The sequence below is a fragment of the Enterobacter cloacae complex sp. P29RS genome, from assembly GCF_014893445.1.
In the GTDB taxonomy this organism is placed as follows: Bacteria; Pseudomonadota; Gammaproteobacteria; order Enterobacterales; family Enterobacteriaceae; genus Enterobacter; species Enterobacter intestinihominis.
Window position 1 is genome coordinate 1 of the sequence record NZ_JADBPZ010000015.1, and the last position, 114,610, is coordinate 114,610.

Sequence of the window (114,610 nt, forward strand, 5' to 3'; positions counted from 1 at the left end):
GCGTATTCATAAATACGACGGAAGCTGACGTCCGGGGTCAGGTCTTTATAATCCTTGCAGGCCAGCTCGCAGGTTTTGCACCCGGTGCAGCGGCTGGAATCAATAAAAAATCCATACTGGGTTGTCATCGGTTACTCCTTACGCCTTTTCAACCTGAACGAGGTTTGTGTGGGATGGGTTGCCCTTCGCCAGCGGCGATGGACGCTGCGTAGTGAGAACGTTGATGCAGCCCGCCTGATCGATACGGTTCGCATCCGGGTTATACCAGGCCCCTTCCCCCAGCGCGACAACGCCAGGCATCATGCGCGGAGTCACTTTAGCTTCGATATGCACTTCGCCACGTCCGTTGAAGATACGTACGCGATCGCCATTACTGATGCCGCGCGCTTTCGCATCCATCGGGTTGATCCACATCTCCTGTCGGCAGGCCGCTTTCAGAACGTCAACGTTGCCGTAGGTGGAGTGAACACGCGCTTTGTAGTGGAAACCGGTTAACTGAAGTGGGAATTTCTCCGTCAGCGGATCGTTGTAGTTTTCGAAGCCAGGCGTATAGATCGGCAGCGGATCGATAACGTCCCCTTCCGGCAATTCCCACGTTGCGGCAATTTTTGCCAGCTCTTCGGAGTAGATCTCGATTTTGCCCGACGGCGTGGTCAGCGGATTGGCCTGCGGATCGTCGCGGAAGGCTTTATACGCCACGTGATGCCCTTCCGGATCGCGCTGCTTGTACATGCCCTGCTTGCGGAAGGTATCGAAGTCCGGCAGGTCTGGAATGGCTTTGCGTGAGAGCTCGTGCAGATGGCGCATCCACTCTTCCTGAGTACGCCCCTCTGTGAACTGCTGCTCAACGCCAAGACGTTTCGCCAGCTCGGACGTCATCTCATAGATAGTTTTGCACTCGAAGCGCGGTTTGATGGCCTGGTCTGTGAAGATCACATAGGACATGTTGCCGCAGGAGGCGTCCAGCGCGAAATCCATCTGCTCAGAGGCGGTGCAGTCTGGGAGCAGAATATCGGCATACTTCGCCGATGAGGTCATGTGGCAGTCGATCACCACAATCATTTCGCACTTCTTGTCGTCCTGCAAAATTTCGTGGGTGCGGTTGATCTCTGAGTGCTGGTTGATCAGGCAGTTACCGGCATAGTTCCAGATCATTTTGATCGGCACATCCAGCTTATCTTTGCCCCGAACACCGTCGCGTAGCGCGGTCATTTCCGGGCCGCGCTCGATCGCGTCCGTCCACATAAACATGGAGATGCTGGTCTGAACCGGGTTATCCAGCGTTGGCATACGTTCAAACGGTACTTCATACGAGCCTTCACGCGCCCCGCTATTACCGCCGTGAATGCCGACGTTGCCAGTCAGAATCGAGAGCATAGAAATAGCGCGGGTGGCAATTTCGCCGTTCGCGTGACGCTGCGGTCCCCAGCCCTGGCTGATATAAGCCGGTTTTGCTGAACCAATTTCACGGGCCAGCTGAACAATACGTTCGACTGGAATGCCGGTGATGGTGGATGCCCACTCAGGGGTTTTCGCTACCCCGTCGCTGCCCTGACCAAGAATATACGCTTTGTAATGCCCGTTAGCCGGTGCGCTGGCTGGCAGCGTCTTCTCGTCATAGCCGACGCAGTATTTATCAAGGAACGGCTGATCGACGAGGTTTTCAGTGATCATCACATACGCCAGCGCATTGACCAGCGCCGCATCGGTACCAGGGCGGATAGGGATCCACTCGTCTTCTCGCCCCGCGCCGGTATCGGTGTAGCGCGGATCGACGATGATCATACGTGCGTTGGATTTGGCGCGCGCCTGCTCAAGATAATAGGTTACCCCACCGCCGCTCATACGCGTTTCGCCCGGGTTGTTGCCGAACAACACCACCAGCTTGCTGTTTTCTATATCCGACGGGCTGTTACCGTCTGCCCAGCCGCCATAGGTGTAGTTCAGGCCCGCAGCAATCTGTGCGGAAGAGTAGTCGCCATAATGGTTGAGATAGCCGCCGCAGCAGTTCATCAGGCGCGCTACCAGCGTTTTACCCGGCGGCCAGGAGCGGGTCATGGTGCCGCCCAGCGTCCCGGTGCCATAGTTCAGGTAGATGGATTCGTTGCCGTACTCTTTGATCAGGCGCTGCATGTTGGTCGCGATAATATCGTAGGCTTCGTCCCAGCTAATGCGCTCGAACTTCCCTTCCCCACGCTTGCCGACACGCTTCATCGGATATTTCAGACGATCCGGGTTATAAACGCGACGGCGCATTGAGCGGCCACGCAGACAGGCACGAACCTGGTGTAACCCTTCGTAGTTATCATCGCCGGTATTGTCGGTTTCAACGTATTTGATTTCACCGTCCACAACATGCATACGCAGGGGACAACGGCTACCACAGTTAACGGTACAGGCACTCCACACCACTTTTTCCGGGGCTGAAGCGGGAGACAGAGCCTCCGCCGCCGACGCCAGACGGGTAAAAGGAAGCGTAAAGGCGCTGCTGGCAACCGCCAGACCACCTATTGCCGTGGTTTTCATCAACCCACGGCGAGTGACCTCGGCAGCCATTAACGCTTCAGGCGCTTTGATTTTCATAAAGACTCACTTTGGTTGCTCACAAAGAAAAGAGAGGCGGCGCATACCGCTATATAGTTTTATATATAACGAATTCCTTCGTTACAGGTGTTTTATGCTAACTTTCGTTCGGAGGAGTATTACTACTTTAGAGGGAGGGAATATTGCGTCGTATCAAATCAAAGATATAAAAAAAGCGCCCTGAGGCGCTTTTTTGTTTTGCAGCAAAATATTAGCCGATGAACTGCTGGCCTTTCATGTAAGGACGCAGCACCTCAGGGATCTCAATACGACCATCTGCCTGCTGGTAGTTCTCCAGCACGGCAACCAGCGTACGGCCAACCGCCAGACCAGAACCGTTCAGGGTATGAACCAGACGGGTCTTCTTGTCGGACTTGCTGCGGCAACGCGCCTGCATACGACGCGCCTGGAAATCCCAGACGTTAGAGCAAGAGGAGATTTCACGGTAGGTGTTTTGCGCAGGCACCCAGACTTCGAGGTCGAAGGTTTTGCAGGCGCCGAAGCCCATGTCACCGGTGCACAGCGCCATACGGCGGTATGGCAGCCCCAGCAGCTCCAGCACTTTCTCTGCGTGACCTGTCATCTCTTCCAGCGCGTCCATAGACTCTTCCGGACGAACGATCTGCACCATCTCAACTTTATCGAACTGGTGCATACGGATCAGACCGCGCGTATCACGACCGTAAGAACCGGCTTCAGAACGGAAACATGGAGAGTGCGCAGTCAGTTTGATTGGCAGATCGTCTTCGTCGATGATCTCATCACGCACGAGGTTGGTCAGCGGCACTTCCGCGGTTGGGATCAGCGCGTAGTTGCTGCTGTCAGCTTCTTCGTCCAGCGGACGGGTATGGAACAGATCGCCGGCAAATTTCGGCAGCTGGCCTGTACCGTACAGCGTATCGTGGTTAACCAGATACGGAACGTAGGTTTCGCTGTAGCCATGCTGCTCGGTGTGCAGATCCAGCATAAATTGCGCCAGCGCGCGATGCAGGTGAGCAATCTGACCTTTCATTACCACGAAGCGAGAACCGGTCAGCTTAACCGCAGCCGCAAAGTCCAGGCCCGCGTGCATTTCGCCCAGCGTCACGTGATCGCGCACCTCGAAGTCAAACTCGCGAGGCGTACCCCAGCGTTTCACTTCAACGTTGTCGTTTTCGTCTTTGCCGACAGGGACGCTGTCGTCAGGAATGTTCGGGATCGCCAGAGCGATATCACGAATTTCAGCCTGAAGAACGTCCAGTTCAGCTTTCGCCTGATCCAGCTCTTCACCCAGTTTGTTCACTTCCAGGCGTAATGGCTCAATATCTTCCCCGCGCGCTTTCGCCTGGCCAATGGATTTCGATCGAGAATTACGCTCTGCCTGCAGATTTTCTGTTTGTACCTGCAAAACTTTACGACGCTCTTCAAGAGCGCGCAGCTTATCTACATCCAGCTTAAAGCCCCGGCGTGCCAGTTTTTCAGCGACTGCGTCTGGCTCATTACGCAGCAGATTGGGATCGAGCATGCTTATCCTGTGCTTATCGAATTAAAAGAGGAAAAAGTGACCACAGCCTGCGGCCACAGAGATATATTGCCAACATTACCGCAACGATTGAACTAACGGTAGCGTTTTATAGGGCTATTTTGATCCTGTCCGGCAAGCCAGGCGAGCTTTTCGCCAATCTTACCCTCAAGACCTCTGTTTGTGGGGTGATAATAGCGGGTTTGTGCCATCTCCTGCGGGAAATACTCCTCGCCGGCGGCGTAGGCGTTGGGTTCGTCATGGGCGTAGCGATACTCCTGCCCGTAACCCATCTCTTTCATCAATTTGGTTGGCGCATTGCGCAGATGAACCGGCACATCGTAGTCCGGACGTTCACGTGCATCCGACATCGCCGCTTTGAAGGCGGTATACACCGCGTTACTTTTCGGTGCGCAAGCCAGATAGACAATTGCCTGCGCAATGGCACGCTCGCCCTCCGCAGGCCCGACGCGGGTAAAGCAGTCCCAGGCGGAAATAGCGACCTGCATGGCGCGTGGATCGGCATTACCGACATCTTCTGACGCAATCGCCAGGCAGCGACGCGCGACATATAACGGATCGCCACCGGCGGTGATGATACGCGCATACCAGTAGAGCGCCGCATCCGGAGCGCTGCCGCGCACGGACTTGTGTAATGCAGAGATGAGGTCGTAAAAACGATCGCCTTTATTATCGAAGCGCGCGCTGCGCTCACCGGCAATTTCGGTGAGCAGTTCAGGCTTTAATACGCGCTTGCCCGCATCGTCCACTTCGGCCATATCGGCCATCATTTCGAGCGTGTTCAACGCACGACGGGCATCACCGTTAACCAGTTCGGCGATAGCAAGACGCGTCTCGTCCGGCAGAACGATATCCTGTCCGCCGTAACCACGCGCGTTGTCCTCCATCGCCTGCGTCAGAACTTTTTCGATATCTTCCGTGGTCAGCGATTTAAGCAGATACACGCGCGCCCGGGAGAGCAGCGCAGAGTTCAGTTCAAACGACGGGTTTTCCGTGGTGGCGCCGATAAAGAAAATCGTACCGTCTTCAATGTGCGGCAGAAAGGCGTCCTGCTGGCTCTTGTTGAAGCGGTGAACTTCGTCGACAAACAGAATGGTGCGACGTCCGGCATTGCGGTTTTGTCGCGCCCGCTCGATCGCCTCGCGGATCTCTTTCACCCCCGACGTGACCGCCGAGATGCGCTCAACGTCCGCGTTGGCATAGCGGGCAATCACTTCAGCGAGCGTGGTTTTTCCGGTGCCGGGTGGCCCCCAGAGGATCATGGAGTGCAGATGCCCCGCCTCAATAGCGCGCGGCAAGGGTTTCCCCGCAGCCAGCAGATGTTGCTGACCGATGTACTGCGCTAAATTTTCTGGCCGCATACGGGCGGCCAGAGGTTGAAACGCATTATCTGAAAAATCGAGCGACAGGTTGCTCACTCATGCCTCTTACTTATTGCGTTGGTCGTCCACCGTTACGCCCTGCGGCGGGGTAAAGGTGAATTTCGATGCATCAATGGCGCCGTTTTGCTGAGACTTCAACTGATAGCTGCTGCGCTGATCGTCCTGCTCAACCGCGCCGAACTGATTGATGGTACCGTTGCTGCTCACGTTAATGGTGAACTGCTTCAGATTACCGTTGCTGCCTTTTGGCGTCAGGACGAACTCATCACCGTTTTGTTTGATGTTGTACTGCTGCCAGTCGCTGGACTGGTTACGGGCAATGAGCATAAACGGCGTATTGCTGGTCGCGTCTTTGAGCCAGGTGGCGGTCGCCTGCTCAACAAACGGATTGTAGAACCACAGGGTTTTACCGTCAGACACCAGAACGCTTTCATCCGGCTGGGTCATGTGCCAGTTGAACAGATTTGGGCGTTTTACCCACAAATCTCCCTGGCCTTCCTGCACCGCGTTGCCGCTGCCGTCAGTCACTTTTTGCGTGAAGCTGGCGTGGAAACTGCTCACTTTATCCAGTCGGCTTTTAAGGTCGCTGGCTGCATCAGCCCAGACGCTGCTGGCAACAAAACTGGAGAGTAATGCACAGGCGATGGCGATTTTTTTCATTGTTATTCCTTAAAATACGTCTTCCCGATATGGGGGTTCCGTTTCTATTCTGTACCTGCCCGAAGGCAGGCGACAGAAGAATATGCTTAATTTTTGCTGATTTACCCTTCTTTGCAATCGCTGAAGATTACTCAAAAGGCGGTGGCGCCAGCACCTCACGGTTACCGTTGTGCCCCTGTTCGCTCACGATGCCCTGGGCTTCCATCTGCTCAATGATACGCGCCGCGCGGTTGTAACCGATACGGAACTGGCGCTGCACGCCGGAGATGGACGCTTTGCGTTTTTCGGTGACGAAATTAACCGCCTGGTCGAATAACGGATCCAGCTCTTCGCCGCCGTCAAAACCACCGCCGCCACCTTCGTTTTCGCTGTCAGAGGTGATGCCGTCAACATATTGCGGTCGCCCGCGCGCTTTCCAGTCCTGCACAACCGCGTGCACTTCCTGGTCGCGAACAAACGCACCGTGAACACGCACCGGCGAGGTGGAGTTCGGCCCGGAATAGAGCATATCACCCATCCCCAGCAGCGACTCTGCTCCGCCCTGGTCAAGGATAGTACGGGAGTCTATTTTACTCGACACGGTAAACGCGATACGGGTCGGGATGTTTGCCTTAATAAGACCGGTGATTACATCCACGGACGGACGCTGCGTTGCCAGTACCAGGTGGATGCCCGCCGCACGCGCTTTCTGTGCCAGACGCGCAATCAGCTCTTCCACTTTCTTGCCAACGGTCATCATCAGGTCGGCAAATTCATCCACCAGCACCACGATGTAAGGCAGTTTTTCCAGCACCGGATGCTGGGCATCCATGCTGTCACCCGGCTTCCAGTATGGGTCCGGAATCGGACGGCCCATACGCGCCGCCTCGGCGATTTTCTCGTTATAACCGGCCAGGTTACGCACGCCCAGCGCCGACATCAGCTTGTAGCGACGCTCCATTTCATTGACGCTCCAGCGTAATGCGTTGGCGGCGTCCTTCATGTCGGTAACCACTTCCGTTAACAGATGCGGAATGCCTTCGTAGACGGACAGTTCGAGCATTTTTGGGTCGATCATGATGAAACGCACGTCTTCAGGCTGCGCTTTGTAGAGCATACTGAGGATCATGGCGTTCACACCGACCGATTTACCCGAGCCTGTTGTACCCGCAACCAGCAGGTGCGGCATCTTCGCGAGATCGGCAACCACCGGATCGCCGGCGATATCTTTACCCAACACCACGGTCAGCGGGGACGGGTTGTCGCGGAATTTGGTGTTATCCAGAACTTCACGCAGATAAACGGTCTGGCGTTTCTTGTTTGGCAGCTCAAGGCCAACGTAAGGCTTGCCTGGGATCACTTCCACCACGCGTACCGCCACGGTGGACAGAGAACGCGCCAGGTCGCGGGAGAGGTTAGAAATACGCGCCGCTTTTACGCCCGGTGCCAGGTTCAGTTCGAAACGGGTGATCACCGGGCCCGGTGAGTAGTTCACCACGTCCGCTTTAATGCGGAAGTCAGCCAGACGCGCTTCCACCAGACGGGCCATCTGCTCAAGGGCAAAGGTATCCACCGGCTCGACTTCCGCTGGCGGTGGCGTTAACAGATCCAGCGACGGCAGCGGCGTACTTGGTCGTTGCAGCGGTCGGCTGTCTCCGTTACGCATCAGCAGCGGGTGAATCAGGCTCTCCTGCGGCTGTGGTGCTGGCTGCTGGAACTGTGGCTGAGGCGGTGGAGAAGGTGTCTGCGGCTGCGCATACGCCTGCGGCGCCGGCTGTTGCGGCTGCACGTAAGCCTGTGGTGCAGGCGGCTGACGCACCGGCTCCGCTTCCGGCATTACGCTCGGCGTGAACAGCGGTTCGCTTGGGCCATCATCCACCAGATCTTTCATTGGTGAGAATTCGAAATCCGACAGCGAGAACGGGTTTGCCCCCGAAGGTTGCTCACCGGAATAACGCTGCTGCTGCGTTGCTGCAAACTGGCGCGCCAGCTCCGCTTCGGCCGCATCATCGTCGTCCTGCTGTGAAGGCACGTGATGCTGTGAAGGCACGTCATGCTGATACTCTTCGCCGTAACGCTGATTCTGCTGGGCAGCAAACTGACGCGCCAGCTCATCCTGATGCAGTTCGTCGGCATCATCTTCGTAGTCGGACTCACGGGCTTTTTCTTCCGCCATACGCTGGGAAGGCAGTTTAATGCCATAAGAGGCCAGCTCCCGGCGAGTCGGTACGCGCACGCGGTTAGGGCGCGGCAGCTGTGGACCAATGCCCTCTTTCACCTGAGGACGCGGGGCGCTGTCGGCTGCCGGGCTGAATAGCGGAGCGGACGCGGCAGCGGCTGCCGTTGCCTGCTTCACGGCTTCAGCACCCGACGCGACGGCTGACGTAGGTTCTACAGGTGGAACGCTTACAGTAGGCGCTTTTGCAATGGGCTCCTGTACCGGCTCGGGCACGGGCTGATACCAGGCGGCAAGCTGCTCGCGCTCACGGGCGCGGCGCTCTTCCACTTCTTCAAAATAGTATAATGGCGGACGGGATGGCTTCGCTTCCTCCACCACTTCGGGTTCAGACACCGGTGCAACGTATGGCTGTTCATGTACAGCGGGTTCGGGCGTATAAGCCTGATACGGTTGTTGCGGCACGCTGGCAGGCTCAGGCGGCTGATACGGTTGCTGCCACTGTTCCTGCTGCACAGGAATATAACTTTCAGGCTCAGGTGCAATGGTCGGTTCAGGCGTATGGACGCCTGGCGCAGTCTGCCAGTCTACCTGCGGTTGCTGGATCGCGGACTCCGGTGCCGGAACAGGCGAGGACGGCATCACGGCTTCAACAGGCGCAACATGGGCCTGAGCAGCCGTCGTTGCGGCAGCAGCAGCGGCTACCGGTTCAGTCACGGAGTGGCCATTCAGCAGCGGATCGTATTCGTCATACTCTCCCGGCGTGGCTCGATGGCCAGAGAACAGTACGTCATCAGGGTCGACGGCCGCACCGCGATACTCAATCTGCTCGTCTTCATCCATACGTTTGCCGGAGAACAGCGCGGCATCCGTTTTACGGCCTAACGGGTTAGCAAATTTTTCAGCGACGCGCTGGCGGCGCGCCAGAGCACCGCGCAGAATACGCGCGCGGCGAGATTCACGCCGCTGTACAGGCGCCTCGTCTTCCTCTTCGTACTCATCTTCATACTCGTCTTCATCGACCCACGTATCGTCACGACGGGTACGGTTGCTGGCGAACGTCAGCAGCGTCAGAATAAAGCTGCCGATCTTCTCAGCAATGCTCACCCAGGACCAGCCGGTAAACAGCGTCAGGCCCGCCGCCCAGATACAGAGCAGCGCCAGCGTGCCGCCGCTGCTATGAAGCATTGGTTGCAGCGCGGAGCTCAACAGGCTGCCGATCACCCCGCCGGAGGCGAAGTACCAGATATCATCAGCGTTGATCGCCGCCAGCCCACAGGAGGTGAGGATCAGCGCCAGGGCGCCAATCAGGCGCAGCGAAACGGCAAAATAATCGATGTAGTCGTCGTTCTGTCGATGACGCCAGGCAAACCAGCATCCGCCAATAATGATGACGGGAAGGGTATAAGCCATCACTCCGAAAATGAAAAAGAGCGTGTCCGCAAGCCAGGCACCGGGAACGCCACCTAAGTTATGAATAGGCTCATGCCATGCGGTTTGCGACCAGCTGGGATCTGAGGGGTTGAAACTGAGTAAGGCGGCCATCAGCCAGACGGCAAAAAGGGCAATAACAATCAGTAACGCCTCGAGGAGACGACGTCCGCTGCTTAGCTTAGATAATGTGACTTCTTTGTCTTCAGTGTATTCCTGGCTCAAGAAAGGCTCTCCAGGTATCAGGCATGTCCTGCCTGTGTGCTAAAACGGACAACAGCGCCGGGTATCCCCGGCACTGTTGCTGTATGGATTAACAGGAGTGTAATCAAACTACACTGATTTTGCACCTGTTCCGTGTTAGCGCGTCTTAATAACCAGACGATTGCTCTGTTTGACCTCTTCCATCACCACATAAGTACGGGTGTCGTTCACGCCTGGCAGACGCAGCAGGGTTTCACCCAGCAGCTTACGGTAGGCGGACATATCAGGCACACGGGTTTTTAACAGGTAGTCAAAATCACCGGAAACCAGATGACACTCTTGAATTTCTTCAAGTTTTTGTACAGCGGCGTTAAATTGCTCAAACACATCCGGCGCACCACGATTCAGAGTAATCTCAACAAATACCAGAAGTGAGGCATCCAGATAATGCGGGTTTAGCAGAGCCGTATAGCCCTGGATAAAACCCTGTCTTTCCAGTCGACGCACACGCTCAAGGCACGGCGTCGGGGAAAGTCCCACACGTTTTGAAAGCTCGACGTTGGAAATACGCCCATCCTTTTGCAATTCATTAAGAATGTTACGATCGATACGGTCGAGATCTTTGCCAGGGCGCTTCTTGCTATCTACCATTATTATTGTCTCTCTGTATTCCTTCCCTACTCCTGCCTGGACCCTGTGCACATCACTGTTCAGAGCCTGCACCCGTTATTCATCACATCGCCTGGTTATGTATTAGACGCGATGTGGATTCGGGGTCTGCGGTAAGAAGACCGTTGCCCGAAAGCAGTCACAGACATCACGTATGGCGTCTGTCCACACCATGCGTAGATTTCACTGACCCGGTAAAAATGGCATTTACGTGCATGTCTATTCGGCATGCAGTTCATGCGTCTTTTTTTCTTCCTTGAATGTTTTCGCAAAAGCGCAGGGGATTGTCAAAGCAAAACATCGATTTTTAGTACAAGATGCCGGATATTCATTACGGGGGGGTATTAATCATCATTTTATTGCCTTATAAACGCGCGATTTTCAGTAGCAGACGTGATATGACCGTGTCTTATCCATAGGGCGTGACTATTGCATATATCGGAAGCAAAACTGTCGTGCTCTTTTTTTACGGCAACAAATTCCCTACAATCCAGCCCATTGCCTGCCAACAACAATGGGGATCTCATGGGCACGACCAAACACAGTAAGCTGCTAATCCTTGGTTCTGGACCTGCGGGATATACCGCAGCGGTCTATGCTGCACGCGCTAACCTGCAACCGGTACTGATTACCGGGATGGAAAAAGGCGGTCAGCTGACCACCACCACGGAAGTGGAAAACTGGCCGGGCGACCCGAACGACCTGACCGGGCCGCTGCTGATGGAGCGCATGCACGAGCATGCTGCTAAATTCGAAACCGAAATCCTGTTCGACCACATTAATAAAGTGGATTTGCAGAACCGTCCGTTCCGTCTGACCGGCGACAGCGGTGAATACACCTGCGATGCGCTGATCATCGCTACCGGTGCCTCTGCCCGTTATCTCGGTCTGCCGTCTGAAGAAGCATTCAAAGGGCGCGGCGTATCAGCCTGCGCGACCTGCGACGGTTTCTTCTATCGCAACCAGAAAGTTGCGGTGATTGGCGGCGGCAACACCGCTGTGGAAGAAGCGTTGTATCTGGCGAACATCGCCTCAGAAGTACACCTGATCCACCGTCGCGACACCTTCCGCGCCGAGAAGATCCTGATCAAACGCCTGATGGATAAAGTGGCGAGCGGCAACATTGTGCTGCATACCAACCGTACGCTGGAAGAAGTGACCGGCGATCAGATGGGTGTGGCAGGTCTGCGAATTCGTGATACGCAGAACACCGACACCGTCGAAACGCTGGAGGTGGCAGGCCTGTTTGTGGCAATCGGTCACAGCCCGAACACGGCCATTTTCGAAGGCCAACTTGAGCTGGAGAACGGCTACATCAAAGTGCAGTCTGGCATTCACGGCAATGCGACGCAGACCAGCATCCCAGGCGTCTTCGCGGCTGGCGACGTGATGGACCATATTTATCGTCAGGCGATCACCTCTGCGGGCACCGGCTGTATGGCCGCGCTGGACGCAGAACGCTATCTGGACGGACTGGCAGAACAAGGTAAATAATCTTTACAAGTCAGTAACAAACGTAAATAAAGGCGGCCACTGGTCGCCTTTATTTTTGCTCACGTGTAACATGCAGATGTCTAATTTCTTATAACGTCACCTGCAAAGTACGCAATGGAAAAAACCCGTCAACAAGAGTTAACGCGCTGGCTGAAACAGCAAAGCGTTCTGTCCCGCCGCTGGCTTATGATTTCCCGCGTTCTGGGATTTATCAGCGGTCTGTTGATTGTTGCCCAGGCATGGCTGCTGGCCCGCATTCTCAATCATATGATCATGGAGAGCATCCCGCGCGAAGCGCTGCTGCTGCCGTTTATCGTTCTGGTGCTGGTTTTCGTCCTGCGTGCGTGGGTGGTCTGGCTGCGCGAACGGGTTGGGTTCCATGCCGGCCAGCACATCCGCTATGAGATCCGCCGCAAAGTGCTCGACCGGCTTTCGGAAGCCGGGCCTGCGTGGATCCAGGGCAAACCGGCCGGTAGCTGGGCGACGCTGATCCTTGAGCAAATCGACGATATGCACGATTACTATGCGCGTTATCTTCCACAGATGGCGCTGGCAGTGTTTGTGCCTCTGATGATTGTTATCGCCATCTTCCCTGTTAACTGGGTAGCGGCTCTGATCCTGATGGGGACCGCCCCGCTCATCCCGCTGTTTATGGCGATGGTCGGCATGGGTGCGGCAGATGCTAACCGTCGCAACTTCCTTGCGCTGGGTCGGTTGAGCGGTCATTTCCTGGACCGTCTGCGCGGAATGGAAACCCTGCGGATCTTTGGTCGTGGTGAAGCGGAAACCGAAAACATTCGCCTGGCGTCGCAGGATTTTCGTCAGCGCACCATGGAAGTGTTGCGCATGGCCTTCCTTTCTTCCGGCGTGCTCGAGTTCTTTACCTCCCTGTCGATTGCGCTGGTGGCGGTTTACTTTGGCTTCTCCTACCTCGGCGCGCTGGACTTTGGCCACTACGGTACGGCGGTCACGCTTTCCGCCGGGTTCCTGGCGCTGATCCTGGCCCCGGAATTTTTCCAGCCGCTTCGCGATCTCGGCACCTTTTACCATGCCAAAGCGCAGGCGGTGGGTGCTGCCGACAGCCTGAAAACCTTTATGGAAACGCCGCTGGCACATCCGGAGCGTGGTGAGGTGACGCTGAATACGAACGATCCGGTGACCATTGAAGCACAGGATTTTTCTGTTCTGTCGCCTGAAGGCAAAGTGCTGGCCGGCCCGCTAAACTTTACCCTGCCTGCCGGGCAACGTGTGGTGCTGGTGGGTACCAGCGGCTCAGGTAAAAGCTCATTGTTGAATGCGCTGTCAGGTTTTATGGCGTACACCGGATCGCTGCGTATCAACAAAACGGAGCTACGCGAGCTCGATCCTGATGCCTGGCGTAAACAGTTAAGCTGGGTGGGTCAAAACCCTCAGCTGCCTGCCCCGACGCTGCGCGAGAATGTGCTGCTGGCAAGGCCGGATGCACGTGACGATGAGCTGCAATCGGTCCTCGACCGCGCCTGGGTCAGCGAGTTTTTGCCGCTGCTTGCGCAGGGTGTCGATACCGTCATTGGCGATCAGTCTGCCGGGCTGTCAGTGGGCCAGGCACAGCGCGTCGCGGTTGCCCGTGCGCTGCTGAACCCCTGTTCGTTAATGCTGCTGGACGAACCCGCCGCCAGCCTGGATGCACACAGCGAGCAGCGCGTGATGGATGCGCTTAACGCAGCCTCACGCCAGCAAACTACCCTGATGGTGACCCACCAGCTGGAAGGTATTGCCGACTGGGATCAGATCTGGGTGATGGAAAACGGACACATTGTTGAGCAAGGCGATTACGCCGCGCTTGTTGCCGCGCAGGGGCCCTTTGCGACCCTGCTGGCGAACCGTCAGGAGGATATCTGATGCGCGCCCTGCTTCCCTATCTTGCTTTGTATAAACGCCACAAATGGATGCTGACGCTCGGGATCGTACTGGCGATTATCACTCTGCTCGCCAGCATCGGCCTGCTTACGCTTTCTGGCTGGTTCCTCTCCGCATCTGCGGCCGCAGGCTTTGCCGGGCTATACAGCTTTAACTACATGCTGCCTGCCGCCGGGGTGCGCGGCACGGCGATTACGCGAACTGCCGGGCGCTACTTCGAACGCCTGGTCAGCCACGACGCGACCTTCCGCGTGCTGCAACACCTGCGTATTTATACGTTCAGCAAATTGCTGCCCCTCTCCCCTGCCGGGCTGGCACGTTTTCGGCAGGGCGAATTACTCAACCGCGTAGTTGCGGATGTGGATACGCTGGATCACCTCTATCTGCGCGTCATCTCGCCCATGGTGGGCGCGTTTGTGGTGATTGTCGTGGTCACGCTGGGGTTGAGTTTCCTGGATGTTCCCATCGCACTGACGCTCGGCGGCATCATGCTGATGACGCTGATTATTCTGCCGCCCCTGTTTTATCGTGCAGGTAAAACCACCGGGGAAAACCTGACACGTTTGCGCGGGGAATACCGCCAGCAGCTCACCTCCTGGTTGCAGGGTCAGGCCGAGCTCACCATTTTTGGTGCCAGCAAGCGCTACCGCACCCGTATGGAAAATACGGAACTGAACTGGCATGAAGCCCAGCGTCGCCAGTCTGAACTGACCGCGTTTTCTCAGGCGCTGATGATGTTAATCGGTGGGTTTGCCGTTATCGCCATGCTCTGGATGGCCTCCGGTGGCGTGGGCGGTAACCCGCAGCCTGGCCCGCTGATTGCGCTGTTTGTTTTCTGTGCCCTGGCAGCCTTCGAAGCCTTAGCCCCGGTCACCGGCGCCTTTCAGCATCTCGGCCAGGTGATTGCCTCTGCGCTGCGCATTACGGATATTGCAGAGCAGGAGCCGGAAGTGAAGTTCAGCGCGGGTCAAACCATCGTGCCGGAGCAGGTCGCGCTGACGCTCAGCAACGTCACCTTCGCCTACGACAAGCAGGCGCAATACGCGCTGGAAGATATCAGCCTTTCTGTTGATGCCGGGCAGCGCATTGCGATCCTTGGCCGTACGGGATGTGGCAAATCGACGCTTCTGCAACTCCTCACGCGCGCCTGGGACCCGCAGCAGGGCGAGATTCGGTTTAACGACCTTCCGCTGTCTGATTATAGCGAAGCGGCCTTGCGTAAAACCGTCAGCGTCGTGCCCCAGCGTGTGCACCTGTTCAGCGCTACGCTGCGCGATAATCTTCTTCTGGCGGCACCGGACGCCTCTGACGATACGCTGCGGGCGATGCTGGAACAGGTTGGGCTGCACAAGCTGCTTGAGGACGACGGGTTGAACAGCTGGCTGGGTGAAGGGGGCCGACAGCTTTCCGGCGGCGAACTGCGTCGTCTGGCCATCGCGCGCGCCTTGCTGCACGATGCGCCGCTGATGTTGCTGGATGAACCGACAGAAGGTCTGGATGCGACAACCGAGAGTCAAATTCTTGATTTACTGACAAAGGTGATGAAAGGCAAAACCGTGCTGATGGTCACTCACCGCCTGCGCGGGCTGGTGAATTTCGATCGAATAATTGTGATGGACAACGGACACATAATTGAGCAAGGTAATCACGCAGAGCTGCTGGCAAAACAGGGTCGCTACTACCAGTTTAAACAGCGCCTGTAGACTATATTTGTAGCGTCCTCTCTCGCGTACTGGAGTTCTGTTGTCATGCGCCTGGTGCAGCTTTCTCGCCATAATATTGCGTTCCCTTCTCCGGAGGGGGCGCTGCGTGAACCTAACGGATTGCTGGCTTTGGGCGGCGATCTCAGCCCGGCGCGTCTCTTAATGGCTTACCAGCGCGGCATCTTCCCGTGGTTTTCTCCCGGCGACCCGATTTTATGGTGGTCTCCGGACCCGCGAGCCGTGCTGTGGCCCGGGCAGTTTCACCTGAGCCGCAGCATGAAACGTTTTCACGCAAATTCGCCCTATCGCGTCACGCTCAATCACGCCTTCGGGCAGGTAATCGAAGGCTGCGCTGAAGATCGTCATGAAGGCACCTGGATAACCCGCGATATCATTATCGCCTACCACCAGCTTCATGAGCTGGGCTACGCGCACTCCATCGAAGTATGGAAAGAGGATAACCTCGTTGGGGGGATGTACGGGGTGGCGCAGGGCACGCTGTTCTGCGGCGAGTCGATGTTCTCCCGCGCCACGAATGCGTCGAAAACCGCGCTGCTGGTTTTTAGCCAGGAATTTGCCCAACGCGGCGGACAACTGATGGATTGTCAGGTGCTGAATGAGCACACCGCCTCGCTCGGCGCGGTTGAAATTTCCCGCCGACGCTATATCGAACACCTTGAACAGTGCCGACTGGAGACTCTTCCGCGCGATTTTTGGGTTCCCAGAATGCTCTTTATGCCCAATGCCTAAATGTTTTCCGCATATTTTTTATGAGGGTGTTATAATTACGCCGCAGAGTAGCTTCTGCCTGTTGCCCCGCCGCCGTTTGGGACCCTCGCTTCAGATAACGTCCTGACGTTTATCCTGTCGTATCCCCTTTACGAATGCGCTTTCCGTTCGGTTGTACCGTGACGCTTGGGCAATACGCTGAAATTGTTTTGCTGCGTTTTAAACGCGCAATTCTTTACTTAATTGATGAATTTCGGCATTATCTTGCCGGTTCAAAACTTGGTAGTGATACCCCAGAGGATTAGATGGCCAAAGAAGACAATATTGAAATGCAGGGTACCGTACTTGATACGTTGCCTAATACCATGTTTCGCGTAGAACTGGAAAACGGTCACGTGGTAACTGCGCACATCTCCGGTAAAATGCGCAAAAACTATATCCGCATTTTGACGGGCGACAAAGTGACTGTTGAACTGACCCCGTACGACCTGAGCAAAGGCCGCATTGTCTTCCGTAGTCGCTAATTGTTTTCGCCTGTAATGGCAGATGAATATTTAAAAGGTCGGGACAATCCCGGCCTTTTTTATTTATGGCCTTAGTGTGGCTGTGTCGGCAGATGTATTGTCATGCACGGGTTCATGGGTACGATTAAATCTTCAGCTATCGCGTGGGTAATGTCATGCAACAGTCCCGTCAGGTGCGGCAACATATCGCGGTCAAAATGCGAAACCAGCAGCACGTGGTTTAACGCCCGGCAGTAGTCACATTTCGTTTCTGTATCTTCCAGCAACCACTCCGTTTGTCGCGGCTGTTCCGCTTCGTCCTCAAATTCCACCACCTGAAAATCACGCATGGATTCTGTGAGGCCGGATTTTACCTCTTCCAGATAAGCTCCGAGACAGCGGCAAACGGGCTGCGTTTGTGGGAGAGATTTGCAGTCGAGAAGGATTTCGGTGAGCAGCTTGCAGCGCTCGGCCAGGGTTGGGAGATCGGGGTTGAGGGAGAGTTCGGTGTAGAGCTGGGCGAAGCTATTAATATTAGTCATATGTAATCCTTTATGCACGCAAGATTGTCTGTGCACACACTTTCAGGACGCCAATCCCGGCACCCGATTTTGCAGGTGCGACGCCATTTTATTACTGTAGATTTATCCAGCAACTGACTTCGAAAGAAACTGGAAAGCGCCTCGCAAAATTCCTCTGCGGCCTGATGCCCTCACCCCAGCCCTCTCCCACTGGGAGAGGGAGCAAACAAAAAAAACGGCAACCGAAGTTGCCGTTTTGCTTTTACCTTTCAACTCAGTGAGCCGCTTCCGGCTTGTGCTTCGCCGCACTCTGGAAATCATACGTCAGCTCGTTCTTCGCCTGATCCAGCGCCACGGTCACCTGACCGCCGTCCACCAGCGACCCAAACAGCAGCTCGTTCGCCAGCGGTTTCTTCAGGTTGTCCTGAATCACACGCGCCATCGGACGGGCACCCATCGCACGGTCGTAGCCTTTCTCGGCCAGCCAGTTGCGGGCCTCCTGGCTCACTTCCAGCGACACGCCTTTCTGATCCAGCTGAACCTGCAGCTCGACGATGAACTTATCCACCACCTGATGGATCACCTCGGTAGACAGGTGATCGAACCAGATAATGTTGTCCAGACGGTTACGGAACTCCGGCGTGAAGATCTTCTTGATCTCCTCCATCGCATCGGTGCTGTTATCCTGATGGATCAGGCCGATGGATTTGCGCTCGGTTTCACGTACCCCGGCGTTGGTGGTCATCACCAGCACCACGTTGCGGAAATCGGCCTTGCGCCCGTTGTTATCGGTCAGCGTCCCGTTGTCCATCACCTGCAACAGGATGTTGAACACGTCCGGGTGCGCTTTCTCGATTTCATCGAGCAGCAGGACCGCGTGCGGATGCTTGATCACCGCGTCGGTGAGCAGGCCGCCCTGGTCAAAGCCCACGTAGCCCGGAGGCGCACCAATCAAACGGCTGACGGTGTGACGCTCCATATACTCGGACATATCAAAGCGCAACAGCTCAATGCCCAGCGCTTTGGAGAGCTGCACCGTTACCTCGGTTTTACCCACACCGGTCGGGCCGGCGAACAGGAAGGAACCGACAGGCTTGTGGTCATGCCCCAGGCCAGCACGGGCCATCTTGATCGCTTCGGTTAAGGCCTCAATAGCTTTATCCTGACCAAAGACCAGCATTTTCAGGCGATTGCCGAGGGTGCGCAGCGTATCACGGTCGCTCTGAGAGACGCTCTTCTCAGGGATACGTGCGATACGGGCCACCACGGACTCGATATCCGCTACGTTCACGGTTTTCTTACGCTTGCTCGCTGGCATCAGGCGCGCACGCGCACCCGCTTCATCAATCACGTCGATCGCTTTATCCGGCAGATGACGATCGTTGATGTATTTCACCGCCAGCTCCACCGCCGCACGCACCGCTTTCGCGGTGTAACGCACGTCATGGTGCGCTTCGTACTTGGTTTTCAGGCCGTTGATGATCTGCACCGTTTCGTCAACCGACGGCTCGGTTACGTCGATTTTCTGGAAACGACGCGCCAGCGCACGATCCTTCTCAAAGATGTTGCTGAACTCCTGGTACGTCGTAGAGCCCATCACGCGGATCTTGCCGCTGGAGAGCAGCGGTTTGATCAGGTTGGCGGCATCTACCTGACCACCGGAAGCCGCGCCTGCGCCGATGATGGTGTGGATCTCATCGATAAACAGGATGCTGTTGGTGTCCTGTTCCAGCTGTTTTAACAGCGCTTTGAAACGTTTTTCAAAATCACCGCGGTATTTGGTGCCCGCCAGCAGCGAGCCGATATCCAGCGAGTAGATGGTGCAGTCGGCAATCACTTCCGGCACGTCGCCCTGCACAATGCGCCAGGCCAGACCTTCGGCAATCGCGGTTTTACCCACGCCAGATTCCCCCACCAGCAGCGGGTTATTCTTGCGGCGACGGCACAGCACCTGTATGGCACGTTCCAGCTCTTTGTCGCGGCCAATCAGCGGGTCGATACCGCCAACGCGAGCAAGCTGGTTAAGGTTGGTGGTGAAGTTTTCCATACGATCCTCCCCGCCTGCTTGCTCTTCATTGCTGTTGATCTGTCCGCTGGGATCCGATGCCTGGTTAGGCTCGTCTTTTCGCGTTCCGTGAGAGATGAAGTTGACCACATCGAGCCGGCTGACTTCGTGTTTACGCAGCAGGTAGGCCGCCTGGGACTCCTGCTCACTGAAGATGGCGACCAGCACATTGGCGCCCGTCACTTCGCTACGTCCGGAAGACTGGACGTGGAAAACCGCGCGCTGTAGCACGCGCTGGAAGCTGAGCGTCGGCTGTGTGTCGCGCTCTTCTTCACTGGCTGGCAGCACCGGTGTGGTTTGTTCGATGAAGGCTTCGAGTTCCTGACGTAGCGCCACCAGATCCACGGAGCAGGCTTCCAGCGCTTCGCGGGCAGATGGGTTGCTAAGCAGTGCGAGCAGCAAATGCTCGACGGTCATAAACTCATGTCGGTGCTCACGCGCTCTGGCGAAAGCCATGTTTAAACTGAGTTCCAGTTCTTGATTGAGCATAGGCACCTCCCCCAATTTTATGCCTTATCAGGCCTTTTCCAGCGTACACAGCAACGGATGCTCGTTCTCCCTTGCATAGTCGTTCACCATCGCTACTTTGGTTTCCGCTACTTCGGCAGTAAAGATGCCGCAGATCGCTTTGCCACGATAATGAACGGTAAGCATCAGTTGCGTTGCACGTTCAACATCATAAGAAAAGAACTTTTGTAGCACGTCAATAACAAATTCCATCGGCGTGTAATCATCGTTCATTAACATAACTTTATACATAGATGGCGGTTTTAGCGCGTCGCGCACTTTATCTTCCGCCAGCTGGTCAAAATCCAGCCAATCGTTGGTCTTACCCATTATGCATAACCACTTTGAATCTACCTCAGATGTTAGATAACAATCATCTATTACTGTCATCCGCGATGTCTGTCACAAACTGTTGCAATAGCGTTAACTGCCTCAAATTTTGGTTGATTATTGTCCCAACTCCAGCGCCAAACGCTTGACGGCTTCTTCCGTTTCTCTAAATTGTACAAGCGTGAGTTGGCGAGGTTTTGAACAGCCCCCACTCCACCACCGGTTCATTCCATCTTAATTTATAAGATTTACGAAGGATGTCGAAGCATGGAAATGGGTACTGTTAAGTGGTTCAACAACGCCAAGGGGTTTGGCTTCATTTGCCCCGAAGGCGGCGGCGAGGATATCTTCGCTCACTATTCCACCATTCAGATGGATGGTTACAGGACGCTCAAAGCCGGGCAGTCCGTCCGGTTCGATGTACACCAGGGGCCAAAAGGCAATCATGCCAGTCTGATCGTCCCCGTTGAAGCAGAAGCGGTTGCATAGCTCTCTGATTCATTGTGTACACCCTGCAGGCAAAATGCCAGCCCGATCGGCTGGCATTTTTATTTTCGGGTTATTCGCGCGCCAGCGCATCCACCGGATCCAGCCGCGCCGCGTTTCGCGCCGGTAGCCAGCCGAACAGAATACCGGTGAAGGTGGAACATAAAAACGCCGTCAGGATCGCCATCGGCGAGAAGCCAATCTCCCAGCCCGGTAAGAAGAGCTGGAGCGCAAAGGCGATCATCATCGAGAGCGCAATCCCCATCGCACCGCCCACCAGACACACCAGCACCGCTTCAATCAAAAATTGCTGCAGCACGTCGCTGGCTCTGGCTCCGACCGCCATACGGATGCCGATCTCCCGCGTACGTTCGGTCACCGACACCAGCATAATGTTCATCACCCCTATCCCGCCGACGACCAGCGAAATCACCGCCACCAGCGTCAGGAACAGCTGAAGAGTACGTGTGGTCTTTTCCGCCGTTTTCAAGAGGCCATCCATATTCCAGGTGAAGAAATCCTTTTTCCCGTGGCGCAGGGTTAACAGCCGCTCCAGCTGCTGTTCCGCCAGCCCGCTGTCGTAGCCCTCCTTCACTCGAACGGTAATAGAGTTAAGCCAGGACTGCCCCATGATGCGCCCGGAAATGGTGGTGTACGGCAGCCAGACGCGCAGGATTTTACTGCTGCCGAACATCGACTGCTTCTCTTCCGCCACGCCGATCACCGTCGCTGGCATGTTGCCTACGAGGATCACTTCCCCCACCACATTGGTCTTATTCGGGAACAGCTGCCTGCGGGAGTTAGCGTCTAACACCACCACCTGCGCCCTGCCCGCCAGTTGTTCAGCGTTGAAGGTCGCCCCTTCGCTGAAGGTCATGCCGTAGACGTTGAAGTAATCTCCGCTGACGCCGTTAGCGCTGGCCGCCACGTCGATGTTGCCGTAGCGCAGACGCAGGTTTTGCGAGACGGCAGGCGTGGCGGAGTTCACCCACGGCTGCTTCTGAATAGCCGCCAGATCGTCGTACTTCAGCGCCTGCTGATACTGCGGCTCGTCGTCGCCAAAATCTTTGCCGGGGTAAACGTCGATGGTGTTAGTCCCGATGGCGCGAATATCTGCCAGCACCAGCTGTTTCGCCGCATCGCCCACCACCACAATCGACACCACTGAGGCAATACCAATAATGATGCCAAGCATGGTCAGCAGAGTGCGCATTTTGTTGGCCGCCATCGCCAGCCAGGCCATGGTCAGCGCCTCGCGGAAACCGCTGGAAAACTGGCCCCAGCCAGTTGCGGCCGGCAGCGCCTCTTTCGCCGCCGCCGCTCTGGACTGACGTGGCGGCGGGTTGCTGACCAGCTCGCCGTCGTGGATCTCGATAATGCGTTCCGCCTGCGCTGCCACCTGCGGATCGTGGGTAACGATAATCACCGTATGCCCCTGATCGCGAAGCTGATGCAGGATCGCCATCACCTCTTCACCGGAATGGCTGTCGAGCGCACCGGTTGGCTCATCGGCGAGGATCACCTGCCCACCGTTCATCAGCGCGCGGGCAATACTCACGCGTTGCTGCTGACCGCCGGAAAGCTGCGAAGGCTGATAATCAACACGCTCCGCCAGCCCAAGACGCGTTAATAGCGCCTTCGCGCGTTCGAGGCGTTTTTTGCGCTCGACGCCCGCATACACCGCCGGCACTTCCACATTCTGCGCCGCGCTCAGGTGTGAAAGCAGATGGTAACGCTGGAAGATAAAGCCAAAATGCTCGCGACGCAGCTTCGCCAGCGCGTCGCCGTCCAGGGTGGAAACATCCGTCCCGGCCACGCGATAGGTGCCGCTGGTAGGCTTATCCAGACAGCCGAGAATGTTCATCAGCGTTGATTTACCCGAGCCCGATGCCCCGACAATCGCCACCATTTCACCGGCTTCAACGCGCAGGGAGATGCCTTTCAGCACCTCCACCGGCCCGTCGCCGGACGGATAGCTGCGACGAATGTCATTCAGCTCAAGCAGCGCCGTCATTGCGCGGCTCCAGGCAGGCTTTCGCTGGTGACCACTTCCTCACCCTCTTCCAGCCCTTTTACCACCACCACGTCGGTGTCGTTACGTGCGCCAATCACCACTTCCCGCTCGCGGGTTTCACCGTTGCGCAGCACTTTCACCTTGTAGCGATTGTCCCCGGCGGATTCGCCCAGCGCGGAGAGCGGAACCGTCAGCACGTTTTTCACGCCGGTCAACTGGATATGCACCTGAGCGGTCATGTCCAGACGCAGCACGCCCTGCGGGTTTGGCACCTCAAAACGCGCATAGTAGAAGATGGCGTCGTTGACCTTCTCCGGCGTCGGCAGGATATCTTTCAGCACCCCTTCATAGCGGGTTTGCGGATCGCCCAGCACCGTAAACCAGGCTTTCTGCCCCGGCTTAAGGTGAATGACGTCCGCTTCAGATACCTGGGCTTTCACCAGCATGGTGCTCATATCCGCCAGGGTCAGGATGTTCGGCGCCTGCTGCGCGGCGATGACCGTCTGGCCTTGCAGGGTGGTTATCTGCGTCACTTCCCCGGCCATTGGCGCAACGATTTGCGTGTAATCGAGGTTGGTTTTCGCCGTATCCAGCGAGGCCTGATTCCGCTTGATTTGCGCATCGATGGTGCCAATCTGCGCCTGCTTCACCGCCAGCTCCGTGGCGGCTGTGTCCAGATCCTGTTTCGAGATGGCCTGCGTTTTCGCCAGCGCCTGCTGGCGCGACAGGGTGACCTGAGCGAGATTACGCTCCGCCTGAGCCTGAGCGCGCTGCGCGCGCAACTCCATCAGCGTCGCTTCCACTTCGCGGATCTGGTTTTGCGCCTGCTCAGGATCGATCACGCCCAGCAACTGGCCTTTTTTAACCTTATCGCCAATCTCAACCGACAGGGTTTTAAGCTGACCGCTGACCTGCGCGCCCACGTCAACCTTACGCAGGGCATCCAGCTTCCCCGTCGCCAGCACGTTTTGTTGCAGCTCGCCCGGACGAACAATCAGCGTTTGATACTGTGGTACCGGCGCGTTCAGTACCTTCCATAACCAGAATCCGCCTGCTAACACCACTACCGCCAGCAGCAGAAACAGCTTTCTGCGTTTTCCCTTCAGGTTCATAAATATTCCAAATAATTGTTCTGGCTATCATCACCGTTGATTTTATCTAAACCACTCCTCAACGAAACCCCCGATCCCCGTAATCGTCGGGAATTGTTTACCCGATGTTGATAAAGCGCCTGCTGAAATAGCGAAATTCCACCAGAAGCAGGATCTAACATGTCTTCCATCGTCGATACACCTTATTCAACGCTGTCCCAGCCTAAATCGGGCTGGCAACTGTTTAAAAGCCTGGCATCGGGTTCCCTCACGCCGGGGCTGGCGTGGCAAAATCCGGCCTATCGACGTAAGTTTATGCTGCGCTCGCTGGCAACGCCGTTCACCACTGCGCGCCTGCTCGGAAACCTTGCAAAACAGCCCCGTCTGATGCAGATCCTGCGCGTGCAGCCCGGCCTGCCGTGCCGCCTGCACCGACCGTGGCTGACCGTCAATATGGGCCGTCAGAATACGCTGGACGCATTGGACAATCACTATCAGATGATGAGCCGCCATCTTCCGGCGTCACTGCTGAACGGCTACCTTTCCAGCCAGGGCATCACGCTGGTGACGTTAACGGGCAAAGAGGAGAAGCAGTTTAGCGTTCGCCTGAGCGCGGATGCGTTTCTGGACAAAGAAGGGGAAGCGACCCTCACTTTTTGTGACCACCAGAACACGGTGCTGGCCGAGCTGACCTTTACGCTGTGCAAATACCAGGGCAAGTCAACGCTCTTCATCGGCGGAATGCAGGGGGCGAAAGCGCATGTCCCGCACGAGCACATTCAGCTGGCGACCAAAGCCTGTCACGGACTGTTCCCAAAACGTCTGCTGGTTGAAGCGGTCATGACGCTGGCAGGCGCCTTCCCCGTCGAGCAGATCCTCGCGGTGAGTAACGCCACCCACATCTACCGCAGCTGGCGCTATCGCAAGAAAAAAGAGGGAAAATTGCTGGCTGACTATGACAGCTTCTGGCGCTCCCTTGGCGGACAGCAGCAGGAGAACGGCAACTTTGCCCTGCCACTGACCATGCCACGCAAACCGATGGAAGAGATTGCGAGTAAAAAACGATCCGAGTACCGCCGCCGCTATATCCTGCTTGATAGCCTGCTCCAACAGGTATCGCAGGCGACTGCCCGTTAATCGGCTCTCCCGCGTGCCAGCCAGAGGACGCGGGAGAACATTTTACGCAGCAGCGTGGGCACCGACTCCACGCCCCGCCTGCCCGCTTCCGTCGCGACTTCAATGGCCAAATCCGGTTTTGACGACCGATGGATAGCTTTGGCAATCACCCGACGCATATTCATGGGCACATCCACCGGGATCATCGCCACGCGGTGAAAGACATCGTCAAATCCCTGGCGGTACATAAAGTGCTCCATGTCCATCGCGGGCAGCGTGGTCAGATGTTCCCGCTCCTCTTCACGATCGTTATTGAGCAGGCTACGCACGGTCGCCGCATATTTTTTACCCGCCTCATCGCCATCCACCAGCACGTGCCACTCTATCCCCATCCGGCGCGCAAATTTGATCAGCGGCTTTAAGCCAGACTGAGCAAATTCGATCACTTTGATCCCTTCGGCATCAAAGTGGTGCCCGCACTGGCGCGCCAGCTCGTTTATCACCCAGGTTTCAGTTTCCCCTTCCACCAGCAACCAGCAGCGGGCAAACAGGGAAGAGGCTCGGTTAAAACGGATATGAAACGCAATGCGCCGGCCATCTTCGGCATTTAACCCGCCGGGCCCGAGCCGGTAGGCGGTGACCCGCGAGGATTCACGCACCAGGCGGCAGACATACTCCACCGGCGTCAGGGAGAGCAGCTCGCCGGAATTCGTGGTGGTGACACGCTGCAACGGCAGCAGATTAAGAAGATGCCACGCCACGGAAAGCATAATCGGGTGCAGCCGCGTTTCCGGATCTTCCACCAGCAGCAGAGGGCGCGCGTACCGATCCAGGCGCACCGTCCCTTTCGCCTGTAAAAGCGTGGAGAATAATCCCAGCAGGATCACCCGATGCGTGCGCCCGCTGGGGCGGTCGATCATGCGGTTGATAATATCGAGATAGCGCCAGCTTCGTTGCTCGTCGTGCGAGCGGCGGCGCATCAGGCGGTGGCGCGCCTGCCCCGTTCCCTGCTCAGAGAAGTAGTGCTCCAGCAGTTGCACCATGGCAGACAGTCCCTGACGGATCTGGCCGTCGGTGAGGTTCTGCGGCCGCGAGACCAGTTCACGGGCGAGGAAATCCAGCTCGCGGGCGGTTACTTCCACCTCGGGCATATTCGGTACGGTGCCGTTACGGATCCGCCGCATAAAGCGCGCGTCTCGTAAGCGCAACACGGGGGAGAGGCGGATAAGATGGCGGGCAAGCTCGTCAATATTATCGAGCGGGATCGGATTCCCCTTCTCATCAAGAAATTCACGCAGGGTTAATACCCCGTCGTTTTGCGCCATTTCGCCCTCAAGGCGATAGAAAATACGCTGGAACCCATCTTCACAGGGCACCCAGCAGGGCGACATAGGGCGAAAACGACGCACGCGATGGCGACCGGGCTCGGATTCGCGGAAGGTCAGAATGATATGCAGGTGTTTCTCGCGCCCGTTGACATCCCCCGGCGGAAACCAGAAGTCATCATGGACGAAGTGGTACAAGTTCTCTTCGGGCGAAAGCAGTAGCGTCAGGGCATCCAGCAGGCTGGATTTACCCCAGGCGTTTTCGCCTATCAGGACGTTGTTCTGTTCCAGTTGCAGCGACAGGCGGTTAATCCCGCGAAACCCGACAATCTCCACACGTTCGAGTAGCATACATCCCCCGCATTTCGGCCACTTTTTCCTTCAAATTATCAGCAGTATAGCGGCAGGCTGTAGGTCACGACAGCAGAATATACGCCCCCTTAATTATTGGGCTATGCTCTAATTACCTCCGTTCTGAACAAGGATTGACATCACATTGCCTTAAATCAAATTTAGTGAATTTATTTGAGTGGCGAAGGGATGTTGATGGTTTCAAAATACTGGCTCTTTGAGTCGTCATCCCTTTATGGCGATATAACCCGCGCGCAGGAATGGGCGCGGACGTTTATTATTGAGGTGGTTATGTTCAGAAAATTAGCGGCAGAATGCTTTGGTACATTCTGGTTGGTGTTTGGTGGCTGCGGTAGCGCAGTACTCGCAGCCGCATTTCCGGAATTAGGTATTGGATTTGTCGGCGTCGCGCTGGCATTCGGTTTAACAGTATTAACCATGGCATTCGCCGTGGGGCATATTTCCGGCGGTCATTTCAACCCGGCCGTCACGTTAGGTTTATGGGCGGGCGGACGTTTCCCGGCGAAAGATATTATTGGCTATATTATTGCCCAGGTTATTGGCGGTATTATTGCCGCGGCGGTGTTGTACGTCATTGCCAGCGGAAAAGCCGGGTTTGACGCCGCGGCCAGCGGATTTGCGTCAAACGGCTTCGGCGAACACTCTCCAGGCGGCTACTCAATGCTGTCTGCTATCGTGATTGAAATTGTGCTCACCGCAGGTTTCCTGTTGGTGATCCACGGCGCAACGGACAAATACGCGCCTGCGGGCTTTGCCCCCATTGCTATTGGTCTGGCGCTGACGCTTATCCACCTGATCTCCATCCCGGTGACCAATACCTCCGTTAACCCGGCACGCAGCACCGCGGTGGCTATTTTCCAGGGCGGCTGGGCGCTTGAACAGCTGTGGCTGTTCTGGGTGATGCCAATTATTGGCGGTATTCTGGGCGGCGTGCTGTATCGCACCCTGCTGGAAAAACGCGATTAATTAAGTGCGGCCTGTAATGTCGGGTGGCGCTAAAGCTTACCCGACCTACGTGAGTGTGCACTTTGTAGGCCGGGTAAGGCGCAGCCGCCACCCGGCTTTCTTTTGCCGCTTTACTGTACAGCCTTTATTGGGTAGTGTCTCTGGCGCTTAAATGATACTCAAAAGGACCGGCTGTTCATGTTCTCAGGACTCCTCATCATTCTTCTGCCCCTGATTGTGGGCTACCTTATTCCGCTGCGTCATGAATCAGCCTTAAAGCTTATTAATCGTTTTCTCAGCTGGATTGTTTACGTCATTCTGTTCTTTATGGGGATCAGCCTGGCCTTCCTGGATAATCTGGCGACGAACTTGCTTTCCATCCTGCATTATTCTGCGGTTACGGTAGTGGTTATTCTGCTGTGCAATATTGCCGCGCTGTTCTGGCTGGAACGCACTATTCCCTGGAAAAATCACCACCATCAGGAAAAGCTTCCCTCCCGAATTGCGATGGCGCTGGAATCATTAAAGCTGTGCGGCGTGGTGGTGCTCGGTTTTTTACTGGGGCTAACCGGATGGGCTTTTTTACAGCACGCTACGGAAGCCAGCGAATATACGCTGATTTTCCTGCTCTTCCTGATCGGTATTCAGTTGCGAAATAATGGCATGACGCTGAAGCAGATTGTCCTGAACCGCCGGGGCATGATGGTTGCCGTTATCGTTGTAGCCAGCTCAATGGCGGGGGGAGTGATTAACGCCTTTATTCTCGATCTTCCGCTGAAAACCAGCCTGGCGATGGCATCCGGTTTTGGCTGGTATTCGCTGTCCGGTATTCTGCTGACCGAATCGTTTGGTCCGGTGATCGGCAGCGCCGCCTTCTTTAACGATCTGGCGCGCGAGCTGATAGCCATCATGCTGATCCCCGGCCTGGTACGCCGCAGCCGCTCTACCGCGCTGGGCCTGTGCGGGGCCACCTCAATGGACTTTACTCTGCCGGTGTTACAGCGCTCGGGAGGTCTGGAGATGGTTCCTGCCGCTATTGTACACGGCTTTATTCTGAGCCTGCTGGTCCCCATCCTGATGGCGTTCTTCTCAGCCTGATACTGCTTTGGCGGTAGTGAACCTGCCGCCAAAATTGCGCTAAATCAATAACCCTCCACTTAGTATAAGAAAGCACTTTTCTCCGTTGTGGCACAGGCATAACCTTAAACATGTATCTCAAATATAACTTTAACAGGTGTGATTATGTTTTGTGTGCAATGTGAACAAACCATCCGTACCCCGGCAGGCAACGGCTGCTCTTACGCGCAGGGTATGTGCGGCAAAACCGCAGAAACGTCCGATCTCCAGGACCTGCTGATTGCGGCGCTGCAAGGCTTATCCGCCTGGGCCTTCAAGGCCCGTGAATATGGCCTTGTCGATCACTATGTCGACAGCTTTGCGCCGCGCGCATTTTTCTCCACGCTGACTAACGTTAACTTCGATTCTCCACGCATTGTGGGCTATGCCCGCGAAGCGATTGCCCTGCGTGAAGCCCTGAAAGCGCAATGCCTGAATGCCGACGCCAGCGCCCGCGTGGACAACCCGATGGCGGAACTACAGCTGGTGAGCGACGACCTGGGCGAGCTACAGCGTCAGGCCGCCGAATTTACTCCCAATAAAGACAAAGCGGCGATTGGCGAGAACATCCTCGGCCTGCGCCTGCTGTGCCTGTACGGTCTGAAAGGTGCTGCGGCGTATATGGAGCACGCGCACGTACTCGGCCAGTACGACAACGACATTTATGCCCAGTACCACAAAATCATGGCATGGCTGGGCACCTGGCCTTCCGACATGAACGCCCTGCTGGAATGCTCGATGGAAATCGGCCAGATGAACTTCAAAGTGATGAGCATTCTGGATGCCGGTGAAACCAGCACCTACGGCCACCCAACGCCGACGCAGGTCAACGTCAAAGCGACCGAAGGTAAATGCATCCTGATCTCCGGCCACGACCTGAAAGATCTCTACAACCTGCTGAAGCAGACCGAAGGCACCGGCGTTAACGTCTATACCCACGGCGAAATGTTGCCCGCGCACGGCTACCCGGAACTGCGTAAATTTAAGCATCTGATCGGTAACTACGGCAGCGGCTGGCAGAACCAGCAGGTGGAGTTCGCCCGCTTCCCTGGCCCAATCGTCATGACCTCTAACTGCATCATCGACCCTACCGTGGGCGCGTATGACGACCGTATCTGGACCCGCAGCATCGTCGGCTGGCCGGGCGTGAGCCACCTTGAAGGCGATGATTTCGGTCCGGTTATCGCACAGGCGCAGCAGATGGCAGGCTTCCCGTACAGCGAAATTCCGCACCTCATCACCGTCGGTTTTGGCCGTGAAACCCTGCTGGGTGCGGCGGATTCCCTGATTGACCTCGTCAGCCGTGAAAAACTACGTCACATCTTCCTGATCGGCGGCTGTGACGGCGCGCGCGGGGAACGTAACTATTTCACCGATTTCGCCACCCGCGTTCCGGAAGACTGTCTGATCCTGACCCTGGCCTGCGGTAAGTACCGTTTCAACAAGCTGGACTTCGGCAACATCGAAGGTCTGCCACGCCTGGTGGATGCTGGTCAGTGTAACGATGCATATTCAGCCATCATTCTGGCGGTCACGCTGGCAGAGAAACTGGGCTGCGGCGTGAACGATCTGCCGCTGTCGCTGGTGCTCTCCTGGTTCGAGCAGAAAGCGATCGTTATTCTGTTGACCCTGCTCTCTCTCGGCGTGACCAACATCGTCACCGGGCCGACCGCGCCAGGCTTCCTGACGCCGGACCTGCTGGCCATCCTGAACGAGAAATTTGGTCTGCGTTCCGTGACCAACGTTGAAGATGATATGAAGCAACTGCTGAGCGCGTAAGGAGTAACTCATGACCATGCCAACCTCACAATGTCCGTGGCGGATGCAGGTTCATCACATCCAACAGGAGACGCCGGATGTGTGGACACTGTCGCTGCTGTGCCATGACTACTACCCGTACCGCGCAGGTCAGTATGCGCTGGTGAGCGTGCGTAATTCGGTGGATACCCTGCGCGCCTACACGATCTCCTCCACGCCGGGCGTGAGCGAATACATAACGCTCACCGTCCGTCGTATTGATGACGGCGCAGGCTCCCGGTGGCTGACCCGTGACGTGAAGCGCGGGGATTACATCTGGCTGTCTGACGCGCAGGGCGAGTTCACCTGTGACGACAAGAAGGAAGACAAATTCCTGCTTCTGGCGGCAGGCTGTGGCGTAACGCCGATTATGTCGATGCGCCGCTGGCTGGCGAAATACCGTCCTCAGGCCGACGTGCAGGTGATCTTTAGCGTGCGTTCCCCGGAAGATGTGATTTTTGCCGAGGAATGGCGAAATTATCCGGTGACCCTGGTGGCTGAGCACAACGCGACGCACGGTTTTGTCGCGGGGCGTCTGAGCCGCGAAATGTTGCAAAGCGTGCCGGACATTGCGGATCGTACCGTGATGACCTGCGGCCCGGCGCCGTACATGGAGATCGTGGAGAAAGAAGTGAAAGCGCTCGGCGTGACCCGCTTCTTTAAAGAGCAGTTCTTCACGCCTGTAGCGGCAGCGGCGACCAGCGGGATGAAGTTCACGAAGCTGCAACCGGCGCAGACCTTCTTTGGTCGCGTGGGCACCACGCTGCTTGAAGCGCTCGAAAGCAATAACGTGCCGGTAGCGGCAGCCTGTCGCGCGGGTGTGTGCGGCTGCTGTAAGACGAAGGTGGTTTCCGGTGAATACACCGTCACCAGCACCATGACGCTGACCGATGCGGAAATTGCAGAGGGTTACGTGTTGGCGTGTTCATGCCATCCGCAGGGGGACCTGGTGCTGGCATAATCTGGCGCAGTGCCTCCATTTGTTGCCGGGTGGCACTGCGTTTACCCGGCCTACTTTGTACATGTTGGCTCTTCGTAGGCCCGGTAAGCGTTAGCGCCACCGGGCTTTTTGCCGGGTGGCACTGCGTTTACCCGGCTTACGTTGTGCCTACTGCCTGTGCGTATGGAATACCAGGCAGCCAATACAGTGACTTTCTTCTAAGCTTGTAAGCGATATCACATAAAGGAGAAGGACCACCATGAAACAAACCGTGGCTGCATACATAGCGAAAACCCTGGAGCAGGCTGGCGTAAAGCGTATCTGGGGCGTCACCGGCGATTCGCTGAACGGACTCAGCGACAGCCTCAACAAGATGAAGACCATTGAATGGATGCCCACCCGCCATGAAGAGGTCGCCGCCTTTGCCGCGGGTGCCGAAGCGCAGCTCACGGGCGAACTCGCCGTCTGTGCAGGTTCCTGCGGACCGGGAAACCTGCACCTTATCAACGGTCTTTTCGACTGTCACCGCAACCATGTTCCGGTGCTGGCGATTGCCGCACATATACCGTCATCCGAAATCGGCAGCGGCTATTTTCAGGAGACGCATCCTCAGGAGCTGTTCCGTGAATGCAGCCACTACTGCGAGCTGGTCTCGTCGCCGGAGCAGATCCCACAGGTGCTGGCGATAGCCATGCGTAAGGCGATCCTGAATCGCGGGGTTTCGGTGGTTGTGCTGCCGGGGGACGTGGCGCTGAAGGCCGCACCTGAAACCGCCACCACCCACTGGTACTCTGCGCCACAGCCAACCATTACCCCTGCGGATGAAGAGCTTAAAAAGCTGGCGCAACTGCTGCGATACTCCAGCAATATCGCCCTGATGTGCGGCAGCGGCTGTGCCGGCGCGCATAAAGAGCTTGTGGAATTTGCCGCTAAGCTGAAGGCGCCAGTTGTGCACGCCCTGCGCGGGAAAGAGCACGTTGAATACGATAACCCGTACGATGTGGGCATGACCGGGCTGATCGGTTTTTCCAGCGGCTTCCATACCATGATGAACGCCGATACGCTGATCCTGCTCGGCACCCAGTTCCCGTACCGCGCGTTCTACCCGACGGATGCGAAAATTATCCAGATCGACATTAATCCCGGTAGCATCGGCGCGCACAGCAAGGTGGATATGGCGCTTATCGGCGATATTAAATCCACCCTCGCCGCCCTCCTGCCGCTGCTGGAAGAAAAAACGGACCGCAAATTCCTCGATAAAGCCCTGAGCGACTATCGCGATGCGCGTAAGGGGCTGGACGATCTGGCCAAACCGAGCGAAAAAGCGATCCACCCGCAGTATCTGGCGCAGCAGATCAGCCACTTCGCCGACGACGATGCCATCTTCACCTGCGACGTGGGTACGCCCACCGTCTGGGCCGCACGGTATCTGAAAATGAACGGCAAACGACGCCTGCTTGGGTCGTTCAACCATGGCTCAATGGCCAACGCCATGCCGCAGGCGCTGGGCGCAAAAGCGACGGCACCGGAACGGCAGGTGGTGGCGATGTGCGGCGACGGCGGGTTCAGTATGCTGATGGGGGATTTCCTGTCGGTGGCGCAGATGAAGCTTCCGCTGAAAATCGTGGTCTTTAACAACAGCGTGCTGGGCTTTGTGGCGATGGAGATGAAGGCCGGAGGCTACCTCACGGACGGCACCGAGCTGCACGACACCAACTTCGCCCGCATCGCCGAAGCCTGCGGTATCACCGGTATTCGGGTGGAGAAAGCCTCAGAGGTGGACGAAGCCCTGCAACGTGCCTTCTCCATCGACGGCCCGGTGCTGGTGGATGTGGTGGTCGCCAAAGAAGAGCTGGCAATCCCGCCTCAAATCAAGCTGGAACAGGCTAAAGGTTTTAGCCTCTACATGCTGCGCGCCATCATCAGCGGGCGCGGTGACGAAGTGATCGAACTGGCAAAAACCAACTGGCTCAGGTAAAACATTTCACAAGACCTCTTAAATGAAAGGGATGTGAAATGATTGATTTACGTAGTGATACCGTTACCCGTCCGGGCCGCGCCATGCTCGAAGAGATGATGGCCGCCCCGGTCGGGGACGACGTCTACGGCGATGACCCGACGGTCAACGAACTCCAGCGCTATGCGGCCGAGCTGAGCGGTAAAGAGGCTGCCCTGTTCCTGCCCACCGGCACGCAGGCTAACCTGGTGGCGCTGCTGAGCCACTGCGAGCGCGGCGAAGAGTATATCGTCGGCCAGGGGGCGCATAACTACCTGTACGAAGCCGGCGGCGCGGCGGTGCTTGGCAGCATTCAGCCGCAGCCGATCGATGCCGCGCCGGACGGTACGCTGCCGCTGGACAAAGTCGCGGCAAAAATCAAAGCCGACGATATTCACTTCGCCCGCACTAAACTGCTGAGCCTCGAAAACACCCATAACGGTAAAGTCCTGCCGCGCGAATACCTGAAAGCGGCATGGGATTTTACCCGCGAGCGCAAGCTCGGCCTGCACGTTGACGGCGCACGTATCTTCAACGCCGTGGTGGAGTACGGCTGCGAGCTGAAAGAGATCACCCAATATTGCGACTCGTTCACCATTTGCCTCTCTAAAGGGCTGGGTACGCCGGTGGGTTCCCTGCTGGTTGGCAGTGCAGACTACATCAGACGCGCCAACCGCTGGCGTAAAATGACCGGCGGCGGGATGCGTCAGGCGGGTATTCTGGCGGCTGCCGGACTGTACGCCCTGAAAAATAACGTGTCACGCCTGAAAGACGATCACGACAATGCGGCGTGGATGGCAGCGCAGCTGCGTGAAATCGGCGCTGATGTCATGCGTCATGACACCAACATGCTGTTTGTCCGCGTCGGCAATGAGCATGCTGCCGCGCTGGGAGAATTTATGAAAGCCCGAGGCGTGCTGATCAACGCCTCCCCGGTCGTGCGACTGGTGATGCATCTTGACGTTAACCGCGAGCAGTTGACCGAGGTGGTGAAACACTGGCAGGCGTTTTTACAGCGTTAAGGAGCATACCGTGCCGCAACGTATTCTGGTGCTCGGTGCCAGCGGGTATATCGGTCAGCATCTGACCACTGCGTTAAGCCAGCAGGGGCACCAGGTGCTGGCAGTGGCACGCAACACGGAACGCCTGCAAAAGCTACATTTGCCTGGCGTGACGTGTCACAACGTTGACCTTAACTGGCCGAAAGCGCTTCCTGCGCTGCTGGAAGGGGTCGATACGCTTTACTACCTTGTTCACAGCATGGGCGAAGGCGGCGATTTTATCGCCCACGAGCGTCAGGTGGCGATGAACGTACGTGATACGCTGCTGCAAACGCCGGTAAAGCAGGTGATCTTTCTAAGCTCGCTTCAGGCGCCTGAGAACGAGCAGTCAGACCATCTGCGCGCGCGGCAACTGACGGCAGAGACATTGCGAAGCGCCCGTATCCCCGTCACCGAACTGCGGGCAGGGATCATCGTCGGCGCGGGTTCCGCCGCGTTCGAAGTGATGCGCGATATGGTCTACAACCTGCCTGTGCTGACACCGCCGCGCTGGGTACGCTCGCGCACCACGCCCATTGCGCTGGAGAATTTACTCCACTATCTGGTGGCATTGCTGGATCATCCGGCGGCGGCGCATCGTGTGCTGGAGGCGGCTGGCCCGGAAGTGTTGAGCTATCAGGCGCAGTTCGAACATTTTATGCGGGTGAGTGGCCGCCGCCGCTGGCTGGTGCCCGTCCCCTTCCCGACCCGCTGGATTTCGGTGTGGTTTTTGAATGTGATCACCTCCGTGCCGCCGACGACTGCCAAAGCGCTTATACAGGGACTGAAACACGATCTGCTGGCGGACGATCGTGAACTGCGTGCCTTGATCCCTCAGGAATTGATCCCCTTCGACGATGCCGTACGCAATACGCTGAAAGAAGAAGAGAAGCTGGTGAACTCCAGCGACTGGGGCTACGATGCGCAGGCGTTCGCCCGCTGGCGGCCCGAGTACGGCTATTACCCAAAACAGGCGGGCTGTACGGTAAAAACCACTGCCAGCCTCACAGCGCTGTGGGACGTTGTGAACCAGATCGGCGGCAAAGAGCGCTATTTCTTCGGCAATATCCTCTGGCAAACGCGCGGCACGCTGGATCTGCTGGTGGGTCACCGGCTGGCAAAAGGCCGTCCTGCCGCCCCGTATCTGAACGTGGGCGATACGGTCGACAGCTGGAAGGTGATCATCGTTGAGCCGGAAAAACAGCTGGCGCTGCTGTTTGGCATGAAGGCACCGGGGCTGGGGCGGCTCTGCTTCACCCTTAAAGACAAAGGCGATCACCGCGAGCTGGACGTTCGGGCGTGGTGGCACCCGCACGGAATGCCCGGGCTGTTCTACTGGCTGCTGATGATCCCGGCACACCTGTTTATCTTCCGCGGAATGGCGAAAAGGATTGCGCAACTGGCAGAAGAAAAGCGGGAAAGTAATTAAATAAAACCCTTTTTCTTTCACCTTTCCCATTGCAACACATCGTAATTCACGAAAGAATGCGCACGAAATTCTTTTCAACACAGTGGATTGTTATGAAGGTACTGGTTACCGGGGCGACCAGCGGCTTAGGCCGAAATGCGGTCGAATTTCTGCGCAACAAAGGCATCAGCGTGAGGGCCACCGGTCGCAACGAGGCGATGGGCAAGCTCTTGCAAAAAATGGGCGCTGAGTTTGTCCATGCCGACCTGACGGAGCTGGTCTCCTCTCAGGCCAAGGTGATGCTCGCCGGTATCGATACGCTGTGGCACTGCTCCAGTTTTACCTCCCCGTGGGGTACCCAGGAAGCCTTCGATCTCGCCAACGTGCGCGCCACGCGCCGTCTGGGCGAATGGGCCGTCGCCTGGGGCGTGCGTAACTTTATTCATATCTCTTCCCCGTCGCTCTATTTTGATTATCACCATCATCGTGATATTCAGGAAGATTTCCGCCCTGCGCGCTTTGCCTGTGAATTTGCCCGCAGTAAAGCGGCTGGCGAAGAGGTGATCGACCTGCTGGCCCAGTCAAATCCGCACACCCGCTTTACCGTGCTGCGACCACAGAGCCTGTTTGGGCCGCACGACAAAGTCTTTATCCCTCGACTGGCCCAGATGATGCACCATTACGGCAGCGTGCTGTTACCGCGCGGCGGCGATGCGCTGGTAGACATGACCTATTACGAAAATGCCGTTCACGCCATGTGGCTGGCGAGCCAGCCGGAGTGCGATAAGCTGGTGTCGGGCCGCGCCTATAACATTACCAACGGCGAACCATGTACCCTGCGCAGCATTGTGCAAAGGCTGATTGATGAGTTAAAAATCGACTGCCGGATCCGTTCCGTTCCCTACCCGATGCTGGACATGATTGCCCGCAGCATGGAGCGCTTTGGCAGTAAATCGGCGAAAGAGCCTGCGCTGACGCATTACGGTGTGTCGAAGCTCAACTTCGATTTTACGCTGGATATTTCTCGGGCGGAGAACGAGCTGGGGTATAAACCGATTATCTCGCTCGATGAAGGGATCGTGCGTACGGCGGCGTGGTTACGGGATCACGGGAAGTTGCACCGGTAAGCGTTCCAGCCTCATGTAGGCCGGGTAAGCGCAGCGCCACCCGGCAAAAAACAGAGAGTGCGGACTGATGCCCTCACCCCGGCTCTCTCCCACAGGTAGAGGGTGCAAACATTAAAACGGCAACCCGAGGGTTGCCGTTTGCTTTTACAGAGCCGTCCAGGCTTCAGCCCATGCCAGGCCTGCACCCGGCTCATAGTACGTCGGCGCACTGTTACACCAGCCGCTGTACGGGAACGGTTTGCACTGGAACAATTTACCGTGGTTGTTCACGATATCACCGGCGTTGTACTTGCTGTTCGCGCTCCATGCCGGGTAAGACGTATCTTCTCCGGATGGCGTTGCCGCTTTCGCTTTCACGTTGAGCAGGTAAGACGTGGTGCTGCTCAGCTCGCCATCGCTGACGGTCAGGCTCACTTCATACTGCTGCGCCGTTGCAGACTCAGGTGCCTTAAAGGTCACCACCGCTTTATCTTCGCCGGTCACGGTCTGGCCATCCTGAGAACGCCAGGTGTAGGTCAGCTTGTTGCCGTCTGCGTCGGTAGAGCCTTCCGCGCTCAGAGAAACCTGCGCGCCCGCTTCTACGGCACCGATTGGGCCCGCAATCTGCGCAACCGGCGCGTGGTTCACCGCGACAGGTTCAACCGGAGTTTCATCCGGAACTGGCGCTGGCGTTGGGGCCGGCGTAACATCTTCAGAAGGTGTTGGCGTTGGCGTGACCGGGGTTTCGTCCGGCGTCACCGAGGAACCGTCGTCATTCACGATATTCACGTTATAGAACTTCTGCACGCACTTGCTGTAGTCGCCCTCTTTGAACGCGCTGAACGGTGTCTGATAACCCACCAGCTGGCAAGAGTAAGTCTTGCCGTCCGGGGTATCCGCGCTCCATCCCCAGTCCTGTTCCCAGTAAATCTTCAGGGCGCCTGCGCCACCTTCGTCGAACTGCTTCATGTTGGCGCAACCCAACACTTCGTTCGCCGGAACAGGTACTTTCAGGTAGTTCGCAAATTCTTTGTAATACTTGATACGGTTCTGAGACTGCGCAATTTCAGTCGGGCCGCCGCACTCAACGCCACCGTTGATGATCTGGGTTGTTACACCGAAGCCCGGGACCAGGCCGTTGGCTTTATCGTGATCGTTCGGCTGCCATGTACCGTCGATCACCTGCAACATGCTTGGTTTTGGCGGCTGTGGATAGGCGAAGAAGAAGATAGCACTGGCCAGGTTCAGCCAGGTGTCCGCCACCAACTCAGGTTTATCGAGCAGGGTACGCACGTCGCCGTACATCGCTTCAGAGAATGGACCGTAGTTGTAGTTGTAGGACAACTGTTTCGCACCGCGTCCGAAATAGCTCAGGAAATCGCCGTCTTTGTCTTTACCGCAAGGCCAGGTCTGTCCCTGCCAGACGTCCGGGTTACATTCGCCGTTATAGCCGCCCTTCTGCCCTTCGCTCCAGCCCATTTCACGCACGTGGACCAGCGCCTGACGCCATTCGGCTTCCGGACGCCAGCTTTCGTGGCCGCCGGTTTCCTGGGCAAAGTGGGCAAACATGGTCGCCAGCTCTTTGCGGCAGATAGCGTCGCTGTCACGACCGTCGTTGTAGGTCTTACACAGCGCCGGGAATTTACCCACGGCTTTCAGGAAGTTGCTGTAGGTATAAGCCTGTGCACGCAGCGGAAAGAGATATTCCCAGTCGCTGGCTTTCACAATCCCTTCAACGCGTTTGACGTTGTCCGGGTTCGCCGCGCGGCCTGGCTCAATCAGTTCGACCTGCGCGTTGTCCAGGGTCTGAATAGTCTCTTTAACGGAGGCCATCAGCGGGAAGTTAGTGAGCTCATGCTCTTTCTTCGCCAGATCGCTGGCTTTCATGGTGTACGGCTCGCCGGTGGTCGCCTGCAAAGAGGCGGCCTGCGCCATAAAAGGTGCAACGCAAGCACCAGCAACAAGTACACTCAGTAACGTCCTTTTGTTCATTTCAGTTTTCCTGTTCGTTTCAAATTAAATGTTAATATCCCGGCTTAGGTATTATTCCGTTAATACATAAACCACATTCAGCTGTTTTCACTTTTCGAAGAACACCTTCAGGAATTCTTCAAAAATAAAAAACGTTAATCGCGTGCTGCTAATTTTAATTGCTGATATTTAGCCCAGACCTTATGGGCATATTTCATCCGCTGCGGATAATTCTCTTTCTTCAACCCGGCGTTATAAGCGCCTACCGCTTCCCAGTTATAGCCATATACTCTTATCATTCCGGAGAGAATGGAGGCACCCACCATGATGGAGGTACACGGCTCGGTCATTAAGCGATACTCATCGATGCCTCTGCTTTCCAGCGCGGTAAAATGCGAGCTGTTGATTTGCATCAGCCCGACATCCCGCGTGCCATCGCGGTTTTTCCCAACCGCGTACGGATTCATACCGGATTCCACATTCGCTATCGCGTACAGTAAATAAGGGTCGACATGATAATAACGCGCCGCTTTATCCCAACAGTTTGCCAGAGCACCCTGGCTTATTATTAATAACAACAAAATGAGCTTTTTCATTTTTACCTGCTGACTTTATTGGTTATTTCTCCTTAGAAACATCCTGTAAAATGAATTTTTAATTACTCCCCCTCAGAAGGGGGGAGTAATTAATGGGTTAGATTATTTGCAATCTGTTGATGCGCCTTCTTTTACCCATACGTCGCTATTTGCTGGGTTATCACCACGGGTCCACCATTTCGCACGGTAAACGTTACCTTCATAGGTGGTGGTGTCGCCGCCGTTGTAGACCAGGTCAGAACGCCAGTTCATCTTCACGTTACTTACCAGCTCCCACGCGTCCATACCGAAGCCAGGCTGATTGCCCTGAGTCCAGTATTTCGCTTTCCACACGAGGTGGTCGAAGCTTACGGTATCGCCGTTGTTATAGATTTTGCTCGCGTCCCACGCAGCGTATTTGCTGGCGTTGGCATCGACAGGTGCGTCGCAGCTGCCGGTGGTATCATCAGCTGGCGGGGTTACGTCGTCAGCCGGTGGTGTGACGTCATCGGCAGGAGGCGTTACCTCGTCAGCTGGCTTAGGCTCCACCGTCACCTGCACGTCAGACTGCACGCTGGTTTTACCGTCCGTCACAATAACGCTCAGGGTGTAGGAAGAAGTATTGTGCACTTCTGGCGCAGTGATGCGAACGTTGGCCGAATCAGTGCCGGTCGCGTTCATATCAGCCGGTACGCTCCAGCTGTAGGTCAGCGCGTCACCATCAGGATCGGATGCCTGTGCGTGCAGAGAAATTGCTTCACCGGACTGAACGGTAACGGCTTCCATAGCATTGATTACCGGCGCCTGGTTGGCTTTAGGCGCTTTATTCACAACCTGGACGTCAACAGCATTGCTCAGCCCTTTAGCGTCGGTTACGGTCAAACGGAAGACCAGGTTCTGGTCGCTTGTCACAGCCGGAACGCTAAAGCTGGCTTTTGCTTTGGTGCTATTGGCGATGGTCACAGAAGGGCCTGAAACCTGCGTCCATTTATAGGTCAGCGCATCGTCGTCCTGGTCGCTAGAAGCAGAGCCATCCAGGGTCACGGTTGCAGGACCGGTGACATTTTGATCGGCAGCTGAAGCCACTGGCGCATGGTTAGTCTCAACAGGCAGATCCGGGATGGAACTTCCGCCCAGCAGGCTTTCGTTCATGGCGTTCAGGATATCGCCGTTATCAGACTCGATAGACCATGCGAACAGTCCGCCCAGGTTTTTGTTCAGTACGTATTTGCCTTTCGCCATAACGGAACGGGCGTTATCGTACGTCACCAGCTCACCGGTGGACTTGTTGAACACGTACGGCGCTTCAGCCGCTTCGTCATATTTGTATTCCCAGCCCGGTTTGCCCAGCATCTGGTTGACGATTTGACGATAGTCAACGATACCGTTTTCCCATGTCCCTTTAATTGGTCCGGTTGCGGTGCCGGTAAATGGATTATCGCCGGTATAACCATGAACGCCGGTCCAGCCGCGGCCATACATACCTGCGCCTACCACGATCTTGCCTGGCTTAACGCCCTGCTCCAGCATCGCTTTCACCGCGTTATCGGTGGTGTAGTTAGTGTCTGGTTTCCAGGAAGCACCGTACAGGGCGGTCTGGTGGCCCAGATCGGTATTGCTCCAGGCACCGTAGAAGTCGTAGCTCATCAGGAAGATATGGTCGAGGTACTGCTGCGTGGTGTTATAGTCCACGTCTTCGATCTTATCTTTACCGGCACCGATTGCAGTAGTCAGCTCGTAGGTACGACCGGTTTCCGCAGACAGTTCATTCAGCATCTGACGCAGGTCGTGCATCAGCGCGGTGTAGGTGGCTTTATCGGTCTGAGGATTGCCGAGTTTGGCGTTTTCACCGCCGCCGCCCGGGAATTCCCAGTCAATATCCACGCCGTCAAACACTTTCCAGGTGGTCAGGAAGTCTTTTACCGACGCCACGAAACGGTCACGCAGTACTTTGTTATCCATCTGATAAAACGGATCGGACAGGGTCCAGCCACCAATGGATGGCAGAATTTTCAGGTCAGGATGGGCTTTTTTCATCGCCATCAGCTGCCCATAGTTACCTTTGTAGGGATCGTCCCAGTTGCTTACGCCTTTCTGCGGTTTCTGCAACGCAGCCCATGGATCGTGAATGGCCACGGTGTAGTCCTGACGGCCAGCACAGGCGCGTTTCAGGGATTCCAGTGCACCTGAAGATTTGGCGCTGTCATTAATACCGTCACCGCCGCAAATTGGAATAAAGCCGTACAGCAGGTGGTTAATGTTCGCGACCGGGATCTTATCCGCAGAGAAGTTTCGATCGTAAACGCCCCACTCAGGGAAATAGGCACCGACGACTTTATCGGTATGCTGAGCGAAAGCTTTGTTATTTTCCAGCAGCGGCGTATTCAGCGGCAGCAAATGACTTCCGTCGGTATCCGCCACGATAATCAGTTTGCTTGCGCTTTTGGTACAGCCGCTGTCGTTACACAGTTCGACCTGTTCCTGATAGCGGCCCCCTTTTTTGACTTTGAAGGTCGCAGAACCCGCCGCGCTGCCCGCGCCGGTCCAGACGGTCTTGCCGTCCAGCAGCACTTTTGCAGACGTTGGGGCGTCACCGCTCCAGACGTTCCATTCCACTTTTACATCAACACCCTCTTTATGCACTTTGATGAGGTTGTTGTAATCCTGTGCCGCCTGATCCACTTCTACCAGCGCAAATTTATCATTGCCCGATGTAATAGAAGGCGTACCCGGCGCAGCTGCAAATGCGGAGCTGGTGGCCGCCGCAATAAAGAGCGCCAGATATTTTGGTTTCATAAATTTCATTTTTATTTCCTGATAAATTTATTTATAACGTAATAACCCATGCCTTCCGTGAGATCATGGATGCGTTTCGCGTAATGCGTATTTAACCAACGTGAGTGCCGTGAACAAAAAATTGTTGCTGCGCTGTATTCCTCCATAAAAAGATACAAGCCAAATCCCGTGTAGCTTATATCTCCTACGATACACCGAGCGTAAAGAGTCGTCCTTCTCTCCCAGCATCAAAAAGATTTATAAAAAACCTTGACCAGTATATTTAAAATGTGAAAGCAAACTGCTGACTAATAAACACCACGATTCCAGAAAAGGCGAGATAAGGACCAAAAGAAATAGTGAGGTTATTTTTATTTAAATTATTGACGGCGAAATAACCGACAATACCGCTTAACGCTGCCGCCAGTTCAATGGAGGGTAATGCCTGCCAGCCGCACCAGGCGCCCAGCGCCGCCAGTAGCTTAAAATCCCCGTAACCCAGCCCTTCTCGTCCGGCGATCAGACGAAAAGCCCAGTAGAGCAGCCAGAGCGACAGATAGCCCGCCACCGCGCCAAACAGCGCATCGCGTAGCGGCAATGTGTGGTCAATAGCATGGAGCACTAACCCCGCCCACAGCAGCGGCTGGGTCAGGCAGTCCGGCAACAACTGATGCTGCCAGTCGATCATGGCCAGCGGCAGTAAAAAAGCCGCCAGTAACCACAAAGAGAACAGCGCCTGAACGTCCGGCATGCACCAGGCCGTGATGCCAAAAAACAGCGCGGAGAACAGTTCCACCAAAAAGAGTCGCAGCGGGATCGCGCTGCCGCACTGGTGGCAGCGCCCCCGTAATAACAGCCAACTGAGCAGCGGGATATTTTCCCATGCAGCAAGCGTGTGCTGACACACCGGGCAGTGCGAGGCAGGAAAGAGCAGATTGCCGCTCCCCTCCTCATCCATCACCATTCCCGGTACGCGCTCGGCAACAACGCCGAGAAAACTGCCCATCATCCCGCCCAGGATAGCACTCATCATCGGGAAACCGAGCGGACAGGCCTCCCGCATCAGCGTAAAGGTATTCATGCGCTTTTTGACCAGGTAAGCTGCACCTGTGCTTTCACATCGCTGAGGTGGTCAACCGGCGTGAGGTTTATTTTTTGCAATGTCACGCCGGAGGTCTGATTAATTTCACGCAGCCAGCTTTTTAATTCATATACATTTACCCGATTCACCACGAACGATAAAGTTTGCCCCTCCTGGCGCACATCCGTCAGTGAAAGATTAATTTCATGAGCGCTGTTCTCGACCACCGTACGCGGATTATTCGTTTTAACTAACTGGACCTGAAGATGATTTTTATCAATTTCACTGCGCATCCAGTTAAGCGTCTCTTTTTGTCTTTTAAGCGTCGATTTACTATTTTGGATCATATTATCCAGGGGAATTACTCCTGTGTAATACACCGCAGCCGCCACAATGGCAACGGCACATATTTTTAAAATGATTTTTTCCCGGGCGCTGTAATTCTGATAGCGTGATTTCAGCTGCGCGATTCGCTCTTTCATTTATGTTTCCCTGCGATCATGGCGGTATACGGTTCGGTTGTTGAAACAGGTTGTAAGGTAAAATCAAAATTCTCACTGGTCTGGTTCACAAACGCCTGCAACGCGGGCTGGCTTTGCGCGCTTACGCTCAGCGTCAGGGTGTTTTGCTGCGCATCGTATTCCAGCAGATCGATCTCCATCGCAGGGACTGACTGCCGGGCTTTCTCCAGCTCCTCAAGCTGAAGAAAGAACCCCTTGCTCTGTTTTTTCAGGCTTTGCCCAAAGTGATATTTGATATTGGTCTGCTGGCGCATGCTGGGGAAATGGTGCTGATAAACCTGAACGATCTCCTGCTGAACCCGATTTTCCTGCTGCACCAGCATCCAGGCCATCGCAATGCGCGGCCCCAGCAGCAGACCAACGGACAGCAGGCCCGCCGCTATCATCGCTGCTTTCATGCTTTTTGCGGCCTGGCCATGACCGGCCTTAAGGCTGAATTCACCGTGAAGCAGATTCACACGACAGGTTTTCCACTGCGGCTGGATCAGCACCAGCGGATGCTGCCAGGCATGCTGTACGTCAACGTGAACGTCCGCAGGCGCGTCGCCGTAGCAACACACTTCCCCGTCTCCGGCTTTCTGCATCAACAGCGGCAGCAGGGTTCCCTCCATTTCACCCGCCACGTGGGGAGATAAACGCAGCCAGTAGCCTTTATCCTGTGCGACCAGCGTGCTGCCCCCTGCCGCCACGGGCAGCAGCCAGGCATCAGGCAGGGCCTGAATCACGTTTAATCCGGCCTCGTGACAGCGGGTCAATGCCGCACGCAGGCGGTCGGCGTCAATGGCAACGGCGTCGACGTCAGCGCCTTTTTTGTAGAGCACCGTCCAGTGGAGGTTGTCCACGTCGCCAATCAGCGTCTCTTCCGCCATCCACGAGAAGGCCATCGCCTGAGAAGCAACCTTTTTCGGCAGCGTGAAATGGCGGAAAATCATGTCGCTGGCGGGCAGCAGGAGACAAACGCGTGTAGCCAGCGGGTGTTCGGCCAGCATCTCCAGGCTGTCGAGCACCTCGACGCGCTCGCTGCCGGACTCACAGCACATTATTTTCCCGCCCTCGCGGCTGTCGGGGCGAACAAAAAGTACCTGTTTCATAACGTTCTACTTTTCTTATTCAATCATTCGGTAACGACGCTGCCACGTCACGATCTCACCGGCTTCGTTATTCATCTTAAGCTGGCTGACCACGCGAAGCGTTAATTCATCGGTATTGCCGCTGTAATTCACGCGGAAGTACCGGCTGTTTATAGAAAATTGATCTGCCACCTGCGGGAGATCGTCTTTTAACTGCGGGAAGGTCTGCTCCAGCGCTTTGCTGAACGCGTCCATATTTTCCCAGCCCGATTCCGGACGTGTATCCAGCAGACGAACCGCGTCATCCTGCGTGAATTTTCCCGGAAACATGGCCGCCAGCACAGCGGCCTGTTCCGGTTGCAGGGTGTTAACGTCCACCTTGCTGGCGGCGTCCGGCAGCGCGCATAACAGCTTGCTCACCTTCGGATATGCCGTAACCGGGAACGCTGGCAGCAGTTTGATCTCCGCGATGCTGCGCATCATCTGGTTTGCCGGTTGCCGGGCGGGCACGACGCCAGCCCACGCATCGCTTTCGGCACCCTCTTTCGCCGTGGTGCTGTCACCATCGAGATAATCCACCAGCTGGAAATAGACCGCCTCCGCCGTGCCCGGACTGAGCCCGCTTTCCGTCAGGAGTTGTTCAACAATCCGCTCTTTACGCGGTTTTTCCGCCACCGCGGGAGCGCTTTGCCCCTGGGGCGCGACGTCGGCGGTCAACAGGTTATTGACGTTAAAGCAGTCCTGAGCGTCTTCCACCTGGCTCACGACCGTGTAGTCTTCTCCCTGCGTCTCCAGCGGCTGATGCCAGTCGCCGTCCAGCGCCAGCGGCTTGCTCTCGCCGCTGGCATCGGTCTGTAACCTGTCCTTCACCACTTTTTCCTGGGCCTGCATCGCCCAGCGCAGCTGCTGCTGGCTTATCTGATAATGCGTTTTCTGCAAATTACGGCAGAACTGCTGGCTGATTTTGGCGGCCAGCGCCGACATCATCACCAGCAAAATCAGCACCACCAGCAGGGCGACGCCCTTTTGTTGACGGATTCGGTTCATGGTCTGGTCTCCGGCGAAGGCGCAGGGGCTGCGTCCGGAGTCGTCGCAGGCGCGTCGGCGGCTTTCTCTGGGGCCGCGGCAGCGGCCACCTCCGGCATATCCCCCGGCGTGGTGAACACCCAGCGCCAGGTATCCCCGTTTTCCATCGTCAACGTAACCTCCACGCCGTCCGGCAGATGGGCGGCGTCGTGCCAGGCTGTCTGCCAGCCCTGACGATAAAACCGCCACTGCAATGCTTTTACGCCGCTGACAATCGGCACTTCGTCAGGCTTAACGTCCACCGGGCCATCAATGACCGGCCAGACGTCGCGGTACAAACGCCCCTCTTCCAGCCGCCAGCGCACGCGCTCCAGCTGGACCGTTCCGCTCACGCCATTCAGGGTGGTCAGTTCAAGGGCATCGCCCTCCTGACGGAACCGCTCTGGCTCATTACGCGGCGCTCGCGCCTGTAGCTGGAAAAAGTCGCGCTCCATCAGACTCCAGCCGCGCTGAAGCTGGTTGAGCTTAGCGGCGCTGGCATCGGTGGCCGAGCTGGTACGCATCGCGCCGTCCAGAATTTGCCAGGCCAGGGTGCTGATTACCGCGAAAATAGTCAGCGCAATCATGATCTCCAGCAGGGTAAATCCGCGCTGGCGTCGCGTTTTCTTCACTTGCTCTCTCCCGGCGGAATGATGTGCAGGGAAATAACCGGCTGGCTCTCATCGCCTTCCGCATAGACGCGAATGGAGTTCGCCCAGCCGTTGTCGGCGGCTTTCACCCGCTGCTTACGCCAGTTCCAGCTGCGCCCGCCCATGATTTCCGTCCCCTGCTGCTCAGCATCCGGGAAGTCGGTTTTGGTGAGCTGCGCTTCCGCCAGCTGATTTTCCGCCACCCAACTGGCCTGCAAGGTATCGGCCAGGCCATGGGTAAAACGCACGTTCAGGGAGACCGAGTTCATTAGCGCCAGCGCGGAGGTGGAGAAAATCACCAGCGCGACCATCACCTCCAGCAGCGTCATCCCCTTTTGCTTTGTGTTGTCGTTAGCCATCGTTTTCTACCGATACCGGCGCCGCACCCTGCGACACCACGCGGAAATGGTGCTGTTTGTCGTAACTTTGCAGCGTCAGCGTAAAGCGGCTGATTTCACCGTCCGGTAAAAAGATCACCTGTGGCTCGGACGCCACCGTCGCGGCCAGGCGCTGCGGCGAGAGCGACACGTGCATCTCTTCCGGAAAATCACCTTTGGTGGTAATACGTCCGGCAGATAATGGCACCCAGTGACGCTCGCCATTTTTATCCGCGATCGTCACCAGCTGATATTTATCGGTGGCGATCACCAGCCCGACAATATTTCCGTCCATCACTGCACGGTCTGAACCATAATCAACGAGCGCTTTTAATTGCTGGCCAAATATATCCGCGCCGCTGCGCGAAGGAATGGTGGACACCACCATCATGGCGCAGCTGGCAAATATCACCAGCGCCAGAATAATTTCCAGCAACGTAAAGCCGCGTTGATTTTTCATTACTTCTCGTTCTTATCCAGAGACCAGTTGGTAATGTCATCGGCAGTATTCGCTTCGCCGTCCGGACCCGCAGAGAAAATGTCCACCGCACCGTGTTCACCTGGGCTGACCAGAATATAATCGCTGCCCCATGGATCCTGCGGCAGGCGGCGAATATAGCCATCCGCGCGATAGCCGTTCGGGATTGGTGCGATTTCCGGCTTCGTCACCAGCGCCTGCAAACCCTGCTCTGTGGTCGGGTAGCGGTGGTTGTCCAGCTTATACATATCCAGCGAGCCTTCGAGCGCGACAATATCGCTGGTCGCCTTTTGCGTATCCGCTTTTTCTTTATTACCCATTAAGTTTGGCACTACCATACTCGCCAGAACGCCAAGAATAACAATCACCACCATTAATTCGAGCAATGTGAAGCCCGCCTGGCGAGCCAGGTTTTTACGTTTTAGAGCCATGATTTAACCTACCATATTATTAAGTTGCAGAAGCGGTTGTAATATTGAAAGAACGATGAATAAAACAATCGTCGCCATGGATACCACCAGCGCCGGTTCAAATACCGACAGCGTTAATGTAATTCGATGCTGTAATGCCGATTCCTGATTTTCTGCCGCGCGATCCATTAAATTACCTAATTCCCCGCTCTCTTCACCGGAGGCAATCATATACAGCATGGTTGGCGGGAATAATTTCGCCTGTTCCAGCGCCGCATACAGCGACGCCCCCTGACGTACGGTATCGGCGGCCTGCTCAAGCACCTGACGGGCATAGAGATTTTCAATACCGTCCATCGCGATATACATTCCCTCCAGCAGCGGCACGCTGCTGGCCTGCAAAATGCTCAGGGTACGGATATAGCGGGCGCTGTTGATGGCGCACACCAGCTTTTTAATCGGCGAGCCGTTCACCAGCCAGCTGTGCCAGCGAAAACGGTTTTTCACGTTTCGCACCCAGGTTTTGAAGCCGACGAACGCCCCCGCCAGGCTGCCGACAATATAGATACCCCAGGCTTGCAGGAAATCACTTACCGCAATCAGCGTCCGGGTGGTGATCGGCAGTTGCTGTTTCATGTGGGTAAACTGCTCAATCACCTGCGGCACCACCGCCACCAGCAGAATGCCGATCACCGCGATAGCGACCACGGTGAGGGTAATCGGGTAGACCATCGCCTGCGTCAGCTTGCTTTTCATCTTCTGGCGCTGTTCGTTGTACTCCGCCAGCTTCTCCAGCACGTCGCCCAGATGGCCGGTCTTCTCACCGGCCATCACCAGCGTGCAGTAGAGTTTGTCGAAGGTGCGTGGAAACTGGCTAAAGGCGTCGAACAGCGTATGCCCCTCGACCACCTTCTCGCGGATCTCCATCACCATCGCCGCCAGCTTTTTATCTTCCGTCTGCTTAGAGATCGCCTTCAGCGCACTTTCCAGCGGCAGCGCGGCGTTCACCAGCGTCGAAAGCTGACGGGTAAACATCGACAGCACCGGGGTAGAGAGCTTTGCCCCGGTTTTCGCTTTCCCGCCTGTCGCCGTTTCGCGGGTTTCGGTGATGCTCACGGGCATCAGCTTTTGCTCGCGAAGCCACTGGCGAACCTGCTTTTGCCCCTCGGCCTGTAACGTCCCGCGCTGGGTTTTTCCCGCGGCACTCGTCGCCGTCCAGGCGTAGAAGGCCATTACGCATCCCCCCCACGCTCGGCGGTGACGCGCATGACTTCTTCCAGAGACGTCACGCCGCAGATCACCTTCAGCAGCCCGTTTTCACGCAGGCTGTAGGCCTGCTTAAAGAGCTGCGTTTCTATGGACATTTCGTCCTTATCTTCATGGATGGCGCGGCGCATGGTACTGTCCACCACCAGAAACTCATGAATACCGGCGCGGCCCTGATAGCCGCTCTGACGGCAGTGTTCACACCCCACCGCGCGATAAATCGCTTTTGGTGGCGCGTCCATAAAGCTGAACAACGCTTTTTCATTGGCATCCAGCGGACTGGTGGTCCGGCAGTGCGTACACAGCCGACGCACCAGACGCTGGGCAATGACACCGAGCAGCGATGAACCGATTAAAAACGACTCCAGCCCCATATCCCGCAGACGGGTTATCGCCCCTGCGGCACTGTTGGTGTGCAGCGTCGACATCACCAGGTGACCGGTCAGCGACGCCTGCACCGCGATCTGGGCGGTTTCACCGTCGCGAATTTCCCCGATCATCACCACGTCCGGGTCCTGACGCAGAATCGCGCGCAGCCCGCGGGCAAAGGTCATGTCCACGCGCGGGTTAACCTGCGTCTGCCCCACGCCTTCCAGCTCGTATTCGATCGGGTCTTCCACGGTCAGAATGTTGCGCTCGTGACCGTTCAGCGCCGAAAGAATGGCGTACAGCGTGGTACTTTTACCGGAACCCGTCGGGCCGGTAACGAGGATGATCCCATGCGGGCGGTCAATCAGCCCTTTCAGCTTCTCCAGCTCTTCATCAATCAGCCCAAGCTTGTTGATGTCGGGCTTGAGATTGCTTTTATCGAGCAGGCGCATGACCACGCGCTCGCCGTACTGGGACGGAATGGTCGACACACGCACATCGATGGACTTGCGGCCGATGCGCAGGGAGATACGTCCATCCTGGGGGAGACGTTTCTCGGCGATGTCGAGTTTCGACATCACCTTAATACGCGACACCAGCAGCGGCGCGAGCTTACGCGCCGGTTGCAACACCGGGCGCAGCACGCCGTCAACACGAAAGCGGATGCTCAGCGTGCGCTCGAAGGTTTCGATATGAATATCCGACGCGCCGTCCTTCACCGCCTCGCCGAGAATGGCGTTGATCAGGCGGATCACCGGTGAGTTTTCGTCGTTATCGAGCAGATCTTCGTTATCCGGGATCTCCTCGGTTAAGGCCATCAGATCGATATCCGCGTCCATGTCGTCCACCAGTTGCTGCGACACGCCGCTGCTCTGCTGCCAGATTTTGGCCAGCATCTCGTCAAACGCTTCCGGCGTCACAGTGACGGGGATGAAAGCACGGCCCAGCACCCGGCGCACCTCCAGCAGAGCATGCGCAGGAGTGTCGTCCCGGATATAGACATCATTGTTGTAAAACAGAACGCCGTTATCTTTTGCGTAGTTGCTGCTACTCAGTGTTTTACTCAGTTCGTCCACGTTACCCCTCCGCGCTATTCTTTAAACGGATTGCGCGTGGCGCTGGTTTTCACCGGTGCGGCGCCAGTGCTTGCAGAGGGAAACGCGGGCAGGACGGCGTTGTCAGTCGGCTCAACAATACCGAGCTTTTTCTCCTCCACTCGCTGCATCTGGCGCACCCGGATCTGGTCATATTTCTCTTTCGAGGCCGCGCTGTAGTTGTCGTCGTCACGCAGGACGGTGGTATGAATAAACACCATCAGGTTGCGTTTGGAAGTATCCTGCGAGGTGTAGCGGAACAGCTGACCGACCAGCGGGATATCGCCGAGCAGGGGCACTTTGGACACGGACTGTTTGGTCACATTTTCCATCAGACCGCCGAGCACCACCGTCTGACCACTGTGGACCATCACTTCGTTATTAATCGTGCGCGTGTTGAAGGTTGGGCCGAGGCTGGAGTCTTCCGTCGCGCTGTTGTCGACACTCGACACTTCCTGCTCAATCTTCAGATGGATCATGTCGCCATCGTTAATCTGCGGCACAATCTTCAGCTTGGTCCCTACGGTTTTACGCTCAACCGAGTTAAAGACGTTGTCGCCGCTGGTGGTTTGCGAACCGGAAAGCACCGGCACATCCTGACCGACGTTGAACGACGCTTCTTTGTTATCCAGCGTGACCACGCTTGGCGTGGAGAGGATGTCATTTTTGCCGTCAGTGGAAAGCGCGGTCACCAGCGCACCGAAGTCACCGTTAAAGAAGCCGGTCGCAAGGCCAGTGAAACTTGCCCCTTTCATGGTGCCATTTTTAATCTGGCTGATTGGCAGGCCGGTGGAGCCAAACTGCACCCCGCCGTGCTTGCTGGTCCACTGCACGCCAAGATCCAGGCCGTTACCGTCCTGCACTTCGGCAATGATCGCTTCCACCAGCACCTGCGGACGGCGAATATCCAGCTTGTCGATCACTTTCTCGAGGGAGTTCATCACGTTAGGCTGTGCGGTGATCACCAGGGAGTTGGTTGACTCGTCGGCGGTAATATTCAGATCGGTTGAGGCGCTCGCGGATTTCGCTTTGGCCGCACCCGGCTTGTCTTTCAGCTGCTCACCAATCCCGGTGAGAACCGGCACCACTTTGGTGGCGCTGGCATACTTGAGGTAGAAGACGCGGGTATTGCCCTCGTTATTCTGCTCACGATCCAGCTGATGAATAAGGGAACGGGTGCGCGCCCGCGCATCTTCCGCGCCGCTGATCACCAGGCTGTTGGTTTCGTCATCCGCGACGACTTTAGTCGCCAGCTGCGGCGCGTTCTGCCCTTTCTGTTCTTCATTGTTGAGGTTATTCAACATCTCCGAGAGTTCTTTGGCGGACGCAAAGCGCAGCGGGATGATTTCGCGACGCTGGATGCCGTCTTTATCGACGCGCTGCACCAGATCCACCAGCCGGTTCACCACCGAGGCTTTACCGGTTAACAGCAGGACGTTGGACGGCTCAAAGTGGACCACGTTCCCGATACCGGTGGCATCGTTGAGCTGACGCAGCAGCGGGGCCAGCTCACGAACAGGCACGTTTTCCATGCGCACCACGCGGGTGATGATCTCGTCACCTTTGCCCGGATTTTTGCTGTCTGCCAGCGGCGCACCGGCGGTACGCGCCACGCTTGAGCGCACCACTTTGACCATGCCGTTGTCCATCGGGATCACCGACAGGCCGTAGAGATCCAGCACGCTCAGAAAGAATTGATAGTACTCATCTTCCGTCAGCACGTTGTAGGTTCGGACCGAGACGGTTCCCTGGACGGACGGATCGACCAGAATGGTTTTATTGAGATTGCGGCCTACCGTATCGATAAACTCGCGAATATCAGTATTTTTAAAACTCGCGCTAAAGTTAGCTGCAAGCAGCGAACTGGAATATAACGACAATGCGGTCAGCGCCACGCACGCCCAGGGAATTTTTTTCATGTCTGCACACTTTTTAATTGTTTAGAACATTAATCCGAATATTTTCAAGGTGAGCGTGACGTCGTACGATGACCTCCGCTTCTTTCATTTTTGACCAGTTGGCAATAATGCTTTTCGCTTTTGCTTCATCGGTCATATCGACAGAGTTAACCTGAACCGCCACATCGCCTTTTTCCAGACCTGACTGGCTGTAAAAGGCGGAGGCATTCCTTGGGTTTATCCTGTAGCCTTCCAGTCGGCCCTTTTCAGTTATGGGTTTTAACACCAGATAATCATCAAGATGCACACTCTCTGCGCCAACATCTTTTGTCGATTTCGTTACCGGGCCGCTATCCACGCCACCCTTAAAATAGTCCGGTTTATTTAATGCCAGAATCTGCGTAGTACCTTCATAATTAACCACCACATTATCTTTGTTTATTTCCTGAATAAATGCGTCGTTAAATCCAGAGAGAGGTTCACCCTCACGGTAGCTTCTCTGACCGCCTGGCGTTTTAATGACAGCAAAGGAGAGCCAGGCGTCATCGCTGTTCACAATACCTTCGATTTCAGCTGCCAGCGGGGCTTTCACCGCACCCGGTAAGATTTCCTGACGCACGGCTGCCGTAAAAAGCGTAAAGGATTTCTCTTCGCGCGTTTTTTTCAGCGGCTGTTGATCGGCATTAGCCAACTTATTCATAACTTTTTTATAATCTTTAAAGGTGAGATACCCTTGCTGGCCGCAAAAGATCAGCAGCACAAACATAATACAAGGCGTTATCCACCGTGAAAGAAATGAGAACCTCATTTTTTATCCGGCCTATAGCAAAGCAAAAATAAGCAGCGTCATACTGCGCCAATATGGATGAAAATAGTAATAAGCTGGTGCAAATGCGACCACTGACTTCGCCGCTAACTTTCATAAAGAAAAATATTGACCGTATAAAATCCAAATGTTAGACGCTGCCAGCAGGATATTTTTACCCTGTTTGCAAATTGACCGTTCAGGGGCGTTACCTTACTTTCTGATGCTGTTGCTATTCCTAATCAGAGACGGTAAGTCGTTATGTATCAGAGCCACTTTAATTTTAAAAATCCGCCATTCAGATCGATCGCCCGTTTATCCGGGGATTTTCTGGTGCCTTATCATCAGGATGTGTTCAACCTGTTGAAAGAGAAAACCCAGCAGGCGGGAGTTATCGGGCTCTTTTGCGACGACGCCCCGCTTCTGGGTCACTTCAGCGATGCGCTAAAAACCCGCCACAGTAACGTCCTTGTTATCAATGCGTTTCCCAAACTGAGTGCCAGTAGCCTGCTGTACAAGCTCAATCCGGTAACGAAAGAGAGCAAGAATCGCCTGCAGGCGGTGGATGCCATCCTGCGCCAGTGGCACGAGGGAAAAGCGAAAACCAGAGTGCTGGTGATTTCACACGCCGAAGCCATGAAAGAGAGCTGCCGTGAAGTCCTGGGTACGCTGCTCACGCGAGCCCAGGAGCTGAACTTCCGGCTCTCCGTGGTGCTGACGGGCACTGCGGATCAGGAAATCCTGCTTAAGCAACCTGAACTGCGCGAATATACACACACTCGTCATGTCCTGCGCCCCCTGACCTGCCGCGAATTCCTGGGCTATGTGCAGGCGCAATGCGAAGAACACGGCTGTGAAAATTCGCCGTTAACGCCGGCCCGCGTGCGCAAAATGCACACGTTGACCAAAGGCAACATCAGCAAACTTAACGAACTGGCGCACCTGTCAATGCTCGCTGCCTGGACGGAACGCGCGTCGCAGGTCAGCCCGCGTCATTTACGCCTGGCGGCGGGAGAGATCCTGCCCGCGAAAAAACACGGTAAGCGTCTGGCAACCGTGGGGCTGTTCGCATCGGTGCTGTTTGCCGCCTGCGGCTGGTATTTAACCTCATCCATCAGCGGGCATCTTCCCATCCAGCTGCCGGTCCCCGTCAGCTGGAAACAGCCGACGCGAAAAACGGAGGCGCCCGTGGTGCCGGTTATCGACAATGAAATGGTTAATCAGCCGGATGCGATGCACCAGCTCTATCTGATGTGGGGATATGACGCCTCGGCCGAAGATGCGCTGTGCCAGAACGCCGCTAAAGTGAACCTGATGTGTAAACAGGGGAACGCGTCGCCGGAGACGCTGGCGCAGGAAGGGTATCCGTGGGTCAGTGAGCTGAAAACCAGCGGTCACCTTAACTATGCGGTGGTCGCCAGGGTCGGAGATACATCAATTGACCTGTTAATGAATAACCGGACCTGGCAGGTGAGCCGCAGCTGGTTTAACCGGCATGCGACCGGCAACTTCACCCAGTTGCACCGCCTGACACCGGAAGGAAAAGACGCGATCGGCGCGGCCAGCGACAGCAAAGACATGGCCTGGCTCGATCAGCAGTTAAGCATCGCGCTGAACCAGCCCGAAACGCATGCCCGGATCTGGACCGCAGAGATGATGAAACGCACCCGTGAGTTTCAGCAAAAAATGCATCTGCACGTGGATGGCATCCCCGGCGAAGAAACGCTGATGCAGCTGATGCGCGTAACCAACAGCACGCCGAGCGTACTGATTCAGGCCACCCGCACTACCCCGGACGCAAAAATGCAGGAGAAGAAAGCCTAATGTCGACCATCTGCCTTGCGGCCCAGCGCAGCTATACAACCGGGGAAGCGGTCTGGTTTTCGTACCGCCTCCCCAGCCTGAAAAACGTATTCGGCAAAACAGCATTATGGATGGTCGGCCTTTGCGCCATGCTGGTTGTCGGCCTGTATATGCATGTCTACTGGAACATGCGCCACCCGGCGCCTGAACCGGTCAACGCCAGCGTTGCCAAACCGGAAACCCAGCTTTCGGAGATGCACTACGTGTATGTGAGTAAACCGTTCCCGCATCCGCAGCCTAAAGCTGCGCCAGTGCCTGTTGATGTTCCACCGATGCAGGATCTGCCGATCATCAGTGATGATGCCGACTGGCAGCAGGCGCCCGACGGCGCGGTGCCGCAAGGCCCCTCGCGGGATACCCTACCCGGAACTGAGGCGCATGAGCACGATACCGCCCCCGCCAGCACGAGCAGTGAAGAGTCATCATTAACGGAATTATTTAAACAGGCATTAAAAGAGCAGGAGCAGGATTATTCTCAAGGAAAAATTCCCGCACCGCCGGTTGACGAAACGCAGGATAATTCACAAGCAAGTGTTAAAAACAGTGAAAACAGCCGTTCCCCTTTCAGTGATAAAGGAGACCGGCGGGAGTAGGCATTAATATTTTTCAGGCAGTGCGGTGAGGTTAAGCAGTCGACCTTTTTCCACCACAATATATTGACCTTTTTTCAGATCGGAGAGGATTTTAATAATGGTGCTACGTGCCAGGTTAGTGTATTCCTGAATGTAATCATAAACGTTAATATCACGCTGATGCTGTACAATCAGGTCGTTGATCTCATATAAAAATTCGCGAACAACAGAATATGCGCTGCGAGCGACCAGAATATCATCGCGCTTGCTCATCAGGCATATGTACCAGGAAAGCACTTTTGTCAGTTCAGGCCACAGGTTTTTCTCGGTCATCAGCTGGGCGAAGACCTCTTTCTTGATCGAGCGAACAACCGTATTCGACCGAACAAGGCCGTACATATGGGTGGCGTTGTAATACATCGACGACAGGCCGAAAATGCATTGCCCGGTAACGGTGAACAAGCACAGTTCGTCAGAGTCACGTCGAAATTCGACTTCGCCGCTGACAATAATATGAATTAAACCGGAATCAGCAGTGGAAATCTTCTGCCATTTTTTCAACGTTCTTTCTTCAACGCATGAGGTTGCAGAAATAATCTTTTCCATTTCATGTTGCGGACGTAATTTTTTTCCATAGATGCTTAACATTGTTATACCCGTTTTAAGATGTGATTTTAAAAAAACATGGCAACGGCATTCATACCGAACCATAAATATTTTCCTGATGAAAAACTCAAGAATAAAAAAAAGAGTAAAGTTTTTTATTCGCTAAATTGCTTAGCGTGCTATGTGTCCATCTTAAATCCGAATAATTTTAAGTCAATTAACTAAAAATGAAATGAGATTGTACTTAGGATTAATCTAATAGAAACTTGCGGAAATATACTCATTTGGGGGTAAGCCAAAGGTTTACCCCTGCCCGTATTTCTCTAAAAGTGCTTCGGCAATCGCCATGGTTTCAACATCCGCTACGCCATTCCATAACTGCGGACGGAAATGCATCTGGAACACCATGATGATGCGTTTTTGCTGTGCAGGCGTGCTGTTTTCTGGCACCTCGTAACCGTAGCGCGCCAGCAGATCGAGCAGTGCTGCGGTATCAACCTGCTGATAATGCGGTCGCCCGTTGATATAAAAATTTACCCGCGCCGGTTCGGGCCAGGCTCCGATGCCCTGCTGCGCCAGCTCGCGCCACGGAAACAGCGGGCCAGGGTCGTCTTTACGCTGCGGGGCGATATCCGAATGGGCCACAACGTTCTGCGGTTTAATGTCGTAGCGGGCGATGATGTCTCTGGCAAGCGGGATCAGCGCCGCAATTTGCCCCGGTTCGAAGGGGGTAAAGATTTTCACGCCATCGGTTTTCCGCCAGCCGCGGTTTTCCAGCTCAATGCCGACGGAGGTATCATTTATGCGGTTGGTCCCACGCCAAAAGCTAATACCTGCATGCCAGGCCAGCTCGCTCTCCGGCACCAGCTGCCAGATACGCGGTTTGCCCTGCGGAGCTGGGGGCTTTGCGGGGATGAGATAGTGAGAGCTGACGTTTTTATCGGTTAAGGTCGCAAGCGAGGTGTCGAAATCATCGGCGGTGTAATGGATCACCAGCACCTTTATGCGCGGGTAGGCCGCCTGCGCCTGATGGCGCGTATCAAGTTCGTACGCGCCTTTATCAACAACGCCCTCTTCCGAGGCGCATCCTGCCAGCAACAATGCCAGCAGGAGGGTTGAGAGCGAACGCTTCATCGACGGGTTTTCACCGCCGTGCCGCTTACGCTCACCATCAGCATGCTGGCATCTTTCCCGACCGTTTCGTAGTCGATATCAATGCCCACCACCGCATCCGCGCCCAGCGCTTTGGCCTGCTCGCCCAGCTCCTTAAACGCAATGTCACGCGCTTTACGCAGTTCTTTCTCGTAGGCACCGGAGCGCCCGCCGACGATATCCCGAATGCCGGCAAAGAAGTCCCGGAAGATGTTGGCGCCCAGAATCGCCTCACCGGTGACCACGCCGCAGTACTCGGTAATGGGTTGACCTTCCAGGGTTGGTGTTGTTGAAAATTGCATACTTCCTCTCCGTCTTTAGCGTTCAATGCGTTAGCAACTGCATTATCGGTTCGTTACGCTATGATTGAAAGGATAGTTAATAAATAAGGAAATCAACATGCGCTACTCTGCTTTAACGCTTTTAGTGCCCTGCGCGCTGGTGCTCAGCGCCTGCACTACGCCGGTCACGCCAGCCTTTAAGGATATCGGTTCCCGCAGCGGCCCCTGCATTGAGGGCGGCCCGGACGCCGTGGCGCAACAGTTCTATGATTATCGCATTCAGCATCGCGGTAATGACCTCACCGCCCTGCGCCCGTACCTGAGCGATAATCTGGCGAAACTGCTTAATGACGCCTCGCGCGATCCGCAGCAAAACGCGCTGCTTTCATCCGATCCGTTCTCCAGCCGCGCCACGCTGCCGGACAGCGCCGACGTCGCCAGCGCGTCCACCATTCCGAATACCGACGCACGGAATATTCCTCTGCGCGTGAAGCTAACCCAGGGGACACAAACCTGGCAGGATGAGGTACTGATGATCCGTGAAGGCCAGTGCTGGGCAATAGATGATGTGCGCTACATTGGCGGCAGCGTTCATGCTCCGGCGGGCACCCTTCGCCAGTCGATTGAGAACCGCTAACGCATACGTTAAATAAACGTTAACCCCGTAAAATGTCCGGCATTTCATGCGGAATGCCGACATTTATTCTCGCCCCCCTTTCCCGTCGCTATTTTGTGCTATGTTTAAGAGGAAACACGGGTTATATTTAACTTTTAACGCAGAAATATTGCATAACTATTCTGTCAACGGTACTATCTGCGGCCTCAATTGCTATAGATTGCCTGGATGAGTAAAGACTGCCCCGATGAGTATTAAACTAAACGGCATTAACTGCTTCTACGGCGCACACCAGGCGCTGTTCGACATTACGCTGAGCTGCCCGGAGGGCGAAACGCTGGTTTTGCTCGGCCCAAGCGGCGCGGGAAAAAGCTCCCTTCTGCGTGTTTTAAATCTGCTTGAAATGCCCCGTTCGGGAACGCTGGCCATCGCCGGTAACCATTTTGACTTCGCGAAAACCCCTTCTGATAAAGCGATTCGTGAACTGCGTCAAAACGTGGGCATGGTTTTCCAGCAATATAATCTCTGGCCGCATCTGACGGTGGTGCAAAACCTGATTGAAGCCCCGTGCCGCGTGCTTGGCTTAAGCAAAGACCAGGCGATGGCGCGAGCTGAAAAGCTGCTGGAACGTCTGCGTCTGAAACCGTACAGCGACCGTTATCCTCTGCATCTCTCTGGTGGTCAGCAACAGCGTGTGGCGATCGCCCGTGCGCTGATGATGGAGCCAGCGGTGCTGCTGTTCGACGAACCAACCGCAGCGCTGGACCCGGAAATTACTGCCCAGATCGTGAGTATCATTCGTGAACTGGCGGAAACCAACATTACCCAGGTCATCGTGACCCACGAGGTGGAAGTGGCGCGCAAAACCGCCAGCCGCGTGGTCTACATGGAAAACGGGTATATCGTTGAGCAAGGTGATGCAAGCTGCTTCACCAACCCGCAAACCGATGCCTTCAAAAACTACTTATCACACTGATGTGTTAGGGAAATTATAATGAAAAAAGTATTGATTGCCGCGCTGCTTGCTAGCGTCAGCCTTTCCGCTACCGCAGCCCAGACCATCCGTTTCGCCACTGAAGCGTCCTACCCTCCGTTTGAATCCATTGATGCGAACAACAAGATTGTTGGCTTCGACGTGGACCTGGCAAATGCCCTGTGTAAAGAGATCGACGCGACCTGTACCTTCAGCAACCAGGCGTTCGACAGCCTGATCCCCAGCCTGAAGTTCCGCCGTATCGACGCCGTGATGGCCGGTATGGACATCACTCCGGAGCGTGAAAAGCAGGTTCTGTTCACCACCCCTTACTACGACAACTCGGCGCTGTTCATTGGCCAGAAAGGTAAATACGCCTCCGTTGACCTGTTGAAAGGCAAGAAAGTCGGCGTGCAGAACGGCACCACGCACCAGAAATTCATCATGGATAAGCACCCGGAAATCACCACCGTGCCGTATGACAGCTACCAGAATGCGAAGCTGGACCTGCAAAACGGCCGTATCGATGCGGTGTTCGGGGACACGGCTGTCGTGACTGAATGGCTGAAAGCGAACGACAAGCTGGCCGCCGTGGGTGACAAGGTGACAGATAAAGACTACTTCGGTACAGGTCTGGGTATTGCCGTACGTCAGGGCAACACCGAGCTGCAGCAGAAATTCAACGCTGCGCTGGAAAAAGTGAAGAAAGACGGCACCTACGAAACCATCTACAAAAAATGGTTCCAGAAGTAATTCCTGATGAATGAAATTTTTCCTTTAGCAAGCGCCGCCGGGATGACCGTCGGCCTTGCCGTTTGTGCACTGATTATCGGCCTCGTACTGGCGATGTTCTTTGCGGTGTGGGAGTCCGTTAAGTGGCGCCCTGTCGCATGGCTCGGTTCAGCGCTGGTGACTGTGCTGCGTGGACTGCCGGAAATTCTGGTGGTCCTGTTTATCTATTTCGGCTCCTCACAGCTGCTGTTAACGCTGTCGGACGGCTTTACGATTAATCTCGGCTTTGCGCAGATCCCGGTGCAAATGCAGATTGAGAACTTCGACGTCAGCCCGTTCCTGTGCGGCGTAATTGCGCTCTCCCTGCTCTATTCGGCCTATGCGTCACAAACGCTGCGCGGCGCGCTGAAAGCGGTACCGCAGGGACAGTGGGAATCCGGTCAGGCGCTGGGCCTGTCGAAAGCGGCGATCTTCTTCCGCCTGGTGATGCCGCAGATGTGGCGTCATGCCCTGCCAGGGCTGGGCAACCAGTGGCTGGTACTGCTGAAAGATACCGCGCTGGTGAGCCTGATCAGCGTGAACGATTTAATGCTGCAAACCAAAAGTATCGCCACCCGTACGCAGGAGCCATTTACCTGGTACATCGTCGCGGCGGCTATCTACCTGGTGATCACGTTGCTGAGCCAGTACGTTCTGAAGCGTATTGATCTGCGCGCAACGCGTTTTGAACGGAGACCAGGCTGATGCTGGATTATTTACCCGAACTGATGAAAGGGCTGTACACCAGCCTGACGCTGACCGTTGCGTCTATCATCGTAGCGCTGATCCTGGCGCTGTTCTTCACCATCGTCCTGACGCTGAAAACGCCGGTGCTGGTGTGGATTGTCCGTGGCTACATTACGCTCTTTACCGGTACGCCGCTGCTGGTGCAGATCTTCCTGATTTACTACGGTCCAGGGCAGTTCCCGTCGTTACAGGAATATCCGGTTATCTGGCATTTGCTCTCTGAGCCATGGCTCTGCGCCCTGATAGCTCTCTCACTGAACAGCGCGGCCTATACCACGCAGCTGTTTTACGGCGCGATCCGCGCGATCCCGGAAGGCCAGTGGCAGTCCTGCGGTGCGCTGGGCATGAGCAAGAAGGACACGCTGGCGATCCTGCTGCCATACGCCTTTAAGCGTGCGCTCTCTTCCTATTCCAATGAAGTCGTTCTGGTGTTCAAAAGCACCTCTCTGGCCTACACCATCACCCTGATGGAAGTGATGGGCCACGGGCAGCTGCTGTACGGACGTACCTACGACGTGATGGTGTTCGGTGCGGCGGGTCTGGTCTATCTGGTGGTCAACGGTCTGCTGACGCTGATGATGCGTCTTATCGAGCGTAAGGCGCTGGCGTTTGAGCGCAGGAATTAATCACGCCAATGCATAAAACGGTATTCATTGAGCGGGTAACCTGATGGGTTATCCGCTTTTTTTTGCAACAAAGGTAATATTTAATCATTTTTATTGCATATAAATTCAGTAAATGGCATTGTATATCCAGGCCGCAGACACGGCGCATAAATAAGACAGACGGGAGCATTACAATGAAAAAGTTAGTTCTGGCCGCATTACTCGCAACCTTCGCCGCAGGCGCATCCGCCGCAGATAAAATCAATTTTGGCGTTTCTGCCACCTATCCGCCGTTTGAATCGCTGGATGCCAGCAACCAGATCGTCGGCTTTGACATTGACCTGGCGAAAGCGCTGTGCAAGCAGATGCAGGCCGACTGCACCTTTACTAACCACGCGTTTGACAGCCTGATCCCGTCCCTGAAATTTAAAAAATACGATGCGGTGATCTCCGGCATGGATATCACCCCAGAGCGCAGCAAGCAGGTCGCGTTCACCGACCCGTACTACGCGAACTCTGCGGTAGTGATTGCGAAGAAAGGGGCTTATAAGTCTTTCGACGAGCTGAAAGGCAAGCGCATCGGCATGGAAAACGGCACCACGCACCAGAAATATCTCCAGGACAAGCATCCTGAAGTGAAAACCGTGGCCTATGACAGCTACCAGAACGCAATTATCGACCTGAAAAATGGCCGTATCGATGGCGTATTTGGCGACACCGCGGTCGTGAATGAGTGGCTGAAAACCAACCCGCAGCTGGGTACAGCGACGGAGAAAGTGACCGATCCGCAGTACTTTGGTACCGGCCTCGGCATCGCGGTACGTCCGGATAACAAAGCCCTGCTGGAAAAACTGAACGGCGCGCTAAAAGCGATCAAAGCTGACGGCACATACCAGAAAATCAGCGAGCAGTGGTTCCCGCAGTAATCTCTTTTTGCCGGGTGGTCTGGCCTACGGGGGTGGTCTGTAGGCCGGGAAAGCGCAGCGCCACCCGGCAATTTCTCATAGCGGCACAAAGAACCTGAACCGCGCCCCACTCACGGACTCCATCAGCCTGATCCCGCCACCGTGCAGCTCCAGCATTCTCTTCACGATTAACAGCCCTAATCCCCCACGGTTCTCCCGCGACGCCTGAGGATTTAACGCTGAAGGCCGCTGGAACAAATCGTCGCGCAGCGAGGCATCTACGCCCGTACCATTGTCTGCCACTTCGACCTGAAGTCGTTCATTCTCCTGCCAGACCGCCAGACGAATTTCTCCGCCGCTCGGCGTATGACGGATGGCGTTATCCAGAAGATTAGTGACCACGCGCTCGATCATCGACACGTCGGCGTTCACCAGCGGCAATCGCCCCGGCACATCAATGCGCAGGTTCACCTCGCGCGTGCGGGCGGTAAGTTCAAACTTCTGCGCCACGTCGGAAATCAGTTCAGCCATGGCAAAACGCTCGCGCTGGGGCTTGATGCCGCCGTGCTCAAGACGCGCCAGCTCGAACAGCTGCTGCGACAGATGGCGTACCTTTTGCCCCTGACGCAGCGCGGTAGCGAGGTACTGCTGATGCTCCTGCGGCGACAGCGTGGCGGATTTCAGCGACAGCGTTTCCAGATAACCCAGCAGCGACGTCAACGGGGTGCGTAAGTCGTGCGAAATGTTGGCGATAAACTCCCGGCGCTGGCGGTCGCTGTCGGCCAGCCGATCCCACTGAGAGGTGATTTTGCGCGCGAGCTCGATAAAGGTATTGCGCAGGATCGCCACTTCATCCTGGCCGGCAGGCTCGAGCGGCTGGGCCGCCAGCTGCTTAATCGCGCTGATGCTGTCCTGCTCCAGCCCGGCCACGTCCAGCGTGAGCTGTTTAACCGGGCGCGTCACCCAGTACCAGAGCAGCAGCCCCGCCAGCAGACCAAACAGCGCCACCAGCAGCATCGACCACAGCGCCGTACTCCAGAGCGCTTTGTGCCAGGCCATCTCCGCCAGCGCGTTGGACTCCTCCCCCTGCAAAATAATGTACAGATACCCCTTCAGCTCACCGTCCTGCCGCAGCGGGGTGGCGCTGAAGACTTTCTTATTCTGGCTTCGGGGATCGTCGCCAAACACCGGCATCACCGTCCCGCTCAGGAAATTCTGTATCGGCGCGAGGTCAATTTTTTGCCGCTGAATGTGCCCCGGCGGGGCGGCATCGGCCAGGATATCGCCATCAGGCGAGACAACATACAGCTCGACGCTCGGATTAAAGGTCATCAGCCGGTCGAACAGCGGCTTTAAGGCGCTGCGATCCACCCTGCCCTGCGTATCCAGAATCGCTTCCCGCTGCGCAATCTGCTGCGCCAGCCCGCCGGAGAGACGCTGCACCATCGCATTGCCGTACTGCATGCTAACGTAGAGCTGTACCGCACAGGCGACGGTGGCGCAGAGCAGCAGTAACACCGTAAACAGCAGCGTCAGGCGCTGGCTCAGGCTAAAGCGACGCATCATGATTCTGCTCCGCAAATTTGTAGCCTTTGCCCCAGACGGTGCGAACGATCTCCGGCTCGGCGGCATCTTTCTCTATTTTGATGCGCAGGCGGTTAATATGAGTGTTGACGGTGTGTTCGTAGCCTTCGTGCTGATACCCCCACACCTGCTCCAGCAATGCCAGCCGTGAAAAGACCTCTCCGGGATGGCGGGCAAAAAAATAGAGCAGTTCAAATTCACGCGGGGTGAGATCGACGTGTTGACCGTTAAGACGCACGGTGCGCGCCAGCGGATCGATAGTCAGACCGTGCGCCTGAATAATGCCGTCCGTCTGCGCCTGGCCCATCGCCTGCTGTCGGCGGAACAGCGCCTTAATGCGGGCAATCAGCTCCTGCACCGAGAAAGGTTTTGCCAGATAATCATCCGCCCCGGTTTCCAGGCCGGTAATACGGTCAGTTTCACTGCTGCGGGCGCTAATGATGATAATGGGCAGGTAGCGGGTCATCTGGCGGATACGGCGGCAAATCTCCAGACCATCAACATTCGGCAGCATCAGATCGAGGATCACCGCGTCCCACGGCTGTTTTTCCAGAAGCGGTAACGCCTTTCCCCCGTCCGGCTCGTGGGTAATGGCGTAGCCTTCATCTTCCAGGTTAAGACGCAGGAGTGCAGCGATATCGTGGTCGTCTTCTACCAGCAGGATCTGCTTCATGGGTAAGCCTTCAATCATTTGTTATGACGTAAGCTTACCTGATTTCGAGCGGGGGAAGAGTTCACATTTTGTTTAAGATTTCACGAGCAACGTCAGCACTTCGTAATGCGCAGTGTGCGGGAACATATCAAAGAGCTGAACGCGCGCAATGCGGTAGCCCGGCAGGCTGGCGATATCCTTCGCCATGGTCTGCGCGTTACAGCTGGAGTAGACGATGTACTCCGGCGCCATCTGGCTCAGGTAGTCGCAGAGCGCCTGGCCGATGCCCCGGCGCGGCGGGTTCACCAGCACCAGCTCCGGCACGTTGCCCTGGCCGGTGGCGAACCGGGTCGAGTCCAGCGCCTGAAAGTGCAGATTCGTCAGCCCCAGCTCCGCGGCGGACTGTTTCGCGCAGGCGATGGCCTCCGCAGAAATTTCAATCCCGGTGAGCGGCATGTCTGGCGTGGCACAGTGCAGGCCAAAGCCGCCGACGCCGCAGAACAGATCCCACATGTGATGAACCTGTAACGCACGCACCCAGTCGCGCGCGGTCGCGTACAGCGCGCTGGCGACGGTGGGGTTAGTCTGGAAGAAGCTTTGCGGACGGATCCACAGCGGCACGCCGTTGAAATTCTCCGCTAGCGCATGCTGTTCGGTGAAGAAAATCTCTTTCTCTCCTTCCATGATCGCCATATGCACCGGCTGAATATTAGCGGTAATGACCTTGAGCTGCGGAAGCTGTTCCTGCAGCCACGGCAACACCGCGCGAAGCTGCTCCAGTTTGGTTTCCGAACGCAGCACAAAGCGCAGCATCATCCCGCCGTCGATTTGGCTTTCGGTCAGCAGAAGGTACTTAAGCTCGCCGCGCCTGCGGGCAACGTTATAGGGCGTTAACCCCGCGCGGGCGATAAAGGGTTTCAGGGCGGTAAACACCGGCTCAAACGAGGCGGGATACAGCGGACAGCCGGTGAGATCGACGGGCGTGCCGTCACGGTGCAGCATGCCCAGCAGCGGCTTTTCGACGCTGCCGCTGACCACCATTTTGGCTTTATTACGAAAGCCCTGCTCCGGCCCGCTGACGGGTGCGCACCACTCGCCCACCGCGTGTGCTGCCAGCAGCTGTTGCAGGTCGGCCATTTTGGCGGTGAGTTGTTGAGAGACCGGCTGTTCTATCCACTGACAGGAGCGGCAGCGTCCGGCGTCATAGAGTGCGCACTGCATATGAAAACCTTAAGAATCACGAGGGCTGCGATTATACACATTATTGCAGGCGGAAGAACCGCCGACTGGAGGCGGGAATATAGAGCAGGCAGAGCACCAGCATGTCCGGCAATTTTTGCATCACTAAGGAATGGAAAATCTCGCGGCGGGAGCCGCCGGGAATGCTGAATAGCTCCGGATAGCCATAGCCCAGCGAGGCGGCCCACAGATAGCTGGCGGCGGTGATCTGCGTAAGAAAATATACCCAGCGCGCCCAGTTGCGCCCCTTTACCAGCGAGAACGCACAGTAGATCTCAATAAACACCAGCATCAGGCTGCTGAGAAACACCAGCGTCAGATTCCACGTCTGCGCACTGCGGTGAATGAACTCCCCCATGCCTCGCGGGCCCAGCGTGTTCATAATCATCAGCACATCCAGGCAGCGGATCATAATAATGGCGAGCGCCGCCACCTGCACCAGCGCAGGGACGTTCGGACGGGCGTGCGAATGACGTGTTTTTTGCAAGAATCCCAATGTTTTTACTTCCCTGAAAAACAGTGCCGCGTCATACGCGGCACATCACTGGAAATAATAATTCCTTCAGCCGCGTCTTGCACGCTGGATATCGCGCACGCGCTGCTTTTCCGCGCGCGCCATCAAATACCAGGCGATAAATCCGACAATTCCGACCACGCCGAGGATGATGGAGGCCAGGGCATTAATCTCCGGATTCACCCCCATGCGCACGCTGGAGAAGACCAGCATCGGCAGCGTCGTCGCGCCTGGGCCCGAGACAAAACTGGCAATAACCAGATCGTCGAGCGAGAGCGTGAACGCCAGCAGCCAGCCGGAGATCACCGCCGGCATAATCATCGGCAGCGTAATGATGAAAAAGACCTTCAGCGGCGTGGCGCCGAGATCCATCGCCGCCTCTTCAATGGAGCGATCCAGCTCGCGCAGCCGCGAGGAGATGACCACCGCCACATACGCCGTACAGAAGGTGACGTGCGCCAGCCAGATGGTGAGCATCCCGCGATCCGCTGGCCAGCCGATGGCGTGCGCCAGCGCGACAAACAGCAGGAGCAGCGACAGACCGGTGATGACGTCCGGCATGACCAGCGGGGCGGTGATCATAAACGCAAAACCATTTGCTCCGCGAAAACGGCCGAAGCGCACCATCACCAGCGCGGCAATCGTGCCCAGCACGCAGGCCATCGTCGCCGCCAGCGCCGCAATGGTCAGGCTCAGCCCCACCGCACTCATCATCGCATCATCGTGGAACAGCTCGCTGTACCAGCGCGTCGACCAGCCCGCCCAGACGGTGACCAGCTTAGAGCTGTTGAACGAGTAGATCACCAGCATCAGCATCGGCGCGTACAGGAAGGTAAAGCCGATAATCAGGATCAGAATTCGCCACGGGGAGCGTACTACCGGTAAGTTGTTCATCCGTGGTCTCCCATCTGTTTCTGCTGATGTTTGTGGAACCACATGATCGGCACGATCAGCAGCAGTAACATGACAATCGCCACCGCCGAGGCCACCGGCCAGTCGCGGTTATTGAAAAACTCCTGCCACAGCACGCGGCCAATCATGATGCTGTCCGGCCCGCCGAGCAGTTCGGGGATCACAAACTCCCCGACCGCCGGGATAAACACCAGCATCGATCCGGCGATGATCCCGCCTTTTGTGAGCGGCACAATGACGCTGAAGAACGTCTTCAAGGGGCGTGCGCCGAGATCCAGCGAGGCTTCCACCAGCGAGTAATCGATTCGCGTCAGCGCCGTATAGATTGGCAGCACCATAAACGGCAGATAGGCATAGACAATCCCGATATACACCGCAAGGTTGGTATGCAGGATCGTCAGCGGCTGGTCGATCACCCCAAGCCACAGCAGGAAGTTATTCAGTATGCCGTTATTCTTCAGGATCCCCATCCACGCGTACACGCGGATCAGGAAAGATGTCCACGACGGTAAAATGACCAACAGCAGTAAAATATTTCGCGTCGACGGCTTGCTGTGCGCCACTGCCCACGCCAGCGGGTAGCCCATCAACAAGCAGCAGATCGTTGAGATCGCCGCAACCTGTAACGACTGTAAATAGGCTTCGAAATAGAGCGGATCCTCAGTCAGTTGCAGGAAATTCCCAAGGTTTAAGGTCAGCGTCAGTTGCCCGTCGGCCCACTCCCACAAATCGGTATACGGCGGGATCGCCCGCGCCATCTCCGCCAGGCTGATCTTAAAGACGATCAGGAACGGCAGCAGAAACAGCAGGATCAGCCAGATATAGGGCATGGCGATGACCAGCTTGCGGCCATGCGCCATCTGCACGCGCGCCAGCCAGTGCGAGAAACCGCCCGGTTTTTTGACGCGGGCTGGAGGTTCAAGTGTGCTCATGACCGCTCCTTATACCGTCAGGACTACGCAACTGTCCGCATCCCAGCACAGGCTCACTTCGTCGCCCCAGGTTGGCTGTCCCTTGCGATACCGGTGTTCGTTCTGTAACTGGGCGCTGAGCATCTGGCCGCTTTTCAGGCGGACATGGTAAATCGACAGATCGCCGAGATAGGCAATGTGTACCACTTCGCCCACGGCAAAGTTATAGCCATCGGCGGGCGGCTCATCGCAAAGCATGATTTTTTCCGGGCGCAGGGCAACGTAAACCGGCACGTTGTCCACCACGGAATTATCAGAATCAACCTTAAGCGGGTGCACCAGCCCCGGCGATTCAATCACCAGACCGTCTTCCTGGCGTTCCTTCAGCAGCCCTTCGAAGACGTTTACCGAGCCGATGAACTCCGCGCTGTAGCGGGTTGTCGGGTGTTCGTAAATCTCCTCCGGCTCGCCGATCTGCACGAACTTACCGCGATTCATGATCGCAATGCGCCCGGCCATGGTCATCGCCTCTTCCTGGTCGTGCGTCACCATCACGCAGGTCACCCCTACGCGCTCAAGGATATCCACCACTTCCAGCTGCATCCGGTCGCGCAGCTTTTTATCCAGCGCGCCCATCGGCTCGTCGAGCAGGAGTAATTTCGGCCGTTTGGCCAGACTTCTTGCCAGCGCCACGCGCTGACGCTGGCCGCCGGAAAGCTGATGCGGCTTACGCTTCGCGAACTCCTGCATGTGCACCAGGCTCAGCATCTCCGCCACGCGCGCGGTGATTTCGGCTTTCGGCAGTTTGTCCTGCTTCAGGCCGAAGGCAATGTTCTGCTCGACGGTCATGTGCGGGAACAGGGCATAGGACTGGAACATCATGTTAATGGGCCGCTGGTACGGCGGCACGCTGGAGAGGTCTACCCCATCCAGCACGATCTGCCCGGCGGTAGGTTGTTCAAACCCGGCCAGCATACGCAGCAGGGTCGATTTACCGCAGCCGGATGCGCCGAGCAAAGCAAAAATTTCACCTTTGTAGATCGTCAGGCTGACATCGTCCACGGCATGCTGGCCGTCGAAGGATTTGGTGAGGTTACGAATTTCAAGAAGCGGGGTCAGCGCTTTACGGACTTTCGCCTGCGGGCGGGGGATCGCGTCATTCACGGGGTGCTCTCCGGCATAGATCAACACTGGTGCAAACGCACCGTCAGGGTGCGTATCGCCGGGCGGCGCTAACGCTTGCCCGGCCTACGGGATTTGTCGGCCCGGTAAGCGACAGCGCCACCGGGCAACGATATCAAACGCCGTTACTTACCGCTTTTCACCTTCGTCCACGCGCGGGTACGCACACGGTCAATTTTCGGTTCCTGCACTTTCAGGGTGAAGAGCTTGGCAAACACATCGGCTGGCGGGTAGATCGCCGGATTATTGCGGATTTCTTCGCTCACCAGCGGCACGGAGGCCTTGTTACCGTTGGCGTAGTAGACGTGGTCGCTGATGTGGGCAATCACTTCCGGACGCATCAGGTAGTTGAGGAACTGATACGCTTCCTCTTTGTTTTTCGCATCAGCCGGCATCGCGAAGACGTCGAAGAACGCCAGCGCCCCCTCCTTCGGAATGAAGTAGGAAACATTCACGCCGTTTTTCGCCTCTTTCGCACGGTTCGCTGCCTGCCAGACGTCACCCGCCCAGCCGATGGCCACGCAGATATCCCCGTTAGCCAGGTCGTTGATGTACTGAGAGGAGTGGAAGTAGCGAATATTCGGACGCAGCTTCAATAGCAGGTCGGTCGCCGGACCGGTGTAGTCGTCGGCCTTGCTGCTGTTTGGATCTTTGCCGAGATAGTTAAGCACGGTGGCGAAAATCTCTTCCGGCGCATCGAGGAAAGAGACGCCGCAGCTTTTCAGCTTCTCGAGATTTTCCGGCTTCAGCACGACGTCCCAGCTGTCCAGTTTGACGTCCGGGCCCAGCGCCGCTTTGACTTTATCCACGTTAAAGCCAATACCAGTGGTCGCCCACAGGTAAGGCATGGCGTATTTGTTGTCCGGATCATGCTTCGCCACCAGCTTCAGCACTTCCGGATCGAGGTTTTTCCAGTTCGATAACTTGTTCTTGTCCAGCGGCTGGAAGACACCGGCGGTCAGCTGACGCTCCAGGAAGCTTGCAGAGGGCACCACCAGGTCGAAACCGGTACTGCCCGCCATCAGTTTGCCTTCCAGTACTTCGTTGGAATCGAATACGTCGTAGACAACCTTAATGCCGGTCTCTTTTTCAAAATTCGCGACGGTGTCCGGCGCAATATAGTCAGACCAGTTATAGACGTGCAGCGTTTTTTGTTCCGCAGCGAGCGTGCCGGCAGAGACGGCCATCAGAGCACCCGCAACCAGACCCGATAACCATTTTTTATTCAAGGCGATCATATTGTTATTCCTTCTGAAAGCTCGTTAACAAACGAACCAAAACTGTGCAGCCTGAAGATATGCAATATTCATGCATAGTTTGTCGCTCTGCCCGAAATAAAATACACCCCTCTTCCCGGCAGGTTCCGCTCGCTTTTTTAAGCACCGCAAGAATAACTGTAGCCCGTGTCTCCGGCTATAGCCCAGACGAAAAAACGCCTTTTATCAATTTTTTATGCAGATTATGTCTACGTGATAAGCCGAAACGGCCCGAGAGGAGGTGAAAAATTCTTTAAAGAAAGGTTAAAAGCAGCAGAAAAAGCGGTGTTATGCAGCCGCTCTGGTAGCGACTGCGCAAAAGTCAGACAGGCTTAGTGGAGAAAATTGGAAGATGCATCATTATTCTCGGCATCATCTTCCGCGCTATACAGCAGGTGATGTGCGTTGGCTTCCATCATTACCATGGAAATTTGCTCTTCGCTCAGGCGCATAAACCAGGCGAACTGTTTGAAGGAGAGCCCCGCGCCGGAGAATAAAGACTGGCAAACCACCAGCTTCGGCAGATTATCATCCTGTATGTCGAGAAACGCTTTCACGGTCAAAGAACTGGCGTTAATCGCTGACAGATCGGATGCCAGTGCAAGCAGCGCTGAAGGCTTCACTTCAGCCAGCGCCGAGAACAGGATCACGTCGTTAATCAGATCGATTTTGGCATCAAAAATACCATCGAAATTTTGCATGTGAGGCAGATGCAGCGCCTGGCAGGAGTCGCATTCGAAAAAAGTAATACCGGCATCATCGAGCCATTGACGTAACGTATCCAGTGTAGGTACGACCTGTAAATCCATCGCTGTGCAGCCTCTTAAATAAAAACGTTGTCCAGCTTACGCAAAAAGTGCGCGCCGATCCATTTAACCGCCCGTTTTCAGGCAAAATCCCGGCGTCGCATGGCGTTCAATCCATGCGATCATTTTACCTGCAATATCGACGCCTGTGGTTTTTTCCACCCCTTCCAGCCCCGGCGAGGCGTTAACTTCCATCACCAGCGGCCCGCGGTCGGCACGCAGCAGATCGACCCCCGCCACGTCCAGGCCCAGCGTCTGCGCCGCTTTCACCGCAATCTCGCGCTCGCGCTCGCTGATAAGGGCCACCCGCGCGATACCGCCGCGGTGCAGGTTAGAGCGGAAGTCGCCCTCTTTCGCCTGCCGCTCTATGGCGGCCACCACTTCATCGCCCACCACAAAGCAGCGGATGTCGCACCCTTTGGCCTCTTTAATATACTCCTGAACCAGAATATGGGCATTCAGACCGCGAAAGGCGTCAATCACGCTTTCCGCCGCCTGACGCGTCTCCGCCAGTACCACCCCAATACCCTGCGTGCCTTCCACCAGCTTAATGACCAACGGCGCACCACCCACCATGTCGATTAAATCGCTGGTGTCGTCCGGGGAGTGAGCAATCCCGGTGACGGGCAGATCGATCCCCTGGCGCGCCAGCAGCTGCAGCGAGCGCAGCTTATCGCGGGCGCGTGAGATCGCCACGGATTCATTGAGCGGATAGCTTCCCAGCATTTCAAACTGGCGCAGCGCGGCCGTGCCGTAATAGGTGATCTGGGAGCCAATGCGGGGAATTACCGCATCAAAATGCGGGAGTTTGCGGCCTTTGTAATGAATCGACGACGCCGCAGGGTCGATGTTCATATAGCAGGACATCGGATCGAGGATCTCAACCTGATGTCCGCGTTTCGCCGCCGCTTCTCGCAGGCGTTTACATGAATAGAGCGTTCCATCCCGGGACAATATGGCAATTTTCACCCTGCACCTCTCTAAAGACATGGGAAAAGCCTGCCTATCATACACGAGGCGCAGGAGGAAGGGACTATCGCGTTGCCCAGCCCTGTTTGTGCAGGTAATCAAGAATGAACGGGCGGTTTTCTTTGATGATGGTGCGACGAATATGGTCGCTCCAGGTGTCGCGGCGGTTGTTGCTGTCGCGCGTCAGATAATAGTTCGCCAGCTCTTCATCGTATTGATGCAGAACGTCCTGATCGACCGGCTGGTAGTGGTTTTCATGCACCAGCATCGCAGCAGGAATACGCGGCTTCAGATCCGGGTTATCCGCCGGCCAGCCGAGGCACAGACCAAACAGCGGCAGCACGTGTTTCGGCAGCTTCAGCAGTTGCGTCACGCTTTCGATGTTATTACGCAGCCCGCCGATATAGACGCCGCCAAGCCCCAGCGATTCCGCCGCCGTGAACGCGTTTTGCGCCATCAATGCCGTATCCACCACGCCCAGCAGCAGCTGTTCCGCCAGCCCCAGCTCCGCCTCAGGACAGATTTGCAGGTGACGGTTAAAATCGGCGCAGAACACCCAGAACTCAGCCGCCTGGGCAACGTGCTTTTGTCCGCCCGTCAGCGTTACCAGCTGTTCACGCATCGCCGGATCGGTAATGCGGATAATGGAGCTGCACTGCAAAAAGCTGGAGCTGGAGGTGCCTCTTGCGCTGTCGATGATCGCGTCCCGCTGCGCCTGGGTAATTGGCTCATCGGTGAAATGGCGAATGGAACGGTGGGAACGAAGCAGGTCAATGGTTGGCGTCATTTTGTCTCTCTTTGTGTTGCGTAAAACGTATGGCAGCCAGTATAGGCAATGATCCACCTGATGTAATTGGCGAAACATAGCCTAACTGTATCAAAGTGACAGGTGAAACCTTCTTTCCATGACGGCAGGTTATCGTGCACTATAGGCGCTATTCGCCGTCAGGCTTGTTTTTTGAGGAGAGAGAAATGTTTGCAGTAATTTTTGGTCGTCCAGGATGCCCTTACTGTGTGCGCGCGAAAGAGCTGGCAGAGAAACTGACTGAAGAGCGTGATGATTTCAACTTCCGTTATGTGGATATCCACGCCGAAGGCATCACTAAAGCCGATCTGGAAAAAACCGTGGGTAAACCGGTTGAAACCGTGCCGCAGATCTTCCTCGATCAGAAACACATTGGCGGCTGCACCGATTTTGAAGCCTACGCCAAAGAACACCTGGGCCTGTTTGCCGCTCAGTAATGCTAAGACGCCCTCACCCTGAGGGCGTTTTTATTTATGGTGCTTCCGCTGTTGCAGCAGGCTGCGCATAAATAAGAAACAGAGCGCCCCCAGCGCACACCAGAAAACGCCACTTAGTAGCCACGCCACTTCCTGCCAGACGCTTCTCGACGAGAGAAACAGCACGCGCATCAGAAGCAGGCAGAGGGGCGCCGCAAGGATGGCCCCCAGCAGCGGCATTACCACCTCGCCTTTGCGCGAGAGAAAACTAGCCACTACCCCCGGCAGGATGAAGAACAACAGGCCCAGCTCGGGATGACCGGACGCTCTGAAGGCGCCCTTCACATTAAAAGCAAGCGACATGCAAACGACCGTAAACAGCAAAAAGCAGCTGATTACGCCAACCCAGTTTCGTTTAAAGTTCAAACTATCCTCCTGACTTATCTCTATCAAATACAAAAATCGTCCGGTGGACGCCCAGTCAGATAAAGCATTGCGGCAATCCTTGCCAAAACACGCACACAAGTCGTGCGATAATAGGTGGCTGTCGGTAGCTATTACGATTAAACTAACCGCCTGCTAGTGTTTAGGGTATTTATCAGGAAGCAGGGAGGTGCAAAGTGATTCCCTGACTCTGAAAACAGTAGCCCAAATAGTCCTTTCATTCAACAACTTACTGGTAAACAAGAAGTTAGCCTCCGTGAATATAAACGTCGCAGACTTGTTAAATGGGAATTACATCCTGTTATTATTTGTGGTACTGGCACTGGGCCTTTGTCTGGGTAAATTGCGCCTGGGTTCAGTTCAACTTGGTAATTCCATTGGCGTTTTAGTCGTCTCCCTGTTATTAGGTCAGCAACATTTCAGTATTAACACGGACGCGCTTAACTTAGGTTTCATGCTGTTTATTTTCTGCGTTGGCGTGGAAGCCGGTCCGAACTTTTTTTCCATTTTCTTCCGAGACGGCAAAAATTATCTGATGCTGGCGCTGGTGATGGTCGGCAGCGCCCTGCTGATTGCGTTAGGGCTGGGCAAACTGTTTGGCTGGGACATCGGCTTAACGGCCGGTATGCTGGCAGGCTCGATGACCTCCACGCCGGTGCTTGTTGGCGCGGGGGATACGCTTCGTCATTCTGGCATGGCAGGCACGCAGCTTTCCGCCGCGCTGGATAACCTGAGCCTGGGCTATGCCCTGACCTATCTGATTGGTCTGGTGAGCCTGATTGTTGGCGCGCGCTATCTGCCAAAACTTCAGCATCAGGATCTCCAGACCAGCGCCCAAACCATTGCCCGAGAGCGTGGTCTGGATACGGACTCCAAACGTAAAGTATACCTGCCGGTGATCCGCGCATACCGCGTCGGTCCGGAACTGGTTGCCTGGACCGACGGGAAAAACCTGCGCGAGCTGGGGATTTACCGTCAGACCGGCTGCTACATCGAACGTATCCGTCGTAACGGCATTCTGGCAAACCCGGACGGTGACGCGGTGCTCCAGATGGGCGATGACATCGCTCTTGTTGGCTACCCGGACGCCCACGCGCGTCTCGATCCGAGCTTCCGCAACGGGAAAGAAGTGTTCGACCGCGACCTGCTGGACATGCGTATCGTCACCGAAGAGATTGTGGTGAAGAACCACAACGCCGTGGGCCGCCGTCTGGCGCAGTTGAAGCTGACCGACCACGGCTGTTTCCTCAACCGCGTGATCCGCAGCCAGATTGAAATGCCTATCGACGATAACGTGGTGCTTAATAAAGGCGATGTGTTGCAGGTCAGCGGCGATGCCCGACGTGTTAAAACCGTTGCCGACCGTATCGGCTTTATCTCGATTCACAGTCAGGTGACGGACCTGTTAGCCTTCTGCGCCTTCTTCATTGTTGGCCTGATGATCGGAATGATCACCTTCCAGTTCAGTAACTTTAGCTTCGGCATCGGTAACGCTGCCGGTCTGCTGTTCGCCGGGATCATGCTGGGCTTCCTGCGAGCGAACCATCCCACCTTCGGCTACATCCCTCAGGGAGCGCTGAACATGGTGAAAGAGTTCGGTCTGATGGTCTTTATGGCGGGTGTCGGCTTAAGCGCCGGGAGCGGCATTGGCAATGGCCTGGGTGCGGTCGGCTGGCAAATGTTGGTTTCCGGACTTATAGTCAGCCTGGTACCGGTAGTCATCTGCTTCCTGTTCGGCGCCTACGTGCTCCGCATGAACCGCGCCCTGCTCTTCGGCGCGATGATGGGCGCGCGCACCTGCGCACCGGCAATGGAGATCATCAGCGACACCGCGCGCAGCAACATCCCGGCGCTGGGCTATGCAGGCACCTACGCCATCGCAAACGTGCTGCTGACGCTGGCAGGTACGCTGATCATCATTATTTGGCCAGGACTCGGATAAATCTCAAGATTGCGTGTGGCTGAAAAAATTTTCGTTACGCGCAGAACTTTTTACGCAGGGTGCAGTCATAACTAGTGCCACTGCTTTTCTTTGATGTCCCCAATTTGTGGAGCCCATCAACCCCGCCATTTTTGGTTCAAGGTTGATGGGTTTTTTGTTTCCTGAAATTAATACCCTTCCCTATCAATTACTTATAACACTACCTTATTTTCCAGGGCGGTATAGCTGATCTTCTTGCGCGGTTAAATTTTGCCTGGTCAATATCTTAAAAGAACAACGATTGAGCGTAGATATGATCGGGTTTGAACTTCGATACAGGCAGCTGGCATAAGCTGGAACGAATTAATCCACCTGATGACAGGAAAAGGAATGAAGGCTTCATCCGGGGATAGCGACAGAAGTCTACATAAAGCTCGCTCACCACTCCAATTTCGGAATCGCTCTTCTGAAACCGGAATTTATTTAGGTCCCATGTATGCGTTCACATATGGCTCGCGGCTGTATTGAGGTTATTGACGGTGGATATCACTACCCTTGCCTGTAAATGGGGCTCAACACTACTTAAGGCCGTCTGGTTTGTGTTACTTAGCTTTCTGGCAGGACGTATGCTGGGTCCTTCAACAGCTTATATTAACCACGACGTTGCAACTGCTATTTGCGGATTTATCTATGGTGATATTAATGCGGAGACAATGTACGAAACATATACAAATATTGATATTTTAATTCTGTTAACATCTGCAACGATCGTCTGTCTCATAACATTGAAGATATTCAACAAAACCAGGAATCATTAATCTTCTAATCCCGCCCTGTCTGTGGCTCAAAGACGACGGCTCAACGTAATGGTACTTCACTGAGGACATTTATTTGCCCTTATTGCCCTTCACTCACTCGCCACAAACATATATGATTTAGTGTATATGACAAAAACCACGCAGGATCGCCAGATGCTTCACCCCGTTCAGCTCTTCAAAACCCTCTCCGACGAAACGCGCCTCTCCATCCTCATGCTTCTGCGTGAAGCGGGCGAGCTGTGCGTCTGCGATCTCTGCTCCGCTACCAACGAGCCGCAGCCGAAAGTCTCCCGCCATATGGCATTGCTGCGTGAGGCCGGGCTGGTCATCGATCGTCGTGAGGGTAAATGGATCTACTACCGTCTCTCTCCCAACATGCCCGCGTGGGCGGCAACCGTTATCGATAACAGCTGGAACTGCCTGCGAGAAGAGACACGTATGAAGCTGAAAAACCGCCTCCCGGGCTCGTGCTGACCACAACACATTCACAAAAACAGATATAACGGAGTAAAAGATGTTTCTGGCAGGGGCTATTTTTCTGTTTACGCTGGTACTGGTTATCTGGCAGCCCAAAGGGCTCAGTATCGGCTGGAGTGCCACCATTGGCGCCGCGCTGGCGCTGGCGAGCGGTGTGATCCACGTTAACGATATTCCGGTGGTCTGGAACATCGTCTGGAATGCGACGGCCACGTTTATCGCGGTAATCGTTATCAGTTTGCTGCTGGATGAGTCCGGTTTTTTCGAGTGGGCGGCGCTGCACGTTGCTCGCTGGGGAAACGGTCGCGGGCGGTTGCTGTTTACCTGGATCGTGCTGCTGGGTGCGGCCGTGGCGGCGCTGTTCGCCAATGACGGTGCGGCATTGATCCTGACACCTATCGTTATCGCCATGCTGCTGGCGCTGGGGTTCAGCAAGCAGGCCACGCTGGCGTTCGTGATGGCGGCGGGATTTATCGCCGATACCGCCAGCCTGCCGCTGATTGTCTCCAACCTGGTCAACATCGTCTCAGCGGACTTCTTTAAGCTGGGCTTTAGCGAATACGCCTCGGTGATGATCCCGGTTGATATCGCCGCAATTGCCGCGACGCTGGTGATGCTGCATCTGTTCTTCCGCAAGGAAATACCGCCGGAATATGACCTGGCAAAACTCCGCGAGCCCGCACGGGCCATTCATGACCTGCCGACGTTCAGAACGGGCTGGATCGTGCTGCTGCTACTGCTCGTCGGTTTCTTTGTGCTTGAACCTCTGGGTATCCCGGTCAGCGCTATCGCAACAACTGGCGCGCTGATTTTATTTGCCGTTGCGAAACGCGGGCACGCCATTAACACCGGGAAAGTGCTGCGCGGCGCACCCTGGCAGATCGTTATCTTTTCGCTGGGGATGTATCTGGTGGTGTATGGCCTGCGTAATGCCGGGCTGACGGAGTCTCTTTCAGGCGTTCTTGATCGCTTAGCCGGACACGGACTCTGGGCCACTACGCTGGGAACCGGATTTATCACCGCCTTTCTGTCATCCATAATGAACAATATGCCAACGGTATTGATCGGCGCGCTCTCCATTGAGGGTAGTGCGGCAACAGGCTTGATTAAGGAGGCGATGATTTACGCTAACGTGATTGGCTGCGATCTGGGGCCGAAAATCACCCCCATTGGTAGCCTGGCTACCCTGCTATGGCTTCATGTGCTGGCACAGAAAAACATGACCATTACCTGGGGCTACTATTTCAGGACGGGCATCATAATGACGCTGCCGGTTCTGTTTGTGACGCTCGCCGCGCTGGCGCTACGTCTCTCCTTCACACTGTAATGAGTAACGGATATGAGCAACATCACTATCTACCACAACCCGGCCTGCGGCACGTCGCGCAATACGCTGGAGATGATCCGCAACAGCGGTACGGAACCCGAAATTATTCTCTATCTTGAGAACCCACCGTCGCGTGATGAACTGACCAGGCTGATTGCAGACATGGGGATTCCCGTGTGCGATCTGCTGCGCAAAAACGTCGAGCCTTACGAGCAACTGGGCCTTGCCGGGGGAAATTTCACCGATGACCAGCTTATTGATTTCATGCTGCTATACCCCATTCTGATTAACCGTCCGATTGTGGTGACGCCGCTGGGTACACGTCTGTGCCGCCCTTCTGAAGTCGTTCTCGACATCCTTCCGGACGCGCAAAAAGGGGCATTTACAAAGGAAGATGGCGAAGTCGTCGTTGACGCCAGCGGGAAAAAAATCTCCTGACATCAGGCGTGGCCAGGGCGAGCGCTATCAGACGGTATCCTCGCCTGCAATCCGTCCCACTATCGCCCGGATCTCCTCCCGGGTTAACGGCGACCGGTCGGTTACAAAATGCAGCGTCATCCCCTCGATAAACGCATCCAGCGCACGGGCGGTGGCTGGATCAAACCACTGCTTAAGCGTAGTCTGGCTCATCTTCATCCAGTCCTGCATCACCGTTTTCAGCGCGGCGCTGCGGTGCATAAAAGCGTACAGCTGATACATCAGCGCCATATTGTGTGGCGTGGTCACGGCTGAACTGTGGATCAGCGTGGTAATGGCCTCGCACGCCCTCTCCCGCCCGGTCACCCCCGCGAAGAAATCCCGGTACTGCTGAGACATCTGCTGCGTAAACCACGTGAACGCCTCCTCCAGAAGCGACTCCATCCCGTCGAAATAGTAGGTCATCGACCCCAGCGGTACGCCTGCGCAGGTGGCAATTTTGCGGTGCGTGACGGCATGAATACCGTGCTCAGCAATGGTGTCCAGCGTCGCCTGGAGTATCTTCTCGCGGCGGTTAGGGTCGTTCGGTGGTCTGCTCATAAAATCCTCATCCAGTTTGTGTACAAATGTACACAAAGTTGCTAGTGTTGTCGCTATTGTTGTACTTCTGGTGCTGATCCCAATGACGCTAACTTCTCCTCGCAAAGCCCTGCATCTACGCATGTGGGCGCTGTTTATGTTCTTCTTCATCCCCGGGCTGCTGATGGCTTCCTGGGCAACGCGCACCCCGGCAATCCGCGATACGCTGTCCGTCTCGACGGCGGAGATGGGGATCGTACTGTTTGGCCTGTCGATTGGCTCGATGAGCGGCATCCTCTGCTCGGCCTGGCTGGTGAAGCGCTTTGGCACGCGCGCGGTGATCCGTACCACCATGTGCTGCGCCGTGGTGGGAATGTTCGCTTTGAGCGTGGCGCTGTGGTTCGCCTCGCCGCTGATGTTTGCCCTTGGGCTGATGGTATTTGGCGGCAGCTTTGGTGCGGCTGAAGTGGCCATTAACGTCGAGGGGGCCGCCGTCGAACAGGCGATGAACAAAACGGTGCTGCCCATGATGCATGGCTTTTACAGTCTCGGCACGCTGGCGGGCGCGGGCGTGGGGATGGCGCTGACGGCGCTGGGCATTGCGGCCAATGTGCACATTTTGCTGGCGGCGCTGGTCTGTATTATCCCGATCCTCACCGGCATCAGGGCTATTCCCGCAGGCACAGGACAACACGCCTCGGACGAACAGAAGTCTGCGGCAAAAGGGTTGCCCTTCTATCGTGATTTCCAGCTAATGCTGATTGGCGTGGTGGTGCTGGCGATGGCATTTGCTGAAGGCTCCGCCAACGACTGGCTACCGTTGCTGATGGTGGACGGGCACGGATTTAGCCCCACCTCCGGCTCGCTGATCTACGCTGGATTTACGCTCGGCATGACCGTCGGACGCTTTACCGGCGGCTGGTTTATCGACCGTTACAGCCGCGTGGCGGTCGTCCGTGCCAGCGCCCTGCTGGGTGGGCTGGGCATCGCGATGATCATCTTTGTGGATGTGGACTGGATTGCCGGTGTGTCGGTGATCCTGTGGGGGCTGGGCGCCTCCCTTGGCTTCCCGCTGACCATTTCCGCTGCCAGCGATACCGGTCCCGATGCGCCGACGCGCGTGAGCGTTGTGGCGACCACGGGCTACCTTGCCTTCCTGGTGGGGCCACCGTTGCTTGGATTCCTCGGTGAGCACTACGGGTTGCGCAGCGCCATGCTGGTGGTGTTAGGGTTAGTGATTATTGCCGCCCTGGTGGCGCGTGCGGTGGCAAAACCGGAAGCAGAACAAACGACAATGGAGAAGGGATATGAGCGTTAAACTGATTGCAGTCGACATGGATGGCTCCTTCCTGAGCGATGCGAAAACCTATAATCGCGCGCGTTTTCTGGCGCAGTACGCGCGCATGAAAGCGCAAGGCATCCGTTTTGTGGTCGCCAGCGGAAACCAGTACTACCAGCTGATCTCATTTTTCCCCGAGATCGCCCATGAAATCGCCTTCGTCGCCGAAAACGGCGGCTGGGTGGTGGATGCGGGCGAAGACGTGTTTAACGGCGAACTGTCGAAAGAGCATTTTCTGACCGTCGCCACCCTGTTAAACGACGTGCCCGGCATTGAGATAATTGCCTGCGGAAAAAACAGCGCCTACACGCTGAAAACGTATAACGACCTCTTCAAAGAGATTGCGGCGAAATACTATCACCGCCTTGAAAGCGTCAGCAGCTTTGACAACCTCAACGATATTTTCTTCAAGTTCGGGCTTAACGTCTCTGACGACGAAATACCGCGCATTCAGGCGCTGCTGCATGAGAAGCTTGGCGACATCATGGTGCCGGTGACCACGGGTCACGGCAGTATCGACCTGATAATCCCTGGCGTGCACAAAGCTAACGGCCTGCGGATCCTGCAAGCGCGCTGGGGCATTGAGGACAGTGAAGTGGTGGCCTTTGGCGACAGCGGTAACGACGTGGAGATGCTGCGCCAGGCTGGGTTTGGCTTCGCGATGGCCAACGCCAGACCGCATATAAAGGCTGTGGCCCGCTATGAAGCGCCAAATAATAATGACGAAGGGGTGCTGGACGTGATTGATATGGTGCTGGAGGGGGAGGCGCCGTTTAATTGATTCCGTGCGGTCTGGTGCCCTCACCCTAACCCTCTCCCACAGGGCTGAGGGTTCCCCACAAAATAATGCCTGCACAGATGGCCCCCTCTCCCTTGAGGGAGAGGGCTGGGGTGAGGGGGAACATACGGCTCTGGTGGTCATTCCGTTCACTTTATGTTCCTTGCTACTCTGTCACGACATGACCGGTGAACGTGCCAGGGTGGCTCAGTCGCCACCACCCTGGCGACCCGGGCTTCCGGCGGAAAATCGCCGCTTCGCGGTGCCTTCGGCTTATTCCTTCCGGCTTATCGGGGACGGGCGGAGGTAACATCCCTGTAAAGCCCGCCCTCTCGGCGCATCCCTGCGCCTCGCCCCGGCCTACAGGAAACGCCTCAGCGATTTACAGCCGGACCGAGGCATCGCTGAAAGCCCTCAGTTATTCTGAGGCAACGTTATCGCTTTTGCTTTCAAATTACTGGGGATCCCTCAGCCCACAGGGAGAGGGAGAATATCAACACCGGGCGATACAGCATCAATCTTCCAGTGAATACGGCAGCGGCTCAATGCTGAGCGTGTTTGCATCGTCCCGCACGCGGAACACGCTGTCGGGCTCCATATCATTATTCATGACAACCTGCACCAGCAGGCGGCCATCATCGAGCTGGACGGCGGCTAACACGGTGCCGGTACGGCGCCAGTTTTCGCCCATCTTCATCTCGAGATCTTCACCCGCTTCCGGCACACGGCTGGCGTGACCAGCCAGCGTCCACAGGGCACGTTTGTTCGCGCCGCGGAATTTCGCACGCGCCACCATTTCCTGTCCGGTGTAGCAGCCCTTCTTAAAGCTGATACCACCCAGCGCCTGGATGTTTGTCGCCTGCGGGATAAACTGCGCGCTGTTTGCCGCGTCAATAACTGGCAGGCCCGCTTCGATGTTCAGCGCCAGCCACTGCTGGCTGTTGTTGAGCTGTGCTTCACCGCGCAGGGCGTCAGTGACGCGTTCCGCCGTTGCTTCGTCGGTTACCAGCAGGAAGCGCTCCGCAGGGTGTTCGAACCACAGAATGGAGGTTTCTCCCTCGCTGATCAGCTGTTTTCCGGCATCCGGTAGCTCGGCAAACAGGTTTTTCAGCGCTGCACGCGCCTGGAAACCCGCGACCCCCAGCAGAACGTGTTCATCGTCCGGGGCGATGGTGACTTTAGAAAAGACCGCGTATTTTTTCAGCTCTTTAAGCTGGGCGTCACGCAGGCTGCGACGCTCAATCAAGGCGAATCCGTCCTGACGGCGGAACAGACGCAGGTTGCTCCACATTTTGCCTTTTGGATCGCAATGCGCGGCCAACAGATGCTGGTGCTCAGTCAACTGCGCCACGTCCGCCGTGACCTGGCCTTGCAGGTATTTTTCGCTGTCCGCACCGGTCAGTGTCGCCAGTGCCCAGTCATCAAGAGTAATCAGCGTCAGCGGCAGACGCGCAGAGGCGGCGGGCTGGCGAGGAGAAAATGGTGTAAATGCCATAGTGATGTCCTGAATTGCTTAACGCTTTGATAATACCTAATGGTAAAAGAGACTGTATTCAATGCAAGCGCTTTCAGCAGGCCATTCGTGCCATTACGCGGTTATGCGTGGCGCTACGCAAAATAGTGTAATCCGCTGTCTTTATAAGGATTATTCAGGAAGCTTGCTCGAGGTTCGCAATATTCCAGTAAAGAAACGGTCAAAAACACGTTACACTAGCAGGTGTTCCCGAAGAGCAATAATGAATACCGAACGGGATACCGACTGTGCCAAACGTAATGCAGGAAACAGAACATGGATATTAACAACAAGGCCCGTATTCACTGGGCGTGCCGTCGCGGCATGCGTGAACTTGATATCTCCATCATGCCTTTCTTCGAGTATGAGTACGACAGCTTAAGCGATGACGATAAGCGCCTGTTTGTCCGTCTGCTTGAGTCCGACGATCCGGATTTATTCAACTGGCTGATGAATCACGGCAAGCCCGCCGACACCGAGTTGCAACGGATGGTGCAATTAATTCAAACACGGAATCAGGAACGTGGTCCTGTGGCAATCTGATCTTCGCGTCTCGTGGCGCTCACAGTGGATGTCCTTACTGCTCCACGGTCTGGTCGCGGCAATGGTGTTATTGGTGCCGTGGCCGCTAAGCTATACCCCTCTGTGGCTGCTTTTGCTGTCGTTTGTAGTGTTTGACAGCGTGCGCAGCCAGCGTCGAATCAACGCCCGTCAGGGGGAAATTAAGCTGCTGATGGATTCTCGCCTGCGCTGGCAGGGAAAAGAGTGGGAAATGATAGGGACGCCGTGGATGCTCAACACCGGGATGATGCTACGGCTGCGTCGGGTCGAGGACAATCGTCGCCAGCACCTGTGGCTGGCAGCAGACAGTATGGATCCTGCGGAGTGGCGAGATCTGCGCCGGTTGATCGTGCAACAGCCGACGCAGGAGTAAATCAGCTGAACTGCTCGGCCATCTCACCCAGAATCTGCTCGCACCAGCTCTGGAGGCGCTCGTCGCTAAGATCGTACTGGTTGGTTTCATCCAGCGCGAGCCCGACAAACAGCTGACCGTCGGCAATAATCGGTTTTTGACTGGTGAACTCATAGCCTTCCGTAGGCCAGTAGCCGATAAAGGTCGCGCCCTTTGGCGCCAGTTTGTCGTGCAGCATGCCGAGTGCGTCAAGGAACCACTCCCCGTAGCCCAACTGGTCGCCCATGCCGTACATCGCAATGATTTTGCCTTCAAAATTGACTGAATCGAGCTGATCCCAGATGGCTTCCCAGTCTTCCTGAATCTCACCAAAGTCCCAGGTAGGGATACCCAGAATCAGCACATCGTACTGCTCCATCAAGGCAACCGCGTCATCTTTCAGGTTATGCAACGTCACCAGTTCCGGGCCAATAATGTCGCGAATTTTCTCCGCCGCCATTTCGGTGTAGCAGGTGCTGGAACCATAGAACAGACCAATATTCATCGCGTAACTATCTCAATTCTTGCTATGACTTTGCGCGTAGTGTACCAGAAACCGATGGCAATCAGGCATAATGGCCAGATTGCAGAACCATAGGGGTTGATGTGGAAAAGGATCTCGCACTCATCGAACAGTTTCTCGACGCGCTGTGGCTGGAGAAAAACCTCGCTGAAAATACGCTTAGCGCCTATCGTCGGGATCTCACTTTGCTGGTCGAGTGGCTGGCGCACCGGGGGCTGACGCTTGAAAGCGCACAAAGTGATGACCTGCAAGGGTTACTGGCTGAGCGGATGGAAGGGGGGTACAAAGCCACCAGCTCCGCACGTCTGCTGAGCGCCATGCGCCGCCTGTTCCAGCACCTTTACCGCGAGAAGAGCCGCGCGGATGATCCCAGCGCACTGCTGGCATCGCCTAAACTGCCTCAGCGGCTGCCAAAAGATCTCAGCGAAGCGCAAGTTGAGAGATTATTACAGTCGCCCGCAGTTGACCTTCCGCTGGAGTTACGCGATAAAGCCATGCTTGAACTATTGTATGCCACGGGCTTGCGCGTTTCTGAGCTGGTGGGCCTGACGATGAGCGATATCAGCCTGCGTCAGGGCGTGGTGCGCGTTATCGGTAAAGGGAACAAAGAACGGCTGGTGCCGCTGGGTGAAGAGGCGGTCTACTGGCTGGAGACGTATCTGGAACACGGGCGTCCGTGGCTGCTGAACGGCGTCTCCATAGATGTATTATTCCCGAGCCAGCGCGCGCAGCAGATGACGCGACAAACGTTCTGGCATCGCATTAAACATTACGCCACACTGGCGGGTATTGACAGTGAGAAGCTGTCGCCGCACGTTTTGCGTCACGCCTTCGCGACGCATCTGTTAAACCACGGCGCGGATTTACGCGTGGTGCAGATGTTGCTTGGACACAGCGATCTTTCAACGACGCAAATATACACCCATGTCGCGACGGAACGCCTGCGGCAGCTACACCAACAGCACCACCCTCGCGCGTGAGTGCCGACGAATTGTTACAGGATCATATATGAAAAAGTCTTTAGCGCTGTTCACCCTGCTGGCAGCTTCGGTTTCCGGTTTTGCCCATGCGGATGATGCCGCCATTAAACAGTCTCTGACGAAACTCGGCGTCGCCAGCAGCGAGATCCAGCCAGCGCCGGTGGCTGGCATGAAAACGGTGCTGACCAACAGCGGCGTGCTGTACGTGACCGAAGACGGAAAGCACATCATTCAGGGGCCAATGTACGACGTGAGCGGTGCGCAGCCGGTGAACGTCACCAACCAGCTACTGATGAAAAACCTGAATGCGCTCGAAAAAGAGATGATTGTCTACAAAGCGGCGCAGGAAAAGCACGTCATTACCGTCTTCACCGACATCACCTGCGGCTACTGCCACAAGCTGCATGAAGAGATGAAAGACTACAACGCGCTGGGCATTACCGTGCGTTACCTGGCCTTCCCACGCGCTGGCGTGCAGAGTCAGCCTGAGCAGGATATGAAAGCGATCTGGTGTGCGAAAGACCGCAACAAGGCCTTTGATGATGCGATGAACGGTAAAGGCGTGAAGCCCGCCTCCTGCGATATCGACATCGCTAACCACTACGCGCTGGGCGTACAGTTTGGCGTGAGCGGTACGCCAGCCATTGTGCTGAGCAACGGCTATGTGGTGCCGGGCTACCAGGGGCCAAAAGAGATGAAAGCGTTCCTCGACGAACACCAGAAACAGACGGGTGGTAAATAATTCGCGTGAAAGCCCCGATAAAACTGCGCCGCCGCGATGCGATTGAAACCGCGGATTTACCAGATACGCTTCCGCTGCTGTTAAAGCGGTTGTACGCCAGCCGTGGCGTGCGTACGGCAAGCGATCTTGAGCGCAGCGTTAAAGGCATGCTGCCCTGGCAAGCGCTGAGTGGCATCGAAAAAGCGACTGAAATGCTCTACGACGCGTTCCGTGACGGGACGCGGATTGTCGTGGTGGGCGATTTCGATGCCGACGGCGCAACCAGTACCGCGCTGAGCGTACTCAGCCTGCGTGCGCTGGGCTGCGATAACGTGGCTTACCTGGTGCCGAACCGGTTTGAAGACGGCTACGGCCTCAGCCCGGAAGTGGTCGATCAGGCCCATGCCCGTGGTGCACAGATGATCATGACCGTGGATAACGGGATCTCTTCTCATGCGGGGGTCGATCATGCCCATGCGCTGGGGATCCCGGTACTGGTCACCGATCACCACCTGCCAGGAGAAACCCTGCCAGACGCCGAAGCCATCATTAACCCGAACCTGCGCGACTGCGATTTCCCGTCGAAATCGCTGGCCGGAGTAGGGGTGGCGTTTTATCTGATGCTGGCGTTACGCACGTTGCTGCGTGATAAGGGCTGGTTCGAATCGCGCGGGATTGCCGTGCCGAATCTTGCGGAGTATCTCGATCTGGTGGCGCTGGGAACCGTGGCGGACGTGGTGCCGCTCGATACCAATAACCGTATTCTCACCTGGCAGGGCTTGAGCCGCATTCGGGCGGGCAAATGCCGTCCGGGGATCAAGGCGCTGCTGGAAATTGCCAACCGCGATCCGCTGAAGCTTGCGGCAAGCGATTTGGGTTTTGCCCTCGGCCCGCGCCTGAACGCGGCGGGGCGGCTGGACGATATGTCGGTTGGCGTTGCGCTGCTCCTGTGCGACAACATCGGCGAAGCGCGCGTGCTGGCCAGTGAGCTGGACGCACTCAACCAGACCCGTAAAGAGATTGAGCAGGGGATGCAGGCCGAAGCGCTGACCCTGTGCGAAAAGCTGGAGCGCAGCGGCGATAACCTGCCGGGTGGGCTGGCGATGTATCACCCCGAATGGCACCAGGGCGTGGTGGGCATTCTGGCGTCGCGCATTAAAGAGCGTTTCCACCGCCCGGTGATCGCGTTCGCCCCCGCCGGGGACGGCACGCTGAAAGGCTCTGGTCGTTCCATTCAGGGGCTGCATATGCGCGATGCGCTGGAGCGTCTGGATACGCTGCATCCGGGGTTGATGATTAAGTTCGGCGGTCACGCGATGGCGGCAGGCCTGTCGCTGGAAGAGGCGAAGTTCGACGAGTTCCAGCGTCTGTTTGGCGAACTGGTCACCGAGTGGATCGATCCGTCTCTGTTGCAGGGTGAAGTGGTTTCTGACGGCGAGCTTTCTCCGGCTGAAATGACCATGGAGGTGGCGCAGATGCTGCGCGATGCCGGCCCGTGGGGGCAGATGTTCCCGGAGCCGCTTTTCGACGGACGTTTTCGTTTGCTGCAACAGCGCATCGTGGGCGAACGCCATCTCAAAGTGATGGTGGAACCGGTCGGCGGCGGGCCGCTGCTCGACGGCATCGCCTTTAACGTTGATACCTCCATCTGGCCGGACAACGGCGTGCGCGAGGTTGAGCTGGCCTATAAGCTGGATATTAACGAGTTCCGCGGTAACCGCACCCTTCAGATCATCATCGACAATATCTGGCCAATTTAGCGTCAGTAATCTCTATAAAAAAGGGCGTGGATTCGGTACAATCCCGCTCTTATCACCGCATTTTGACAAGCTCATAAAAGAAAACAGACCATGTTTGAAATTAATCCGGTAAAAAACCGCATTCAGGACCTCACGGAGCGCTCTGACGTTCTTAGGGGGTATCTTTGACTACGATGCCAAGAAAGAGCGTCTCGAAGAAGTAAACGCCGAGCTGGAACAGCCGGACGTCTGGAACGAACCTGAACGCGCGCAGGCGCTGGGTAAAGAACGTTCCTCCCTCGAAGCCATCGTAGATACGCTGGATCAAATGGCGCAGGGTCTGGAAGATGTTTCTGGGCTGCTGGAGCTGGCTGTCGAAGCCGACGACGAAGAAACCTTTAACGAAGCCGTGGCAGAGCTCGACGTGCTGGAAGAGAAGCTGGCGCAGCTGGAATTCCGTCGCATGTTCTCCGGCGAATACGACAGCGCTGACTGCTATCTCGATATTCAGGCAGGCTCTGGCGGTACCGAAGCGCAGGACTGGGCCAGCATGCTGATGCGCATGTACCTGCGCTGGGCTGAAGCGCGCGGTTTCAAAACCGAGATTATCGAAGAGTCCGAAGGTGAAGTGGCGGGTATCAAGTCCGTCACCATTAAGATTGTTGGCGATTACGCCTACGGTTGGCTGCGTACTGAAACCGGCGTTCACCGCCTGGTGCGTAAGAGCCCGTTCGATTCCGGTGGCCGTCGCCACACCTCCTTCAGCTCCGCGTTTGTCTACCCGGAAGTGGATGAAGATATCGATATCGACATCAACCCGGCGGACCTGCGCATCGACGTTTACCGCGCATCCGGCGCGGGCGGTCAGCACGTTAACCGTACGGAATCTGCGGTGCGTATTACCCACATTCCAACCGGGCTGGTAACACAGTGCCAGAACGACCGTTCCCAGCATAAGAACAAAGACCAGGCCATGAAGCAGATGAAAGCGAAGCTTTATGAGCTGGAGATGCAGAAGAAAAATGCTGAGAAGCAGGCGATGGAAGACAACAAGTCCGACATCGGCTGGGGCAGCCAGATCCGTTCTTACGTCCTTGATGACTCCCGCATCAAAGACCTGCGTACCGGGGTTGAAACCCGTAACACGCAGGCGGTGCTGGACGGCAGCCTGGATCAATTTATCGAAGCAAGTTTGAAAGCAGGGTTATGAGGAACCAACATGTCTGAACAACAATCACAGGGCGCTGACGCGGTAGTCGATCTTAATAACGAACTGAAAACCCGCCGCGAGAAGCTGGCAGCGCTGCGCGAGCAGGGCGTGCCGTTCCCGAACGATTTTCGTCGTGACCACACCTCAGACCAACTGCACGCAGACTTCGACGGTAAAGAGAACGAAGAGCTTGAAGCGCTGAACGTTGAAGTGTCCGTGGCGGGCCGCATGATGACCCGACGTATCATGGGTAAAGCCTCCTTCGTGACCTTACAGGACGTTGGTGGCCGCATTCAGCTGTACGTCTCTCGTGACGACCTGCCGGAAGGCATCTACAACGAGCAGTTCAAGAAGTGGGACCTCGGCGACATCCTGGGCGCAAAAGGTAAACTGTTCAAAACTAAGACCGGTGAACTGTCTATCCACTGTACCGAACTGCGTCTGCTGACCAAAGCCCTGCGCCCGCTGCCGGACAAGTTCCACGGTTTGCAGGATCAGGAAGCGCGCTATCGTCAGCGCTACCTGGATCTCATCTCTAATGATGAATCCCGTAAGACCTTCAAAATTCGCTCCCAGATCATGGCCGGTATTCGCCAGTTCATGGTTAACCGCGACTTTATGGAAGTAGAAACCCCAATGATGCAGGTGATCCCAGGCGGTGCCTCTGCCCGTCCGTTCATCACCCATCACAACGCCCTGGACCTGGACATGTACCTGCGTATCGCGCCGGAACTGTATCTGAAGCGTCTGGTGGTAGGAGGTTTCGACCGCGTGTTTGAAATCAACCGTAACTTCCGTAACGAAGGTATTTCCGTACGTCATAACCCAGAGTTCACCATGATGGAACTCTATATGGCGTATGCGGATTACAAAGATCTGATCGAGCTGACCGAATCCCTGTTCCGTACCCTGGCGCAGGATATTCTGGGCACCACGCAGGTCCCTTACGGTGAAGAAGTGTTCGACTTCGGCAAGCCGTTCGAAAAACTGACCATGCGCGAAGCGATCAAGAAATACCGTCCGGAAACCAATATGGCGGATCTGGATAACTTCGACTCTGCGAAAGCGATCGCTGAAAGCATCGGTATTAAGGTTGAGAAGAGCTGGGGTCTGGGCCGTATCGTGACCGAGATCTTCGAAGAAGTGGCCGAAGCGCACCTGATTCAGCCGACCTTCATCACCGAATACCCGGCGGAAGTGTCTCCGCTGGCGCGTCGTAATGACGAGAACCCGGAAATCACTGACCGCTTCGAATTCTTCATCGGTGGCCGCGAAATCGGTAACGGTTTTAGCGAGCTGAACGATGCAGAAGATCAGGCGCAGCGTTTCCAGGATCAGGTTAACGCGAAAGCGGCAGGCGACGACGAAGCGATGTTCTTCGACGAAGACTACGTAACCGCGCTGGAACACGGCCTGCCGCCGACGGCTGGCCTGGGTATTGGTATCGACCGTATGGTGATGCTGTTCACCAACAGCCACACCATTCGCGACGTGATCCTTTTCCCGGCGATGCGTCCGGTGAAATAAGCCGTTAAGACGTAAAAAAAGCCCCGTGCGTTTATCGCCGGGGCTTTTTTATTGCGCCGCAAAAGCGCTGAGTTTTTCGCGCGCAGTGTTCGCTTCCTGCACCATCCAGGGACTAAATGCCCACGGTGTGGCGTCCAGCGCGCGGAAGAGCGCGTCCAGCTCCACCCACTGATACTCCATCACTTCGTCGCTATTGATTGCGAGGGTATTCGTTACGCGGGCGGCATAGACCGGGCAGATTTCGTTTTCAACGATCCCTGAAGGGTCGGCTTCACGGTAGCGGAACTCCGGGGCAACGGGAGTGATGTCTATGATTTCGGCGCCGACTTCAAAGCGGCAGCGGCGGATAATCGCCTGCTCTGTCGCTTCGTCGGCCTGTGGATGTCCGCAAACGGAGTTGGTCCACACGCCGGGCCAGGCTTTTTTACTTAAGGCGCGCCGGGTAATCAGACATTCTCCGTTAGCGTTAAACAGCCATGAAGAGAAGGCCAGGTGAAGCGGGGTGTGTGACGTGTGCGCGGCGTACTTCTCCTGAGTGCCAATCACCTTTCCCTGGTCATTTACCAAAATAACGTGTTCTTGAATACTCATTGATGCTCCAGTGCCATAATGCTTAATGGTTCAGCACCATCAGCGGAATTATTATACTGCATTCTTATGCAAACGGTTTGGCCCACAGAGCGGAAAAGGGCATGACCCGCATCAGTTTGGGCTGCTATCATAGTGCGCCATTCACGCTGACCGAGGAGCTGTTTTGTTTGCAGGAAGCCTGACGAGAAACCCGATCATTGCCGTTTTCTGCCTGACGCTGACGCTACTTGTAGCAGGATGCTCGGGGAGTAAATCTTCGGATATGGGCAGTTATTCCGGTGCCGTCTATACCGTTAAGCGCGGGGACACGCTCTACCGCATCTCACGTGCCACGGGGACCAGCGTGAAGGAGCTGGCGCGCCTGAATAATATCTCTCCACCGTATACCATTGAGATAGGGCAAAAGCTCAAGGTTAACGGCGGTTCCTCCTCAGGGAAAAAGTCCTCAACGCGTAAAACAGCCAAAGTGACGCCATCCTATCAGGTGCCTAAATCATCCTGGCCGCCGGTCGGTCAGCGCTGCTGGATCTGGCCTGCAAGCGGAAAAGTGGTTGCGCCGTACTCGCTCTCGGAAGGGGGCAATAAAGGTATTGATATCGCTGCCGCACGCGGCACGCCGGTTTACGCTTCAGGGGCCGGAAAGGTGGTCTATGTCGGTAACCAGCTTCGTGGATACGGTAACCTGATCATGATTAAGCATGGTGAGGACTACATTACGGCATATGCGCATAACGACACGATGTTGGTGAATAATGGCCAGAACGTGAAGGCGGGGCAGAAGATTGCGACCATGGGCAGTACCGGGACGGATACGGTGAAGCTGCATTTCCAGATCCGCTATAAGGCCACGGCCATCGATCCGCAGCGTTATCTTCCGGCGCAGGGCAGTAAACCGAAGTGCTAAGTGATTATTTAATCGCCACTTAGTGGGGTAAAGGCTTGTATGAAGAGGCGTAAGGTCTATAATGCCTTACGCACTTCAAAGCGGGCGTAGTTCAATGGTAGAACGAGAGCTTCCCAAGCTCTATACGAGGGTTCGATTCCCTTCGCCCGCTCCAGTCTCCTCATAAATCAAGAAGTTATATTTCATCAGTTAGTTACGTTGCTCTGCTTTAGCAGGTACAACTAAAACTACCCACTGTTCTATACCCGTACCTGTCGCGTGATAGGTCTGTGGTACAAGGGAACATATCCTCACGCTGGCGGTGGTTCCAGGTTCTTACCGCGATAGTACAACAACGAACAAAAAGCCGCATACCTGGCATAACTCCCGAACAGATTGAACACACGCATTTAAGCCCGATGTGTGGCCCTATGAGCCACGTAAACAGGTGAATAGTGGTAATGCCCCGGTAGCTACAGATCCGGCTCTGCCAGCGCTTTGCTCACGCTCCGAAAGGTACACGAGCACCCTGATAAGGTGTGATCCCCCTGACAATCTGATTTGGTCACTGGTGACTTTCGCAAAGCGAAACCAACTAGGTTGGCCTGTTGCAGTCGCTATGCTCCGCTTGTTGCTTCTACCACTAACGGGGCTTTATGGCTTCTATTGTCTGAAAGCTGATACATTGCACAAACATCATGTGGATTACTGTAAAGTTCATCACTATGATTATGTGTGCCATTGCCAGTTAAGAAATGCGGAGAGGACAATATGGATGTTACTGATGAGGCTTTGTTGAGTTCTGGCTTTACACCATCGGATTTGAAGAAGATAAAGAACAACGTTGAAAGCTATGGTGGAACGTTGGGGAATGCAATCAGGGACCTGGCTAGGCGATTTATTCTTGCCGTGTGGGTTGTATCCGGTTGCCTTGCTGTATTCATTTTTCTTGTGATGTTCGCATCTGAGCAGAGTGTTTTCTCTGGTGCTATTGGCCTTTCTTGTGGCGCAGCGGTTGCAATTTTTATACAACCGCCTGTACTTGCTTATAAATCTTGGCGATTCTGTAGAGCGAACAAATCTTAATTAGTACTGTTATCAGTAGCCAGAAGATCAAAAATGACTTTCGCTTTGACACCATATCCAGCGATTTTCATCGTTAGCTTAGGCTTGCTCATTGTGTCAACTTTTCGGTAGTAATCACGCGGCAGCCAACGGAATAATCGCCAAGCTCCGGGTTTCCTTGCTAAGCCGAAGATACTATAGACACTCGCCCCTAGAGTCACCGTATTATAAAGAGCTAATCCACTTTTTGGGCTAAACCCCATAAATTGCGCGGTCTCCATTGCGCCATCAGCAAAAATTCCTTCCGATTTGGATTGTTCACCATAGCGAAGATGGCTTGCTTCTTTTGTTATACCGTTAATACCATCAACAAATAAAACTGCTCCTGCAAGAACTCCAACAGGGGTCATAGTGGACATCATAACCATCCCACCAAATAATGCTGCTCCAGATACCACTATATGGATTGCCGAAATCACGTATCCGACGATTTTATTGTTTTCCCTGACAAACTCGACCTTTGCATAAAGTTGGGCGGCTCTGGTTCTTAACAGGCGTTCTTGTTCTTGCAGATTATCTGTTTCGGCACGCAGATTTTTGATGCATGCAATGCATTCTTCATCGGTTTTGGCCCGTCGTGCAGTTTCAAATTCTTTCTCTACGACCTGCCTTATCTCTTCGACAAACTTGATACGTGTTATCCCATCTTGCAAATAGAATGCTGATAGCCGATTTGCAGTTTCGACGAGTTTCCGGGCCTCCAGATTCACCATGGTATCTGACCATGTTCTGTTCCAGCCCCTGTTAAGCAACGCAATATCCATTAAAGACTCCTTTCCAAAATGTGTCTGGTCATTTTACGTGCAATAAGGTCGAAGACAACAGGAAATACTTACACAACCCGCCCCCCGTAGGTGTCCCGTCTCTTTATCCTCCCAGTTTCCATCCTCCTGCTTAAAATATCCCCGGCTCTATTATAGATCCGCTGAGTGGATCGATTAGCCGCCTAATAATCTCACTGGATCTGCATGAAATATCCTGGTGTTATCACTGCGTTACACTACTTTGCTTGCGTTGCAATTTGCCTCGCTTTATTACAACAGGCGAAACGCTGTCTTCCTGTGCCTTTGCCGTAACACTGCTGACTTGCTGGCAATGGTTGAGCGGTTAACAGAACGGGGTGTAGTTGTTCAGATCCACAAAGAGGATTTTAAGACCGGGAAGAACTCTCCAGCAGGTAATATGATGCTGACCGTACTGGCAGCAGTCGCACAGATGGAACGTGAAACGATGCTGGAGCGCCAGCGTGAAGGTTACGAAGCAGCAAAAGCCGCAGGCAGGATCACCGGACGGGGCAAAGGTCGCTCTATTGATCGTGAAGCCATTAAAGCAGAACTCGCAGCAGGTAAAACCATTCGTGCAATCGCAGAAAGCCACAACGTCAGCACCAGAACAGTCATGAACATTAAGGCCGAAGCCTGAACAATTCTAAAACATCCCCACTTTGACCTCGCTCCGGCGGGGTTTTTTATTGCCTGAAATCCACACCAGCGCGAGCACCACCACCAATAGCTCCGTATGCTCCACCAGAAACTCTACAGCTCGTCATCCCCCTCACAATTGTAAACTGACAGACCCATATCACAGCGTCCCGCTGATAGGCTCTCACAGGCCCAGAAATGGAGGGTTTTTCGTTGTCAAAAATTCCGACATAAACCACTAAAGGAAGGTAAGTGGCTTTCCTCTGTCAGAGGGTAGGGAGGTTTTAGCAAAGTTTGTACATGAATCAATACTAAGTGTTAATCAATACAAAGTACTTCTGACTTTCGCAAAGCGAAACCAACCATTGTCGTAATGTCCTTGCATCACCCAGATAGTAAGAAAGGGGAGATGGAATCTGCCGAAAAGTTTCGGCTGGATTGCTGTAAAGTTCATCATTATGATTGCTTGCATAATCAGCGATTGGAAAAACACTTTTGGGAAATAAGGGACGAGACGATATGAAAGTGACTGATGAGGCTTTGTTACGTTCAGGGTTTACGCAGCCCGAATTGCAGAAGATAAAAAGCAATAATGAAAAATATGGAGGAACGCCTGGAGAGGCCATAAATGACCTCGCTAGACGATTTGTTACCCTGGCGGGAGTGGTGGCTGTGTGTACCTTTACCCTACTGCTACTTTTCGTCTTCAGCTCACCTGATAGAGCAGCTGCATGGGGGCTGGCGATGATCTTTGGGGTTGCCATTATGTCCTTCGCACAGCCGCCGGTAATTTCCTATAAATCCTGGCGTTATCGAAAAAATACAAAGGATTAACGGGTTCCATTTTCTGCTGTTAACAGGTCGAAAATCACTTTTGCTTTAACGCCATAACCGACAATCTTCATTGTTAACTTAGGAGTGCTGATTGTGCTGACATTGCGATAGTAATCGTGTGAAAGCCAGCGGAATAATCTCCAGGCTCCAGCTTTCGAGCAAGTCCTACTGGGCTGCTGAATATACCTACAGGCTGGATAAAGAAAAGCTCACTGATTACTCTCTTGAACAGCAAGCCTCTATTTTAGCTGATCACTGGTTACTGCTGGTTTATGGGATTAGTAAGTGGTCTTATTATCAAAGGCCTGGGCGCATGGGGATGTACAGGGGCGTTAAACATGAAGTACAAAATGTTGCTGGGTGTTGTGTTCATCTTAACGGGATGCTCTGGGCCTGGTGATCGAATGGTAGATCGTGAATCTTCAACGGCATTAATCAAAGATAATCAAGTTTGTGTCGTGTCACCACTGGAGCCACAGGAACGGATCACTGCTATCCAAATTAACAGTGATAATAGCGACTCTCTTCACAAGATTTTTGATGACAAGCCCTTGTATGTTCAAAAGGGCGGGTGTCTTCCTGTGTACGGATTTAAGTTTACACCTGGAGAGCGGTATAACTTCGCGTATGACGTCCAATCTGATAAATCAGGGTCACATTTAGTCACTGCTGTATTTTCTTATCCCAAAGAATAAGGGGCTGAACGCCCCATATTCTTAACGGCGTGTAAACGCCAACCTGAGCCCTAATCCAATGAATGTTACACCAACAATTCTATCCAGTATTTTCTGCAACCTTCTGTTTTGCGAAACGGTTCCGGCTGCACTACCTGCAAGTACGGCGAACGTTAAATCAGTCATAAAAGCGATCAATGCGTAGGTCATTCCCAGGAGTAGAAAAGAAGCTGTCTGGTGCTCGCTTCCAGGCGCAACGAATTGAGGGAAAAAGGAGATGAAGAATAACAGTACCTTCGGGTTGGTTAAGGTAGTTATGAAACCTTTAGTAAGTAGACTCGTCAAAGTCGCTTTTGCCTTAACGCGTTCAGCTTCGTTGTGATTCGTGGTTTGCTTTGTCAGCGTTCCCCAAATCATCTTACTACCGAGATACACCAGATAAGCCGCACCGAGAGACTTAATGATGGTGAACATCATCGGAGATGCTGTTATCAACGCGGTTAATCCCACAGCGCTTGCAATTGCATGTGTGCAACTACCTAATGCTACACCAGCGGCAGAGATAATTCCCGCTCGTCTTCCATTAACCACGCTTTGACCTACCACGTAGGCTATATCAGGCCCAGGTGTAACGGAAAGGAGAAATACAGATAGGACGAAAAGCCCAAAATGAGTTATGTCCAGCATAGCCATCTCCAGAAAAAAATTATGTACCTCCATGCTAACACTGAATTTTTATGCGTAAAAGGTGATTTTATATGCTTTTAGTCTGCTTTTGCTAAACAACGAATCACTCATGGCATAACACGTTAAGTTGCACATTTCCTGTACCCTGGATACCCTGAGATTAATCCTAATAACTCAAGGGTGAGTATGGCTAGCGGGAAGAGAAAGAATCAAAAGGAATCGCCTGAAGAAGAGTTAGATCGCCTGCTGGATGAGCTTGAACTCACACCGGAGCAACGGGAGTTTATCGAATCCATGCGAGAGGATAAGAGCGATCCCAGTAGTGAGTAACGCTTGTCTTAAGCCGAACGAGTACAAACGGCATTGTAAGAAATTCCTCACCCGGTGCATGCAGAATCACGGTGCCTTTGTTCCGGCTGTCGCTGGAGTGTCATAAATATAATTACGCGCGCGCATAATTTAAAATTAAACCCTCTTTCTTTGTACGTAATCAATCGCCCCTGTTATATCTGTCGGCAAATTTTTTATTTCCCGGATCGCAGATGAAAACACGACTCCTCCTGTGCGCTGGCTTATTAGCTGCCTCCAGTGCCCATGCCAGCGCCCTCTATTTTTATGAAGCTGGCACCGAAGATACCGCGCTTGCCGGAGCAGGGCAGGCGGCTCGTGCGCAGGATGCCTCTACAATTATGACCAACCCGGCTGGCATGACGCGCTTACCGGATCATATGGTCACCGGTGGGTTACAGGTTATGGATGGCTCCATCGACAACCAGCTGGATAACGATGCCCATCAAAGCCCCGGCGATGTGATGAAAACCATCCCGAATGCCAGCGCCTTTTATAGCCAGAAGGTGACCGATAATCTTTATGCCGGGGTCGGGCTTTACGGTAATTACGGCCTGGGGATCGATTACGGCAGTTGGATGGGCGACAGGCTGATTAAGAAGAGTACCATGGTAGCCATGACGCTCAGCCCCTCGCTGGCCTATAAGCTTAACGACCGTCTTTCGATTGGCGCGTCCGCCAACGTTAACTACGGTTACTTCTCGCTGACTCGCAGCGTTAACGATGATGACTACCGGCGACGCGATGAAGACCTGGCCATGAGTTATCGGCTTGGGCTGCTGATGCAGCTAACTGACCAGACCCGAGCCGGTATTACCTGGAACAGCGAAACGGACTACAGCTTCAATATCGACGGCAACGCGCGTCTACAGAACGGTACCTACGACCTGCCGGTGTCAGCACAAATCAGCGCGCCGCAGCAAATTATGCTCAGCCTTGTGCATGACATTAACCCGCAGTGGTCGGTTATGGGCGATCTCGGCTGGCAGGACTGGAGCCAGTTCGGCGCGCCGCAAATCGTCGTCGGGGACCAGCAGCTGAACAACGTCAGCCGCCTGAAGGACACGTGGCACGGTGCGGTGGGCGTGCAGTATCGTCCAACGCCTCAGTGGCGACTGAATGCCGGTGTGGCGTTCGACAGCTCGCCGTATGAAAGCCAGAGCGATGTGGCCTTAACCTTACCTACCGGCGATGAGTGGCGATTTGGTACGGGAGCCCAGTATCAGATCACCCCGGCCAGCAATATTGGTATTGCCGTGTCGTATCTTCATATGCAGTCGTCGCATGTGAAATCGCCGGTGGCGTTTGCCGGAAGTTACGACCATCCTTATCTTTGGTTTGCCAGCGTCAACTACAGCTATCAGTTTTGATCGGCTAACCGCTTAAAATATATGGTCTATAATGGCAGATACTGAATGTCAGAAGGTTGTACCATGCATATTTTACCGCCTGTTCGACCCGAAAAATCCATAGAACGACTGACCGCTATCCTTGAGCCGATAGCGGAGAAAGTGCACGTTGTTCCACGTAAGCGACTCACCTGGTTACGGAAGGGGAAACAGCAGATGTACCTCTTTCTGGAAGGGGAGCTGTCCCTGCTGCGGACATCAGATGGACTGGTGGTCGTGACCGTTTACGAGCCGCATTTGTTTGGTATTGCTGAGATGATCCAGCCTACGCAAGGCCATTTTCTCCGTGCGGAAAGGGAGTCGACCATTTTACGTCTCGATGCGGACAAGGCGGCCGAGTTATTCCGTGCCGAGGGCGTCTGGGAGGATGTCGCAGCGCTGCTCTCATACCATACGGCCTATTTGATATTCCGTGATGCGCAGGTACTCCAGCAGCGTACCTATTCCGTTATTCGTAACCACCTTCAGGAAATGATTTTGCTCCCGGAGGAGACGCGTTTGCGTACCACGATACTGGAATATATTCAGGATCGTACGCTGCTTTCTCGCAGTAGTATACTCAATGTATTATCCGCCCTTAAACAGGGAGAATATATTTCCTTTAAGCGCGGTGGGTATTTGCTTGAAGTCAGACACTTACCTGAATCATTCTAGGGGAAGTTTAAAATTAAACAGAAATGGAATTAACGAGGCTGTTAATTTTCTATATCGTTTGCTTTCTAAGTTTTATCTTTATTAAGTAAACGGTATATTTATGAAAAAGACAGTTCTCGCTTTGATTATGGTTAATGCGTTTACCGCCACTTCCGCGTTCGCCGCCGCTGATGCGGGCACCTGGTATGGCGGAGCGAAATTCGGCTGGTCACACTATTTTGATACCAATATGGGTTCAAAAGCGTTTGATAACAATAATTCCGACCACTTCGATTTTGACCATGATAATGTCGGTGGGGGTGTTTATACGGGTTACCAGATTACCCCATGGCTTGCGGTAGAAGGCGGTTATGATTATTTAGGCAACATGCAGATCAAGGGTCAGCATGGCGCAGGGGCGCAAATGAAGACGCAGGGTCTGCAAATGTCCCTGAAGGCCAGCTATGCCTTGACCAATGACTGGGATATCTACGGCCGTGCCGGTGCGATGGGCTATCGCGCTGAATCCGATGTAAGTGGTCACAATCGTTTTGAAACCGGTGTGCGCCCGCTTGCAGCTGTGGGTACTGAATACGCCTTCAATAAAAACTGGGCTGGTCGCCTGGAATATCAGTGGGTAAGCAATGTGGGTAATGCAAACCAGATCGGTGTGAGCAGCGACCTGAGTTCCGTCACCGCAGGGCTTAGCTATCGCTTTGGTCAGTACGACTGATGCATGTGATATGGCGATTAAGAAAAACCCGGCTGCTATGTTGCCGGGTTTTTTGTTGTCAGCTGGCGAATAACGGTTCAAGCATAATATGAATATTTTGCAGGCCCGTGACATTATTGTCTTTCAGGTATTGCTGATTAACCATATCTAACTGTTCCAGTTTGGTCAGCGAGGCGTAAACGCGTTGAACAGCGCTGTCCGCAACAAAAATTTCTTTTGCGGTAGTGTCCTGAAGATACTGTGATTTTACGCTGCGCGTTAAGTTATCGATCTGCTGTTTATTTTCCTGATAAAGAGACGCGATATGAGATATCTGTGCCTGCGGCGGTTTTTCCCCCGGTAATACCAGCGGAATTTGCAGATGATTAATCTTTTCAACGTTGTCTGGTGGTGGAGAGCTACATGCTGTTAATGTGCTCAGACTTAATATAGCGAAAAAGAACGGCAGGCTCTTCATCGAATCACTCCGGGGAAATAATTGGACTCAGCATTATCCTTGAAGGCCGCAGCGACGAAAGAATAAACTTATTTATTTATAAACGTTATTTCCATAGGTAAAAGAAAATCCCGGTGATAGCCTCCTTTCCCCCCATGTACCGCCAGCGTGAATATGACGCCTCGAGGATGTATGAAATTTAAAACTCTCGTTAGTGCGATGGCCGTTGCTGGTCTGCTATTGGCCTCGTTGATCTCATTGCCTGTCCTGGCACAAAAGGAGGTGAAGGAAGTCACTGCCCATACGAAACAAATGAATGATGCACTTTATGGTCAACTGCCCTTCTTTGATAAAACCGATTTCCGAAATGCGCATAAAGGCTTTATTGCCCCGCTGCCACCTGCGGTGATTAAAGGTGAAAAAGGCGCCGTTATCTGGAATCCCCAGAAATACGCTTTTATCAAAGAAGGGCAAAAAGCGCCGGATACCGTCAACCCGAGCCTGTGGCGTCAGGCGCAGCTGAATAATATCGGCGGTCTGTTTGAAGTCACGGAAGGCGTCTACCAGATCCGCAACCTCGATCTGTCGAATATGACAATCATAGAGGGCAAAGAGGGGATCACGGTTATCGATCCGCTGGTGTCTGCGGAAACGGCTAAAGCGGGCATGGATCTTTACGTTAAGCATCGCGGCAAACGTCCGGTTGTTGCCGTTATTTATACCCATAGCCACGTCGATCATTATGGCGGCGTGCGTGGCGTAATTGATGAAGCCGGGGTAATGTCCGGCAAAGTGAAAGTCTATGCGCCAGCCGGTTTTATGGAAGAGGCGGTATCGGAAAATATCATGGCCGGAAACGCCATGAGCCGCCGTGCCAGCTATATCCACGGAAACCTGCTGAAACCCGGTGTGAAGGGTCAGGTGGGGGCAGGTCTGGGGACTACCACCTCAGCCGGAACGGTCACGCTCATCGCGCCCACTCACTCTATTACCGAAGAGGAGCAGAAAGAGGTCATTGACGGTCTCACCTATGACTTTATGCTGACGCCGGAATCGGAAGCACCGTCTGAAATGCTCTGGTATGTGGAAGAGAAAAAGCTGATCGAAGCAGCAGAGAACGTCACTCACACCCTGCACAATACCTACTCGCTGCGCGGGACGAAAATACACGATCCGCTGGCATGGTCAAAGTACATCAATAACGCCATCGATCGTTGGGGTGATAAAGCGGAAATCATTATCGCGCAGCACCACTGGCCCACGTGGGGTAACAAAAAAGTGGTGAAGTTGATGAAAAGCCAGCGTGATATCTACCGCTATATCAACGACCAGACGCTCAGACTGGCGAATAAGGGGCTGACGAGGGATGAAATAGCCGCTAATTTCGCCCTGCCTTACGGGCTGGCTAAATCCTGGGCAGGCCGTGGCTATTACGGCTCGGTAAGCAACAACGTCAAAGCCACCTATGTCTACTATCTTGGCTGGTTCGACGGCAATCCGGCGACGCTCGATGAACTGCCTCCGGTCGAGGCGGCGAAAAAGTATGTCGATTACATGGGCGGAGCCCGCGCGATCCTTGAAAAAGCCCGTGTCGATTATGCCCGGGGGAATTATCGCTGGGTGGCTCAGGTGGTCAGTAAAGTCGTTTTTGCCGATCCGAATAATAAGGCGGCGCGCGAACTGGAAGCCGATGCGTTTGAACAGCTGGGATACCATGCGGAGTCAGGGCCGTGGCGTAACGCCTACCTCACCGGTGCGCAAGAGTTGCGTAACGGCGTGAAGATAAAGCCGACGCCCAAAACCGCCAGCCCGGATGCGGTCCGTGCCATGTCAACTGAGATGATTTTTGACTACTTCGGCGTTCACCTTAACGGCGTCAGAGCGGCGAATGCCAGAGGCATTTTTAACGTTGATTTAGGCCGCGAGGGCGGCAGGTATAAGCTGGAGCTGGAGAATGGCGTGCTAAACCACAGTGCCAATATCCAGGCAGAAGATCCGGATGCAACCATTACGCTCAGCCGCGAAACGCTGAACAAAATCATCCTTAAGGAAACCACGCTGAAAAAGGCGCAACAGGCAGGAGAGGTGACGATCGTCGGCAACGCCGTGAAGGTAGATGAAATGCTGCGCTGCATGGAGAGCTTCAGTTTCTGGTTTCCTGTCGTCACCCCTTAAAAGTAAAAAAGGCTGCTTTCGCAGCCTTTTAGCATTAGCCAACAACAATTTGCCGGGTGGCGGCTTCGCCTTACCCGGCCTACACTCTGCGCTGCTTGAGCGCTAGATGACGCCGTCGCCGCCGTCAGAACACCAGACCTGCCCGGAGGTGTATGAACACTCATCCGAGGCCAGAGTGACATACAGCGGTGCGATCTCCACGGGCTGTCCCGGGCGTCCCAGAGGGGTACTCTCGCCAAAATGTTTCACTTTTTCCTGTGGCTGCCCACCGCTGGGCTGGAGCACGGTCCAGTAAGGTCCGGGCGCTACCGCGTTCACGCGGATCCCTTTCGGACCCAGCTGTTTCGCCAGCGCTTTGGTAAACACCGCGAGACAGGCTTTGGTCTGCGCATAGTCAAGCAGTACGGCGCTCGGTTTTACCGCCTGTACAGATGAGGTGTTAATGATGGAAGCGGGAGCTTTCATGTGGCGCAACGCCGCCTTTGTGATCCAGAAAGGCGCATAGACGTTGGTTTTAAAGGTCGCGTCAAAATCTTCCGTGGTCAGTTCTTCCAGCGTCTCACGATACTGCTGGCGGCCTGCGTTATTCACCAGGATGTCCAGCCCGCCCAGTTTTCCGACGGCCTGTTCCACCAGGTTCTGACAAAAAGTTTCGTCCCGCACATCGCCCGGTAGCGCGACGGCATTCCGTCCTTCCGCTTTAATCAGGGCGATCACTTCCGCAGCGTCTTCTTCCTCTTCCGGCAAATAGTTAATGGCGACATCTGCCCCTTCGCGGGCATAGGCAATGGCTACCGCGCGTCCGATGCCGGAATCGCCCCCGGTAATTAGCGCCTTCTTACCGGTAAGCCGGCCATGCCCTTTGTAGCTTGTCTCGCCGTGATCGGGAACAGGGTCCATTTCAGAGGCCAGGCCCGGTGGCGTCTGGGGCTGCTCCGGGAAAGGTGGCGTTGGGTAAGCGTTCGTACGTTGTTCATTATCACTCATAGCTAACTCCTTGTTAGGGGTGAGATTTGATGGATAGTTACAGCGTTAACGCTTCGCTGAATTATTTTTGCAAGTGGCTGACCCGCACTACGGGTGGGGATGATTTTTTATCGAGCGAGCCGCTAATACTGATCATGTTGTCAGGTTCCACGGTTCTGTCGTCAAATACGGCTTTCGGGATAATAACGTCGATTTTCCCGGTTTTATCCTGGAATACGTATTTATCGCCATTGCCATCAATAAGATTGCCGCGCAATGAAATAGAGGCGCCATCATGCATCTCTTTTGCCTGAGTAATGGTCATAATGCGCGCATCATCGGTACCACGATAACCACTGTCCAGGGCATGCGGCGGTGGCGGCGCTTCACCCTTTTGTAACCCGCCGTTATTATCTGCCCATGCGGAAGGGATAATTAATATTAACAAGGCTGAAATCACTGATAATTTCATCTGATATCCTTCATTTTGGATGTCTTGACTTATTAAGTATTGTTGCTATTCCTTTATGTGGCAAATGTGATAAGTCTTAAAAGCATTTGCGTAGAAAAATCAAAAATTTCGGCAATTAAGCGAAACGGTGACAAAAGCCATGGAACCAAAAAATGAAAAAGTGCCTGGGATAAAAGAGAGTTATCGTTTACTGACGTTTGAGTATGCATTTCGTCAGGTGGGTTTTATTGTACTGTTAGGTATTATCGTGGCCGCATTAGCCGGCCTGTTTTCCAGCGGTGCGGTTAGCGACGTGGAGAGAACAAACGAAGCAAAATCCCTGAACCTGAGCTATGAGCGCTTCGGCCGCCGCCAGACCGAATCGCGGATGACGCTGACGTTTCCGGTGACGTCTGAGGGTAAATATATTCTCAGCCTGACCAGCGAAAGCAGCGACGTATATGAGCCGGGCAGCGTCTGGCCGCAGCCGGACAGCATGTATAGCCGGGGGAATACCCTGTTTCTCGTTTACGACAATCTGAAACAGAGCGATAAGTTCACCGTCCTGCTGTTCATCACGCCGACAAAAGCAGGGAAATGGACAAACAGCATCCGCGTAAACAACGGGCCAGATATCCGCTTCTGGCAGTTTATTTACCCCTAGGAGTCGAATATGGACATGGTTTTTCGTGCCCTGGCAATATACCTGTTTCTGGTGATCGTGTTTAAAGTCGCCGGACGGCGCGCCCTGCTGCAAATGACCAGCTTTGACCTTATTTTGCTCTTAATTATCAGTGAGGCGACACAGCAGGCGCTACTGGGCGAAGATTTTTCCGTCACCGGTGCGATGATTACAATAACAACGCTGGTGGTGGTGGATATTATTTTTGGCCTGATTAAAAAATATTCTTCTTCTGTTGAGAATGTTCTTGATGGCACCCCGGTGATATTGGTAGAGAATGGTATTCCCATTGCGGATAAACTGAAAAAAGTCGATGTATCCTGCGATGATATATTGGTTTCAGCACGCCAGAACCACGGCATAACGGAATTAAAGGATATTAAGTACGCGATCCTTGAGCGTAACGGCCATATTTCAATTATTCCTGAAGAAAATTAACTAAGGGGCACATCCATGAGCAACCTTATTCACGATAATAATACGACCATCAGCGAGCTGACGAAAAAGCTTGCCACGACGCTCACAGAAAGAGGACTGCGTCTAACCACGGCGGAGTCCTGCACCGGCGGTAATCTCGCGGTTGCGCTTTGTGCCGAAGAGAACACGGCGGAATTTTATGACGTTGGCATGGTGGTGTTCAGCGATGCGGCGAAGGAGAGGATCCTCGGCGTGCGGCACGAAACGATTGAGCGCTTCACCGCCGTCAGTGAACAAACGGTTACTGAGATGGCTGCTAAAATTCGCGATATTGCCGAGGCGGATATTGGTGTTGCCATCAGCGGCTATGCGGGACCGGAAGGCGGAGACGATGGCACGGCAGCCGGTACGGTCTGCTTCGGCTGGAATATTCGCGGACAGACGGAAACCCGCACCGTGCTGTTTTCCGGTGAATGTCAGGATGTGGTGGAAAAAGCGGTGCGTTATTCGCTGTCTGAACTGATCGAAATACTCTCCGGGTGGGATAACGTCTGAGACAAGGGGAAAGGCTATGGCTGTTATCGTTATTACCGGCGGTACGGCGGGCGTGGGGAAAGCCACGGCGCTGCACTTTGCTAAAGCGGGCTACGATGTAGGCATTATTGCCCGCGATGAGCAGAGCCTGCGCTCCACAGAAGAGGAGTTGCGCCGTTTCGGGATCAACGCGTGTGCCGTTCAGGCCGACGTGGCGGACAGCAAGGCGGTGACCGATGCTGCTAACGAAATTGAATACCGGCTTGGAGCCATCGATGTGTGGGTGAATAACGCTATGGGCGGGATGCTGGCGCCGTTTCGCACCATGTCCCCGGAGGAGTTTCGCCGCGTCACCGAGGTGACCTATCTGGGCTATGTTAACGGCACCCGCGCCGCGCTGGAGTTAATGACCCCTCGCGATCGCGGAACGATTATTCAGGTTGGCTCCGCGCTGGCCTACCGTTCCATTCCCTTGCAGTCAGCCTACTGTGGCGCGAAGGCCGCGATCCGCGGATTTACCGATGCCGTACGCACCGAGCTGATGCATGAAAACAGCCGGGTGCAGATCGCAATGGTACAGATGCCGGGCCTCAATACGCCGCAGTTCGAGTGGGCGAGGAATAAATTTGCCTGGGCGATGCGCCCGGTTCCTCCCGTGTTTCAGCCGGAAGTGGCCGCCAGCGCTATTTTTAAGGTGGCGCAGAAACCGGTGCGGGAGCTGTGGGTGGGCAGCAGCACTGTCCAGTCGATTGTCGGGCAGTTTCTTTTCCCCGGTTTTCTGGACCGGCTGATGGTTAAAAAGGCCTGGGAAGGGCAGATGACCGATACGCTAAATGCGGATGACCGTCAGGACTATCTGGATCAGCCGGTTAACGACCTGCATAAAATCCACGGGCACTTCACCGACGAAGCAAAAGAGCGCGCCACCAGCGTTACCTCCGGCATGCCGGGGAAAGTGCTGCTCGGCTCCCTCGCCGTCACGGGCGCGATCGTGGCGCGTCTGCTGCTCTCGCGGAGACGATAATCAGCGCAGTGCGGTACGATCGGTCCAGAACCAGCGGTAGCCATAGCCGCTGAGGTTAAGCGCGACGGTTTTGCCGCATACCAGCGCGTCGACGTAGCGTTTGTCCGCCAGGCATGCGGTCCAGGTCGCATGCCGGATCCCTCTGGCGGTAAAATTAACGGGCTTATCGCTGAAGTTAACGAAGGTCAGAATGCTGCGCGTGTCGGTTTCGTAATAGATCCCCAGTACCGCATCGTTGTCGATAGTAATAAGACGAAACGGCGCGACGCCGATCTCAGGAAACTCCGAGCGCGTATTGGCGATATCGATAATGCAGTGCAGGAGGGAGTTGCGGTGCAACAGCGAATCCGCCACGTTGATTTTTTGATAGCGGTACGGACCATGGTCAATCATTGGGGCGATAAAGGTTTTCGGGTCGGCATCTGAGAAACCGCCGCCCTGCGATCCGGCCCACTGCATCGGGGTGCGTACGGCGTAACGCTCCTCCAGATCTAAATTATCGCCCATTCCAATTTCATCCCCGTAGCGCATGACCGGTACGCCCGGCAGCGAAAACAAGACCGCATGGCAAAAGGCCAGCCGCTTTCGATCGCCCTTAAGCATCGGCGCCAGACGGCGGCGGATCCCTCGCTGATACACGCTCATCTCTTCATCAGGGGCGAAGGCATCAATGACGGTCTGCTTCGCTTTTTTGCCTATCCCTTCCAGATCCAGCTCATCATGATTGCGCAGCCAGTTGGCGAAGCAGCAGGAGTCCGGCGGCACGATCATCTTCTTCACTGCGTTGCGCAGCGGTCGTGCGCTCTTCTCTGCAAGGCTGACGTAAAAGTACTTATTGAGCCAGAAATTCAGCACCAGGTTGAGCCGGTCATTCTGACCAAAATAATCTTTGTAGGCGTCGACCTCCACGTCGACTTCGCCGAGCAGGATCGCGTCCGGATTGCGCTGTTCGATAAGACGGCGCAGATGCTCCAGGATCCACAGGCCACGTTTTTCATCTCCACGCCCGGCCTGTTTTGTCAGGTGCGACGCTGCATCCAGGCGAAAGCCCGACACCCCGAGCTTTAGCCAGAAGATGATGATGTTCTCAACCTCCTTCAGCACCGCCGGGGAGGCCAGATTGAGATCCGGCTCGTGGTGATAAAACATATGCCGGTAGTATTGCCCCGCTTCGTCGTCCCATGTCCAGACGCTCTTTTCCACGCCGGGGAACATCGGTGGCGTATCGTCCTCGTCCGTGTCAGACCAGAGATAATAGTCACGGTAGGGTGACTGCGGGTTGCGGCGGGCTTGCTGAAACCAGGGATGCGCATCCGAGGTGTGCTGGATCAGCAGCTCAATAATGACCTTCATCCCCAGCTCCCGCGCCTGTTCAATAAAGGCGATGATATCGTTGAGCTTGCCGAAGCGGGGATCGACCTGCAAATGGTCGCTTACGTCATAGCCTTCATCGAGAAAAGGGGTGAGGTAAAACGGGGTGATCCAGATAACCGTCGCGCCCATCCGGCGGATGTAGCGCAACTTCGCGGCGATCCCGGCGATGTCGCCACAACCATCGCCGTTAAGATCGTAAAACAGGGCGGTATCAATCTGGTAAATAATGGCGCGTGTATGCCAGCCTGCCATAGCAATCCTTAGTGATAACCTTCGGTATCAGACACTTTGCCCCGGAAGACGTAGTAGCTCCAGGCGGTGTAAACCAGGATCACCGGGATGATTAACAGCGTGCCGATCAGCATAAACAGCTGGCTGGCAGGCGGCGCGGCGGCTTCCCACAGGGTGATGTGCGGCGGGATAATGTGTGGCCACAGGCTGATGCCCAGTCCGCTAAAGCCGAGGAAAATCAGGCCCAGCGTTAACAGGAACGGACGGGCATGGCTGTCCGGATTGCGCGTCAGCCGCCAGATCCACAGGCTGAATACCGCCACCAGAACCGGAACCGGCAGGAACCAGAAGAAGTTAGGCAGTGTAAACCAGCGCTCGGCGACAAACTGCCAGCCGAGCGGGGTCCAGATACTCACCACCGCAATGACGGCGATCAGTGCCAGCAGCACGTGGCGGGTCAGCTCACGCATCCGGTTTTGGAGCGCGCCTTCGCTTTTCATGATCAGCCATGTGGTAGCCAGCAGGGTATAGGCGACAATCAAACCCAGCCCGCAGAACAGGTTAAACGGGGTTAACCAGTCCAGCGAGGAGCCCACAAAGCGTCGCCCTTCCACGTCAAAGCCGTTGATCATCGCGCCGACCACGATCCCCTGGCTGAAGGTTGCCAGCAGGGAACCGCCAGCAAAAGAATAGTCCCAGAATTTGCGGTGGGAAGGGGTCGCCTTAAAGCGAAACTCAAATGCCACGCCGCGGAAAATAAGCCCGATCAGCATGGCCGTGAGCGGGATGGTCAGGGCATCGATAATCACCGCGTAGGCCAGCGGAAACGCGCCGAACAACCCTGCGCCGCCGAGAACCAGCCAGGTTTCATTTCCGTCCCATACCGGAGCGACGCTGTTCACCATTACGTCGCGCTCTTTGGCATCGCCCACAAAGCTGAACAGCATGCCGATACCGAGATCGAAACCGTCCATGATGATGTACATCAGCGTGGCGAAGACAATAATGGCAAACCAGATGACCGGGATATCGACGCCCATCAGATCTTCTCCTCTTCCGGAACAGACTCGGCGGCGGACAGCGGACGGGCAGGGGTGCCCGACGTATTAGACGTTAGCGTGCCGACAGGCTGCGGCCCTTTTTTTATCAACCGGGCGAGATACACATAACCCACGCCAAATACCGAACAGTAGACCACGATAAAGGCCAGCAGGCTGATGCTCATCTGCAACGTGCTGTGCAGAGACACCGCATCTATCGTGCGCAGATAGCCGTAGACGACCCACGGCTGGCGGCCCACTTCGGTGGTGACCCACCCGGCGAGCAGCGCAAGCAGTCCGGCTGGCCCCATGCACAGGGCAAACCAGTGGAATGGTCGCGAGTGATAGAGTCGGCGGCGATAGCGCAGCCAGACGCTCAGCACACCAAGCGTAATCATCAGCAGCCCCATGCCGACCATAATGCGGAAGGACCAGAAGACGATGAGCGAGTTCGGGCGGTCCTCTTTCGGGAAATCTTTCAGCGCCGGGACCTGTTTATCCAGGCTGTGCGTCAGGATCAGGCTGCCGAGCGCCGGAATTTCAAGCCCGTATTTGGTGCGCTCCTCCTCCATATCCGGTACGCCGAACAGCAGCAGCGGGGTAGCCTCGCCGGGCGGATTTTCCCAGTGGCCTTCAATCGCGGCGATTTTGGCAGGCTGATGCTCAAGCGTATTCAGGCCGTGCATATCCCCAACCACGGCCTGTATGGGCGCGACCAGCAGCGCCATCCACATGGCCATGGAGAACATTTTGCGAATAGCGGGCGTGTCGTTGCCGCGCAGCAGATGCCATGCCCCGGACGCGCCCACAAACAAGGCGCTGCACAGGAAGGCGGCGATGGACATATGGATCAGACGGTAAGGGAATGAGGGGTTAAAAATAATGGCCAGCCAGTCTTCGGGAATGACCTGACCGTTCTGAATACTGAAGCCCTGCGGGGTGTGCATCCAGCTGTTGGAGGCGAGGATCCAGAAGGTGGACATCAGCGTGCCCAGCGCTACCATGCAGGTGGCAAAGAAGTGCAGGCCGGGGCCGACCTTGTTCCAGCCGAACAACATCACGCCCAGGAAACCGGCTTCGAGGAAGAAGGCGGTTAAGACTTCATAAGTGAGCAGAGGGCCGGTTATGCTGCCTGCGAACTGGGAAAATCCGCTCCAGTTAGTCCCAAACTGGTAAGCCATTACCAGCCCGGAAACCACGCCCATACCAAAGTTAACGGCGAAAATTTTCAGCCAGAAATGGTAAAGCGAGCGCCAGACATCATTTTTTGTGCGAAGCCACATGCCCTCGAGAACCACCAGATAGCTCGCAAGCCCGATGGTGATTGCCGGAAAGAGAATATGGAAAGAGACGGTAAAGGCGAACTGTATCCTGGCCAGATGAAACGCATCAAGCTCGAACATGCTCCGTACCTCTGGAACTGATAGCCCACAAGGCATTGCCAGACAGCCTCAGGCTGCCTGGCAAAACCGGTTACGGTTTTTTCTTACCCGCGCCAAGCTCGGCACCGGTAAGCGGATCGGCTTTAGGATCGGATTTCGTACGTGCGCACATTGCTTTGACCAGCGTAGCCTGCTCTGTTGTAAGCGTTACGCTTGCGCCGCCGTCACCGCCATCGACCGCTGGCTGAGGAGATTCCACGTAGTCGAAGTGCTTGTCGCTGTTCCAGCTTCCGCGGACTTCTCCCCCCTCAGACATATTGTAGTACTTGTTGGTGTACTCTTCGATTGGAGGCAATTTACCCGGTGGGAAGTTGTTACGGATCGACTGGAGCGCCTTCTCAAACGAAAGCTGGTGTGCTGCCTCACGCGTCATTAAAAACGCCAGCGCATCTTTAACACCTGGATCGTCCGTTACGTTAATAAGCCGTTCGTAGATAATTTTGGCGCGCGCCTCGGCCGCAATGTTAGAGCGCAGATCCGCGGTGGGTTCGCCAATGGTATCCACGTACGCCGCCGTCCACGGTACGCCTGCGGAGTTAGTGAGCGGAGTACCGCCCCCGTAGAGCAGGGAAGTGATATGACTGTCGTTGCCGTTTTCGGTCATGGACCGGTACAGCTCCGCTTCATTTTCAACGCCTTCCGCCAGTTCACCTTTCGCACCCTTATTAAGCATACCCACCAGGGTGCCGATAATTTCCAGGTGACTTAACTCCTCGGTCGCGATATCCATCAGCATATCTTTACGACCGGGATCGTCGTCGCTCAATCCTTGCGTAAAGTAACGACATGCCGCGGCAAGTTCGCCCTGTGGCCCGCCAAACTGCTCAAGCAGAAGATTAGCCAGACCCGGATTCGGTTCGGCTACGCGTACCGTGTATTGCAGCTGTTTTACGTGTCGAAACATAGTTTCTCCCTCTTCCGTTATTTTTTCGCTTCAACGCCGTCCGCGTCGGAGCGCAGCAGGAACTGTTCCGTCGTCTGTGGAATATGTTGAATCAGCCAGTCCGCCATCTGGCGCTCTTCTTCCAGAATGGATTCAATGGCTGGAATGGAGGCGGTATCGCCCGCTTGTTTGGCCGCGGCCAGCAGAGAGGTGTAGCAGGCAATTTCAAACTGCTCAAAAACGTAGCCGCTGATGGAGCCTTTAACAATTTCGTCGGAAGGGAACATGCCGCCAATGGACTGGCCGAGCGCAGCCATTTTGCTCATGGAATCTTTTATGACCGAACGGGAAATATCATTGCGGTCGAGAATTTCTTCCAGCACGGTAATTTGGTGTTTAGTTTCATTAACGTGTTGTTCAATTCGTGCACGTAAGTCGGGATAATTATCAATACGGCTGGCCATTGATTCCAGCATGGATTCGGCTTGCTTTTCCATCGCATGGGCATCGCGTAGCCAATCATGGTAGTGTTCTACATGATTCATAATTAACTCCTGTGATTTATTTTCTGGTTAATTGTTGGTGCTGATGCTCATCAAATTATTATTTATCCTTTCTGGGCTTTTTGATTAATATTGCCGACAGCCAGATCGGTTAATTTGAGATCGGTTTCTTTTTCTTCTTCTAGCGTTTCTGCAAGAAGTTTAACGGCTTTTTTATAGCCTAATTGTTCAGCCAGGGTGGCCAGGGTGCCATAGCTGGCAATTTCGTAGTGTTCGACTTTCTGTGCGGCGGCAATTAATGCAGCGTCACGCACTTCGTTTTTCTCAGTGCTCTCAATAACTTCGTTGGCTTCTTCAATTAAGCCTTCCATTGCAACGCATTTCATGCGCTTCAGCTTGAGGCCGGATTCCTGCTCAATAATCTGATCGATACGTTCGATCTGTCCCTGCGTCTCCTCAAGGTGAGCCGTGAAGGCAGCGCTCAGCTTCTCGCTTGATGCGGCACGGGCTAACTTGCTTAGCGCGCGGGTCAGCTGCTTCTCAGCGCTGTAGGTATCGGATAACAGGTGAATAAATACATCTTCAACAGTTTTCATATTCATATATTCGCTCCAGTGAAATAAAGGGAAGGTACTGCGAGCCGACAGGCCCGCAGCATGCTCTCGGTATATTTATAAGAGCTTTAAATAAGATCAGGAGTTATCAGATTTACGGCCCCCGCCGTGACTGTTCTGTCCCCCTTTCTTACCCGCTTCAGATGCGCGTTGCGGATCGTTTTTGAAATTACCGCCGCTGTGCTGGCCGCCTTTACGTCCAGCTTCTGATGCTTTTTCACGGTCTTGCGCGAAATTACCGGAACCACCACGATGTTGCTCTGCCATATATCAACCCTCATGTTGCGTTTATGTCAGGTGATACGATAAGTAATTCGTATCAGTTGTCGTTCAGAAATTAACATTAGTCGTTATGTGAGAAGAGTCAAATTTCCTGTCTGGGTTGTTTTGCACCATTTCCAGAGATGCGGGGAAAATACCGCTTCGTTACGATTTTTGAAAATCGGAAGTAAATCCATTGCTTAGGGGGAAATAATTTGTGTCGTTAGGATTCCGCTTAGCTAATAATCTTAATATGAACGCGGCGGAAATGATTACAAGAATTGACGTAGCGCAAAAATATATCTTGCCGACCTGAGTCTTTATAATCGGAATAGTCTTAAGCGAAAAGTAAAATAACGAGCCGAAACAGTGTATCCGATCGTCGTTTTTGACGTGGTCAGGCGGATCGGGTGAGGGTATGCTGCATTTGTCACCACAATAATTACAGAGGCAATGTCATGGATCAGGAGCTACTGGATGCAGGGTACCGGGCCTATACCGGTGAGAAAATCGATGTCTACTTCAACACAGGGATCTGCAAACACTCGGGCAACTGCGTACGCGGCAGCGCGGCGCTGTTCGACCTGAAGCGTAAACCCTGGATCGCACCGGATGAAGTGGATGCAGAAACTGTTGCGCGCGTAATTGATACCTGCCCGAGCGGTGCGCTGAAGTACCGCCTAAAATAAGTGAGGAACCATGGATATTCTTGAAGGCCATAACAAGTTTTATCTCAACGACGCCGAAGGCAATCAGGTTGCGGAGATCGTCTTTGTCCCGACCGGCGAGCATCTGAGCATCATCGAGCACACCGATGTGGATCCGAGCCTGAAAGGGCAGGGAGTGGGTAAACAGCTGGTGGCAAAGGTGGTAGAGAAGATGCGCGGGGAGAACCGTAAAATTATCCCGCTGTGTCCGTTTGCGAAACATGAGTTTGATAATACGCGGGAGTATGACGATATTCGGGCGTAAAACAGATGCCCGGCATTGCGCCGGGCAGCACACTCAACCGACAAACATCACCGACACACACAGCACACCCACAATCAGCGTCAGCAGGTTGCCGATGGAGCGGTACGGTTTTAACGACGGGATCAGGTACGTCGACAGCGTCGGCATGATG

Annotated in this window: 112 protein-coding genes, 1 tRNA gene and 1 pseudogene (1 of these 114 cut by a window edge); 54 read left to right on the forward strand and 60 right to left on the reverse strand. The window is 55.1% G+C overall.

From position 1 onward, the window contains the following. From IM282_RS12665 to lrp, 7 genes are all read right to left on the reverse strand, one after another. On the reverse strand, positions 1-128 hold a 128-nt coding region (locus IM282_RS12665), incomplete at its 3' end, for a 4Fe-4S binding protein (RefSeq protein ID WP_001671315.1). Positions 129-138: 10 nt separating this feature from the next. Beyond that, positions 139-2,583 carry a dimethylsulfoxide reductase subunit A gene (gene dmsA / locus IM282_RS12670; protein WP_023299718.1) on the reverse strand — a complete coding sequence of 815 codons (2,445 nt, stop codon included), beginning with the start codon at positions 2,581-2,583 and terminating at the stop codon, positions 139-141. A 211-nt stretch (positions 2,584-2,794) separates the two neighbouring features. After that, positions 2,795-4,087, reverse strand: a complete 1,293-nt coding sequence (gene serS / locus IM282_RS12675; protein ID WP_003858266.1) for a serine--tRNA ligase — start codon at positions 4,085-4,087, stop codon at positions 2,795-2,797. A 92-nt stretch (positions 4,088-4,179) separates the two neighbouring features. After that, positions 4,180-5,523, reverse strand: a complete 1,344-nt coding sequence (gene rarA, locus IM282_RS12680; RefSeq protein ID WP_022647619.1) for a replication-associated recombination protein RarA — start codon at positions 5,521-5,523, stop codon at positions 4,180-4,182. Between the two features lie 9 nt (positions 5,524-5,532). Beyond that, complete coding sequence (lolA, locus tag IM282_RS12685; protein ID WP_022647618.1) at positions 5,533-6,147, reverse strand: outer membrane lipoprotein chaperone LolA; 615 nt, start codon at positions 6,145-6,147, stop codon at positions 5,533-5,535. 127 nt (positions 6,148-6,274) lie between these two features. Next, positions 6,275-9,958, reverse strand: coding sequence for a DNA translocase FtsK 4TM domain-containing protein (locus IM282_RS12690; RefSeq protein WP_192970455.1), 3,684 nt, complete (start codon positions 9,956-9,958; stop codon positions 6,275-6,277). 135 nt (positions 9,959-10,093) lie between these two features. Beyond that, a complete protein-coding gene (gene lrp / locus IM282_RS12695) occupies positions 10,094-10,588 on the reverse strand; it encodes a leucine-responsive transcriptional regulator Lrp (RefSeq protein ID WP_000228469.1) in 495 nt (164 codons plus the stop codon). Positions 10,589-11,131: 543 nt separating this feature from the next. On the opposite strand from lrp, the gene trxB reads away from it, so the two are divergent. The 5 genes from trxB to infA all read left to right on the forward strand — a co-directional run bounded on the left by trxB (position 11,132) and on the right by infA (position 16,955). Further along, entirely contained in the window at positions 11,132-12,100 is a 969-nt protein-coding gene (gene trxB / locus IM282_RS12700; RefSeq protein ID WP_022647616.1) for a thioredoxin-disulfide reductase, read from the forward strand. Between the two features lie 114 nt (positions 12,101-12,214). Continuing rightward, positions 12,215-13,981 carry a cysteine/glutathione ABC transporter permease/ATP-binding protein CydD gene (gene cydD / locus IM282_RS12705; RefSeq protein WP_032624541.1) on the forward strand — a complete coding sequence of 589 codons (1,767 nt, stop codon included), beginning with the start codon at positions 12,215-12,217 and terminating at the stop codon, positions 13,979-13,981. Further along, complete coding sequence (gene cydC / locus IM282_RS12710) at positions 13,981-15,702, forward strand: cysteine/glutathione ABC transporter ATP-binding protein/permease CydC (RefSeq protein WP_192970456.1); 1,722 nt, start codon at positions 13,981-13,983, stop codon at positions 15,700-15,702. Before cydD ends, cydC begins: the two co-directional genes overlap by 1 nt. A 45-nt stretch (positions 15,703-15,747) precedes the next feature. After that, positions 15,748-16,452 carry a leucyl/phenylalanyl-tRNA--protein transferase gene (gene aat / locus IM282_RS12715; protein ID WP_058676868.1) on the forward strand — a complete coding sequence of 235 codons (705 nt, stop codon included), beginning with the start codon at positions 15,748-15,750 and terminating at the stop codon, positions 16,450-16,452. A gap of 284 nt (positions 16,453-16,736) precedes the next feature. Next, positions 16,737-16,955, forward strand: coding sequence for a translation initiation factor IF-1 (infA, locus tag IM282_RS12720; RefSeq protein ID WP_002211347.1), 219 nt, complete (start codon positions 16,737-16,739; stop codon positions 16,953-16,955). A 71-nt stretch (positions 16,956-17,026) separates the two neighbouring features. Here the strand turns inward: infA and IM282_RS12725 are convergent, their stop codons facing one another. From IM282_RS12725 to clpS, 3 genes are all read right to left on the reverse strand, one after another. Beyond that, positions 17,027-17,476: a hypothetical protein gene (locus IM282_RS12725; RefSeq protein WP_126503662.1), complete on the reverse strand. Its 450-nt coding sequence runs from the start codon at positions 17,474-17,476 to the stop codon at positions 17,027-17,029. 253 nt (positions 17,477-17,729) lie between these two features. Next, positions 17,730-20,009, reverse strand: coding sequence for an ATP-dependent Clp protease ATP-binding subunit ClpA (clpA, locus tag IM282_RS12730; protein WP_022647611.1), 2,280 nt, complete (start codon positions 20,007-20,009; stop codon positions 17,730-17,732). Between the two features lie 27 nt (positions 20,010-20,036). Next, entirely contained in the window at positions 20,037-20,357 is a 321-nt protein-coding gene (gene clpS, locus IM282_RS12735; protein ID WP_006174393.1) for an ATP-dependent Clp protease adapter ClpS, read from the reverse strand. Between the two features lie 267 nt (positions 20,358-20,624). On the opposite strand from clpS, the gene cspD reads away from it, so the two are divergent. Then, entirely contained in the window at positions 20,625-20,846 is a 222-nt protein-coding gene (gene cspD, locus IM282_RS12740) for a cold shock-like protein CspD (RefSeq protein ID WP_006174390.1), read from the forward strand. A gap of 70 nt (positions 20,847-20,916) precedes the next feature. Here cspD and macB read toward each other — a convergent pair whose 3' ends face one another. Both macB and macA read right to left on the reverse strand, forming a co-directional pair. After that, positions 20,917-22,857, reverse strand: a complete 1,941-nt coding sequence (gene macB, locus IM282_RS12745; protein WP_023305795.1) for a macrolide ABC transporter ATP-binding protein/permease MacB — start codon at positions 22,855-22,857, stop codon at positions 20,917-20,919. Then, positions 22,854-23,969, reverse strand: coding sequence for a macrolide transporter subunit MacA (macA, locus tag IM282_RS12750; RefSeq protein ID WP_022647609.1), 1,116 nt, complete (start codon positions 23,967-23,969; stop codon positions 22,854-22,856). The genes macB and macA overlap by 4 nt, the downstream gene beginning before the upstream one ends. A 159-nt stretch (positions 23,970-24,128) precedes the next feature. Here macA and IM282_RS12755 point away from each other — a divergent pair, with 159 nt between their 5' ends. Beyond that, on the forward strand, positions 24,129-25,085 hold the full coding sequence (locus IM282_RS12755) for a VirK/YbjX family protein (RefSeq protein ID WP_192970457.1): 957 nt from the start codon (positions 24,129-24,131) through the stop codon (positions 25,083-25,085). Here the strand turns inward: IM282_RS12755 and IM282_RS12760 are convergent. After that, positions 25,082-26,740, reverse strand: a complete 1,659-nt coding sequence (locus tag IM282_RS12760; RefSeq protein WP_192970458.1) for an ATP-dependent endonuclease — start codon at positions 26,738-26,740, stop codon at positions 25,082-25,084. The two genes, IM282_RS12755 and IM282_RS12760, sit on opposite strands and share 4 nt — an antisense overlap. A 291-nt stretch (positions 26,741-27,031) precedes the next feature. Between IM282_RS12760 and aqpZ the strand changes: the two genes are divergently transcribed. From aqpZ to IM282_RS12800, 8 genes are all read left to right on the forward strand, one after another. Continuing rightward, positions 27,032-27,727, forward strand: a complete 696-nt coding sequence (aqpZ, locus tag IM282_RS12765) for an aquaporin Z (RefSeq protein ID WP_026080729.1) — start codon at positions 27,032-27,034, stop codon at positions 27,725-27,727. A 177-nt stretch (positions 27,728-27,904) separates the two neighbouring features. Beyond that, complete coding sequence (locus tag IM282_RS12770; RefSeq protein WP_022647606.1) at positions 27,905-28,804, forward strand: lysine exporter LysO family protein; 900 nt, start codon at positions 27,905-27,907, stop codon at positions 28,802-28,804. 144 nt (positions 28,805-28,948) lie between these two features. Continuing rightward, a complete protein-coding gene (gene hcp, locus IM282_RS12775; RefSeq protein WP_023299708.1) occupies positions 28,949-30,601 on the forward strand; it encodes a hydroxylamine reductase in 1,653 nt (550 codons plus the stop codon). A 10-nt stretch (positions 30,602-30,611) separates the two neighbouring features. Beyond that, the gene (hcr, locus tag IM282_RS12780; protein ID WP_063146160.1) at positions 30,612-31,580 is read left to right on the forward strand and encodes an NADH oxidoreductase; all 969 of its coding nucleotides are present in this window, start codon (positions 30,612-30,614) and stop codon (positions 31,578-31,580) included. A 238-nt stretch (positions 31,581-31,818) separates the two neighbouring features. Next, on the forward strand, positions 31,819-33,537 hold the full coding sequence (poxB, locus tag IM282_RS12785; protein ID WP_022647603.1) for a ubiquinone-dependent pyruvate dehydrogenase: 1,719 nt from the start codon (positions 31,819-31,821) through the stop codon (positions 33,535-33,537). Between the two features lie 38 nt (positions 33,538-33,575). Continuing rightward, positions 33,576-34,577, forward strand: coding sequence for a low-specificity L-threonine aldolase (gene ltaE, locus IM282_RS12790; protein ID WP_032624552.1), 1,002 nt, complete (start codon positions 33,576-33,578; stop codon positions 34,575-34,577). Between the two features lie 10 nt (positions 34,578-34,587). Beyond that, positions 34,588-36,024: an SDR family oxidoreductase gene (locus tag IM282_RS12795; protein ID WP_192970459.1), complete on the forward strand. Its 1,437-nt coding sequence runs from the start codon at positions 34,588-34,590 to the stop codon at positions 36,022-36,024. Between the two features lie 92 nt (positions 36,025-36,116). Then, the gene (locus IM282_RS12800) at positions 36,117-37,130 is read left to right on the forward strand and encodes an NAD(P)-dependent oxidoreductase (RefSeq protein WP_022647600.1); all 1,014 of its coding nucleotides are present in this window, start codon (positions 36,117-36,119) and stop codon (positions 37,128-37,130) included. Positions 37,131-37,274: 144 nt separating this feature from the next. On the opposite strand, the gene IM282_RS12805 is transcribed toward IM282_RS12800, so the two are convergent. The 15 genes from IM282_RS12805 to gspC form a co-directional block, all read right to left on the reverse strand. Continuing rightward, positions 37,275-39,101 carry a chitinase gene (locus IM282_RS12805; protein WP_022647599.1) on the reverse strand — a complete coding sequence of 609 codons (1,827 nt, stop codon included), beginning with the start codon at positions 39,099-39,101 and terminating at the stop codon, positions 37,275-37,277. Positions 39,102-39,235: 134 nt separating this feature from the next. Beyond that, the gene (gene iagB / locus IM282_RS12810) at positions 39,236-39,676 is read right to left on the reverse strand and encodes a type III secretion system invasion protein IagB (protein WP_023299704.1); all 441 of its coding nucleotides are present in this window, start codon (positions 39,674-39,676) and stop codon (positions 39,236-39,238) included. Positions 39,677-39,778: 102 nt separating this feature from the next. Continuing rightward, on the reverse strand, positions 39,779-42,460 hold the full coding sequence (locus IM282_RS12815) for a glycosyl hydrolase family 18 protein (protein ID WP_159115349.1): 2,682 nt from the start codon (positions 42,458-42,460) through the stop codon (positions 39,779-39,781). Positions 42,461-42,713: 253 nt separating this feature from the next. Next, entirely contained in the window at positions 42,714-43,511 is a 798-nt protein-coding gene (locus IM282_RS12820; RefSeq protein ID WP_155025282.1) for an A24 family peptidase, read from the reverse strand. Beyond that, the gene (gene gspM, locus IM282_RS12825) at positions 43,508-43,993 is read right to left on the reverse strand and encodes a type II secretion system protein GspM (RefSeq protein ID WP_063150535.1); all 486 of its coding nucleotides are present in this window, start codon (positions 43,991-43,993) and stop codon (positions 43,508-43,510) included. The genes IM282_RS12820 and gspM overlap by 4 nt, the downstream gene beginning before the upstream one ends. Next, positions 43,990-45,123 (reverse strand): type II secretion system protein GspL, encoded by a 1,134-nt coding sequence (gspL, locus tag IM282_RS12830; protein ID WP_023299701.1) that lies wholly within the window; start codon positions 45,121-45,123, stop codon positions 43,990-43,992. Before gspL ends, gspM begins: the two co-directional genes overlap by 4 nt. A gap of 15 nt (positions 45,124-45,138) precedes the next feature. Continuing rightward, positions 45,139-46,149: a type II secretion system minor pseudopilin GspK gene (gene gspK, locus IM282_RS12835; protein WP_192970460.1), complete on the reverse strand. Its 1,011-nt coding sequence runs from the start codon at positions 46,147-46,149 to the stop codon at positions 45,139-45,141. Continuing rightward, positions 46,146-46,799: a type II secretion system minor pseudopilin GspJ gene (gspJ, locus tag IM282_RS12840; protein WP_045623355.1), complete on the reverse strand. Its 654-nt coding sequence runs from the start codon at positions 46,797-46,799 to the stop codon at positions 46,146-46,148. The genes gspK and gspJ overlap by 4 nt, the downstream gene beginning before the upstream one ends. Further along, positions 46,796-47,176 (reverse strand): type II secretion system minor pseudopilin GspI, encoded by a 381-nt coding sequence (gene gspI, locus IM282_RS12845; RefSeq protein ID WP_192970461.1) that lies wholly within the window; start codon positions 47,174-47,176, stop codon positions 46,796-46,798. Before gspI ends, gspJ begins: the two co-directional genes overlap by 4 nt. Beyond that, entirely contained in the window at positions 47,169-47,654 is a 486-nt protein-coding gene (gspH, locus tag IM282_RS12850; RefSeq protein ID WP_023299697.1) for a type II secretion system minor pseudopilin GspH, read from the reverse strand. The genes gspI and gspH overlap by 8 nt, the downstream gene beginning before the upstream one ends. Beyond that, entirely contained in the window at positions 47,654-48,103 is a 450-nt protein-coding gene (gspG, locus tag IM282_RS12855; protein ID WP_023299696.1) for a type II secretion system major pseudopilin GspG, read from the reverse strand. The genes gspH and gspG overlap by 1 nt, the downstream gene beginning before the upstream one ends. 3 nt (positions 48,104-48,106) lie before the next feature. Next, positions 48,107-49,315 carry a type II secretion system inner membrane protein GspF gene (gspF, locus tag IM282_RS12860; protein WP_032624561.1) on the reverse strand — a complete coding sequence of 403 codons (1,209 nt, stop codon included), beginning with the start codon at positions 49,313-49,315 and terminating at the stop codon, positions 48,107-48,109. After that, positions 49,315-50,793, reverse strand: coding sequence for a type II secretion system ATPase GspE (gspE, locus tag IM282_RS12865; protein WP_192970462.1), 1,479 nt, complete (start codon positions 50,791-50,793; stop codon positions 49,315-49,317). Before gspE ends, gspF begins: the two co-directional genes overlap by 1 nt. 14 nt (positions 50,794-50,807) lie before the next feature. Further along, the gene (gspD, locus tag IM282_RS12870) at positions 50,808-52,730 is read right to left on the reverse strand and encodes a type II secretion system secretin GspD (protein WP_023299693.1); all 1,923 of its coding nucleotides are present in this window, start codon (positions 52,728-52,730) and stop codon (positions 50,808-50,810) included. Between the two features lie 13 nt (positions 52,731-52,743). After that, a complete protein-coding gene (gene gspC, locus IM282_RS12875; RefSeq protein ID WP_192970463.1) occupies positions 52,744-53,475 on the reverse strand; it encodes a type II secretion system protein GspC in 732 nt (243 codons plus the stop codon). 300 nt (positions 53,476-53,775) lie between these two features. On the opposite strand from gspC, the gene IM282_RS12880 reads away from it, so the two are divergent. Together IM282_RS12880 and IM282_RS12885 are read left to right on the forward strand one after the other, a co-directional pair. Next, positions 53,776-55,338, forward strand: coding sequence for an ExeA family protein (locus tag IM282_RS12880; RefSeq protein WP_045308515.1), 1,563 nt, complete (start codon positions 53,776-53,778; stop codon positions 55,336-55,338). Further along, positions 55,338-55,970, forward strand: coding sequence for a hypothetical protein (locus IM282_RS12885; protein ID WP_046618474.1), 633 nt, complete (start codon positions 55,338-55,340; stop codon positions 55,968-55,970). Before IM282_RS12880 ends, IM282_RS12885 begins: the two co-directional genes overlap by 1 nt. 3 nt (positions 55,971-55,973) lie before the next feature. On the opposite strand, the gene IM282_RS12890 is transcribed toward IM282_RS12885, so the two are convergent. The 3 genes from IM282_RS12890 to IM282_RS12900 all read right to left on the reverse strand — a co-directional run bounded on the left by IM282_RS12890 (position 55,974) and on the right by IM282_RS12900 (position 58,009). After that, on the reverse strand, positions 55,974-56,597 hold the full coding sequence (locus IM282_RS12890) for a helix-turn-helix domain-containing protein (RefSeq protein ID WP_022647582.1): 624 nt from the start codon (positions 56,595-56,597) through the stop codon (positions 55,974-55,976). 261 nt (positions 56,598-56,858) lie between these two features. After that, on the reverse strand, positions 56,859-57,689 hold the full coding sequence (locus IM282_RS12895) for an N-acetylmuramoyl-L-alanine amidase (RefSeq protein ID WP_063146173.1): 831 nt from the start codon (positions 57,687-57,689) through the stop codon (positions 56,859-56,861). Continuing rightward, positions 57,686-58,009 carry a heavy metal-binding domain-containing protein gene (locus IM282_RS12900; RefSeq protein WP_003858361.1) on the reverse strand — a complete coding sequence of 108 codons (324 nt, stop codon included), beginning with the start codon at positions 58,007-58,009 and terminating at the stop codon, positions 57,686-57,688. Before IM282_RS12900 ends, IM282_RS12895 begins: the two co-directional genes overlap by 4 nt. Positions 58,010-58,106: 97 nt before the next feature. Here IM282_RS12900 and IM282_RS12905 point away from each other — a divergent pair, with 97 nt between their 5' ends. From IM282_RS12905 to artJ, 6 genes are all read left to right on the forward strand, one after another. Further along, the gene (locus IM282_RS12905; RefSeq protein ID WP_022647580.1) at positions 58,107-58,625 is read left to right on the forward strand and encodes a lipoprotein; all 519 of its coding nucleotides are present in this window, start codon (positions 58,107-58,109) and stop codon (positions 58,623-58,625) included. 226 nt (positions 58,626-58,851) lie between these two features. Then, on the forward strand, positions 58,852-59,580 hold the full coding sequence (gene artP / locus IM282_RS12910; RefSeq protein ID WP_006809439.1) for an arginine ABC transporter ATP-binding protein ArtP: 729 nt from the start codon (positions 58,852-58,854) through the stop codon (positions 59,578-59,580). A gap of 18 nt (positions 59,581-59,598) precedes the next feature. Continuing rightward, positions 59,599-60,330, forward strand: coding sequence for an arginine ABC transporter substrate-binding protein ArtI (gene artI / locus IM282_RS12915; RefSeq protein ID WP_006174322.1), 732 nt, complete (start codon positions 59,599-59,601; stop codon positions 60,328-60,330). A 6-nt stretch (positions 60,331-60,336) separates the two neighbouring features. Continuing rightward, entirely contained in the window at positions 60,337-61,053 is a 717-nt protein-coding gene (gene artQ, locus IM282_RS12920; protein ID WP_003858367.1) for an arginine ABC transporter permease ArtQ, read from the forward strand. Then, a complete protein-coding gene (artM, locus tag IM282_RS12925; protein ID WP_192970464.1) occupies positions 61,053-61,721 on the forward strand; it encodes an arginine ABC transporter permease ArtM in 669 nt (222 codons plus the stop codon). The genes artQ and artM overlap by 1 nt, the downstream gene beginning before the upstream one ends. Positions 61,722-61,894: 173 nt before the next feature. Continuing rightward, on the forward strand, positions 61,895-62,626 hold the full coding sequence (gene artJ, locus IM282_RS12930; RefSeq protein WP_015571008.1) for an arginine ABC transporter substrate-binding protein ArtJ: 732 nt from the start codon (positions 61,895-61,897) through the stop codon (positions 62,624-62,626). Positions 62,627-62,701: 75 nt separating this feature from the next. Here artJ and IM282_RS12935 read toward each other — a convergent pair whose 3' ends face one another. The 11 genes from IM282_RS12935 to nfsA all read right to left on the reverse strand — a co-directional run bounded on the left by IM282_RS12935 (position 62,702) and on the right by nfsA (position 73,417). Continuing rightward, entirely contained in the window at positions 62,702-64,171 is a 1,470-nt protein-coding gene (locus tag IM282_RS12935; protein ID WP_023299687.1) for a sensor histidine kinase KdpD, read from the reverse strand. Continuing rightward, positions 64,155-64,862 carry a response regulator transcription factor gene (locus IM282_RS12940; RefSeq protein ID WP_023299686.1) on the reverse strand — a complete coding sequence of 236 codons (708 nt, stop codon included), beginning with the start codon at positions 64,860-64,862 and terminating at the stop codon, positions 64,155-64,157. The genes IM282_RS12935 and IM282_RS12940 overlap by 17 nt, the downstream gene beginning before the upstream one ends. Before the next feature lie 72 nt (positions 64,863-64,934). Further along, complete coding sequence (gene rlmC, locus IM282_RS12945) at positions 64,935-66,062, reverse strand: 23S rRNA (uracil(747)-C(5))-methyltransferase RlmC (protein ID WP_192970465.1); 1,128 nt, start codon at positions 66,060-66,062, stop codon at positions 64,935-64,937. 40 nt (positions 66,063-66,102) lie between these two features. After that, on the reverse strand, positions 66,103-66,600 hold the full coding sequence (locus IM282_RS12950; RefSeq protein ID WP_192970471.1) for a YbjO family protein: 498 nt from the start codon (positions 66,598-66,600) through the stop codon (positions 66,103-66,105). Between the two features lie 42 nt (positions 66,601-66,642). Next, entirely contained in the window at positions 66,643-67,488 is an 846-nt protein-coding gene (potI, locus tag IM282_RS12955) for a putrescine ABC transporter permease PotI (protein WP_022647574.1), read from the reverse strand. After that, positions 67,485-68,438: a putrescine ABC transporter permease PotH gene (gene potH, locus IM282_RS12960; protein WP_022647573.1), complete on the reverse strand. Its 954-nt coding sequence runs from the start codon at positions 68,436-68,438 to the stop codon at positions 67,485-67,487. The genes potI and potH overlap by 4 nt, the downstream gene beginning before the upstream one ends. A gap of 9 nt (positions 68,439-68,447) precedes the next feature. Beyond that, positions 68,448-69,581 (reverse strand): putrescine ABC transporter ATP-binding subunit PotG, encoded by a 1,134-nt coding sequence (potG, locus tag IM282_RS12965; RefSeq protein ID WP_006809449.1) that lies wholly within the window; start codon positions 69,579-69,581, stop codon positions 68,448-68,450. A 143-nt stretch (positions 69,582-69,724) separates the two neighbouring features. Next, positions 69,725-70,837, reverse strand: a complete 1,113-nt coding sequence (gene potF / locus IM282_RS12970) for a spermidine/putrescine ABC transporter substrate-binding protein PotF (protein ID WP_022647572.1) — start codon at positions 70,835-70,837, stop codon at positions 69,725-69,727. 350 nt (positions 70,838-71,187) lie between these two features. Then, positions 71,188-71,664 carry a YbjN domain-containing protein gene (locus tag IM282_RS12975; RefSeq protein ID WP_022647571.1) on the reverse strand — a complete coding sequence of 159 codons (477 nt, stop codon included), beginning with the start codon at positions 71,662-71,664 and terminating at the stop codon, positions 71,188-71,190. A 63-nt stretch (positions 71,665-71,727) separates the two neighbouring features. Then, on the reverse strand, positions 71,728-72,630 hold the full coding sequence (gene rimK / locus IM282_RS12980) for a 30S ribosomal protein S6--L-glutamate ligase (protein ID WP_032621711.1): 903 nt from the start codon (positions 72,628-72,630) through the stop codon (positions 71,728-71,730). A 64-nt stretch (positions 72,631-72,694) separates the two neighbouring features. Further along, positions 72,695-73,417, reverse strand: coding sequence for a nitroreductase NfsA (gene nfsA / locus IM282_RS12985; protein ID WP_023299683.1), 723 nt, complete (start codon positions 73,415-73,417; stop codon positions 72,695-72,697). Positions 73,418-73,602: 185 nt separating this feature from the next. On the opposite strand from nfsA, the gene IM282_RS12990 reads away from it, so the two are divergent. Then, the gene (locus tag IM282_RS12990) at positions 73,603-73,872 is read left to right on the forward strand and encodes a GrxA family glutaredoxin (RefSeq protein WP_006809455.1); all 270 of its coding nucleotides are present in this window, start codon (positions 73,603-73,605) and stop codon (positions 73,870-73,872) included. Between the two features lie 30 nt (positions 73,873-73,902). Here IM282_RS12990 and IM282_RS12995 read toward each other — a convergent pair whose 3' ends face one another. Continuing rightward, positions 73,903-74,277 (reverse strand): inner membrane protein YbjM, encoded by a 375-nt coding sequence (locus tag IM282_RS12995; RefSeq protein ID WP_023299682.1) that lies wholly within the window; start codon positions 74,275-74,277, stop codon positions 73,903-73,905. A 274-nt stretch (positions 74,278-74,551) separates the two neighbouring features. Here IM282_RS12995 and IM282_RS13000 point away from each other — a divergent pair, with 274 nt between their 5' ends. The 4 genes from IM282_RS13000 (at position 74,552) to arsC (ending at position 79,276) form a co-directional block, all read left to right on the forward strand. Beyond that, a complete protein-coding gene (locus IM282_RS13000) occupies positions 74,552-76,237 on the forward strand; it encodes an aspartate:alanine antiporter (protein WP_001024855.1) in 1,686 nt (561 codons plus the stop codon). A gap of 950 nt (positions 76,238-77,187) precedes the next feature. Beyond that, complete coding sequence (locus tag IM282_RS13005; protein WP_023299680.1) at positions 77,188-77,508, forward strand: metalloregulator ArsR/SmtB family transcription factor; 321 nt, start codon at positions 77,188-77,190, stop codon at positions 77,506-77,508. A 40-nt stretch (positions 77,509-77,548) separates the two neighbouring features. After that, on the forward strand, positions 77,549-78,838 hold the full coding sequence (locus IM282_RS13010; RefSeq protein ID WP_023299679.1) for an arsenic transporter: 1,290 nt from the start codon (positions 77,549-77,551) through the stop codon (positions 78,836-78,838). Positions 78,839-78,850: 12 nt separating this feature from the next. After that, entirely contained in the window at positions 78,851-79,276 is a 426-nt protein-coding gene (gene arsC / locus IM282_RS13015; protein WP_023299678.1) for a glutaredoxin-dependent arsenate reductase, read from the forward strand. Positions 79,277-79,303: 27 nt separating this feature from the next. Here the strand turns inward: arsC and IM282_RS13020 are convergent, their stop codons facing one another. Next, positions 79,304-79,855: a TetR/AcrR family transcriptional regulator gene (locus tag IM282_RS13020; RefSeq protein WP_023305764.1), complete on the reverse strand. Its 552-nt coding sequence runs from the start codon at positions 79,853-79,855 to the stop codon at positions 79,304-79,306. 82 nt (positions 79,856-79,937) lie between these two features. On the opposite strand from IM282_RS13020, the gene IM282_RS13025 reads away from it, so the two are divergent. Both IM282_RS13025 and IM282_RS13030 read left to right on the forward strand, forming a co-directional pair. Then, positions 79,938-81,152 carry an MFS transporter gene (locus tag IM282_RS13025; protein WP_023299676.1) on the forward strand — a complete coding sequence of 405 codons (1,215 nt, stop codon included), beginning with the start codon at positions 79,938-79,940 and terminating at the stop codon, positions 81,150-81,152. Next, a complete protein-coding gene (locus IM282_RS13030) occupies positions 81,142-81,954 on the forward strand; it encodes a Cof-type HAD-IIB family hydrolase (RefSeq protein ID WP_192970466.1) in 813 nt (270 codons plus the stop codon). The genes IM282_RS13025 and IM282_RS13030 overlap by 11 nt, the downstream gene beginning before the upstream one ends. A gap of 511 nt (positions 81,955-82,465) precedes the next feature. Here IM282_RS13030 and ygfZ read toward each other — a convergent pair. Beyond that, positions 82,466-83,446, reverse strand: coding sequence for a tRNA-modifying protein YgfZ (gene ygfZ, locus IM282_RS13035; protein WP_063147415.1), 981 nt, complete (start codon positions 83,444-83,446; stop codon positions 82,466-82,468). Positions 83,447-83,740: 294 nt separating this feature from the next. On the opposite strand from ygfZ, the gene sdhE reads away from it, so the two are divergent. Beyond that, the gene (sdhE, locus tag IM282_RS13040) at positions 83,741-84,007 is read left to right on the forward strand and encodes an FAD assembly factor SdhE (protein WP_003863437.1); all 267 of its coding nucleotides are present in this window, start codon (positions 83,741-83,743) and stop codon (positions 84,005-84,007) included. Next, positions 83,988-84,398, forward strand: a complete 411-nt coding sequence (locus IM282_RS13045) for a protein YgfX (RefSeq protein WP_022649305.1) — start codon at positions 83,988-83,990, stop codon at positions 84,396-84,398. The genes sdhE and IM282_RS13045 overlap by 20 nt, the downstream gene beginning before the upstream one ends. Before the next feature lies 1 nt (position 84,399). Here IM282_RS13045 and fldB read toward each other — a convergent pair whose 3' ends face one another. Then, positions 84,400-84,921 (reverse strand): flavodoxin FldB, encoded by a 522-nt coding sequence (gene fldB / locus IM282_RS13050; protein ID WP_015571793.1) that lies wholly within the window; start codon positions 84,919-84,921, stop codon positions 84,400-84,402. A 101-nt stretch (positions 84,922-85,022) separates the two neighbouring features. On the opposite strand from fldB, the gene xerD reads away from it, so the two are divergent. The 5 genes from xerD to lysS all read left to right on the forward strand — a co-directional run bounded on the left by xerD (position 85,023) and on the right by lysS (position 91,116). Further along, on the forward strand, positions 85,023-85,919 hold the full coding sequence (gene xerD, locus IM282_RS13055) for a site-specific tyrosine recombinase XerD (RefSeq protein WP_192970467.1): 897 nt from the start codon (positions 85,023-85,025) through the stop codon (positions 85,917-85,919). A 28-nt stretch (positions 85,920-85,947) separates the two neighbouring features. Further along, a complete protein-coding gene (dsbC, locus tag IM282_RS13060; protein WP_022649304.1) occupies positions 85,948-86,661 on the forward strand; it encodes a bifunctional protein-disulfide isomerase/oxidoreductase DsbC in 714 nt (237 codons plus the stop codon). Positions 86,662-86,666: 5 nt separating this feature from the next. Further along, on the forward strand, positions 86,667-88,400 hold the full coding sequence (gene recJ, locus IM282_RS13065; RefSeq protein WP_038416675.1) for a single-stranded-DNA-specific exonuclease RecJ: 1,734 nt from the start codon (positions 86,667-86,669) through the stop codon (positions 88,398-88,400). 90 nt (positions 88,401-88,490) lie between these two features. Then, positions 88,491-89,589, forward strand: a protein-coding gene (gene prfB, locus IM282_RS13070) for a peptide chain release factor 2 (RefSeq protein ID WP_192970468.1) whose coding sequence is annotated in 2 segments (ribosomal slippage) — positions 88,491-88,565 and positions 88,567-89,589 — 1,098 coding nt in all. Because the reading frame shifts where the segments join, the coding sequence is not laid out codon by codon here. 9 nt (positions 89,590-89,598) lie between these two features. Then, positions 89,599-91,116 carry a lysine--tRNA ligase gene (gene lysS, locus IM282_RS13075; protein WP_022649302.1) on the forward strand — a complete coding sequence of 506 codons (1,518 nt, stop codon included), beginning with the start codon at positions 89,599-89,601 and terminating at the stop codon, positions 91,114-91,116. A gap of 48 nt (positions 91,117-91,164) precedes the next feature. On the opposite strand, the gene idi is transcribed toward lysS, so the two are convergent. Next, the gene (idi, locus tag IM282_RS13080) at positions 91,165-91,707 is read right to left on the reverse strand and encodes an isopentenyl-diphosphate Delta-isomerase (RefSeq protein WP_032676492.1); all 543 of its coding nucleotides are present in this window, start codon (positions 91,705-91,707) and stop codon (positions 91,165-91,167) included. A 163-nt stretch (positions 91,708-91,870) separates the two neighbouring features. Here idi and actS point away from each other — a divergent pair, with 163 nt between their 5' ends. The 3 genes from actS to IM282_RS13095 all read left to right on the forward strand — a co-directional run bounded on the left by actS (position 91,871) and on the right by IM282_RS13095 (position 93,676). After that, positions 91,871-92,611: an amidase activator ActS gene (gene actS / locus IM282_RS13085; protein WP_038416673.1), complete on the forward strand. Its 741-nt coding sequence runs from the start codon at positions 91,871-91,873 to the stop codon at positions 92,609-92,611. A gap of 80 nt (positions 92,612-92,691) precedes the next feature. Further along, positions 92,692-92,765: transfer RNA gene (locus tag IM282_RS13090), tRNA-Gly, on the forward strand. A gap of 596 nt (positions 92,766-93,361) precedes the next feature. Further along, positions 93,362-93,676, forward strand: coding sequence for a hypothetical protein (locus IM282_RS13095; protein ID WP_015673660.1), 315 nt, complete (start codon positions 93,362-93,364; stop codon positions 93,674-93,676). On the opposite strand, the gene IM282_RS13100 is transcribed toward IM282_RS13095, so the two are convergent. Next, positions 93,673-94,479, reverse strand: coding sequence for a DUF4225 domain-containing protein (locus IM282_RS13100; protein WP_023306876.1), 807 nt, complete (start codon positions 94,477-94,479; stop codon positions 93,673-93,675). The two genes, IM282_RS13095 and IM282_RS13100, sit on opposite strands and share 4 nt — an antisense overlap. Before the next feature lie 241 nt (positions 94,480-94,720). Between IM282_RS13100 and IM282_RS13105 the strand changes: the two genes are divergently transcribed. The 4 genes and pseudogenes from IM282_RS13105 (at position 94,721) to IM282_RS13115 (ending at position 96,665) form a co-directional block, all read left to right on the forward strand. Then, on the forward strand, positions 94,721-95,137 hold the full coding sequence (locus tag IM282_RS13105; RefSeq protein ID WP_225303262.1) for a recombinase family protein: 417 nt from the start codon (positions 94,721-94,723) through the stop codon (positions 95,135-95,137). A gap of 518 nt (positions 95,138-95,655) precedes the next feature. Further along, on the forward strand, positions 95,656-95,970 hold the full coding sequence (locus tag IM282_RS13110; protein WP_126502679.1) for a hypothetical protein: 315 nt from the start codon (positions 95,656-95,658) through the stop codon (positions 95,968-95,970). Positions 95,971-96,139: 169 nt separating this feature from the next. Further along, a pseudogene (locus IM282_RS21895) lies at positions 96,140-96,370 on the forward strand (hypothetical protein); the annotation flags it as partial. After that, positions 96,309-96,665, forward strand: a complete 357-nt coding sequence (locus IM282_RS13115; protein ID WP_058676773.1) for a putative T6SS immunity periplasmic lipoprotein — start codon at positions 96,309-96,311, stop codon at positions 96,663-96,665. The pseudogene IM282_RS21895 and the gene IM282_RS13115, both read left to right, overlap by 62 nt. A 21-nt stretch (positions 96,666-96,686) precedes the next feature. On the opposite strand, the gene IM282_RS13120 is transcribed toward IM282_RS13115, so the two are convergent. Next, positions 96,687-97,331, reverse strand: coding sequence for a LysE family translocator (locus IM282_RS13120; RefSeq protein ID WP_023306874.1), 645 nt, complete (start codon positions 97,329-97,331; stop codon positions 96,687-96,689). A gap of 542 nt (positions 97,332-97,873) precedes the next feature. Between IM282_RS13120 and IM282_RS13125 the strand changes: the two genes are divergently transcribed. The 3 genes from IM282_RS13125 (at position 97,874) to IM282_RS13135 (ending at position 100,454) form a co-directional block, all read left to right on the forward strand. Further along, positions 97,874-99,049, forward strand: coding sequence for an OmpP1/FadL family transporter (locus IM282_RS13125; RefSeq protein WP_038421499.1), 1,176 nt, complete (start codon positions 97,874-97,876; stop codon positions 99,047-99,049). A gap of 63 nt (positions 99,050-99,112) precedes the next feature. Next, positions 99,113-99,742, forward strand: coding sequence for a winged helix-turn-helix transcriptional regulator (locus IM282_RS13130; RefSeq protein WP_022649277.1), 630 nt, complete (start codon positions 99,113-99,115; stop codon positions 99,740-99,742). Positions 99,743-99,842: 100 nt separating this feature from the next. Next, on the forward strand, positions 99,843-100,454 hold the full coding sequence (locus tag IM282_RS13135) for an outer membrane beta-barrel protein (protein ID WP_022649276.1): 612 nt from the start codon (positions 99,843-99,845) through the stop codon (positions 100,452-100,454). 58 nt (positions 100,455-100,512) lie between these two features. Here the strand turns inward: IM282_RS13135 and IM282_RS13140 are convergent, their stop codons facing one another. Continuing rightward, positions 100,513-100,911: a hypothetical protein gene (locus tag IM282_RS13140; RefSeq protein ID WP_022649275.1), complete on the reverse strand. Its 399-nt coding sequence runs from the start codon at positions 100,909-100,911 to the stop codon at positions 100,513-100,515. Between the two features lie 171 nt (positions 100,912-101,082). Here IM282_RS13140 and IM282_RS13145 point away from each other — a divergent pair, with 171 nt between their 5' ends. Beyond that, positions 101,083-103,065 carry an alkyl/aryl-sulfatase gene (locus IM282_RS13145; protein ID WP_192970469.1) on the forward strand — a complete coding sequence of 661 codons (1,983 nt, stop codon included), beginning with the start codon at positions 101,083-101,085 and terminating at the stop codon, positions 103,063-103,065. Between the two features lie 102 nt (positions 103,066-103,167). On the opposite strand, the gene IM282_RS13150 is transcribed toward IM282_RS13145, so the two are convergent. Together IM282_RS13150 and IM282_RS13155 are read right to left on the reverse strand one after the other, a co-directional pair. After that, complete coding sequence (locus tag IM282_RS13150; protein WP_022649272.1) at positions 103,168-104,052, reverse strand: SDR family oxidoreductase; 885 nt, start codon at positions 104,050-104,052, stop codon at positions 103,168-103,170. Positions 104,053-104,113: 61 nt separating this feature from the next. After that, the gene (locus IM282_RS13155) at positions 104,114-104,503 is read right to left on the reverse strand and encodes a YdeI family stress tolerance OB fold protein (RefSeq protein ID WP_022649271.1); all 390 of its coding nucleotides are present in this window, start codon (positions 104,501-104,503) and stop codon (positions 104,114-104,116) included. A 139-nt stretch (positions 104,504-104,642) separates the two neighbouring features. Here IM282_RS13155 and IM282_RS13160 point away from each other — a divergent pair, with 139 nt between their 5' ends. Genes IM282_RS13160 through IM282_RS13175 form a run of 4 tightly spaced genes read left to right on the forward strand, consistent with a single transcriptional unit; the run spans position 104,643 to position 107,139 of the window. Beyond that, entirely contained in the window at positions 104,643-105,146 is a 504-nt protein-coding gene (locus IM282_RS13160; protein WP_023306871.1) for a hypothetical protein, read from the forward strand. Positions 105,147-105,155: 9 nt separating this feature from the next. Next, positions 105,156-105,602, forward strand: a complete 447-nt coding sequence (locus IM282_RS13165; protein ID WP_022649269.1) for a DUF421 domain-containing protein — start codon at positions 105,156-105,158, stop codon at positions 105,600-105,602. 15 nt (positions 105,603-105,617) lie between these two features. Then, a complete protein-coding gene (locus IM282_RS13170) occupies positions 105,618-106,136 on the forward strand; it encodes a 2-oxo-tetronate isomerase (protein ID WP_022649268.1) in 519 nt (172 codons plus the stop codon). Positions 106,137-106,152: 16 nt separating this feature from the next. Beyond that, positions 106,153-107,139: an SDR family oxidoreductase gene (locus IM282_RS13175; RefSeq protein ID WP_023298529.1), complete on the forward strand. Its 987-nt coding sequence runs from the start codon at positions 106,153-106,155 to the stop codon at positions 107,137-107,139. Here IM282_RS13175 and IM282_RS13180 read toward each other — a convergent pair whose 3' ends face one another. The 7 genes from IM282_RS13180 to IM282_RS13210 all read right to left on the reverse strand — a co-directional run bounded on the left by IM282_RS13180 (position 107,140) and on the right by IM282_RS13210 (position 113,493). Further along, the gene (locus tag IM282_RS13180) at positions 107,140-108,765 is read right to left on the reverse strand and encodes an alpha-amylase family protein (protein ID WP_192970470.1); all 1,626 of its coding nucleotides are present in this window, start codon (positions 108,763-108,765) and stop codon (positions 107,140-107,142) included. 8 nt (positions 108,766-108,773) lie between these two features. Further along, on the reverse strand, positions 108,774-109,784 hold the full coding sequence (gene cydB / locus IM282_RS13185) for a cytochrome d ubiquinol oxidase subunit II (RefSeq protein WP_022649265.1): 1,011 nt from the start codon (positions 109,782-109,784) through the stop codon (positions 108,774-108,776). Then, positions 109,784-111,187, reverse strand: coding sequence for a cytochrome ubiquinol oxidase subunit I (locus tag IM282_RS13190; RefSeq protein ID WP_003862857.1), 1,404 nt, complete (start codon positions 111,185-111,187; stop codon positions 109,784-109,786). The genes cydB and IM282_RS13190 overlap by 1 nt, the downstream gene beginning before the upstream one ends. 70 nt (positions 111,188-111,257) lie before the next feature. Beyond that, the gene (locus IM282_RS13195) at positions 111,258-112,130 is read right to left on the reverse strand and encodes a manganese catalase family protein (protein ID WP_022649263.1); all 873 of its coding nucleotides are present in this window, start codon (positions 112,128-112,130) and stop codon (positions 111,258-111,260) included. Between the two features lie 17 nt (positions 112,131-112,147). Beyond that, positions 112,148-112,654 (reverse strand): ferritin-like domain-containing protein, encoded by a 507-nt coding sequence (locus IM282_RS13200; protein WP_038416640.1) that lies wholly within the window; start codon positions 112,652-112,654, stop codon positions 112,148-112,150. A 62-nt stretch (positions 112,655-112,716) separates the two neighbouring features. Beyond that, positions 112,717-113,214: a ferritin-like domain-containing protein gene (locus IM282_RS13205; RefSeq protein WP_003862851.1), complete on the reverse strand. Its 498-nt coding sequence runs from the start codon at positions 113,212-113,214 to the stop codon at positions 112,717-112,719. Positions 113,215-113,304: 90 nt separating this feature from the next. Then, positions 113,305-113,493, reverse strand: a complete 189-nt coding sequence (locus tag IM282_RS13210; RefSeq protein ID WP_022649261.1) for a general stress protein — start codon at positions 113,491-113,493, stop codon at positions 113,305-113,307. A gap of 452 nt (positions 113,494-113,945) precedes the next feature. Between IM282_RS13210 and yjdI the strand changes: the two genes are divergently transcribed. Both yjdI and IM282_RS13220 read left to right on the forward strand, forming a co-directional pair. Then, entirely contained in the window at positions 113,946-114,176 is a 231-nt protein-coding gene (gene yjdI, locus IM282_RS13215) for a 4Fe-4S mono-cluster protein YjdI (RefSeq protein WP_022649260.1), read from the forward strand. Between the two features lie 10 nt (positions 114,177-114,186). Beyond that, positions 114,187-114,459 carry a GNAT family N-acetyltransferase gene (locus IM282_RS13220; RefSeq protein ID WP_063163556.1) on the forward strand — a complete coding sequence of 91 codons (273 nt, stop codon included), beginning with the start codon at positions 114,187-114,189 and terminating at the stop codon, positions 114,457-114,459. Between the two features lie 33 nt (positions 114,460-114,492). Here IM282_RS13220 and IM282_RS13225 read toward each other — a convergent pair whose 3' ends face one another. Further along, a protein-coding gene (locus IM282_RS13225) for an amino acid permease (protein ID WP_022649259.1) crosses the window boundary here: on the reverse strand, positions 114,493-114,610 show its 3' end. It continues 1,112 nt past the right edge of the window; only the last 118 of its 1,230 coding nucleotides appear in the window; its start codon lies beyond the right edge, outside the window — the gene reads right to left on this strand; the stop codon is at positions 114,493-114,495.

What these genes read in the sequence shown, in the direction of transcription:
- dmsA (WP_023299718.1), bottom strand. Translation starts at nt 2,583, where the DNA reads ATGAAAATCAAAGCGCCTGAAGCGTTAATGGCTGCCGAGGTCACTCGC.
- serS (WP_003858266.1), bottom strand. Translation starts at nt 4,087, where the DNA reads ATGCTCGATCCCAATCTGCTGCGTAATGAGCCAGACGCAGTCGCTGAA.
- lolA (WP_022647618.1), bottom strand. Translation starts at nt 6,147, where the DNA reads ATGAAAAAAATCGCCATCGCCTGTGCATTACTCTCCAGTTTTGTTGCC.
- lrp (WP_000228469.1), bottom strand. Translation starts at nt 10,588, where the DNA reads ATGGTAGATAGCAAGAAGCGCCCTGGCAAAGATCTCGACCGTATCGAT.
- trxB (WP_022647616.1), top strand. Translation starts at nt 11,132, where the DNA reads ATGGGCACGACCAAACACAGTAAGCTGCTAATCCTTGGTTCTGGACCT.
- cydD (WP_032624541.1), top strand. Translation starts at nt 12,215, where the DNA reads ATGGAAAAAACCCGTCAACAAGAGTTAACGCGCTGGCTGAAACAGCAA.
- cydC (WP_192970456.1), top strand. Translation starts at nt 13,981, where the DNA reads ATGCGCGCCCTGCTTCCCTATCTTGCTTTGTATAAACGCCACAAATGG.
- aat (WP_058676868.1), top strand. Translation starts at nt 15,748, where the DNA reads ATGCGCCTGGTGCAGCTTTCTCGCCATAATATTGCGTTCCCTTCTCCG.
- infA (WP_002211347.1), top strand. Translation starts at nt 16,737, where the DNA reads ATGGCCAAAGAAGACAATATTGAAATGCAGGGTACCGTACTTGATACG.
- IM282_RS12725 (WP_126503662.1), bottom strand. Translation starts at nt 17,476, where the DNA reads ATGACTAATATTAATAGCTTCGCCCAGCTCTACACCGAACTCTCCCTC.
- clpA (WP_022647611.1), bottom strand. Translation starts at nt 20,009, where the DNA reads ATGCTCAATCAAGAACTGGAACTCAGTTTAAACATGGCTTTCGCCAGA.
- clpS (WP_006174393.1), bottom strand. Translation starts at nt 20,357, where the DNA reads ATGGGTAAGACCAACGATTGGCTGGATTTTGACCAGCTGGCGGAAGAT.
- cspD (WP_006174390.1), top strand. Translation starts at nt 20,625, where the DNA reads ATGGAAATGGGTACTGTTAAGTGGTTCAACAACGCCAAGGGGTTTGGC.
- macB (WP_023305795.1), bottom strand. Translation starts at nt 22,857, where the DNA reads ATGACGGCGCTGCTTGAGCTGAATGACATTCGTCGCAGCTATCCGTCC.
- macA (WP_022647609.1), bottom strand. Translation starts at nt 23,969, where the DNA reads ATGAACCTGAAGGGAAAACGCAGAAAGCTGTTTCTGCTGCTGGCGGTA.
- IM282_RS12755 (WP_192970457.1), top strand. Translation starts at nt 24,129, where the DNA reads ATGTCTTCCATCGTCGATACACCTTATTCAACGCTGTCCCAGCCTAAA.
- IM282_RS12760 (WP_192970458.1), bottom strand. Translation starts at nt 26,740, where the DNA reads ATGCTACTCGAACGTGTGGAGATTGTCGGGTTTCGCGGGATTAACCGC.
- aqpZ (WP_026080729.1), top strand. Translation starts at nt 27,032, where the DNA reads ATGTTCAGAAAATTAGCGGCAGAATGCTTTGGTACATTCTGGTTGGTG.
- IM282_RS12770 (WP_022647606.1), top strand. Translation starts at nt 27,905, where the DNA reads ATGTTCTCAGGACTCCTCATCATTCTTCTGCCCCTGATTGTGGGCTAC.
- hcp (WP_023299708.1), top strand. Translation starts at nt 28,949, where the DNA reads ATGTTTTGTGTGCAATGTGAACAAACCATCCGTACCCCGGCAGGCAAC.
- hcr (WP_063146160.1), top strand. Translation starts at nt 30,612, where the DNA reads ATGACCATGCCAACCTCACAATGTCCGTGGCGGATGCAGGTTCATCAC.
- poxB (WP_022647603.1), top strand. Translation starts at nt 31,819, where the DNA reads ATGAAACAAACCGTGGCTGCATACATAGCGAAAACCCTGGAGCAGGCT.
- ltaE (WP_032624552.1), top strand. Translation starts at nt 33,576, where the DNA reads ATGATTGATTTACGTAGTGATACCGTTACCCGTCCGGGCCGCGCCATG.
- IM282_RS12800 (WP_022647600.1), top strand. Translation starts at nt 36,117, where the DNA reads ATGAAGGTACTGGTTACCGGGGCGACCAGCGGCTTAGGCCGAAATGCG.
- IM282_RS12805 (WP_022647599.1), bottom strand. Translation starts at nt 39,101, where the DNA reads ATGAACAAAAGGACGTTACTGAGTGTACTTGTTGCTGGTGCTTGCGTT.
- iagB (WP_023299704.1), bottom strand. Translation starts at nt 39,676, where the DNA reads ATGAAAAAGCTCATTTTGTTGTTATTAATAATAAGCCAGGGTGCTCTG.
- IM282_RS12815 (WP_159115349.1), bottom strand. Translation starts at nt 42,460, where the DNA reads ATGAAATTTATGAAACCAAAATATCTGGCGCTCTTTATTGCGGCGGCC.
- IM282_RS12820 (WP_155025282.1), bottom strand. Translation starts at nt 43,511, where the DNA reads ATGAATACCTTTACGCTGATGCGGGAGGCCTGTCCGCTCGGTTTCCCG.
- gspM (WP_063150535.1), bottom strand. Translation starts at nt 43,993, where the DNA reads ATGAAAGAGCGAATCGCGCAGCTGAAATCACGCTATCAGAATTACAGC.
- gspL (WP_023299701.1), bottom strand. Translation starts at nt 45,123, where the DNA reads ATGAAACAGGTACTTTTTGTTCGCCCCGACAGCCGCGAGGGCGGGAAA.
- gspK (WP_192970460.1), bottom strand. Translation starts at nt 46,149, where the DNA reads ATGAACCGAATCCGTCAACAAAAGGGCGTCGCCCTGCTGGTGGTGCTG.
- gspI (WP_192970461.1), bottom strand. Translation starts at nt 47,176, where the DNA reads ATGGCTAACGACAACACAAAGCAAAAGGGGATGACGCTGCTGGAGGTG.
- gspH (WP_023299697.1), bottom strand. Translation starts at nt 47,654, where the DNA reads ATGAAAAATCAACGCGGCTTTACGTTGCTGGAAATTATTCTGGCGCTG.
- gspG (WP_023299696.1), bottom strand. Translation starts at nt 48,103, where the DNA reads ATGGCTCTAAAACGTAAAAACCTGGCTCGCCAGGCGGGCTTCACATTG.
- gspF (WP_032624561.1), bottom strand. Translation starts at nt 49,315, where the DNA reads ATGGCCTTCTACGCCTGGACGGCGACGAGTGCCGCGGGAAAAACCCAG.
- gspD (WP_023299693.1), bottom strand. Translation starts at nt 52,730, where the DNA reads ATGAAAAAAATTCCCTGGGCGTGCGTGGCGCTGACCGCATTGTCGTTA.
- gspC (WP_192970463.1), bottom strand. Translation starts at nt 53,475, where the DNA reads ATGTTTGTGCTGCTGATCTTTTGCGGCCAGCAAGGGTATCTCACCTTT.
- IM282_RS12880 (WP_045308515.1), top strand. Translation starts at nt 53,776, where the DNA reads ATGTATCAGAGCCACTTTAATTTTAAAAATCCGCCATTCAGATCGATC.
- IM282_RS12885 (WP_046618474.1), top strand. Translation starts at nt 55,338, where the DNA reads ATGTCGACCATCTGCCTTGCGGCCCAGCGCAGCTATACAACCGGGGAA.
- IM282_RS12890 (WP_022647582.1), bottom strand. Translation starts at nt 56,597, where the DNA reads ATGTTAAGCATCTATGGAAAAAAATTACGTCCGCAACATGAAATGGAA.
- IM282_RS12895 (WP_063146173.1), bottom strand. Translation starts at nt 57,689, where the DNA reads ATGAAGCGTTCGCTCTCAACCCTCCTGCTGGCATTGTTGCTGGCAGGA.
- IM282_RS12900 (WP_003858361.1), bottom strand. Translation starts at nt 58,009, where the DNA reads ATGCAATTTTCAACAACACCAACCCTGGAAGGTCAACCCATTACCGAG.
- IM282_RS12905 (WP_022647580.1), top strand. Translation starts at nt 58,107, where the DNA reads ATGCGCTACTCTGCTTTAACGCTTTTAGTGCCCTGCGCGCTGGTGCTC.
- artP (WP_006809439.1), top strand. Translation starts at nt 58,852, where the DNA reads ATGAGTATTAAACTAAACGGCATTAACTGCTTCTACGGCGCACACCAG.
- artI (WP_006174322.1), top strand. Translation starts at nt 59,599, where the DNA reads ATGAAAAAAGTATTGATTGCCGCGCTGCTTGCTAGCGTCAGCCTTTCC.
- artQ (WP_003858367.1), top strand. Translation starts at nt 60,337, where the DNA reads ATGAATGAAATTTTTCCTTTAGCAAGCGCCGCCGGGATGACCGTCGGC.
- artM (WP_192970464.1), top strand. Translation starts at nt 61,053, where the DNA reads ATGCTGGATTATTTACCCGAACTGATGAAAGGGCTGTACACCAGCCTG.
- artJ (WP_015571008.1), top strand. Translation starts at nt 61,895, where the DNA reads ATGAAAAAGTTAGTTCTGGCCGCATTACTCGCAACCTTCGCCGCAGGC.
- IM282_RS12935 (WP_023299687.1), bottom strand. Translation starts at nt 64,171, where the DNA reads ATGATGCGTCGCTTTAGCCTGAGCCAGCGCCTGACGCTGCTGTTTACG.
- IM282_RS12940 (WP_023299686.1), bottom strand. Translation starts at nt 64,862, where the DNA reads ATGAAGCAGATCCTGCTGGTAGAAGACGACCACGATATCGCTGCACTC.
- rlmC (WP_192970465.1), bottom strand. Translation starts at nt 66,062, where the DNA reads ATGCAGTGCGCACTCTATGACGCCGGACGCTGCCGCTCCTGTCAGTGG.
- potI (WP_022647574.1), bottom strand. Translation starts at nt 67,488, where the DNA reads ATGAACAACTTACCGGTAGTACGCTCCCCGTGGCGAATTCTGATCCTG.
- potH (WP_022647573.1), bottom strand. Translation starts at nt 68,438, where the DNA reads ATGAGCACACTTGAACCTCCAGCCCGCGTCAAAAAACCGGGCGGTTTC.
- potF (WP_022647572.1), bottom strand. Translation starts at nt 70,837, where the DNA reads ATGATCGCCTTGAATAAAAAATGGTTATCGGGTCTGGTTGCGGGTGCT.
- IM282_RS12975 (WP_022647571.1), bottom strand. Translation starts at nt 71,664, where the DNA reads ATGGATTTACAGGTCGTACCTACACTGGATACGTTACGTCAATGGCTC.
- nfsA (WP_023299683.1), bottom strand. Translation starts at nt 73,417, where the DNA reads ATGACGCCAACCATTGACCTGCTTCGTTCCCACCGTTCCATTCGCCAT.
- IM282_RS12990 (WP_006809455.1), top strand. Translation starts at nt 73,603, where the DNA reads ATGTTTGCAGTAATTTTTGGTCGTCCAGGATGCCCTTACTGTGTGCGC.
- IM282_RS13005 (WP_023299680.1), top strand. Translation starts at nt 77,188, where the DNA reads ATGCTTCACCCCGTTCAGCTCTTCAAAACCCTCTCCGACGAAACGCGC.
- IM282_RS13010 (WP_023299679.1), top strand. Translation starts at nt 77,549, where the DNA reads ATGTTTCTGGCAGGGGCTATTTTTCTGTTTACGCTGGTACTGGTTATC.
- arsC (WP_023299678.1), top strand. Translation starts at nt 78,851, where the DNA reads ATGAGCAACATCACTATCTACCACAACCCGGCCTGCGGCACGTCGCGC.
- IM282_RS13020 (WP_023305764.1), bottom strand. Translation starts at nt 79,855, where the DNA reads ATGAGCAGACCACCGAACGACCCTAACCGCCGCGAGAAGATACTCCAG.
- IM282_RS13025 (WP_023299676.1), top strand. Translation starts at nt 79,938, where the DNA reads ATGACGCTAACTTCTCCTCGCAAAGCCCTGCATCTACGCATGTGGGCG.
- IM282_RS13030 (WP_192970466.1), top strand. Translation starts at nt 81,142, where the DNA reads ATGAGCGTTAAACTGATTGCAGTCGACATGGATGGCTCCTTCCTGAGC.
- ygfZ (WP_063147415.1), bottom strand. Translation starts at nt 83,446, where the DNA reads ATGGCATTTACACCATTTTCTCCTCGCCAGCCCGCCGCCTCTGCGCGT.
- sdhE (WP_003863437.1), top strand. Translation starts at nt 83,741, where the DNA reads ATGGATATTAACAACAAGGCCCGTATTCACTGGGCGTGCCGTCGCGGC.
- fldB (WP_015571793.1), bottom strand. Translation starts at nt 84,921, where the DNA reads ATGAATATTGGTCTGTTCTATGGTTCCAGCACCTGCTACACCGAAATG.
- dsbC (WP_022649304.1), top strand. Translation starts at nt 85,948, where the DNA reads ATGAAAAAGTCTTTAGCGCTGTTCACCCTGCTGGCAGCTTCGGTTTCC.
- lysS (WP_022649302.1), top strand. Translation starts at nt 89,599, where the DNA reads ATGTCTGAACAACAATCACAGGGCGCTGACGCGGTAGTCGATCTTAAT.
- idi (WP_032676492.1), bottom strand. Translation starts at nt 91,707, where the DNA reads ATGAGTATTCAAGAACACGTTATTTTGGTAAATGACCAGGGAAAGGTG.
- IM282_RS13095 (WP_015673660.1), top strand. Translation starts at nt 93,362, where the DNA reads ATGGATGTTACTGATGAGGCTTTGTTGAGTTCTGGCTTTACACCATCG.
- IM282_RS13100 (WP_023306876.1), bottom strand. Translation starts at nt 94,479, where the DNA reads ATGGATATTGCGTTGCTTAACAGGGGCTGGAACAGAACATGGTCAGAT.
- IM282_RS13110 (WP_126502679.1), top strand. Translation starts at nt 95,656, where the DNA reads ATGAAAGTGACTGATGAGGCTTTGTTACGTTCAGGGTTTACGCAGCCC.
- IM282_RS13115 (WP_058676773.1), top strand. Translation starts at nt 96,309, where the DNA reads ATGAAGTACAAAATGTTGCTGGGTGTTGTGTTCATCTTAACGGGATGC.
- IM282_RS13120 (WP_023306874.1), bottom strand. Translation starts at nt 97,331, where the DNA reads ATGCTGGACATAACTCATTTTGGGCTTTTCGTCCTATCTGTATTTCTC.
- IM282_RS13125 (WP_038421499.1), top strand. Translation starts at nt 97,874, where the DNA reads ATGAAAACACGACTCCTCCTGTGCGCTGGCTTATTAGCTGCCTCCAGT.
- IM282_RS13130 (WP_022649277.1), top strand. Translation starts at nt 99,113, where the DNA reads ATGCATATTTTACCGCCTGTTCGACCCGAAAAATCCATAGAACGACTG.
- IM282_RS13135 (WP_022649276.1), top strand. Translation starts at nt 99,843, where the DNA reads ATGAAAAAGACAGTTCTCGCTTTGATTATGGTTAATGCGTTTACCGCC.
- IM282_RS13140 (WP_022649275.1), bottom strand. Translation starts at nt 100,911, where the DNA reads ATGAAGAGCCTGCCGTTCTTTTTCGCTATATTAAGTCTGAGCACATTA.
- IM282_RS13145 (WP_192970469.1), top strand. Translation starts at nt 101,083, where the DNA reads ATGAAATTTAAAACTCTCGTTAGTGCGATGGCCGTTGCTGGTCTGCTA.
- IM282_RS13150 (WP_022649272.1), bottom strand. Translation starts at nt 104,052, where the DNA reads ATGAGTGATAATGAACAACGTACGAACGCTTACCCAACGCCACCTTTC.
- IM282_RS13155 (WP_022649271.1), bottom strand. Translation starts at nt 104,503, where the DNA reads ATGAAATTATCAGTGATTTCAGCCTTGTTAATATTAATTATCCCTTCC.
- IM282_RS13160 (WP_023306871.1), top strand. Translation starts at nt 104,643, where the DNA reads ATGGAACCAAAAAATGAAAAAGTGCCTGGGATAAAAGAGAGTTATCGT.
- IM282_RS13165 (WP_022649269.1), top strand. Translation starts at nt 105,156, where the DNA reads ATGGACATGGTTTTTCGTGCCCTGGCAATATACCTGTTTCTGGTGATC.
- IM282_RS13170 (WP_022649268.1), top strand. Translation starts at nt 105,618, where the DNA reads ATGAGCAACCTTATTCACGATAATAATACGACCATCAGCGAGCTGACG.
- IM282_RS13175 (WP_023298529.1), top strand. Translation starts at nt 106,153, where the DNA reads ATGGCTGTTATCGTTATTACCGGCGGTACGGCGGGCGTGGGGAAAGCC.
- IM282_RS13180 (WP_192970470.1), bottom strand. Translation starts at nt 108,765, where the DNA reads ATGGCAGGCTGGCATACACGCGCCATTATTTACCAGATTGATACCGCC.
- cydB (WP_022649265.1), bottom strand. Translation starts at nt 109,784, where the DNA reads ATGGGCGTCGATATCCCGGTCATCTGGTTTGCCATTATTGTCTTCGCC.
- IM282_RS13190 (WP_003862857.1), bottom strand. Translation starts at nt 111,187, where the DNA reads ATGTTCGAGCTTGATGCGTTTCATCTGGCCAGGATACAGTTCGCCTTT.
- IM282_RS13195 (WP_022649263.1), bottom strand. Translation starts at nt 112,130, where the DNA reads ATGTTTCGACACGTAAAACAGCTGCAATACACGGTACGCGTAGCCGAA.
- IM282_RS13200 (WP_038416640.1), bottom strand. Translation starts at nt 112,654, where the DNA reads ATGAATCATGTAGAACACTACCATGATTGGCTACGCGATGCCCATGCG.
- IM282_RS13205 (WP_003862851.1), bottom strand. Translation starts at nt 113,214, where the DNA reads ATGAATATGAAAACTGTTGAAGATGTATTTATTCACCTGTTATCCGAT.
- IM282_RS13210 (WP_022649261.1), bottom strand. Translation starts at nt 113,493, where the DNA reads ATGGCAGAGCAACATCGTGGTGGTTCCGGTAATTTCGCGCAAGACCGT.
- yjdI (WP_022649260.1), top strand. Translation starts at nt 113,946, where the DNA reads ATGGATCAGGAGCTACTGGATGCAGGGTACCGGGCCTATACCGGTGAG.
- IM282_RS13220 (WP_063163556.1), top strand. Translation starts at nt 114,187, where the DNA reads ATGGATATTCTTGAAGGCCATAACAAGTTTTATCTCAACGACGCCGAA.